Raw genomic sequence first — 113,502 nt, 5'->3', positions numbered from 1 at the left:
CCCCCCCGGGTCCAGACCTGGGTCTTGCAGAGGAAGTTTCCCAGCACGCAGCCCTTGGCCCGCAGCTTACCGGCGTCCAGAACCAGCACCCGGCCCGAGAACGTCATGTTGACGTCCGGCGCGAAGACCTTGCCGCGCCACTCGCCCTTGTCACCGGGCGTGAAGTCCCTCAGCAGCTGCCGTCCCAGAAGCTCGCCGCCCGAGCCCTTGCGCGCGTCGGTGCGCGCCTCGTCGTTGGCCCAGACCACGTAGCCGCAGACCTCCGGCCCGCACGGCTTGATCTCCACATGGACGCTGTCCTTGGGATTGCGCCAGACGCCGTAGATGCCGTCGGTCGCCGGCGCCTGCGCCGCAGCCAGGCCAGGACCGGCCGCCAAGATCGCCAGCGCCAACACAGCTGGAGCAGACCACCGGACCCCGCCCTTCCCTAGCGCTGACGACGACATGAACATGGCCTCCCCCGACTTCGGCGACGACGATCGCCCGGTTTCCGGCGGCGAAGGTCAGCCGCCGGTCGCGCGGCGTCAAGTCGAGTGAGATTGTCAGAAGTTCAGCGTGCCCCAGAAGGTGCAGGCGTTGGGCGTGCCGGGCAGCGTGGCCGGCGCGGTCGACGGGATCACCAGGGACGACGATGTCAGGCCGGTCGAGGTGAAGCTGCCCGAGCAGGCGCCGAGGATCGTGGAGACCCCGACGCCCGACACGGTGACCGTGCCCGGAGCCGGTATCGTGACGCTCCACGGAAAGCCGCTCGGCGTCACCAACCATCCGCACTGCCAGTCGCCGGCAGAAAACGACCCGCCGGTGATCACCGCCGATGTCCCGCTCGGCGCGACGATCGCGCGGAGCTGGACGACGCAGGCGACATCCACCGTCTGGTGCATGTGCAGCGTGCCGGTGACCGCCACCTGGGCGTCCGCCCGGCCGGGGGCCGCGGCGATGCTCGCCAAGGCCATTGCCGTGAGCGCTAGGCCACGTTTCAGCATGAAGGCCTCCAAGGAAGGCGCCGCAGCGGCCGATGGCCGGATGCGGCCGTGTTTCCATAAGAAACGCCGGGAGTCCGCAAGGACTCCCGGCGAGACGAGGGGAAAGGATCTAGGTCCGCTCCCGCGGCTCTTACGAGACCGTCAGCGAGGGGCTGCTGGTCAGGGTGCCGGTGATCGAGCAGGTGCCCGGCGAGCCCGGAATGGTGGCGCCCGAGAAGGTCACGCCGCCGCTCCAGTTGGTGGTGATCGAACCGGCGCAGTTGCCCAGGATCGAGTTGGCGCCGATGCCGCTGATGGTGATCGACGAGCCGCCGTTGAGCGTGACGCTCCACGGGAAGCTGCTCGGGGTCACCAGCCAGCCGCACTGCCAGTCGCCAGCGGCGAAAGAACCGCCGGTGATCGAGGCGCTGCTGCCGTCGGAGGCGGTCGTGCCGGTCAGGGTCACGGCGCACTCGACGGTGGTCGATTGGCTCATGGTCAGGTCGCCACTGAGCGTGAAGCCCGTGCCGGCCGGGGTGATCGTGGCGGCCGAGGCGGAGCCAGCGGCGGCGAAGCCGGCGGCGGCCAGAACGGCGGCGGCGAGAACAGAAGCGCTCTTCAACATGACGTCTCCTCCTACGTTTATTTTCTTCAACCCCTCATGGAGGTCGAGCTACATGCAACTATCAATCGTGTAAGGAGTCAAACCCAAAAATACATAAAATTCAAACACTTACAACACAGCGACGAGGTCTCGCGACGCGTCCCGCGGGGGAGCGCCGAAAAGGCCGCCGCCCCGGTTCCCCGAGGCGGCGAGGCACCGAGGTCGCGCGCTAGAAGCGCTTGGAAACGCTGACCGCGACGAGGCGCGGATCCAGCGTGAAGACGTTGGTGGTCAGGCCGGTGTCGTCGCTGTTGGTGAAGGCGTCGGTGATCGGCGTCTTGTCGAACAGGTTCTTGACATAGGCCTGGATGACGAGGCCGTCGGCCGGACGCTCCAGCGTCACCGAAATGTTGACGTTGTCCCACGACTTCAGGCGGTCGTAGGTGGTGTTGTAGACCCGCGCGTAGCTGGAGCCCTGGTAGTAGTAGTCGCCGCGCAGGGTCAGCGCCCAGTCGTCGCGATGGAAGGTGTATTGGGCGCCGACATTGGCGGTCCAGTTGGGCGCATTGGGCAGCTCGTTGCCGCTGAGATCGGCCTCGAAGCCGCGCCCGCCGTTGGGCGCCTCGGTCAGCGGATTGTAGGTGAAGCCAAAGAAATTGGGCAGGTAGAGCGGCAGTTGCGAGGGGAACTGCGGGTTGAAGGAGCCCGTGCGCAGCGAACCGCCGCACAGGGCCTGCAAGCCCAGCATCGTCTGTTCCTGAGGCTTGTTGGCGGAGAGGATTCTCTGCACGTGTCTGGTCGGTGCGATGCAGTTCGACGGCACCTGCAGCCACGGCCGCAGGACGGTCCACTCGTCATTGCCCTGGGTGCGGTCCATCACGTCGATGGACTTCTCGCCCTTGCCGATCTTGGTGTTGAGGTAGCCCAGATTGGCGTCGAGGCGGAAGTCGCGGGTCGGCTTGAACACCGCCTCGAATTCCAGGCCCCAGGTCCGGGAGTCGAAGTTCTCGTTCAGCGAGATCCGGTCGACGATCTGCGAGACCTGATAATCGGTATAGTCGTAGTAGAACGCCGTGGCGTTCAGGCGCAGCTTGCCGCCGGCCAGGGTGTTCTTGGCCCCGATCTCGAAGGCGTTGACGTATTCAGGCGCGAAGGTCTCGGCCAGCGGCTGATACTGGAGGACCGTGGGGTTGATATCGACCCGCGGCGGGTTGGCGCCGCCGCCCTTGTAGCCGCGCGAGTACGAGGCGTAGACCATGGTCTCGTCGGTGAAGCTGACGGTCGGCTTCCAGTCGACCACCAGGCGGCCGGTCAGGGCGTCCCACTGCTGGTCGATGTCCGGCAGGGCCGGATAGCCGCGGCTGACATAGCCGCCCGACGACGGCCCCGGGTTGCCGCGGTCGGCGCCCAGCAGCAGCTGGCTTGGATAGGGCGTGCTGACCTTGCGATCGTCGGTGTAGCGCAGGCCCGCGGTCACGCGCCAAGTGGGCGACAGGTCGTAGTAGGCCTCGCCGAACACGCCCCACGAGCGGGTGTGGATCTGGTTCTTGCTGCGGAAGTAGTTGTGGCCGTCGCCCGCCAGCTGGTCCAGCGGCGTCGGGTCGACGTAGATGCATTCCTTGGTGGTCTGGGGCGTGCAGAGCTGCGTGCGCCGCCCCATGTTGGTCACACCGGGCACGACGAGGTCGTTGTAATAATACTCGGCCAGGAACGTGAACAGGTTGTTGAAGACGAAGTAGTCGTCGTTCGACTTGAAGTCGATGTAGTTCGCGCCGAGACTGAAGTTGAACCGCCCCTCATAGCTCGACTGCAGGCGAAGCTCCTGCGTCCATTGGCGGTTGTCGGAGCGCGACAGGTCGGCCGAGACCATTCGGTTGGACCGCCCCAGTTGCGGGTCGGTGTAGTAACCGCCAGGCGTCGGCGTGTTCGGATTGATGATCGGCTGGTTCAGCGTGTTGAACAGCCCGTCCGAGTTGCTGAAGATCGGGTTCGAGACGAAACGGTTGTAGTCCTGCGACGAATAGTAGTCGTCCTTGGCGTAGGCCGTCTGCGAGATGAGCTTCAGGTTGTCGCTCAGGTCGAATTCCATGTTGAACTGGAAGACGTCGTTTTTCACCCGGAAGATGGGATCGTAGCTGGTGGCGATCTCGCGCAGGTCCCGCGACTGGGTCAGGCCGGCATAGGGGTCGGTGCCCAGCGGCACGGCGTTGACGGTCTGGCCGGCGGCGTTGCGGCCATAGGACAGCGAAGCCAGGAAGACGTGGGCGAAGGCGCCGCCGTTGGGCACGCCGTAGGCCGCGTCGTCATAGAGCGATCCGGGCAGACAGCCCTGGCTCAGGCGGTTGCGGACCAGTTGCGAGGTGATGGCCACGTTGCCGACCTGGGTAGGACCCGGATCGTTGGTGCACAGCTGCTTGCCGGTGCGCGAGCGCTGGTCGTCCTCCTCGAAATGCTCCCAGATGAAGTTGGTGCGGAAGCGGCTGGTCGGCTCCCAGGCGGCCGACAGGCGCGTCGACCACAGGTCGCGGTTGTTGACCTTGGTCTCGTTGAAGGTGTTGTAGTCGAAACCGTCGCGCTGGGTGGCCGAGCCGGCCAGGCGCAGGGCGAAGGTCTCGCCCACGGGGACGTTGATCACGGCCTGCATGCGGCGGCTGTCGTAGTTGCCGACCTCGCCCTTGATGAAGCCTTCGAAATCCCGGCCCGGCAGGTTCGGGATCATGTTGACGACGCCGCCGGTGGCGTTGCGGCCATAGAGCGTGCCCTGCGGCCCGCGCAGCACTTCGACGCGCTGCACGTCCAGGTACTCCTGCTCGAACAGGCGGTTGCGGATCAGCGGCGTGGAGTTGAAGCTGACGGCCACGGCGGGGTCGCTGCTGGCCGAGATCGCCTTGGTCCCGACCCCGCGGATCGAGAAGTTATACATGCTGAAGTTGGCCTTCGAGAACGACACGTTGGGCACGGCCCGCATCAGTTCCGAACCGCCCTCGATCTTCAGCTCGTTCAGGCTCTCCGACGACAGCGCCGACACGGCGATCGGCACGTCCTGGATCGATTCCGAACGCTTCTGGGCCGTGACGATGATGTCTTCGACTTGCGTCACTTCCTGCGCGAAGGCTTGGCCCGCCCCGGCGGCGAGCGCGAAAATCGACGCAGTGACAGCCAGACGCGCGCGAGCGCGGGCTGATGAAGCCATGCCCTATCCTCCCCTACCTCGACCCAGCTCTCCGTCCAGGCCGATGAACGTTTCCCCCGCCCCAAATCAATCTCCGACGGCATTGGCGGCTCGGCCGACGGTTGGGTTGTACGATCTACCTATTCACTAGCATGTCAATACATTACTTACACCGATGTTCAGTTCCCTGACGTAAGCTCCGTACGGCTACCTAGGGCCGCTCCGTGACGCCGAATTAATATTTACATCGCTGTAAAAACGGCCAATGTCCGCGCAGCACGGGAGGGCAAGGAATGGACGCTGACGTCATCGTCGTCGGGGGCGGGCTGGCCGGATTGGTGGCCGCCAACGAGCTGGTCCAGAAGGGCAAGCGCGTGGCGCTGGTCGACCAGGAGAACGCCGCCAACCTGGGCGGCCAGGCGTTCTGGTCGTTCGGCGGCCTGTTCCTGGTGAACTCGCCCGAACAGCGTCGCCTGGGCATCCGTGACAGCCTCGACCTGGCCTGGCGCGACTGGCTGGGCAGCGCCGATTGGGACCGCCTTGATGGGCCGCTGCCGCAGGACGAGTGGGCGATCCGCTGGGGCCGCGCCTATGTCGAGTTCGCCGCCGGCGACAAGCGCGACTGGCTGCGCCGGCATGGGATCTCGCTGACGCCGATGGTCGGCTGGGCCGAGCGCGGCGCCGGCCAGGCCCTGGGGCACGGCAACTCGGTTCCCCGCTTCCACGTCGCCTGGGGCACCGGCACTGGAGTCTCCGAACCGTTCGCCGATCGTGCGCGCCAGGCTGCCGGCCGGGGGCTGCTGACCTTCCATCACCGTCGTCGCGTCGACGCCCTGGTCGTCGAAGGCGGGCGGGTGACCGGCGTCTCGGGCAGCGTGCTGGCGGCCGACGACGCGCCCCGCGGGGCGCCGTCCAACCGCAGGATCGTCGGCGACTTCACGCTGAAGGCCGGCGCGGTCGTGCTGGCCACCGGCGGCATCGGCGGCAACCACGATCTGGTCCGCCGCTATTGGCCGGAACGCCTGGGCGCCCCGCCGACAAGCATGATCACCGGCGTTCCGGCCTACGTGGACGGCCGGATGCTCGACATCGCCGCCGACGCCGGCGCACGCCTCGTGAACCGCGACCGCATGTGGCACTACGTCGAGGGCGTCCAGAACTGGAACCCGATCTGGCCCAGACATGCGATCCGAATCCTGCCGGGCCCGTCGTCGATGTGGTTCGACGCCCTGGGGCGGCGCCTGCCCTTCCCCGCCCTGCCCGGCTACGACACCATCGCCACCCTGCGCTACCTGCGCACGACGCCGGACTTGGCCGAGCACGACCACTCGTGGTTCATCGTCAGCCAGAAGATCCTGGAAAAGGAGTTCGCCCTCTCCGGCTCGGAGCAGAACGGCGACATCACCAATCGCCGCCGCCTGTCGCTGCTGAAGTCGCGCCTGGGCAAGGGCGCGCCGCCGGAGGTCGACGCCTTCAAGCGCAACGGCGCCGACTTCGTGGTTTCGACAAACCTGGAAGAGCTGGTCGGCAAGATGAACGCCCTGACCGCCGCGCCCCTGCTCGATCCCGCTATTATCCGTCGTCAGATCGAGGACCGCGACGCCCAGATGGGCAACCCCTTCGCCAAGGACCTCCAGGTCATGGGCATCCACAACAGCCGGCGCTCCCTTGGCGACCGGCTGGCCCGCACGGCGGCGCCGCACCGGATCCTGGATCCAGCCGCCGGACCGCTGATCGGGGTCAAGCTGCACGTCCTGACCCGCAAGTCGCTAGGCGGGCTGCAGACCGACCTTTCGGGCCGAGTGCTGACGCCGGACGGCCAGGTGCTCGAGGGACTCTATGCGGCCGGCGAAGCCTCGGGCTTCGGCGGCGGCGGGCTGCACGGCTACAACGCCCTGGAAGGCACCTTCCTGGGCGGCTGCATCCTCTCGGGGCTGGCCGCCGGCCGCGCCCTGGCCGGGGCGGTCTGAGCCGTGGGCGCCGACGCCCTGGCCTCGCCGCTGACCACCGTGGCCCTGCCCGCCGCCCTGGGCCTGATCATGTTCGGCCTGGGGCTCAGCCTGACGCCCGCCGACTTCGCAAGGGTCGGCCGACGTCCTCGCGCCGCCGTCGTCGCCCTGGCCTGCCAGCTGCTGGTGCTGCCGGTGATGGGCTTTGGCCTCGCCCTGCTGTTTCGCCTGCCGCCCGAGACGGCGGTCGGGCTGATGCTGCTGGCGGCGTCGCCGGGCGGTACGGCGGCCAATCTCTACAGCCACCTCTTCAGGGGCGACGTGGCGCTGAACATCAGCCTGACGGCGATCAACTCGATCCTGGCCGTCATTACCCTGCCGATCGTCGTCAATCTGTCGGTGGCCTGGTTCCAGCCCGGCGAACTCTCCGTCGGCCTGCGGTTCTCCAAGACGGTCGAGGTCTTCATGGTGGTGCTGGGGCCGGTGGCCCTGGGGATGCTGGTGCGCCGCCTGCGTCCGACCTTCGCCGACGCCATGGACCGGCCCGTGCGCGTGGTGTCGGTGGCGTTCCTCACCTTGCTGATCGGCGCGGCCGTCGCCGCCAACCTGGCGACCCTGAAGGACGAGGTCGTGGGGCTGGCCGGCGTCACCGTCGTCTTCTGCCTGCTCAGCCTGACGGTGGGCTTCGTGGTTCCGCGACTGCTGCGCGTGGCCCGCGACCAGGCGATCGCCAGCGCCTTCGAGGTGGGGCTGCACAACGCCGCCCTCGCCATTGTCGTCGCCCAGTCGGTGCTGCAGCGGCCGGAGATGAGCCTGCCGGCCGCCGTCTATGGCGTCCTGATGTTCCCGCTGGCGGCGGTGTTCGGGATGGTGCTGACGCGGACGGCGGGCGTCGCGCGTGATCCTCGTCCTTCGACGAGCTCAGGATGAGGATCAAGGTGAACGTCGAACAGAAAGAAACCTCACCCTGAGCTTGGCGAAGGGCGAGGTTTCCCGCCGCCCCTACTTCAACTCTCGCCGCAGCACCTTGCCGACCGGCGTCTTGGGCAGCGGCTCGGCGCGGAACTCGACGATGCGCGGCACCTTGTAGGCCGTCAGGTGCTCGCGGCAGTGGGCGACCAGCGCCTCCGAGGTCAGTTCGGCCGAACGGCGCACCACCACGATCTTGATCCGCTCGCCCTGCACCGGATCGGGCACGCCGATGGCGGCGACCTCCTCGACCAGCGGATGGGCGGAGACCACGTCCTCGATCTCGCTGGGATAGACGTTGAAGCCCGAGACCAGGATCATCTCCTTGAGGCGGTCCAGCAGCTTCACGCGGCCGTCGGCCTGCATCACCCCGATGTCGCCGGTGGCCAGCCAGCCGTCGGCCGACAGCACCTTGGCCGTCTCGTCGGGATGGCCCCAATAGCCCTTCATCACCTGCGGGCCGCGCACGCACAGCTCGCCAGGCTCGTCGACGCCGCACCAGGCGCCGTCGTCGCGGCGCATGCGCACCTCGGTCGACGGCACCGGTAGGCCGACCGTGCCGTCGAAGCCCATGGTCTCGGGGTTATCGATGTCGACATAGCCGATGCAGACGACCGGCGAGCATTCGGTCAGGCCGTAGCCCTCGATCACCGGCGCGCCGGTGACGTCCTGCCATTCCTCGGCGACGCTGCGCTGGGTGGCCATGCCGCCGGCGATGGTCAGGCGCAGGTCCGAGAAGTCGCGGCTGCGAAAGGCCTCGTTGTTCAGCAGGCTGGTGAAGAGGGTGTTGAGGCCCGTCAGGCCCGTGAAGCGCTCGTTGCGCAGCACCCACTCCACCCGCTTGGCGTCGCGCGGGTTGGCGATCAGAATGTTGCGGCCGCCCACCCCGACGAACATCAAGAGGTTCGCGGTCAGCGAGAACACGTGATAGAGCGGCAGCATCGTGACATTGCCGACGGCCTGGTCCTGTGGGATCTGGGTCATGATCCAGGCCCGCCCCTGCAACACGTTGGCGATGATGTTGCGATGGGTTAGCATGGCCCCCTTGGCCACGCCGGTCGTGCCGCCTGTGTATTGCAGGAAGGCCAGATCGCTGGGCCGGATCTCCACCGGCGCCAGCTTCAGTCGCCTTGCCCTGCGCATCATCGCCGGCCAGCGCAGCGCCCCCGGCAGCCGCCACTTCGGCACCAGCTTCTCGACATGGCGCATCATGGCGTTGACCGCGGCGCCCTTGGCCGAGCCCATCATGTCGCCCATGGCCGTGACCACAACCTGCCGGATCGCCGTGCCCTCGATGGCCTGCTCCAGCGTGTGGGCGAACATCTCCATGGCCACGATCGCCACCGCGCCGCTGTCCACCAGCTGGTGATGCAGCTCGCGCGGCGTGTAGAGCGGATTGACGTTGACCACCACGGCGCCGGCCATCAGCGTCCCGAACAGCGCCACCGGATACTGCAGGCAGTTGGGCATCATCAGCGCCACGCGCTCGCCCTGCCGCACGCCGACCGCCTGCAGCCAGGCGGCGAAGGCTTTCGCCTCGCTCAGCGCCCGCCCGTAGCTGACGCCGGTGCCCAGGCTGACGAAGCCCGTCCGGTCGGCGTAGCGGCTGGCGTCGGCCTCGAACAGTTCGCCGACCGAGCGCCACAGGGCCAGCTCGTCGTCGATCGTGGCCGGCACGTCGGCGCGGTAGCTGCGGGTCCAGAAGCGTTCGGCCCACAGGCGATCGGCATCGGCGGCGAAGGTCTGGGAGCTCGTCATTTCTCGAGCACCGCCACCACGCCCTGGCCGCCGGCTGCGCAGATTGAGATCAGGCCCCGGCCGCCGCCCTTGCGGTCCAGCATGGTCGCAAGATGCGCCAGGATCCGACCGCCGGTGGCGGCGAACGGATGGCCAGCGGCCAAAGAACTGCCGTGGACGTTCAGCCTGTCGCGATCGATGGCGCCGGGCGCGCGATCGAGGCCAAGGCGCGTGCGCGCGTAGTCGTCGTCCTCCCAGGCCTTCAGCGTGCACAGCACCTGGGCGGCGAAGGCCTCGTGGATCTCGTAGTAGTCGAAGTCCTGCAAGCTGAGGCCCAACTTCCCCAGCATGCGCGGCACGGCGTAAGCCGGGGCCATCAGCAGGCCCTCGTCGCCCTTGACGAAATCGACCGCCGCCGTCTCGCCGGCCCGCAGGTAGGCCAGCACCGGCAGGCCCCGCGCCTTGGCCCATTCCTCGCTGGCCAGCAGCACCGTGGAGGCGCCGTCGGTCAGGGGCGTGGAGTTGGCGGCCGTCAGCGTGCCGTGCTCGCGGTCGAACACCGGCTTCATCGTGGCGATCTTCGCGGGGTCGATGTCGGGCCGCAGGTTGTTGTCGCGCTTGAGCCCCCGGAACGGAACAACGAGGCTGTCGAACAGACCGTCGGCATAGGCCTTGGCCATCCGCTGGTGGCTGCGCACGGCCAGGGCGTCCTGCTCGGCGCGCGGGATGTTCCACTGCTTGGCCATCACCTCGCAGCTCTCGCCCATCGACAGGCCCGTGCGCGGCTCGGCGTTGCGCGGCGGTTCGGGCTTGAAGGGCGCGGTGAGGCCAGCCCCCAGCAGCGCCTTGACCTTGCCGCCGTTGGTCTTCTCGCGATTGGCCGCCAGCAGCGCCTTGCGAAAGCCCTCGTTCAGCGCGATCGGCGCGTCGGAGGTGGTGTCGACGCCGCCTGCCACGCCCACGTCGATCTGGCCGAGCGCGATCTTGTTGGCCACCAGGATCGCCGCCTCCAGCCCGGTGCCGCAGGCCTGGACGACGTCGTAGGTCGGGGTGTCGTGGCCGATCGTCGTGGAGAGCAGGGCCTCCCGCGTCAGGGCGATGTCGCGCGAGTGCTTGAGCACCGCGCCGGCCGCCACCTCGCCCAGCCTAAGGCCATGCAGGTTGAACCGATCGGCCAGGCCCTGCAGGGCGGCGGTCAGCATCTCCTGGTTGGAGGCTTCTGCATAGGCGGTGTTGGAGCGCGCGAAGGGAATGCGGCTGCCGCCGAGGATGGCGACGCGCCGGGGCGCGGGCAGGGTCAGCATGAAGGGTCCTGTGTCTCGAGGTCCAGGCGGCCGCGCAGATGGGTGCGCGCGCCTTGGGCGTCCTTGATTTCGAAAGCGCGCTGCGGCCCCTCGGGGCTCGCGAGCAGCTGGATCTGGCCGGGCAGGAACACCGGCGCGCGGAAGGCGACCTCGACCTCGCCGGCCTCGACGGCGGCGCCCTGCGTCAAGGCGGCCACGGCCCGGGCCTTGACCCACATGCCGTGGGCGATGGCGCGCTTGAAGCCGAACAGTTTCGCTCCGAGCGCCGAGGTGTGGATCGGATTGGCGTCGCCTGACACGCGGGCGTAAGCCCGGCCAAGGTCCGCCGGCAGCGTCCAGCGCTCGACCGGCGTGTCGGCCGCGCCCTCGACGGTCGGCGCGGGCTCGCCCTGCCCCGCCTTGCCCAGGCGCAGGTAGACGCTGGACCCCTCCCACACGACCTGGCCGTCGCGGCGGGCCGTGGTCTCCAGCGAGAAGGCCTGGCCCTTGTCGTGGGCCAGCAGGCGTCCCGTCCGCACGCTGATGGCCAGCCGGTCCCCGGCCTGCAGCGGCGCGTGCTGCGCGATGCGGTTGGACAGGTGCACCAGCCCCATCATCGGATAGGGAAAGTCCGCTGCCAGCATCAGTCGCATCTGCAACGGAAAGGCCAGGATGTGCGGGAAGGTCAGCGGAACCCCGGCGTCGGCGCCGAAGCCGCAGGCCCCGGCGTAGGCGTCGATCGCCTCGCGCCTCAGCCACACCCCGCCGGCCTCCAGCGTCGCATCGGGAAACGCCCCACCGCGGCGCAGCAGCCCCCGCAGGGCCCCGCCCGCAAGGGCCAGGGTCGAGACCGGCTCGGCCATGTCGGTCATGGTCAGGCCCCGAGCAGGCTCTGGCCGCAGACGCGGACCACCTGGCCGTTGACGCCGCCGCTGGCCGGGTGGGCCAGCCAGGCGATGGTCTCTGCCACGTCGACGGGACTGCCGCCCTGCCCCATGCTGTTCATCCGCCGTCCGGCCTCGCGGATGGCGAAGGGGATGGCCGCCGTCATCCGGGTCTCGATGAAGCCTGGGGCCACGGCGTTGATCGTCACCCCCTCGCCCAGGCCGTCGCGCGCCAGGCGGCGCACCGCGCCGATCCAGCCGGCCTTGGACAGGGCGTAGTTGGTCTGGCCCATGTTGCCGGCCACGCCGCTCAGCGACGACACCGCCACGATGCGGCCGTTGCGGCGGATGGCCCCGGCCTCAAGCAACGCGCGGGTCAGGGCCAGGGGGGCGCCAAGGTTGACGGCCATCACGCTGTCCCACTCGCGCTGGTCCATCCGCGCCAGGGTGCGGTCACGGGTGATGCCGGCGTTGTGCACCACCACGTCGAAGCCGCCGGCCGCCCGCGCCGCCGTCACCAGGGCCTCTGCGGCGTCCGGCGCGGTGATGTCGAGGCCCAGCGGGCGCACGCCCAGTTCGCCGGCCAGCTTTTCCAGGTCTTCGCGCGCGGCGGGCACGTCCAGCGCCGTGACCTGGGCGCCCTCGCCGGCGAACAGTCGCACGATCGCCTCGCCGATGCCGCGCGAGGCGCCGGTGACCAGCACGTGCCTTCCGGCGTGACCCAAGCGCGCGTCGCCCGCCACGCCGGGCGCGGCCACCCGCACCACCTGGCCTGAGACATAGGCCGAGCGCGGCGACAGCAGGAAGTCCAGCGTGCTGGCCGCGGCCTGCTCGTCGCCGGGCGCGACGTAGAGCAGCTGCACGCCGATGCCGCGCCGCGCCTCCTTGGCCAGCGAACGGACGAAGCCTTCGAGACCGCGCTGAATAGCCTCGGCCTCGGCGGTGGCGGTCGTCTCGGGCGGAACGCCGATCACCACGATCCGGCCGTGTTCGGCCACCGAGCGCACCGCCTGATGGAAGAAGCCGTATAGCGCCCGGGCCGAGGCTACGTCCACGCAGTCGCTGGCGTCGAACACCAGTCCGCCATAGCGCTCGTCTGCCGACCAGCGCCGGCGCAGCGGCGCGCCCGAGGCGCTGGCGACCCGCTCCAGCACCGGCCCCATCCGCCCGCCGCCGGCCGATTCCAGCAGCAGCGGATGCAGGGCCACGGCCCCGGCCTCGGCGCGCCGTTGCAGCGGCGCGGGCTTGGGCAGGCCCAGGGCCCCCACCATCCAGCCGCCCAGGCCGCTGTTGGCGAACTCCAGGTAACGGTCGGTCATTGGGCCACCTTCTCGCGCTTGGCGGCGCGCTTGCCGCCCCGGCGCGCCAGGCCCTCGGCCAGGCCGAAGTCCTGCGGGAAGTCGTCGACCTGAATGGCCATGTCGGCCAGCACCGCGAAGCGGGCGAAGAGGTCGCGCTCGGCGCCCGAGATCAAGCCCTTGGCCTCGACCTCGCCGGCCCAGGCGTCCAGCAGGGTCAGGTTCTGCGGCGCGCGGGCGATGCGGCCGGCGGCGATCTCGGGCTTGAGGCGACGCTCGACGGCTTCCACCTGCGGATGGAGGTCGAAGGCCACCGCCGTGGCGGCGATCGGATCGACCTCGATGCGCGGCGTCCACGAGCCGGCCAGCAGGCGATCGCGGGCCGGGCCGTGACGCTGGATCAGGCCGGCGACGTCGGCGGCGACGCGGTCGTTCGGACCTGACCGGCCAAGACCGGCGCCGACCACGCCCAGCACGAAGGCGACGACGCGGCTGGGATGATTGGCCAGCAGGGCTCTCCAGGCCTCGCCCGTGCGGGCCAGGGCGTCCTGGGCGGCCCAGTGGACCAGGGGCAGGTCTTCCGCCGGGCGGCCTTCGTCCTCGAAGCGCTTGAGCGCGCTCGACAGGATCAGCAGCTGCGAAAGCATGTCGCCCAGGCGCCCGGTCAGCGCGCCCTTGCGCTTCAGAGCGCCGCCGACCGTGGCCATCGACAGGTCAGAGGCCAGGGCCAGCAGGGTCGAGAAGCGCGTGGCGGCGCGGTAGTAGCGGCCCAGCTGGGGCGCGGCCCCGGCCGGCTTGCCGATCAGCAGGCCGCCGGTCGCGGCGAAGGCGCTTGCACGGGCGAGATTGCGGAACAGGAAGCCGACATAGCCGAACAGCGCCGCGTCGAAATCCTTCAGGTTCTGCGTCTGCGCCGTCCGCATCAGCGTCAGCACGTAGGGATGGCAGCGGATCGCGCCCTGGCCGTAGATGATCAGGGTGCGGGTCATGATGTTGGCGCCCTCGACCGTGATGGCGATCGGGATCTGCTGGTAGGCGCGGGCCAGGAAGTTGCCCGGGCCCATGCAGACGCCCTTGCCGCCGACCACGTCCATGGCGTCGTTGACGACGATCCGGGCGCGCTCGGTCACGTGATACTTGGCGATGGCCGACACCACCGAGGGCTTCTCGCCCTGGTCGAGGGCCGCGGCCGCCAGGCGGCGCAAGGCGTCGGAGGCGTAGAGGTGGCCGGCCATGCGGGCCAGCGGCTCCTGCACGCCCTCGAAGGCGCCGATCGGCATGTTGAACTGCCGACGGATGGCGACATAGGCGCCGACCATGCCGACGGCCAGCTTGGACATGCCCACGTTGGACGACGGCAGCGAGATCGCGCGGCCGGCCGCCAGGCATTCCATCAGCATCCGCCAGCCGTTGCCGACCTGGGTCTGGCCGCCGATGACCATCTCCATCGGCACGAAGACGTCGTCGCCAGTGATCGGGCCGTTCTGGAAGACCGCGTTCAGCGGCCAGTGGCGGCGTCCGATGTTCACGCCCGGATGGTCGCGCGGCAGCAGCACGCAGGTGATGCCGGGCTCTGCGCCCTGGCCCAGCAGGCCGTCGGGATCGACAGCGCGGAACGCCAGGCCGATGACCGTCGCGATCGGGGCCAGGGTGATGTAGCGCTTGCGCCAGCTGACCCGGAAGCCCAGCGTCTCGCGGCCGTTCCACAGGCCCCGGCAGACCACCCCGGTGTCGGTGATCGACGCCGCGTCGGAACCGGCATAGGGGTTGGTCAAGGCGAAGCACGGGATCTCGTCGCCCCGCGCCAGACGCGGCAGGTAGTGGTCCTTCTGGGCGTCGGTGCCGTAGTGCAGCAGCAGTTCGGCCGGCCCCAGCGAGTTGGGCACCATCACCGAGACGGCGGCGGCCGAGCAGCGGGTCGACAGCTTCTGCACCACCTGGCTGTGGGCGTAGGCCGAGAAGCCGAGACCGCCGTAGCGCTTGGGGATGATCATGCCCAGGAAGCCCTTGTCGCGGGCGTACTCCCAGGCCGCCGGCGGCAGGTCCTGCCAGACCGAGGTGCTCTCCCAGTCGTTGGACAGGTCGCACAGGTGCTCGGCCTCGATGTCGAGGAAGCGTTGCTCCTCGGCCGACAGCGCCGGCGCGGGCGTTGCCAGCAGGCGCTTCCAGTCTGGCTTGCCGGCGAACAGCTCGGCGTCCCACCAGACGTTGCCGGCTTCGACGGCGGCCTGCTCGGTGGGGCTCATGCGCGGCATGATGCCGGCGAAGGCCTTCATGGCCGGGGCCGACAGCACGGCCGCGCGCAGCGGCCGGAAGGTCGTCAGCACGGCGATCGGCGCGGCGACGGCGGCCAGCACCAGGGTGGCGGTCGAACCGATCACGCCGGCCGCGAAGCCGGCGCCTATCCATAAGGCCGTGGCGGCGGCCCACAGGGCGGCCCTGGCCTGCACGAAGGTCAGCACGAAAGCGATGAGCGCGGCGGCGCCAATCCAGATCAGCATGGTCGCAATCCCCCGACCGGCGGGGCGGCCCCCGTCGGCTCCAAGAAGTCGGCTGGTGTCAAAGTCGGTTACGCGGAACGCGAGGACGGCCAGGGGACCGTCAGGTTACTCAAATTGAGCGGCGCTCAGCGCACGCGTTTCCAGGTCTGGGTGCGGCACAGCAGCGGGGCGATGCAGCCCTTCACCGCCAGGGTGTCGTCATCCAGCAGGGTCAGCGTGCCTGTCGAAGCGCCCTGCCCCGTCTCCGGGTCATAGAGCGGCCCGCCGGACCACGAACGCGGTCCGCCGGAGAAGTTGGCCAGCACCGTCAGGTCCTTCAGCTTGCGGGCGCGCAGTTCGGCGTTGCGGTTGCGCACGTCGCGCTGGTCGGGATCGGCGCGCAGCGGGGCCGCGTCCTTCAGGCGGCCGCAGAAGCTCTCGCCGCAGCGCTCGATGGCGACGACGCCGTTCTCGGCCGAGGTGCGCCAGCGCCCCGTGAGGCCGGCGTCCTGGGCCAGGGCCGGCGCGGCGATCGCGCAGGCCGCCAGGGATGCGACGGCGAGCAGCCGGCTCATCCCTGGCCTCCCAGATAGGCGTTGCGGGTCTGCGGCGGCACCCGCTCGTAGAGCGTCGGGCGCGGGATGCCCAGGCGGGCTCGCGCGGTCTCCAGCGGCTCGGCCATCAGGGCCTCATAGTCCTCGCCCGGCAGCCAGGACGCCTTGCGGCCATTGCGCCAGGCCTGCAGCACTGCGCGTCCGCACGGGTGGCCGGTGCGCGCCCGCATGAACTGCACCGCGGCCCCCGCCGCGATCAGGCCAAAGCCGGTGCTGCGGGTCTGGGGCAGCGAGAACGCCACCACGCAGGCCTCGCCCAAGGCGTCGGTCTGGTAGCCGGTCAGCACGTGCCAGATGTCGTGCACATCGCGGATGCGGCGGGCGTACCAGGCGCGCGGGTGCGCCGCCTCGATCTCGGTGTCGGCGACCTTGGCGCTCTCTTCGGCAAGGCCGTAGGCCGAGAGATTGCGGCTGTCGATGAAGGCCAAATAGGCCGCGCCGACCGTGCCGTCGGCGAAGCTCGACAGCCAATCGCGGTCCTGCAGGCGATCGGACAGCTCGACCTGCTGATAGGCCTGGATCCCGCCCTGAGGCGTGTCCATCAGCCGCTGGTAACCCCACTCGATCGAACGGCCCGCCAGGGCGTTCATGATCTCGAACACCTGGCGGGTGTCCTCCTTGTCGGCTACCAGCCGACCGAAAGCCCGCATGGCCCGAACGGGTTGGATGCGGCGTCTAGCCGCATGGGAAGGCGCGCGATTCTGGCCGTGAACTGGCCGCAGCGCGGGCGCGGATTGCGCAGCTTGCACTTGCGGTTCCCCTTGTTGGAGCCTAAGGAAAAAGCCTTATCTACATGAATGTCATTTACATCGATGTCAATTGAGAAAAGCGCAACCCGCCGTCGACGCCGCGTGCCCGAAGAAGCGCGCCGCGAAGCGATCGCCTCCGCGCGCGCCCTGCTCCTGAAGGGCGGACCCGATGCCGTGACATTGTCGGCGGTCGCCGGCGAGATCGGCGTGACCCACGCCAACCTGATCCACCACTTCGGTTCGGCCGCCGGCCTGCAATCGGCGCTGATGGGCTCGATGGTCTCCGACCTGACCCAGGCTCTCGACGAAGCCATCGCCCGCCTGAAGACCGACGACGGCGCGCCGCTGGAGCTGGTCAACGCCGTTTTCGACGCATTTGACACCGGTGGCGCGGGTCGCCTGGCCGCCTGGATCACCCTGTCGGGCGATCTCTCGCATCTCGAGCCCGTCCGCGCGGCCGTCCAGAACCTGGTCGAGGCCATCGCCGACAAGATGGGCGCGCAGGACGCCCAGGCCCGCGAAGGCGTCGGCGCGGCGGTGCTGTTCATCGCGCTCAGCGCCTTCGGCGAGGCCCTGATCGGCCCGCCTTTGCGCGACATGCTGAACCTGCCGGACGGCGCGGGCCGCCGCGTGGTCGCCAGCCTGCTGCCCCGCTTCCTGATCCCCAAGGCGCCGCAAGGCGCCGCTTCGGCTACGTAAGGCGGCCCGACCTCTTGCGAACGGTTCGCGCAGCAGCGACACTAAGGCTGATTTGGGGAAGCAAGGGGCGTCGGTGACCTCTGCCTTGGGCGCATGGACGGGACGATGGGTGACGGCTCTGGCCGCCATGCTCGTCGCCGTGTTCGTCGTCCAGGGGCCGATGACCGGCCTCGACCGCGCCCTGCACGGCCCGCCCAGCGCCCTGGCCGCCCTCGATGAGGACCACGACCACGTCTATCAGGGCCGCCTGACCTCGATCGACGTCCATTTCGACGCCTCGATCATCGCCGCCGATGGCCTGGGAGATGATCCGGTCGCGCCGCATCACCACCATCACCACCACGACACCCCCTCGGTGTTCGGCGCGCTCGACGACCTGCCTAGCCCGGCCGCCCGTCATGTCGACGACGGTCTCTGGGCGCTCGCCCAGCAACGGCTGACCGGCATCGGCGGCCCGCAGCAGGAACGCCCGCCCAAGGAAACCCTCGCACACGTCGCCTGAAGCCGCGCGGCCGCCGCGCCGCGCTTTCCGACCTGTCTCGAGGACCTTTCATGCATTCCGCTATCCAAGGCCGCCGCGCGCGGTCCTGGCTGCTCGCCACGGCGCTCGCCCTGGCGACGCCCCTGGTCGCGCAGGCCAGCCCCCTGACCCTGTCCGAGGCGCTGGGACGCGCCGCCGACGCCGATCCGGCCCGGCCCGCCCTCGCCGCCCGGCTTTCCGCCGCCGAAGCCGGCGTGCGCCAGGCCGGCGTCCGACCCAATCCCGTCGTCGGCGTCGATGTCGAGGATCTCGCGGGCTCTGGCCCCTACTCCCTGATCGATCGCGCCCAGGCTACGCTCTACTACGAGCAGACCCGCGAGCGCGGCGGCAAGCGCGCCGCCCGCGTGGCCCTGGCGCGGGGCGACATCGCCCTGGCCCGCCTGCGCGACGACGTGCGCGTGCTCGACCTGCTGCACGAGGCCGACCTGGCCTGGGTCGAGGCGGTGTTCACGCAGGCCGAGGCCGCCCTGGCCGCCGACCGCCTGGCCCTGGCCGAACGCGCCCGCGGCGCGGTCTCGCGTCGGGTGAAGGCCGCGCGCGATCCGTTGTTCGCCGGCGCCCGCGCCGAGGCCCAGGTCGCCGAGGCTAGCATCGCCCTGGCCCAGGCCCAGACCCGCGCCGCCGACGCCCGCCGGGCGCTGGCCGCCTACTGGGGCGGCGGAGACATCGAGATAGACGCGGCGGCGCTGGAGGACCTGTCGGTCGCCGGCCGCGTCGCCGGCCCCGCCTCGCCCGTGGACCTGGCCCTGCTCGACGCCCAGCGCGACCTGGCCGGCGCCCGCGTTCGCGTCGAGGAGAGCAAGGCCGTGCAGGATCCGACCTGGCGCGCCGGCCTGCGCTACCTCAACGACGACGGGGCCGTGGCCGCCGTCGTCGGCGGCTCGATCCCGCTCGGCCGCTACGACACCAATCGCGGCGCCATCGACCAGGCCCGGGCCGAGCGCCAGGCCGCAGACCTCGACCTGGCCGGAGTGCGCAGCGTGCTGGAGCGCCGGATCGCCGCCACCCAGGCCGCCCTCGCCCAGAAGGCCGCCGAGGCGCGTCGCATCCAGGACGAGGTCGTGCCGGCCAACGCCCGTACGGTCGACCTCGTCCGCGACGGCTTCAACCGTGGCGGCTTCTCCTATCTCGACGTGCTGGAGGCCCAGAAGGCCCTGATGGAGGCCCGGAGCCGCCGCCTCGCCGTGCTGAAGGCCTTCCAGGTCGACCGCGCCCAGCTCGACCGTTTGACCGGCGCCCATGCGCGCCTGATCCCCGCTTCGGAGTCCGCCCGATGACCCGCCGCTTCATGCGCGTTTCCGCGCCCCTGGTCCTGGCGATCGCCGGCGCCCTCACCCTGTCGGCCTGCGGTGACGCCCCGGCCAAGTCCGAAAGCCACGCCGAAGCCGCAGAGACCCGCGGCCCGCACGGCGGCCGGATGCTCTATGACGGAGACCTCTCGGTCGAGATCACCATCTTCGAGGACGGGGTCGAGCCGGAGTTCCGCGTCTACGCCTATCGCAAGGAAAAGCCGCTGGCGCCTGGCGAGGTGCAGCTCACGATCACCCTCACCCGTCTCGACGGCGAGGTGAACCGCTTCGCCTTCAGGCCTGAGGGCGACTACCTGCGCGGCCAGGGCGTGGTGACCGAGCCGCATTCGTTCGACGTGGCGGTGACCGCCGCCGTCGGCGGCAAGACCAGCAACTGGCGCTACGACTCCTATGAGGGCCGCACGACGATCTCAGCAGAGGCCGCCAAGGCCGGGGGCGTACGCACCGAGATCGCCGGTCCCGCCCCGATCGCGCAGCTGGTCGACATGGCCGGCCGGGTCGAGATCACGCCGGAGGGCAAGGGCGAGGTCCGCGCCTGGTATCCGGGCCGGATCATGAGCCTGAACGGCCAGCTGGGCCAAACCGTCCGCAAGGGCCAGGTCCTGGCGCGCGTGGAGTCCAGCGAGAGCCTGCAGACCTACTCGATCCCCGCCCCAATCGGCGGCGTCATCATCGAGAAGAACCTCAATGTCGGCGACGTGGCCATGGAGCGGCCGATCTTCGTGATCGCCGACCCCACCAAGCTGCACGCCGAGTTCTTCGTCTATCCGCGCGACGCCGAGAAGGTGCGCGTCGGCCAGCCGGTCGAGGTTCGCAGCCTGTCGGGCGACACGCGCCTGACGGCGGAGGTCGAGGCCGTGCTGCCGACGGCCGACCTCGTCAGCCAGACCCTGCTGGCCCACGTGCACCTGCCCGGCGGCGCCGACAGCGCTTTTCGGCCCGGCATGGGCGTCGAAGGCTCGTTCCAGGTCGGCGCCCAGAACGCGCCTCTAGCCGTGCGCACCAAGGCCATCCAGCGCTTCCGCGACTTCCAGGTCGTCTTCGTCAAGGTGAAGGACGCCTACGAGGTGCGGATGCTGCAGATCGGCCGCCAGACGCCCGAATGGACCGAGGTGCTCTCGGGTCTCAAGCCCGGGGCCGAGTACGTCGTCGACGGCGCCTTCCTGATCCGCGCGGACATCGAGAAGTCCGGCGCGAGCCACGATCACTGAGGGAAGCGGAGATCATGCTCGAACATATCGTCGCCGCCGCGATCCGGCTGCGCTGGGTCGTGCTGGCGCTCGTCGCCGCCGCGATCGCCGTCGGGGTCTGGAGCTTCCAGCGCCTGCCCATCGACGCCACGCCCGACATCACCAACGTCCAGGTGCAGATCAACACCGAGGCCCCCGGCTTCTCGCCGCTGGAGGCCGAACAAAGGGTCACCTTCCCGGTCGAGACGGCCATCGCCGGCCTGCCGGGCCTGCAATACACCCGCTCGATCTCGCGCTACGGCCTTAGCCAGGTCACCGTCGTCTTCAAGGACGGGACCGACATCTACTTCGCCCGCCAACTGGTCGGCGAACGGCTGCAGAGCGCCCGCGGTCAGCTGCCGCCGGGCCTGACGCCGGAGCTGGGCCCCATCTCAACGGGCCTGGGCGAGATCTTCATGTATACCGTAGAGGCCAAGCCCGGCGCCCGCCGTCCCGACGGCAAAGCCTGGGGCCCGGAAGACCTGCGCACCTTGCAGGACTGGGTGATCCGGCCGCAGCTGCGCAATACGCCCGGGGTGACCGAGGTCAACACCATCGGCGGCTTCGAGCGGCAGTACCATGTCACGCCCCTGCCCGAACGGCTGTCGGCCTACGGCCTGACCATGGGCGACGTCGTGGCGGCGCTGGAGCGCAACAACGCCAATGTCGGGGCCGGCTACCTGGAGCGCTACGGCGAGCAGGTGCTGGTGCGCGTGCCCGGCCAGGCCACGGGGATCGCCGACCTGTCGGCGGTCATCGTCGCCAGCCGCAACGGGGCGCCGATCCGCGTGGCCGACGTCGCCGACGTGGGCCTTGGCCAGGAGCTACGCACCGGCGCGGCCACAGAGAACGGCCAGGAGGTGGTGCTGGGCACCGTCTTCATGCTGGTCGGCGAGAACAGCCGCACCGTGGCCCGGGCCGCCGCCGCCCGCCTGGAGGAGGCCGCCAAAGCCCTGCCGCCGGGCGTCACGGCCAAGCCGATCTACGACCGCACCGATCTCGTCGACCGCGCCATCGCCACCGTCGAGAAAAACCTTCTCGAAGGCGCCCTGCTGGTCGTCGTCGTGCTGTTCCTGCTGCTGGGCAACATCCGCGCGGCCCTGATCACAGCGGCGGTCATCCCGCTGTCGATGCTGCTGACCATCACCGGCATGGTGCAGGCCGGCGTCTCGGGCAACCTGATGAGCCTGGGGGCGCTGGACTTCGGCCTGATCGTCGACGGCGCGGTAATCATCGTCGAGAACTGCCTGCGCCGCCTGGGCGAAGCCCAGCACCGCAAGGGCCGCCTGCTGACCCGCGACGAGCGCTTCTCTCTCGTGGCCTTGGCCGCCGGCGAGGTGATCCGGCCCTCGCTGTTCGGAATCCTGATCATCACGCTCGTCTATGTGCCGATCTTCGCGCTGACCGGGGTGGAGGGAAAGATGTTCCACCCGATGGCCATCACCGTGGTCATCGCGCTGACGGCGGCCCTGGTGCTGTCCCTGACCTTCGTCCCCGCCGCCGTGGCCATGTTCGTCACCGGCAAGGTCGAGGAGAAGGAGAGCCGGATCATGACCGGCGCCCGCCGCCTCTACGAACCGGCGCTGGAGACGGCCCTGCGCCTGCGGGTTCCGTTCGTGGCCGGCGCGGCGATGCTGGTGGTCCTGGCCGCCCTGGCCGCCTCGCGCATGGGCTCGGAGTTCGCCCCCAGCCTCGACGAGGGCGACATCGCCATGCACGCCATGCGCATCCCCGGCACGAGCCTTTCCCAGGCCGTGGCCATGCAGGCGGCGCTGGAGAAAAGGATCGCCCGCTTCCCCGAGGTCGAGCGGGTGGTGGCCAAGATCGGCACCGCTGAGGTCGCCACCGACCCGATGCCGCCCTCGGTGGCCGATACCTTCATCCTGCTGAAGGACCGCAAGGACTGGCCTGATCCCAGGAAGCCTCGGACCAAGCTCGTCGCCGAACTGGAGGCGGCCGTCGCCGAGGTGCCCGGCAGCAACTACGAGTTCACCCAGCCGATCCAGATGCGGTTCAACGAACTGCTGTCGGGCGTGCGGGCCGACGTTGCCATCAAGGTCCATGGCGATGATCTCGAACAGCTGCTGGCGGTCGGCGAGAAGATCGGCGCGGTCGTCGAGGGCGTCTCCGGCGCCCAGGACGTCGGCGTCGAGCAGGTCACCGGCCTGCCCGTCCTGCAGATCACCCCCGACCGCGCCGCTCTCGCCCGCCTGGGCCTCAATGTCGACGACGTGCAGTCGGTGGTGGCCACCGCCATCGGCGGTACGGTCACCGGCCAGGTGTTCGAGGGCGACCGGCGGTTCGACGTGGTCGTGCGCCTGCCTGAAAGCGAGCGCGGCAAGGTCGACGATGTCGGCCGACTTCGCATCCCGCTGCCAGGCAGCCTCGACCAGCCTCGCGGCTTCGTACCCCTGCAGGACGTCGCGCGGATCGAGACTGTGATCGGCCCCAACCAGATCAGCCGCGAGGACGGCAAGCGCCGCGTCGTGGTGACCGCCAATGTACGCGGCCGCGACCTGGGCTCGTTCGTCGACGAGGTGCGCCAGAAGGTCGGGGCGGAAGTCGCGCTGCCGGCCGGCTACTGGATCACCTATGGCGGCACGTTCGAACAGCTGATCTCGGCGGCCAAGCGCTTGCAGCTGGTGGTTCCGGCCGCCCTGCTGCTGATCTTCGGCCTGCTCTACGCGCTGTTCCGCTCGGCCAAGGACGCCGGGATCGTCTTCTCCGGCGTGCCCCTGGCGCTGACCGGCGGCGTGCTCGCCCTGCTGCTGCGCGGCCTGCCGATGTCGATCTCGGCCGGGGTGGGCTTCATCGCCCTCTCGGGCGTGGCGGTGCTGAACGGCGTGGTGATGCTGAGCTTCATCCGTTCGCTGCGGCAGGACGGGATGGAGCTGGACCAGGCGATCCGCGAGGGCGCCCTGGCGCGGCTGAGGCCGGTGCTGATGACGGCCCTGGTGGCCAGCCTGGGCTTCGTGCCCATGGCCTTCAACGTTTGGGCCGGGGCCGAGGTGCAGCGGCCGCTGGCCACCGTGGTCATCGGCGGCATCGTCTCGTCCACCCTGCTGACCCTCCTGGTGCTGCCGGCCCTCTACCGGCTGGCCCACCAGGTCAGGCTGCGGCCTTAAGCCGCTGTTCAGGCGCGATTAATCTCGAAAAGCCGATCGTGGGATTCGTACCCGCACCCGGATCCCGGTTTCGCCTCGAAAAGCGCGAACCGGGGTCCGGGCCTCAGCTTTCGGAACCCGCGCCATGCTTCGCCGCAAACCCAAGAAGACGCCCTTTCCCGTGGCGGACGGCGACACCGTCGAGCTCGTCCTCCGCTGCGGCCACCGCGCCCGCGCCTCGGTGCTCGGCTCCAGCGGCGGCCTGATCGAACTGGCCTACCGCAAGGCCGACGACCGCTGCGGCCACGCCTATGTCGACGCCGCCACCCTGCAACCCGGCGAGAACGTCCGCTGGGCCTTCACGGCGCGTCCGCCGGTCTAAAAATCCCCCTCTCTCGAAGAGAGAGGGGTTATTTTCAGAACCGCCAGCTCAGCGCCGCGCCCCAGGTCAGGGGCTTGCCCGGGAAACGCACCACGGTGTTGGCGTTGCTGCTGACGGCCGTCCAGTAATACTCGTCGGTCAGGTTGCGCCCCCACAGCGACAGTTCCCAACCCTGGTCGGGCGATGAGATCCCGACGCTGGCGTTGAGCAGGCCATAGCTGTCGATGACGAACAGCGGGTTGCCCTCCAGGTCGGCGCTGGACTTGTCCTGCCAGCGGCCGTTCAGCGCCGCCTGCAGTTTCAGCCCATTGGCCAGATCGTGGTCGAACAGGGCCGTCAGGCCGCCCTGGAACTTCGGGCTGTATAAAAAGGGCCGTCCGTCGAAGTCCTGGGGCTGACCGGCGCCGTTGATGCCGGTGTAGCCCTGGACCTCGGTGTGCAGCCAGGTCGCCGAGGCGAGGAAGGTGAGAGACTTGGTGGCGCGCCAGGTGATGTCGCCGTCCAGGCCGCGGGCCATGCCCTCGGGCACATTGGCCAGGCGCGACAGGGCTGTATAGATCGGGTCGGCGAACGACACGCTGAGCTGCTTGTCGGTGTAGTCGTAATAGAAGACGCCCAGATTGGCCTGGACCCGCCGGTCGAACAGCGCTGCCTTCACGCCCAGTTCGTAGGCCGTCAGCAGTTCCTGCCGCGCCGGGGCGTTCTGGGTCGAGATGTTGGCCGCGTTGATCGGTGTCGCCCCCGCCTTGGCCCCGCGCGAGATCGAGCCGTAGACCAGCACGTCGTCCGACGCCCGCCAGTCCAGCGCCGCGCGCCAGGCGAAGTTGTCCTCGTCCAAGGTCGAGCGCACGAAACCGAAGCTGGCCGCGGCCGGATCGAAGGTGTTGCATGCGCCCTGCGTGATCGGCGCCACCAGCCCGTAGACGCCGAAGAACAGCGCCCGGTTCACGACGTTGACGTTGGGCAGCATATTGCCGTTGAAGTCGCGCGAGCAGCCCACGTAATCCTGCTTGTCCTGGCTGTAGCGCAAGCCGACGGTCAGTTTCAGAGTTTCCGTCAACTGCCTGTCGGCATTGGCGAAAAGGCTCCAGGTATCGGTCTCGATATTGCCCACGTCCTCATAGGTGCGGAACGCCTGGCTCATTTGCAGCGCGGTGTACGCGCCGCTGTTGAACGGCGTCGCCAGCAGGGTCGAGCCGTAGAACCGGATCAGCCCGACATTGGCGTTCTGGCCCAGGATCGTGCGGTTCATATCGAGGATCTCGTCGTGGGCGATATAGCCCCCGACCAGCCACGAGCCCTTCTCGGTGCGCCCCTCCAGCCGCAGTTCCTCGGCCGTGGATTCGATGTCGCCGTGGGCCTTCTGCACCAGGATCTCGTAGGGCGCGCCGCTCCAGTCGAACACCGCGTCGCGCCGCAGCTTGTTGTAGCTGGTCAGCGAGATCAGGCTGACGTCGTCGGAAAGGTGCCAGGCCAGCCGCAGCTTGGCCGCGTCGAAGCGGTCGTCTTCTTCGGCCGGATCGCTGATGCCCAGGCCCGTGCCGACGTCCGCGCCGCGCACCGACAGCGGCGCCCAGTCGGCCTGCGTGGCCTTGGTCGGCTTGTTGGCGGCGATGTAGCTCACAAGGCCCGCCGCGTTGAATGGACTGGCCGCCGTGGCGGGCGTGAAGCCGATCGCCTGGGCCGCCACCGTGTCGGACCGGTTGCGCCAGCCGGCGTAGGAGAAGTCGATGTCGACCTTCTCGCTGGGCTGGGCGGCGAGCGACAGGCGCCAGCCCTGGCGATCCACCTCGCCCAGCCGCTCGTCGCGGCTGTTGCTGACCTGCCAGCCCTTGCCGCTGTGCTCGGCGCGGAAGGCGACCCGGGCCTGGACCTTGTCGCCCAGCGGACCGCTGAAATAGCCTTCGAGATTGCGGGTCTTGTAGTTGCCGAGCTCGGCCGTCAGCCCCGCCTCGAAATCTTCGGTAGGCTTGTTGGTGACGAAGTCGACGAGGCCCGCCGTGGTGTTGCGACCGTAGAGCGTGCCTTGCGGACCTTTGAGCACCTCCACCCGCTCGAGGTCGAACATCGGGCCGGTGTTCATGAACGGATAGGCGTAGGCGACCTCGTCGACATAGGTCCCGACCGTCGAGGTGGCCGACAGGTTGATGGTGTTGAAGCCGATGCCGCGCAGCGTATAGGTCGGCACGCCCTGGTAGCTCTGGCTGACCGTGAAGCTGGGCGCGACGGTCGACAGGTCCTTGGGATCGGTGACCCGCAGCTGCTGCAGGGCCTGGCCGCTGAAGGCCTGGATCGGCATGCCGATGTCGTTGGCCGCCTCCTCGCGGCGCTGGGCCGTGACGACGACCGTCTCGATGGCCAGGCTGTCCTTTTCGTCCTGGGCGGGCTTGGCCGTCGGGCCTTGCGCCCAGACGGGCGCCGCCATCGACAGGGCCATGGCCGACACCCCCAGCGTCAGCGCCAGGCGCAGTGGTCCTTGCATGCGAAACCTCCCTCCGGCCGCGCCTTCATTGGACGCTGGCTCTATCGGAGCGTGCGGGTCGCCCGCTCCTCTAACAAGCTATCGGAACTGATAGGGTCCAGAGGCCGCTCAGAGCCCGAGCACCAGCCTGGCGATGATGTCGCGTTGGATCTCGTTGGAGCCGCCATAGATCGAGGCGGCGCGGTTGTTCAGGTAGCGGGCCATGGTCGTGCGGCCGTGCTCGGGGCCGATCAGGGCCTCGTTCGAGCCGGCCTCGCGCGCGGCCGGCTGGTGCACGGCGGCCCACGCGCCCAAATCCGCCACCGCCAGTTCGTCCTGCCGCTGCATGGCCTCCGAACCCTGCGCTTTCAGGATCGACGAGGCTGGCCCCGGATTGGCGCCGCTGGCCAAGGCGCTCAGCACCCGTCGCTCGGTGACGTCGATGGCCAGGGCGGCGATCTCGGCCTCGGCAAGGCGTCTACGCTGGTCGGGATCCTCGGCCACGCCCGCCTCGCGCAGCCTCGAAAGGCCTGCCTCCAGTCCCGCCGCATAGCCCCCGCCTCGCTCGAACTCCAGCAGGTGCTTGGCCACCGCCCAGCCCTGGTTCTCGTCGCCCAGCCGGTCGGCCTTGGGCGTGCGGACCTCGTCGAAGAACACCTGGTTGACCTCGTGCTCGCCGGCCAGGGTCAGGATCGGATCGACGCGGATCCCGGGCCGGTTCATCTCGACCAACAGGAAGGTGATGCCCGCCTGCGGCTTGCCCTCCGTGCTCGTGCGCACCAAGCAGAACATGTGCGTCGCCCAATGCGCGTGGGTGGTCCAGATCTTCGAGCCGGTGAGCACGTAGTCGTCGCCGTCGGCGACCGCCTTCATCCGCAGAGAGGCCAGGTCCGAGCCCGCCCCGGGTTCCGAATAGCCCTGGCACCAGTAGTCCTCGCCCGACAGGATCCGGGGCAGGTAACGGGCCTTCTGCTCGGCGCTGCCGAACCGCATGATCGCCGGCGCGACCATCCGCAGGCCCATCGGCGCCAGGCCCGGCGCGCCGGCCCGCGCGCATTCGGCCTGGAAGACGTGGCGCTGCATCTCGCTCCAGCCCGGTCCGCCGTACTCGACCGGCCAGCTCGGCGCGACCCAGCCCCTGGCGTGCAGGATCCTCTGCCAGGCCAGGCTGTGGGCCTTGTCGCAGAACACGCTGGTCATCCGCCGCCCCGCCTCGCGCAGTTGCGGCGTCAGCTCGGCGTCCAGGAACGCGCGCACCTCGTCGCGAAAGGCCAGGTCATCAGGCGACAGTTCCAGGTCCACGCGCGCGCTCCATACCAACGTCGGGGAAACTTGCGAAAGCCGGGGCCCGGTGCGCAAGCTATCGGAACCGATAGGGAAAGAGCGCCCGGATGACGGCGACGACGGGGGAGGATCGCGGGCGTCTGGCGCGGGTCATGGACCTGGCCGTGCGCGTGCGTGACCTCGGCGCCCAGATCGGCCTGCCCTATGTCGCCGCCAGCGCCGACATCTCGAGCCCCGAACCGATGCTGGGCCCCGACGGCCTGCCCCTGGCCGAGACCACCTTCCAGTGGCTGGACGCGGGCCTGTGCTACTGGCGCGACCGGTCCTTCGCGCTGCGGGCCCCGTTCATCCTGGCTGCCCGCTACGCCGCCGAGCCGTTCTTCTACCACCAGGGTCGCTTCTCCAGCTGGCGGCCCCTGCCCCGGCTCGAGGCCATTCCGGTGGCCGAGGCGGCGCAGGATTTCGGCGTCGCCGCCGCGGTCATCGCTCCCGCCTACCTGACCGGCGGAGTGATCGGCGCCGTGGTCTGGGCCTCTGACGAGCCGCTGGCCGACCTGCCCGCGCTCTACGCCGCCCATGCCGACCGCCTGCATGGCGCGGCCCTGCGCCTGGTGTCGGCCTATCGCGACGGGATCGCCGACGACGGCCCCCTGGCCCGCTTGACCAAGCGCGAGATCCAGTGCCTGAAATGGGCGGCGGCCGGAAAGACCGACGCCGACATCGGCCAGATCATCGGCATCTCGGGCCCCACGGTCCGTTTTCACGTCCAGAACGCCGCCCTGAAGCTGCGGGTGGCCGGACGGGCACAGGCGATCCATCGGGCCACGGGCCTGGGTTATCTCGGATCCGCCGCATTCTGAGGCGCCGGCGCCCCGGATGACGCGCGGCAATGCTTTGTCACGAACGAGATGCACAGCCGCAAGGCGGCCTCTCCACCTTAAGACCTGTCAGAGGCGCCCGCCGAACGAGGGATCGGCCCGCGCTTCACAGGAGAAGACCATGAGCAAGACCCGCTATCGCCTGCTGGCCCTGACCGCCCTGGGCGGCCTGGCCATCGGCGGCGCGGCCGTCGCCGAAACCGTGAAGCTGCCCGCCCGGCAGGTCGCCCTCGGCGTCGATCACTTCCAGGCCAAGACCCAGGTCATCGACGACCAGCTCGACGTCGAGACGGTGGTCAGCACGCAGGCCGGCTTCCAGACCGGCAAGGGCCTGTTCCGCAATCCGTCGAACGACAACTACCTGCGCGCGGTCGTCGACAAGCGCACCGGCGCGACGCGTTACGAAGTCCGCCAGACCCTGATGTACCAGGGCGCGATGCGCGAGTACGACACGGTGGCCTACGAGACCTCGGCCTGGCCGGTCCAGGCCCAGGCGATCAAAATCCGCGACAACGCCGGCCGCTGCTTCCTGTTCGAGGCGCCGGAACTGTGCACGGAAGAAGTCGCCTTCTCGGTCAGCGAGAGTGAGCTGCGCAAGGTCGCCGCCAAGCCGCAGGCCTGGGGCTTCAAGTTCAAGTCGCCCAAGGGCTACGAGCACCGCACGGCCATCACCCAGGCCGAGATCACCGGTCTGCTGAACAGCGTCGAGGCCTATCGCGCCACCCTTCCCGCGGTCCAGGCGCAAGCCGACACCGCCACCGGCGGCTGAGCCGTCGCGTCCCCGTATCCGGAGTAGTTTTCCATCATGAAGTTCGCTGCTGTTATCGCCGTGGCCGCCGGCCTCGTCGCTTTCCCCGCCATGGCCGGTCCGGCCGGCCACGGCCTGACCTTCACCGAAGAAGTCGCCAAGAAGAACCTTCAGAAGCGCACCGTGAAGATCGCCGCCGCCGCCTCCTGCGCCGCCCCCGCCGCGGTCGAGCTCGCCAAGCGTGACGACGTCGCCGCCGCCAAGGCCAAGGAAGGCGTGGTCCGCGTCGTGTTCCACTCGGCCGACGCCGCCGTGGCCCAGGAAGGCGCCGTGCGCGCCGCCGTCACCGACATCTGCCGCGCCGCCTAAGGGCGTCCGGCATCCAAGACGGCCGCTTCGGCGGCCGGCCCTCGCGCGAGTCCTCTTCCCCCGAAGTGCGCGCGAGGGCATCCCTTTTTCAAGAGAACGATGCAATCTGGCCTGGTACTGGCTTGAAGTCGGTGGAAAACAGCCGCTTTCTACCTTGCTCGCGGCCACATCGTTCCTAGATAGCCCAGGCATATGGATAGCTCAGGTAACGGACTGAACGCTTTGCAGCGGGAGCTGGCGACGGCCCCCGTGGCCCCGACCGTGCTCATCGTCGAGGACGATCCGGCCCTGCGCACCCTTCTGATGCGCCTGCTGCGCGAAGAAGGCTTCCAGCCGCTCAGCGCCGCGCACGGCGGCGAGATGGCCCGCGTCCTCGAGACCAATACCGTCGACATCATCCTGCTCGACGTGATGATGCCGGGCAGCAACGGCTTCCAGCTGTGCCGCAGCCTGCGCAAGGAAAGCGACGTGCCGATCGTCATGCTCAGCGCGCGCGACGACGAGAGCGACCGCCTGATCGGCCTGGAGCTCGGCGCCGACGACTACATCGGCAAGCCCTTCAGTAAGAAGGAGCTGATCGCCCGCATCCGCGCCATCCTGCGCCGCACCCAAGGCGGGGCCCAGGCCAGCCAGCCGCGCGGCGCCCAGCAGATGGTGTTCGCCGGCTGGCAACTCGATCCGGGCCGCCGCGAGCTGCTGTCGCCCGACGGCGCCTTCGTCGACCTGTCGGGCGCCGAGTTCGACCTGCTGCTGGCCTTCCTGTCGTCGCCCCAGCGGGTGATCGGCCGCGAACGCCTGCTGGAAATGTCGCGCGCCCGCATCTCCGACGCCTCGGACCGCAGCATCGACGTGCTGGTCAGCCGCCTGCGCCGCAAGCTGGCCGTCAGCGGCCAGGCCGAGTCGCTGCTGCGCACGGTGCGCGGCATCGGCTACATCTTCACCGCGCAGGTGGAGCGGCGATGAAGCCTTTGCGGCTATGGCCGCAGCGTCTGGTCGGCCAGGTCACCCTGGTCCTGATGCTGGCCGTCGCCCTGGAATTCATCGGCAGCTCGATCCTGTTCGAGAACAGCCGCATCTACCCCAACCGCAACAATCAGGTTCAGCGCGCCGCCGAACAGCTGGTGACCGCCGAAGCCATCCTCGAGACCCGTCCCGAGCCCGAGCGCATCGCCCGCGCGGCGGGCCTCTCCAGCCGCTCCAGCCAGCTGGAGTGGACGCCCCTGCCCCACCTGGTCGACCGCGAGCGCTCGGCCGAGCGCAAGCTGAGGGACCAGTTCCGCGCCGCCGAGCCCAGCCTGGCCCGGCGCGAGCTGCGGATGAACGCCGAGATCGACCGCACCCTGCCGCGCGACACCCACCTGAAGGTGGCGCTGAAGATGCGCGACGGCACCTGGCTGACCATGAAGACCAAGATCCGGGCCGCCCCCTGGGCGGTGCTGCTCAGCAGCGTCGGCTCGGCCTTCATCCTGGGTCTCGGGGTCATCACCGCCGCGGCCCTGGTGCTGCGCAACCTCAGCCGCCCGCTGCGGGCGCTGGCCGAGGCCGCCGACAAGGTCGGCCAGGGCGCCAGGGTGCGGGTGGCCGAGACCGGAGCCGGCGACCTCAAGATGGTGGCCCAGGCCTTCAACGCGATGCAGGACCGCATCGCCGGCCTGCTTCAGGCCCGTACCGAGGCGCTGGCCGCGGTCGGCCACGACCTGCGCACGCCGCTCGCCCGCCTGCGCCTTCGCGCCGGCTTCGTCTCCGAGACCTCGGCCCGCGAGGCGCTCGAGGCCGATGTCGACGAGATGACGGGCATGCTCGACTCGTTGCTGGCCTATCTGGGCGGCCAGGAGGATCCCGAGCCGCCGCGCCGCACCGACATCGCCGCCATCGCCATGACCCTGGTGGACGACGCCACCGACTCCGAGCGCATCGCCACCTATGACGGGCCCGAGCACCTGCCGGTGCGCGCCCGCCCGCTGTCGCTCAAGCGCGCCATCAGCAACATCGTCCAGAACGCCCTGCACTACGGCGGGGAAGCCGCCCTGACGCTGAGCCGCGAAGGCCGGATGGTCGTGCTGGCGGTCGAGGACAAGGGCCCCGGCATCCCCGAGGCCGAACTGGCCCACGTGCTCGAACCCTTCCACCGCCTCGACAGCGCCCGCGCTCGCAACACCGGGGGGCTGGGCCTTGGCCTCACCATCGTCCAGCAGATCCTCAAGCGCGAGGACGGAGAACTGATCCTGCGCAACCTCCCGCAAGGCGGCCTGCGGGCCGAGATCCGCCTGCCGGCGCTTTAGGGAAGCCCTCTCCCATAGGGAGAGGGGCGGGGCCCAGGCGAAGCCTGGGAGGGTGAGAGGTTACACCGTCAGCCGGCGCGCCGGCACGCCATCGGCCGTCCCTAACCCCTCAGCCGCTCCGCGACAGCTCCCCCAAAGGGGGGGGGCATCTCCAAGGAGCGCCGACGCCAATAGATCCTCCCCCTCTGGGGGAGGTGGCCCGGAGGGCCGGAGGGGGGGACGTTCCCAGCCGCCGCAACGCCCGAAAGTCACCCCGATCGCTCACGCGACCGCCTCCCGAACAGGGGGGAAGTTCCTTCGGCCAGACCCACCACGAGAAAGCCCCGTCTCGGAAACCCTTTGTCACAAAACCCGCTGCGTCGCAGCAAAGACGCCCCCCCACCTTCCATGTTGCGTGGCGGTTCAGGCCGCGCGCGCCGCGGCGTCCGTTACCCCTTTCCCCGGACGCCGCGGCCATCGCATGGAGGTTCCTCTTGGAACAGTTTCTCGAACGCGCCGCCCTCTTCCGCGGCCAAGTCTTCCCGGCTCAAAGCGCGCTGTACGAGCGCCTGGCCAGCCACGGCCAGAGCCCCTCGGCCCTGATGATCTCGTGCGCCGACTCGCGCGTCGTGCCTGAGCTCATCACCCAAGCCAATCCTGGCGACCTGTTCGTCTGCCGCAACGCCGGCAACATCGTGCCGCCGTTCAGCCAAGCCAACGGCGGCGTCTCGTCGGCGGTGGAATACGCCGTCATGGCGCTCGGCGTGCGCGACATCGTCGTCTGCGGCCACTCCGACTGCGGCGCGATGAAGGCGTTCTCGAACCCGGCCGCCCTCGAAAAGATGCCCAACGTCGCCGCCTGGCTGCGTCACGCCCACGCCGCCCACAGCGTGGTCTGCAACGCCTATCACGGTCTCGACGAGCACGGTAAGACCCGCGCCCTGTCGCTGGAAAACGTCGTCGTCCAGATCAATCATCTCCGGACCCACCCGTCGGTGGCCTCGGCCATCGCCCAGGGCAAGCTGACCCTGCACGGCTGGTTCTTCGAGATCGAGACCGGCCAGATCCAGGCCTACAACGGCGACACCGGCCAGTTCGAGCAGGTTCGTGAAGGCTCGCCCCTGCCCGTCGCTCAACGTCCGGCCAAGCGCATGGTCGCCGCCGACCATCTGGGCATCGCGGCCGAATGAGCAACTCCGCCGTTTCCTCCCCGAACGGCGCGAAGTCCGGGTTCGGCGCGATCTTCTCGCGTGACCTGACGGCCTCGATCGTCGTCTTCCTCGTGGCGATGCCCCTCTGCATGGGCATCGCCGTCGCCTCGGGCGTTCCGGCCGAGCGCGGCCTGATCACCGGCATCATCGGCGGGATCGTGGTCGGCGCCCTCGCCGGCTCGCCCCTGCAGGTCAGCGGCCCCGCCGCTGGCCTCGCCGTCATCGTGTTCGAGATCGTGGCCAAGCACGGCCTGTCGACCCTGGGCCCGATCCTGGTGCTGGCGGGCCTTGTCCAGCTGGCCGCCGGCGCCCTGCGCATGGGCCAATGGTTCCGCGCCATCTCGCCGGCCGTCGTGCACGGCATGCTGGCCGGCATCGGCGTGCTGATCGTCGCGGGCCAGTTCCACGTGCTGTTCGGCGACAAGCCGCGCGCCAACGGCCTGGACAACCTGCTGGCCATCCCCGGCGCGATCACCGGTCTGTCGGTCTCGACCTTCGGCGCCGCCGAAGCCGCCCTGCTGGTCGGCGTGGTCACCATCGGTTCGATCCTGCTGTGGGAAAAGATCCGTCCGGCCAAGCTGAAGCTGGTTCCCGGCGCCCTTCTGGGCGTGCTGGCCGGCACCTTCGTGGCCATGGGCTTTGGTCTCGACGTGCAGAAGATCGCCGTTCCGGAATCGATCGCCGGCGCGATCGCCATCCCGGGCATGGCCGACTTCGCCAAGCTCGCCGATCCGATGCTGATCCTCACCGCCGTGGCGGTGGCGTTCATCGCCTCGGCCGAGACCCTGCTGTCGGCGGCCGCCGTCGACCGCATGCATGACGGTCCGCGCACGAAGTATAACAAGGAGCTGGGCGCTCAGGGCGTCGGCAACCTGCTGTGCGGCCTGGTCGGAGCCCTGCCGATGACCGGCGTGATCGTGCGCAGCTCGGCCAACGTGCAAGCCGGCGCCGTCACCCGCGCCTCGGCCATCATGCACGGCGTCTGGATCCTGGCCTTCGTCGCCCTGCTGCCCTTCGTCCTGCGTCAGGTCCCCAGCGCCGCCCTCGCCGGCGTGCTGGTGGTCACCGGCTGGAAGCTGGTCAGCCTGGACCACGTCCGCCACCTGTTCGCCCGCTACGGCCTGCTGCCGGCGCTGATCTGGGCCGCGACCTTCGTCATGGTCGTCGCCACCGACCTGCTGACCGGCGTGCTGGTGGGCCTGGCCCTGACCATCGTCGAACTGCTGCCGAACCTGAAGCGCATGCGCCTCAAGATCGCCCAGCAGAATGTCGGCGAGAAGGACCAGGAAATCCGCCTCGAGGGCGCGGCGACCTTCGTGCAGCTGCCGAAGATCACCAAGGCCCTGGACGCGGCTCCCGACGGCGGCGTCGTCCGCCTCGACACCCGCGCCCTGACCGTGCTCGACCACACCACCACCGAGGTGCTGAGCGAGTGGGTCAAGAGCAAGGAGCGCACCGGCTCCAAGGTCGAACTGCCCAACGCCTGCGTGTTCGGCGAACGGCTGCGGGCCGCCGGCGCCCACTGACCTCACCCAGCCGCCCCGGGGCCGAGTCCGCTCGGTCCCGGGGTCCTTTTTCGTTTGAAGACGCTCAGAGACTTTCGATGAACAAGGCCCAGGAACGCGCCGCCGACATGGCGGCCCAGGTGCTTTGCGCCTACCTGCAGAACAACGTCGTCTCGGCCGACGACCTGCCCGATCTCGCCGCCCGTACCTATGCGGCCCTCGAGGCGGTGTTCTCGACCCCGGCCAGCGAGCCGGTCGAGCGCCCCAACGCCGACGAGATCGCCGCCAGCATCACCCAGGACGCCATCGTCAGCTTCGAGAACGGCCGCCGCTATCGCTCGCTGAAGCGCCATCTCAACAGCCTGGGCCTCACCGAGGAGGAGTATCGCTCCAAGTGGGGCCTGCCCGACGACTACCCCACGGTGGCCGCCAGCTTCTCGGACCTTCGGTCCAACGTGGCCCGCGCCAACCGTTTCGGCTCGCGTCGCTAGAGCCTGAAGAAAAAGGCCCGCCGATCTGGCGGGCCTTCGTCGTTCTTACCAGGCGCCCGTGTTGGGCATCGAGACCCACGGCTCGGCCGGCTCGAGGTGGCCGTCCTGCAGCAGTTCCACCGAGATGCCGTCGGGCGAGCGCACGAACGCCATGTGGCCGTCGCGCGGCGGGCGGTTGATGGTCACGCCCTGGTCGGCAAGGCGCTGGCAGGCGGCGTAGATGTCGTCGACCTGATAGGCCAGGTGGCCGAAGTTGCGGCCGCCCTGATAGTCCTCCGGGTCCCAGTTGTAGGTCAGCTCGACCAGCGGGGCCTTGCGTTCCTTGGCTTTGTCGGCGTCGCCCGGCGCGGCGAGGAAGACCAGCGTGAACCGGCCCTTCTCGTTCTCCATCCGATACATCTCCTGAAGGCCCAGGCCCTCGCAGTAGAAGCGCAGCGAAGCGTCGAGGTCCTTCACGCGGACCATGGTGTGCAGATAGCGCAAGGCGGCCTCCAGATGTTGCGAAGCGCCGATATAGCCGATCGGTTACGCGGTCGCGACCTTGCCGCGCGTCTGGCGGCGCCAAAGGGCCGCGTACTCGCCGTCGGCGGCCAGCAGAGCCGCATGCGGGCCGCGCTCGACCACCTTGCCCCGGCGCAGCACCAGGATCTCGTCGGCGTCGGCGATGGTCGACAGCCGGTGGGCCACGACCAGGGTCGTGCGCCCTTCCCTGGCCTTGCGCAGCGTCGCCTGGATCGCCGCCTCGGTGCGACTGTCGAGCGCGCTGGTGGCCTCGTCGAGGATCAGCACGCGCGGATCGGCCAGCAGCGCCCGGGCGATCCCCACCCGCTGGCGCTCGCCGCCGGAAAGCTTCAGGCCCCGCTCGCCGACCTTGGTCGCCATCCCCTCGGGCAGAGATCCGATGAAGTCGCCGAGTTCGGCGGCGCGGGCCGCGCCCCAGACCTCCTCTTCAGTCGCGTCCGGACGGCCGAAGGCGATGTTGGCGGCGATCGTGTCGTTGAACAGCGCCACGTCCTGCGGCACCAGCGCCACGGCCCGCCGCAGCGAGGCCTGCTTCAGGGCCTTCAGATCATGGCCGTCCAGCGTCACACGGCCGGCCTGCGGATCGATCATCCGCAGGGCCAGGCGCACCAGCGTCGTCTTGCCTGCGCCCGAAGGGCCGACGATAGCCACGGTCTGGCCAGGCGCGGCGGTGAAACTGACGTCGCTCAACCCGTCCGACCGCGCGCCATGGCGGAACGATACGCCTTCGAAGGCCACGGCCCCGCCCCGACGGTCGCCCGCCGGCGGCAGATCGACCGCCCCCGCCGCGTCGGCGACGTCCGCGCCCTGCCGACGCAGCTCCATCATCGACTCCATGTCGATGAACGACTGGCGGATCTCGCGATAGGCAAAGCCGAGGAAGTTCAGCGGCTGATAAAGGTTCACCAGGATCAGCACGACGGCGGTGATGTCGCCCGGTCCGATGCGGCCGTGGGCGGCCTCCGAGCCGGCCAGCACGGCCATGACCGCCAGGCCCAGGCTCATGATCAGCGACTGCACCACGTTGAGCAGCGACAGCGAGTTGGTCGCCTTGATCTGCGCCGCGCCATAGGTCGACAGCGCCCGCTCATAGGCGCCGACCGCGCGGTCTTCGGCGCCGAAAGTCTTGACCGTCTCGTAGTTCAAAAGGGCGTCGACGGCCCGGCCGGCGGCCTCGGCGTCGGCCTCGTTGAGCTCGCGCCGGTGGGCGATCCGCCAGTTGGAGATCGAGAAGGTCAGGACCCCGTAGATCACCACGGTGACGATCGCCGTCGCCGCGAACCGCCAGTCGTAGGCCCGAGCCAACACCGCGGCGGCGAGGATCAGTTCGACGATGGTCGGGGCGATGTTGAAGACGAGGCCACGGATCAGGAAGTCCATGGCTCGCGCGCCGCGATCGATGGTCCGAGACAACGCGCCGGTGCGCTTGGTCTGGTGGAAGTCGATCGACAGCGACAGGGCGTGGGCGAAGGTCTCGGTGGCCGCCCGGTTTTGGGCGGCCTGGGCGACCGGCGTGAACACCGCGTCACGGGCCTGGGGCGCGGCGGCGGCGATGAAGCGCACGCCCGCCCAGCCCAGCGCCAAAGCTGCGAAGGACATCGTCACCTGGGTCGCCACGCCCTGCCCGGCCGTCAGCCGGTTGACCGCCGCGCCAAGCAGCAGCGGCGCGGCCACGCCCAGCGCCTTGCCGACGAAGGTCAGGGCGAGGGCCGCCACAAGGCGCCAGGCCAGGCCCGGCGCGCGGGATCGCAGGACAAGCCGCAAAAGTTCAGCCAGCGCCGCCCAACCGGAGACTGGCTGGGCCGCGTCGGAAGCCGTTCGGGCGCTGTCACGACCTGCCGAGGCGTAACCCCTCACCGGGCCTCTCCGGGCGCATACAGCACGGTCGTCTGGACGCCGCCGCCGGGCGTCATCCAGTCGGCCCGCCAGCCGCTCTCCAGGCGCTCGGCATGCAGGGGGCCGGACGTCAGCGGACCTGGCGCGGAGACATCGATCCTGACCAGGTCTTCGCCGCCCTCGCCGGCCACCTGCACGGCGTGCTCGCCATGGGACAGCGGCTGGGTCAGCGAGAAGCTGAAGCGCCCTTGAGCATCGACCTTGCCCTCGGCCTGGGTGACGCGGTCGACGCGCACGCCAAAACCGGCGCCCGGTCGCCCGACGCCGGAGATCACCGCGCCGCCCTCCTGGTCGTAGTCGATGGCCAGGATGCGCAGGGAATCAGACGCTCCGGCCAGCGGTTCGGAGCCCCCGCCGGCCTTCAGCAGCGCGACGGCGCCTTCCGGCGAGACCAGCACGTAGCCTTCGGCCTGAACCGTCCGACCTTCGCGGGTCATCGACAGGCCAAACAGCCGAGGCTCGACAGCGCCGGGAACAACCGCGCGCCACAGCCCTGCGGCGTCGGCCTCGACGCTGATGGCCTCTCCGGTCGGCGACCCCAGCCGCACCGAGGCGCCGGCCGTGGCCGATCCGGACAGCGCCACCCCGCCGCCCTGTATCGCGGCGGTGACCACCTTGGGCGGGGCCAGATAGGCGGCCTCGGGGTCGCGCGCCGGCTGGGCGGCCGGCGCCGTGCGGCCCCAGTCCCGCCGCCCCCCCTCGCCGCATGCCGAAAGGGCCGCGACGAGGGCCAGGGCCAGCGGCCACGGCTTGAAAGCGGCCTTGCGAATCCCGATCATGCGCCTTCCAAATCCTGGGCCGGTCGCTAAGACCAAGGCCCGAAACGCCATGGCGCGCCCTTCCCGACGGGAGCCGCGCCTTTTTCTTTTGTTGGAGTGGACGACGATGCCCGACCTGTCTAGCCGCCTGGGATCGGTCTGCGTCTACTGCGGCTCTTCGAACACGGCCGATCCGGCCTATCTGGAGGCCGCCCACCAGATCGGCGGCGACTTCGCCCGCGCGGGCCTCAAGCTCGTTTATGGCGGCGGCGGTGTCGGCCTGATGGGCCAGGCCGCGCGTGGCGCGCACGAGGCCGGCGGCAAGGTGCTGGGCATCATCCCGGAGTTCCTGCGCGGTCGCGAAAAGCCGTTCGACGACGTCGAGACGGTGATCGTCACCTCGATGCACGAGCGCAAGATGCTGATGTTCGAGCGCTCGGACGCCTTCGTGGTGCTGCCCGGCGGCATCGGCACCCTGGAAGAGATCATCGAGCTGCTGTCCTGGCGCCGCCTGGACCTGCATCGCAAGCCGATCGTGTTCCACAATCCGGACGGCTTCTGGGACCCGCTTTTCGCGCTTCTCAAGCACACGATCGACAAGGGGCTGACTCCCCCCGCCCTGTCCACGGCCTGGGTGTCGGTCGAAGCGGCCGAGGATGTCACTCCGGCCTTGCTGGCGTGGGGTTTGGACGTTGATCGCGATCGCGAGATCGACGTTCGGCGATTGACTTAGTTTTCAATAACAACGAACAATGTGATCAGCGTCCACTTATAAATAGGACGCGGGGATAGGAGATGTCCATGCGTATGCTTCTGCTCGGCGGTCTCGCCGCAGCTTCCCTCGCGGGCGTGGCTCAGGCCGCACCTTCGGAAGGCGCCATGCTTGTTCTGAAGGCGCCGCCGGCCAAGGCCGAACTGATCCAGGACGGAGCCCTGTGGCGCTGCACCGGCACGGTCTGCAAGGCGCCGACCGTCAAGGCCATGCCCGCTGTCCGCAGCTGCCGCAAGATCGTGGCCGAACTCGGCGCCGTGTCGGCCTTCACCTGGCGCGGCGAAGCGCTCGACGCCACCGGCGTCGAAGAGTGCAACACGGCCGCCAAGCCGTAAGCCCTCCTCGAAAACATGGAATTCATCGCCATCCCGGCCCGTCCGGGATGGCGTTTTCTTTTGGACCCTACTTCCGGTCCGTGGCCTTGGGCGGCTGAGACTGCTGCGGCGGCTTGGGCGCCCCTGGGCGAGGTCCCACCAACAATCCGCCCATCAGGGCGAAGGACAGCATAGCGTGGCTCATCTTGGTTACATTCATGGCGGCGTCTCCTTGACCAGCCAGGAGCGCCGAGAGGCGCCCCACGTGTTACGGGACCGGCTCCGCGACCGGCCCAGCCAGAAAGAGACGCGCGCGGCTTACAGGGGCTCGCACCCTCCTAGTCGTCAGCGCGTCGACGCAAGGATGCGCCAGCCCCGCCTCACGACAAGCGAAATATTCCGCATTCGGATGATGTCCGCGCACTGATGATCGACTTGGGCGGTCGCCTAAATTAACTTGCGGATACTATCCGTTCACGTACTGGTCAGTGCAGCGTCGCCCCGTCACGTTCCGGCAGGTCGACGGCGGAAGCGGAGTCGCCAGCGTCCGGCTTGCCGGCCGAGGCGATGATGTTGGCCGCGGCGCGCAGCATGACCGGCTCGATGCGCTCGGCCTCGCAGCCGACCAGTTCCGCCGCCAGTTCCGGCAGGTCGGCGCACAGCCGCAACTGGCCCGCGATCCGTTGCAGGGCGAAGCTTTCCTCGAGACCGGGGTCATTGGCCACGACCCCCACCAGCAGCGAGAACGCGGTCTCCAGCTTGTCGGCCCGCGCCTTGGCCTCGCGCGCCTGGTCGAGAAGCAGCCGGGCGCTGGAATCCATGGCTTCCAGCGTGTCAGCCAGCTTTTCCGGAGAAAGACCCATCAGCATTTCGGGGCGGAGCATCGTGTTCACCGTGCAGTCCATCGAGTGTTCTGCTGCGTTGAACGGTCGCACCCCGCCACGCGGGGCGGTGAAAGTGGCCTCCGGACGAAAAAGGCCGCCCGCGTCGGCGTGACGCGGGCGGCCCCGGTTCGAAGCATCGAGCGTTCAGCAGGCGGTTTACGCCGCCGCGCCGAACGATAGGCCTTCGTAACGGCGCAGGTGGTGATCGACCGAGCCGAACAGGCCCTCGATGATCGTGCCGCGCTTGAAATAGTGGCCGATGGCCAACTCGTCGGTCATGCCCATGCCGCCATGGATCTGGATGGCGTTCTGGCCGACGAACTTCAGGGCGCGACCGATGCGCACCTTGGCGGCCGACACGGTCTTGGCGCGTTCGGCGTCGCTTTCGTCGAGCTTTATGGTGGCCATGTAGGTCATCGACACCGACTGCTCGAGCTCGATGAACATGTCGACCATGCGATGCTGCAGCACCTGGAAGTCGGCGATGGCGCGGCCGAACTGCTTTCGCTGCTTGGCGTAGTCCAACGTGCCTTCGTGCAGCTTGCGCAGCACGCCCACGCCTTCAGCCAGGCTGGCGGCGGTGGCTTCGTCGATCACCTTCTCGACCAGCGGCAAGCCATTGCCTTCATGGCCGACCAGGGCGTCGGCCGGGATCGAGACGTTCTCGAAATAGACTTCCGAGGCGCGGCCGCCGTCGACGGTGGGATAATCGCGAGTGACGACGCCCGGCAGTGACCTGTCGATCAGGAACACCGAGACGCCTGACGCCTCGCGCTGGCTTCCGCCGGTGCGGGCGGTGACCACCAGGTGGCTGGCGAACGGCGCGCCGATCACCACGGCCTTGTGGCCGTTGAGGATCCAGCCCGCGCCGTCCTTCTTGGCGGTCGTCTTCAGGTCGCTCCAGGTGTAGCGGCCCTGGGGCTCGGCATAGGCGAAGGCGATGGTGGTCGTGCCCGCCACGATTCCCTCGATGACGGAGGCGGCGCCTGCGTAGCCCGAGTGCTTCATGAAGCCGCCGCCGATCACGACCGTGCCCAGATAGGGCTCGATGACCAGCGCTTTGCCGAACTCCTCCATGATGATCATGTTGTCGATCGCGCCACCGCCCAGGCCGCCCAGCTCCTCGCTGAACGAGGCGCCAAGAATTCCCAGTTCCTCGGCGAAGGCCTGCCAGTAGTCGGCCCGCCAGCCGCTTTCGGAAGCGACGATCTTGCGGCGGGTCTCGAAGTCGTACTTGTCCTGCAGGAAGCTCGCGACCGTGTCGCGGACCATCGACTGCTCTTCGGTGAAGTTGAAGTCCATGAGGGCGGTTTCCTCTTATGGTTCCCCTCCCCCTTGCGGGGAGGGGTTAGGGGTGGGGGTGTCAGCGCCGATCGTGGAAAGCACGCGCTGAACAGCCGAATGCGGGTCGTAGATCGCTAACTCGTTTGGGACTCTGATCACGGTATAGCCCCGCGCCTCCAGCCAGGCTTGGCGTTCGGCGTCGCGGGCGGCCACCGTGTCCAGGGCGTGGATCCCGCCGTCCACCTCGACGATCAGCCGATGGTGATGGCAGACGAAATCCACGATGTAGGGCCCGAAGGGCGCTTGGCGGCGAAAGTGAGATCCTGGGATCTCGGCCTTCTTGAGCACCTTCCAGAACAGCTTTTCCGCCAATGTCGGCTCGCGGCGCATCCTGCGGGCTGCTCGATCTGCTCGATCGGATGTGTGCAAAGGTCCTGGCGTTCGTGCTGACACCCCCACCCCCTGCCCCCTCCCCGCAAGGGGGAGGGGAACTGCAATCGATCAGGATCAGATCAAAGGCCCAGCACCATCTTGGCGATGATGTTGCGCTGGATCTCGTTGGAACCGCCGTAGATCGAGGTCTTGCGGACGTTGAAATAGGTCGGCGCGGCGCGGTGGGCGAAGTCGGGGCCGATCGGATGGGCGTTGTCGCCGTCCTTCGGGAAGCCGCGGAAGTACGGCGCGCCGTAGTGACCGGCCGCCTCCAGGGCCAGTTCGGTGATCCGTTGCTGGATCTCGGTGCCCTTGATCTTCAGGACGCTGGATTCCGGGCCCGGCCCCTTGCCCGCGGCCTCGCCGGCCAGGGTGCGCAGTTCGGTATATTCCAGGGCGGCCAGGTCGATCTCCAGCTCGGCGATCTTGCGCTTGAACATCGGGTCGCGGATCAGCGCGTCGCCATCGTCAGACAACTCGGTGGAGGCGATCTGGCGAATGCGCTCGATGCCGCGCTTGGAGCGGGCGACGCCGGCGATGCCGGAGCGCTCGTGGGCCAGCAGGAACTTGGCGCAGGTCCAGCCCTTGTTCTCGTCGAAGATTCGGTTCTCGACCGGCACCTTGACGTTCTCGAGCCAGACCTCGTTGACTTCGTGCTCGCCGCCCAGGGTGATGATCGGCCGCACGGTCACGCCCGGCGACTTCATGTCGACCAGCAGGAACGAGATGCCTTCCTGGATCTTGGCGTTGGGATCGGTGCGGACCAGGCAGAAGATCCAGTCGCCGTGCTGGGCCAGCGTGGTCCAGGTCTTCTGGCCGTTGACCAGGTAGTATTCCTTGCCGTCGTCGCCGGTGAAGCGCTCGGCCTTGGTCTTCAGACTGGCCAGGTCCGAGCCTGCGCCCGGTTCGCTATAGCCCTGCGACCACCAGATTTCGCCCGACAGGGTCGGCGGCAGGAAGCGTTCCTTCTGCTCGGGCGTGCCGAAGGTGTAGATCACCGGACCGACCATGTTGATGCCGAACGGCAGGATCGGCACGCAGTCGGCGCGGGCGGTCTCTTCCGACCAGATGTAGCGCTGCACCGAGGTCCAGCCCGGGCCGCCGTACTTCTCCGGCCAGGCGGGCGCCACCCAGCCCTTCTGGGCCAGGGTGCGGTGCCAGGAGAGGAAGTCCTCCTTGGACATCTCCTCGCCCTCTTCCTGGCGCTCGCGCAGGCCTTCCGGATAGTTCTGGGCGATGAAGGCGCGAACCTCGTCGCGGAAGGCCAGGTCTTCGGGCGAAAAATCGAGGTTCATTGCGCGCTCCCGAACAGGCCGGCTGAGCCGGCGTCTTGTTGTTTCGGGAGGATGATAGGGGTCGAACGAGCGTTTGGAAAGATGACGCAAAGGTCAACGTAAACGTCGTTCACTCATAGTGGTCAGCGGACCTCGCAGGCCAGGCGCACCAGGGCCAGGGCGGACACGCCGCCGACACCCTCTTCGTCGTCGATCTCCAGCGAAACCAGCGGCGCCTTGCCCAGCGCCGCCAGGAGGCGGGCGTGGCCAGGGCCGCCGACATGGGCGGCGACGGCGTGGGTGATCAGGTCGGGGTCGATCGCATGCAGCACGGCCGCGGCGGCGGTCGCCGCGTAGCCGTCCAGCAGGACCGGAATCTTCTGGACACGGGCGGCGATAATGGCGCCGGCCACGGCGGCCGTTTCGCGGCCGCCCAGCTGGCGCAGCGCTTCCAGCGGATCGGAAAGGTCGCTCTCGCCGCGGGCGCGCTCGACGGCGGCGGCCACGTCGGCGGCGACTTCGCCGGCCGCCCAGTCGGAGGCCTCGCCGCCGAACAGCGCAAGGGCGATGGCGGCGGCGTCACGATGCGCTTCGGCGGCGATGACGCCGGGAATCAGCAGGTCGGGCTGCTTGGCCAGGGCCTCCATGCCAAAGGCCATGGTGGCGGCGCATTCCTTCTCGCTCATCGAGGCTTTCTGGCGCGCATCGGGCGTGGGGCGGTCGATGGCGAGATCGAAGGCTTCGAGGCCCGCGCCCTGCGAGCCGGCCATGCGGCTGACCGTGACGCCGCCGGCGGCGATGGTCTCGAGACGATCGCGGGCGTAGCCGCGCGGGCCAACGCCCTGGCGAGCGCCGGCGTACAGCGCCACGACCGGACGGTTGACCGACGGCGGGGTGCGGCCGGTCCAGGCGGTGAGCCAGGCCGAGATCTCGGCGAGGCGGCCGCCGTCGGCCGGCGGTACGAAGACGCCCGGCGCCGGGAGATCGGCGGCCAGGCGGCGGATGTCGGCGAAGGGCGAGGCGGCAGCGGAAGCGTTCATGGCCGCCGACTTAAGCCAGTCCGCGCCCGATGCAAGCGCATAGGACGCGGAACATGGTTCAGGCGGCGCGCGATCAGCTGGCGGCCAGGTCCTTGCAGGTCCCGTCGCGTTCCAGGATCAGGCTCGCCTTGGTGGCTTCGTCGGCCTTGGAGGCGGCGCGCTTGGCGTCGGAGCGGGCGTTGTCGGCGCGGTCCGAGGTGAAGACGTGGCGGCCCGAGCGCTGGTCCTTGATGAACTGCTTCAGGGCGGCCGGATCGGCCTCGCCGAGGGCCTTGGCCTCGGTCAGGCCCAGGCAGCGGTTGGCCTGAATGAACTGGGCGTCGGTGACGCGCTCGGCGGCCAGGGCCGGAGCGGCGACAGCGGCGATCGAAGCGGCGGCGAACAGGATGGTGGCGATACGCATGGTTGGTCCCTCTTGATTGAAAATCTGGGCGCAGAGCCGCATCGCGTCTGGCGCCTTGCGCCCGACGCCGCGGATGGCGACATTCGGTCATGACTTCAGAAAACCGCCCGCCCCGCCCCATCGTCACGCCTTGCATCAAGGTGTGCGCCGTGGATGGTGCGTCCGGTTTCTGCCTGGGTTGCCGGCGGACCCTGCAGGAGATCGCCGGCTGGTCGCGCTACAGCGACGAGGAACGGGCGAAGATCATGGCCGCCCTGCCCCATCGCCCCGATCCGATGGACAGCCTGATGGCCGCCCAGTCGGGTGCGCATACCTGATTGGTCTTCAGGTTCTCGACAGCATTTCTTTGTTCTGCATCTAAGTTATCCCCGAAGCGTCCGTCTGACGAAGATGAAGATGACGCTCTGAGCTCAAGCTTTGAAGTTAAATCCAGTCCATGAACTTTATTACATGTTGCCGCATCAACGTTACGCCGAGTTAATTAGCGAAAAGCGCAGCAACTTGTTAACCAAGTAAATTCGCCCTGCCATTCACCGCTTGCAAACGTCTTTCCGGCTAATGTCCCGGACAAGGGTCGTAGAAACGACCGAAAAGCCTGCAAGGCGGGGTGTCTTCGATGTTCAAGTTCACGGCGATCGCGATTGTCGGTGCGCTGTCGGCGGTGGGCGCGGCCAAGGCCGTGACCTCGCTGGACAGCACGCTCCGCCAATCGCCCCAGACCATGCCCGCCACGGCGGCCGCCGCGACGCTGGGCGACGCCGGCGCCGCACAACTGACCAAGGGCGCCGACGGTCATTTCTGGGCAGAGGCCAAGGTCGACGGCCGCGCCGTTCGCTTCCTCGTCGACACCGGCGCCACCGCCGTCTCGCTCAGCAAGGCCGACGCCCAGCGCCTGGGCATCGACGTGACCAAGCTGAACTACGAGTACGATGTCGTCACCGCCGACGGCCGCACACGCGCGGCCTCGGTGAAGCTGGGCAGCGTGGCGATCGCCGGCGCCAAGGTCGCCAATGTCGACGCCCTGGTGATCGAGAGCGGCCTGGAAACCTCGCTGCTGGGCATGAGCTATCTGGGCCGACTGTCGCGCTTCGAGGCCACGCCGCGATCGCTGATCCTGCATCCCTGAGATTGGCCGGGCGCATGATCGCCCGGAATTCTTGCACGATCCTGCGAGAGCCGTTTCGCCCGCATGGGCGCCAGCGCGGTTCTGCGCTAACCTAGGGTCATGCTCATCACCTCAGCGCCGGCCCAGGCTGGCTGCCCTCGCCATCCGGCTCTAGCCGAGGCGATTGAACGATCCGTCTCGACCGACGGGGTTCACCCGACCGCTATCGGCGGCATGTGGCTGGCCAGGATGTCGCAGCCCAGCCCGCCGGTGCACGGCGTGCACGAGGCCGCGGTCTGCATCATCGCCCAGGGCCGCAAGCAGGTGATGCTGGGCGAGGAGGTCTATGTCTACGACCACGCCCGCTTTCTCGTCGTGTCGGTGGACGTGCCCGTCGTCGGCCAGGTCATCGAGGCCAGCGCCGACGCGCCTTACCTTTGCGTGCGGCTCGATATCGATCCGCGCCGGCTGAACGAACTGATCCTCGAGATCGACCCAGGCCCCGTACGCAACGCGCCTGCCCCCAGCCTGGCTCTAAGCGCGACCACGCCGGAGTTATTCGACGCCGTCGTGCGGCTGGTGCGCTTGCTGGAGACGCCGGGCGACATTCCGGTCCTGGCGCCGCTGATCCAGCGCGAGATCCTCTACCGACTGCTGCGCACCGACCAGGGCCCGCGCCTGCGCGAGATCGCCGCCTGCGAAAGTCGCCTGGGGCAGGTTTCGCGCGCCATTCACTGGCTGAAGACCAACTACCAGCGCCCGTTCCGGATGGAGACCCTGGCGGCGGAGGCCCGGATGAGCCCGTCGGCGCTGCACCAGCACTTCAAGGCGGTCACCGCCATGAGCCCGTTGCAGTACCAGAAGCAGCTGCGCCTGCAGGAGGCGCGGCGGCTGATCCTGGCCCAGGGGCTGGACGCCGCCACGGCCGGCCACAATGTCGGCTACGACAGCCCCTCGCAGTTCAGCCGCGAATACAGCCGGCTGTTCGGGGCGCCGCCGCTGCGCGACGCCACGCGGCTGCGCACGCGCCCTGAGCTCGTCAGGACTGCGTGACGGCGCCTTCCGGCGCGACGCCCGCGGCGGCGTCATAGACGGCCTGGTCGAGAATGCCTTCCTGCTTGGCCACCAGGGTCGGCACTAGCGCCTGGCCGGCGACGTTCACGGCGGTGCGGCCCATGTCGAGGATCGGGTCGATGGCCAGCAGCAGGCCCGCGCCCTCGAGCGGCAGGCCAAGGGTGGACAGGGTCAGGGTCAGCATCACCGTGGCGCCGGTCAGGCCGGCCGTGGCGGCCGAGCCCAGCACCGAGACGGCGACGATCAGCGCGTAGTCCGTAAGGCCCAGCGGCAGATGGTAGAACTGGGCGATGAAGATCGCCGACAGGGCCGGATAGATCGCCGCGCAGCCGTCCATCTTGGTGGTCGCGCCCAGCGGCACGGCGAAGGCGGCATAGGCGCGCGGAACGCCCAGGCCGCCTTCCGTGACGGTCTCGGTCACCGGCAGGGTGCCGATCGACGAGCGCGACACGAAGGCCAGCTGGACGGCCGGCCAGGCGCTGGCGAAGAACTTCAGCGGGTTCAGGCCATGGGCGGTCAGCAGGATCGGGTAGACCACGAACAGCACCAGAGCCAGGCCCAGATAGATCGCGCCGGTGAAGGCGCCGAGCTGACCCAGGGTGGTCCAGCCATACTGGGCCACGGCGTTGCCCAGCAGGCCCACCGTGCCGATCGGCGTCAGGCGGATGACCCAGCTCAGCACCTTGCGCACGACCGCCAGGGCCGAGGCGTTGAAGGCCAGGAAGCCCTCGCCGGCCGGGCCGACCCGCAGGGCGGCGATCCCGGCCGCCAGGGCGATGACCAGGATCTGCAGCACGTTGAACGACAGCGACGTGCTGGCGCCGGCCTCGCCGACCTTGGTCGAGGCGTTGAGACCCAGGATGTTGGACGGCACCAGGCTGGTGAGGAAATCGAGCCACGAGCCGTTGGTGCGCGGCGCGGTGGCGGCGGCGGCGTCCAGCGCGGCATGGGCGCCCGGCTGCAGGGCGACGCCCAGGGTGATGCCGATGGCCACCGCGATCAGGGCGGTGATCGCGAACCACAACAGGGTCTTCCAGACCAGGCGCGCGGCGTTCTGCAGCTCGCGCAGGTTGGCGATGCTGGCGACGATGGCGGTGAAGACCAGCGGCGGCACCAGCACGCGCAGCAGCTGGATGAAGATCGAGCCGACCTGATGCAGGGTCTCGGCCAGGGCATGACCCGCCTGCCCCTCCTCGACGCCTAGGCGCCGAGCCAGCAGGCCGAGGGCCAGGCCGGCGACCATGCCGACGAGGACCTGCACGCCGAAGCCGCTTATGAAGCGGCTGGAAGGGGCTGTCGCCTGGGCCATGGGTCGTTCCTGCTCACATTCGGCGGTGATCAGTCGCCGTTCAACTCAAGAAGCACGCAAAGCCCGGCGACGACACGCACCACCAAGCTTCGAAACTGGAATTTCCTGCTCGCGCATATGAGCGCGGCGGTCGAACCAGTTTTTGTGCGATCCGGCGTCAGCCAAACTGAAAGCTCCACTACTTCGGTCGGAATTAGGGGTGGCGGCATGTCACATGGTAAACACGCCGGGCGCTCCCTAGGGTGGCCTTGCCCCCTGCCCCATCTCGATCTTCCGGAGCCGCCATGAGCCTCTCCTTCCTGTTCGGCGCGATCATCGGATCCGGCCTGTTCATCCTGCTCGGTCGCGGCCCGGTGGAAAAGCTGCTGGCGGTGATCCAGGAGCGCGTCGGCAAGCGCTGAGAAGTTCCAAGCGACGCCGGCTTATATACGCCGCCGATACACGCGATCGTGTCGGAACGAAGTCTTGGGAAGCGCCTTTCTTCTGCATCAGACGCGCTGCGGCGCGCCAGGAAATGTTCAGGAGGCGCTCATGTCCATTCTCGCCTGGATCGTTCTGGGTCTCGTGGCCGGCTTCATCGCCAGCAAGCTCGTCAGCCGTAGCGGCGGCAGCCTGCTCGTCGACCTTGTGCTCGGCATCGTCGGCGCCCTGGTCGGCGGTTTCGTGTTCAACCAGTTCGGCGCCTCGGGCGTATCGGGCTTCAACCTCTACAGCCTGCTGGTGGCCACGGTCGGCGCGGTGATCGTGCTGGCCATCTATCATCTGCTGGCCGGCCGTCGCGCATTGTAGCGACGAGCTGATCCCGAACAGGAACGACGCCTTCGGCCCCAGGCCGGAGGCGTTTTCTTTTGTGGCGACTAGCGAAATGTCCACCGGTGTCATACTCCTGGCGAAAACAGGTCGGGAGGACTACGCATGGCTCACTACAGTCTTGTCGGGCGATTGGCCCTGGCCGCCACGGCCCTGACCGCCCTGATCGGCGCCGCGCCGTTGCGGCTAACCGTGGGGGCAGACAGCAAGGCCGATCACCACACTCTTCAGGCCGCCATCGACGCCCTGCCCGATACCGGCGGCGAGATCGCCATCGCGCCCGGGACCTATCGCGAGAAGCTCTCCGTGCCTCGCAACAGCGTTCGGCTTGTGGGCAAGGGCAAGCGGCCGCAGGACGTGGTGCTGGTCTATGGCGACGCCTCGGCCACGGTCGGCGGTACGCTGAAATCCTCCTCGGTGACGGTGTCGGGCGATGATTTCCTGGCCCGCAACCTGACCATCCAGAACGACTATCACCTCAACAACGACCAGCCTTCGCAGGCCGTGGCCCTGGCGCTGATGGGCGACCGGGCCCAGCTCTACAAGGTGCGCCTGCTGGGCGCGCAGGACACGCTCTACGCCGCCAGCCGCAAGGGCAAGCCGCCGAGCCGGCAGTATTTTCGCGACTGCTACATCGAGGGCCACGTCGACTTCATCTTCGGCGACAGCAAGGCCGTCTTCGACCGCTGCACCATCCACGGCATCGCCAACGCCACGGTGATGATCACCGCCCAGAGCAAGAACGCGCCCGATCAGGACAGCGGCTACGTCTTCGACCGCTGCACGATCACCGCAGACCCGAAGGTGGGCAAGCTGTGGCTGGGCCGCGCCTGGCGGCCCTACGCCACGGTGGTCTTCCTGCGCACCAGGATCGACGCCGACCTCCAGCCCAAGGGCTGGCGCGAATGGACGCCGGGCAAGACCGACACCTTCAAGACCGCCTACTACGCCGAGTACGCCTCGACCGGACGCGGGGCCGATCCGGCGGCCCGCGAGCCCAGCGCCCACGCCCTGGACGCAAAAACGGCGGAGCGCTGGGCGCCCCGCCGCTTTCTGTCGGGACCGGACGGGTGGAAGCCCGGCCGGTTCTAGAGCCGCCTATTCCGCCGCCGGAGCCGCAGCCAGTTCGTCCTGGACGAACAGCGCCGGCGCCGGCTTGCGGGCCGACCAGCCGAAGGCGGCGATCACTAGGTAGCAGACGGCCGGCAGCAGGAAGGCCAGCCCCAGGCCGAAATGGTCGCCCAGGAATCCGGTGGCGGGCGGAATGATCGCGCCGCCGACGATGGCCATGCACAGCAGGCCCGATGCCTGGGGCGTGCGGTGACCCATCCCCTCGATGCCGAGGGTGAAGATGGTCGGGAACATGATCGAGTTGAAGAAGCCGATGGCGATCAGGGCGTAGCCGGCCTGCGGCCCGACGCTGAAGGCCGAGACCAGGATCAGCACGATGGCGGCCAGCGAGGCGACGGTCAGCACCTTGCCGGGCGAGACCTTGGCCAGGATGAACGAGCCGAAGAAGCGGCCGATGGTGGCGCCGCCCCAGTACCAGGCGACCATGCTGCCGGCCTTGGCCAGGGTCAGGCCAAGCGTGCTCGGCTGGCTCAGATAGGTGGTCATGTAGGTGCCGATGGCCACCTCGGCGCCGACATAGACGAAGATGCACAGCACGGCGAAGGCCAGGCGCGGATACTTCAGCATGCCCAGCATCTCGCCGACGCCGACGGCCTTCTCGGCGCGCGGCGCGGCAGGGTTCTTGCGCAGCAGCCAGAACAGCACCGCCAGGGCCAGCAGCACGCCGGCGATAATCAGGTAGGGCGTCTGCACGGCCTGGGCCTGGGTGTGGCGCACGACCGCCAGTTGGGCTGCGGTCAGCGTGGCGGGATCCGGCGCCTTTTCGATGTGGCTGAGGATCAGGGCCGCGCCGACGAAGGGGGCCAGGAAGGTGCCGACCGAATTGAGGAACTGGGCGAAGGTCAGGCGGGCCGAGGCGGTCTCGCTCTTGCCCAGGATGGCGACCAGCGGGTTGGCGGCCACCTGCAGGATGGTGATGCCCGAAGCCAGCACGAACAGCGCCGCCAGGAAGCCCTCATAGACGCCGGCGTTGGCGGCCGGGGCGAACATCAGGCAGCCGATCATCATGACCAGCAGGCCGACGACGACGGTGCGCAGATAGCCGACCTTGGCCAGAAGGAAGCTGGCCGGCAGCGAAACGACGGCATAGCCGATGAAGAAGGCGAACTGGGTCAGGCCCGTTTCGAAGTTGCTCAGCGAGAACAGAGACTTGAGCGCCGGCGCCACGAGGTCGACCAGACAGGTCGAAAAGCCCCAGGCGAAGAAAAGAAGAATCACGAAGGGCAGCAGCGTCTGCCCTTTTCCACTCGCGCCGCCGTTTACCGGGGCCGCGCCGCCCATGCCTGCCATCTCTGTTTCTCTCCCCTGTCCGTCTTTCGCGGGACGGCGTAGTCACCCCGAACGTGACAACGTTGTCAACCTTGAAGCAGGTTCACTTCCCATTGAGACCGGTATCAGCGGGGCTCCGGAGCCTCTTCCTGTGGGGGGGATCGGTGGGGATGACTGTTGGACGCGGCGGCAGCTGAGAACGTCCGCCTTCCGGCTTTTCGGGCCACCTCCCCCTGAAGGGGGAGGATCTTGAGCGTTAAGCCGCGATACGGCTCGGGGCGACGACGCGGCCCAGGACCGAGGCGGCGGCGGAGAGGCCCGTGCGGATGGACTGATCGTCGGCGCTGTCGCCGTGGGCGCCGGCGCGGCCGGCCAGGTGCAGGCCGGCGAAGTGCAGGCGCAGGTCCAGGCCGATCATCTTCAGGTGCTCGTCGCAGGCCTCGTCGTGGATCGGATGGACCTTGCGCTGGCGCACGACCTGGGCGTCGCGGACCGAGCCGGCGGCGATCAGGCCAAGGCGGCGGGCCTCGGCCGAGGCCTGGGCGATCAGGGTCTCGTCGTCGGCCGTCCAGAGGGCGTCGCCCTCGAAGCAGTAGTAGTCCAGAGCCAGGGCCTCGCCCTCCAGCGCCCGGGCGCGGGCGGCCTTGATCGAGGCGCCGTGGATCTCGGCCAGGGCCGGCGCGCGGCGACGGCCCGGCGCGGCGGTGAAGGCGACCGTCACCTGGTCGCGGTACATCAACTCGCAGGCGTGGAAGAGGCTGATCGGCGTGGGGGTCAAGGCGCTCATCAGCTCGCGCAGGGGCATGGTCGAGATCACCTGGTCGGCGGTGAAGACCTCCTCGCCGCCATCGGACGCCTGGGTCGACACGGTCCACACACCGGTGGCCCAGTCGCGCCGCAGGCCGCTGACCTTGCGCTCCAGGCGGATTTCACCGCCGGCCTGAACGACCGCCTCGGCGCAGGCCTTCCATAACTGGCCCGTTCCCTGGCGAGGCCGCATCCCGGCCTCGGAGCGGAAGCTCGGGCAAGCCGGCCGGGCCGGGGTTTCCTCCGGGCGCAGGGCCCAGAGCTTTTCGGCATAGGCGCTGAGGCGACGGGCGACGCGACGACCAAACCGCCGGGTCAGCCATTCGCCCAGGGTCTTGGAATTGGCGATGGGGCGCAGCTTGGCGCTGATCATGGCGCCCAGGGCCGCGCCAGGCTGGCCGCGACGCGCGCGCCCCTCGCCTTCCAGGCGCATCACGCCGGGGGCGATCTCCAGTTCGTCGGGCAGCAGCGCCGTCCAGAAGGCGCGGATGGCCGGATCGGCCGACGACAGGCGACGTCCCGAAACGTCCAGGCGGAAACCTTCGAACGAAAGCGTGCGCGCCGCGCCGCCGACGTAAGCCTGGGCCTCGAGCACTGTCACGGTCCGACCTGCGCAGGCCAGCGCGTGGGCCGCCGACAGCCCGGCGGGCCCGGCCCCGATCACCAGCGTCTCGACGTGTTCGCCCATGTTCCCGCTCCCCGAATTCAAGCTTCGAGGATCGGCCGACAAGGTTAAGAACGTGGTTCAGAATCGGCGTTCCCAAGGCCAAAGCGCGGCCTTGGGACGCTATGTCGCGGGTCTTTGGCTCAGGCCAGCTGGTCGCCGACCGGCAGGCTGCGGATGCGCTTGCCCGTGGCCGCGAAGATGGCGTTGCACAGCGCCGCCGGCGCGGGCGGCAAAACCGGCTCGCCCAGGCCCGTCGGGCGATTGTCGCTGAGCAGGTAGTGCACCTCGATCGGCGGGGTCTCGCTCATCCGCAGCAGCGGGAAGTCGCCGAAATTGCTCTCCACCGCCGCGCCGTTCTCGAAGGTGATCTTCTGGCGCAGCGTGCTGCCGATGGCGTCGAGGATCGAGCCCTGCACCTGATGGTCGGCGCCGGTGGGATTGATGATCTGGCGGCCGACGTCGGCGGCCACCCATACCTTCTCGACCTTGACCTCGCCCTTGGCGACCGAGACCTCCATGACCACGGCGACATAGCCGAGATGGCTGAAGTGGCAGGCCACCCCCAGCCCCCTGCCCTTGGGCAGCTTGCGGCCCCAGCCGGACTTTTCGGCGACGAGGTCGAGCACGCCGCGCATTCGGCCGGTGTGAAAGCTGTCGTTCTGGCCTTCCGGCCCGATCAGGCGCGGCTCGCCCAGCAGCTTGCGGCGGAACTCCACGGGGTCGGTCTTGGCGGCCAGGGCCACCTCGTCGGTGAAGCTCTGGATCACGAAGCCGAAAGCGTTGTTGCCCGGAGCCCGCAGCGGTCCGGTCGGAATGCCCAGCGGCATCACCGAGACCTCGTGCTGGTAGTTGGCCACCGCGCCAGCCGGGAACTGGGTGGAGTTCATGCCGCCCGAGCGCACGAAGGTCTCGCCCTCGCCGAAGCTGACGAAGTGGTCGCGCCAGGCGACGAGTTGCCCTTCGGCGTCGAGGCCGGCGGTGAAGTTGTGCCAGCCGCCGGGACGGTAGAAGTCGTGCTGGATGTCGTCCTCGCGGGTCCAGATCAGCTGGACCGGGGCGTCGACCTTGCTGGCGATGAAGGCGGCCTCGACCATGTAGTCGTTGACCAGCCGCCGGCCAAAGCCGCCGCCGCAGCGGATCAGGTGGATGGTGACGTTCTCGGGCGGCACGTTCAGGGTCTTGGCGACCAGGGCGCGGCCGGGCTCGGGGTTCTGGGTCGGGGCCCAGATCTCGACCTTGCCGTCCTTGACCCGGGCCGTGCAGTTCTGCGGTTCCAGCGGCGCGTGGGCGATGAAGGGATAGTCGTAGGACGCGCTGACGACCTTGGCCGCGCCCTTCAGGGCGGCGGCGACGTCGCCGTCGGCGCGGGCCACGCGTTGGGGACCGGCCTTGGCGAATTCGGCGGCCTTGGCGGCCAGGGAGGCGGTGCTCTGGGCGCTGGTCGGGTGCTCGGCCCAGGCGACGTCAAGGGCGTTTCGGCCCCGGCGGGCGGCCCACCAGCTGTCGGCGACCACGGCGACGCCGGGCAGCAGGCCGTCCAGCGCCGTGCCGCCCTCGACCACGAAGGCGTCTCGCACGCCCTTCACGGCCTTGGCGGCGGCGAGGTCGGCGCTGGCGACCTTGGCGGCGAAGGTCGGGGCCTTGAGGAAGGTGGCGTAGACCATTCCCGGCAGGCGCACATCTATCCCGAACAGCGGCTTGCCGATGACGATGGCGTCGGTGTCGGTCTGGGCGTGGCTCTTGCCGATGATCCGGAAGGCCTTGGGGTCCTTCAGCGCCAGGGTCTTGGGATCGGGCGGGGCGACGCCGGCGGCGGCCTGGGCGAGGTCGCCATAGGGCAGCTTGCGGCCGCTGGCGGCGTGGACGACGCGGCCGGGCTCGGTGGTCAGTTCGGCGACCGGAACGTTCAGCTTCGCGGCGGCGGCCTGGATCAGCATCCAGCGGCCGGCGGCGCCGACTCGGCGCATGCCGTCCCACTCCAGCGTAGTGGCCATCGAACCGCCGGCGACCTGGCGGCCATAGACCTTGGTGTCGGCCAGAGCCTGCTCGACGATCACGTCTTCCCAGGCGACGTCGAGCTCCTCGGCGATAATCATCGGCAGGGCGGTGCGCATTCCCTGCCCGACTTCCGGGATCTTCGAGGCGATGGTCGCCTTGCCGTCCGGCGAGACCTTCAGATAGGCGCTGAGCGTGGCCGGACCGGCGGCGCGGGCTTCGCCCTCGAGGTCGAAGGCCAGCATCAGCCCGCCGCCGGCGGCGGTGGACGCGGCCAGGAACAGGCGGCGCGAGAGGACGGGGGCGTTCATGGCGCTCAAGCCTCCGCCTGGCCGGAGGCCGACTTGATGGCCTTGCGGATCCGCGGATAGGTCGCGCAGCGGCAGAGGTTGCCGTCCATCGCTTCGTCGATCTGCGCGTCGGTCGGCTTGGGCGTGGCGGCCAGCAGGGCCGTGGCCGACATGATCTGGCCGGCCTGGCAGTAGCCGCACTGGGGCACGTCGAGGCTTTTCCAGGCTTCCTGCACGCGGGCGCCGACCGGATTGGCGGCGATCCCCTCGATGGTGGTCACCGCCTTGGCCCCGACGCGCGAAATGGGCGTCACGCAGGCCCGCACCGGGACGCCGTCGAGATGCACCGTGCAGGCGCCGCATTGGGCGACGCCGCAGCCGTACTTGGTCCCGACGAGATCGAGCAGGTCGCGCAGCACCCACAGCAGGGGCGTGCTGGGCTCGGTGTCGACCGTATGGGGCGATCCGTTGACCGTCAGGGTGTAGGCCATTGCGCGCGACTCCGAAGGTGGAGCGTCATCTTGCCGCAACCTTCGCAACCTGCCGAGCGCCATGCGTCGCAGCCGTGGTCCGAGCAGCGATTTGTCACAAAAGTTTCACGCAGGGCTTGAACGCCCGCCGCTTCCGTGGTTCCGGTCCGCCCAATGCGCGGATGCTCCCGATACGGACGTCCGCGTTTTTCGTTCCGCCGCTTCGAACAGAGGATGAAGCGACATGCTGGGTTTGTTCCGGGCGATCATGCCCAAGGAAGACCGGTTCTTCGACCTTTTCTCCCAGCACGCCGCGACGCTGGTGGCCGGCTCCAAGGCGCTCAGCGACCTGATGAGCGGCGCCGACAGCATCGAGGCGGCCACCGCGCGGGTGAACCAGCACGAGGAAGAGGCCGACGAGGTCACCCGCCAGGTGATGCAGGCCGTCCGCCGCAGCTTCATCACGCCCTTCGATCGTAGCGACATCCAGGACCTGACGACGTCGCTGGACGACGCCATCGACCAGATGCGCAAGACCGCCAAGGTGGTCAGCCTGTTCGAGGTGACGACCTTCGAGCCGCAGATGAAGGCGATGGCCCAGATCATCGTCCAGGCCGCCGACCTGACGGCCGAGGCCGTGTCGCTGCTGCCCAAGATGCGCAACAACGCCCAGCGTCTTTCCGACCTGGCCGTGAAGATCACCCAGATCGAGGAACAGGCCGACCAGATGTACGACATCGGCCGCAAGGAGCTGTTCCTGGCCCATCGCGACAAGGACCCGATGGCCTTCATCGTGGGCATCGACATCTACAGCCACCTGGAAAAGGTCGTCGACCGCTTCGAGGATGTGGCCAACCGCATCAGCGGCATCGTGGTCGAGCAGGTCTAAAGGGCCCGCGCCGTGGATCCCACGCTCCTCATCCTGGTGTTCCTGGTGGTCGTCGCTCTGGCGTTCGACTTCCTGAACGGGCTGCACGACGCGGCCAACTCGATCGCCACCATCGTCTCCACCCGCGTGCTTTCGGCCAAGTGGGCGGTGATCTGGGCGGCCTTCTTCAACTTCATCGCCTTCCTGTTCTTCGGCCTGCACGTGGCCAAGATGGTCGGCTCGGGGATCGTCGATCCGCACATCATCAGCGACCGGCTGATCTTCGCGGCCCTGATGGGTGCTATCAGCTGGAACCTCTTGACCTGGTGGCTGGGCATTCCCTCCTCGAGCTCGCACGCCCTGATCGGCGGCCTGGTCGGCGCGGCCGTCGCCAAGGTCGGCGGCCTGGGCGCCATCCAGTGGGCAGGCCTTGGCAAGACCGCGGCCGGCATCGTCGTGTCGCCGACGGTCGGCTTCGTGCTGGCCCTTCTGCTGGTGCTGGTGGTCTCGTGGACGTTCCTTAAGAGCTCGCCGTTCTGGGCCGACAAGGTGTTTCGCAAGCTGCAGTTCGTCTCGGCCGCGATGTATAGCCTCGGCCACGGCGGCAACGACGCCCAGAAGACCATGGGCATCATCGCCGCCCTGCTGTTCGCTCACGGCGCCACCAACGAGCCGGGCCACATCCCGTTCTGGGTGGTGATCGCCTGCCAGACGGCCATGGGCTTGGGGACCTTGTTCGGCGGCTGGCGGATCGTCCACACCATGGGCAGCAAGATCACTCGCCTGACCCCGATGCAGGGCTTCTGCGCGGAAACCGGCGGTGCGATCACCTTGTTCCTGGCGACGCATATCGGCGTTCCGGTATCGACGACTCACACGATCACTGGCGCTATTGTCGGCGTCGGGGCTTCGCGTCGGGTCTCGGCCGTGCGTTGGGGCGTGGCCAAGAACATCGTCGTCGCCTGGGTGATCACCCTCCCGGCGGCGGCGCTGACCGCGGCGGTGTTCTACTATCTCGGGTTCTGGATGCAGTGACGGACGGGACGGTCAAGCAGACCGGCGGGACCAAGGGCGGCGGCAAGCGTCGCCAGGTCGCCGCCCTGCCCTGGCGCGGCGAAGGGGCCACGCTGGAGATTCTGCTTGTCTCGTCGCGCGAGACGCGCCGCTGGGTGATCCCCAAGGGCTGGCCGATGAAGGACCGGCTCGACCACCAGGCCGCGGCCCAGGAAGCCTATGAGGAGGCCGGCCTCGACGGCGTGATCGTCGAGAGCCCCTTCGGCGACTACGAGTACCTCAAGCGCCTGAAGAGCGGCGCGGGCCGCCTGGTCAAGGTCGACGTCTTCCCGATGAAGGTCACCGGCGAGCACGCAACCTGGCCCGAGAAGGGCCAGCGGACGCTCAAATGGATGACCCCGGTCGAGGCGGCGCTGGCCGTGCAGGAGCCGCAGCTGCGCGACCTGATCGCCCGCTTCGCCGGCGTCGGCCTGCCGGAAGAGGAACGGCCGGAACCCGCGCCCGCCCCGACTCCCGTGCGGGTCGCGCTGCAACGCCTGCGCCGCCGCGTGACGGTGCTTTGGGGCCGCGCCCGCCGCCGGGGCTGAGCCCCCTCGACAAGCGCTCCGCCGGAACGTAATGTTCTCATTATGTTCACGAGAGGCGAGCGCATGCAGCTGTCCCTTCGCCTGGCCCGATCGCCGCTGGAAGACGCGCGCGACGCCCTGCTCGCCGCCTTCGGCCCCCAGCGCCCGAAGGCGCGGATGGACCCGGTTTCGCAGCTGGTGAAGTCGTCGATCAGCCACCGCACGCTGGACGCCGTGTCTTGGGCCGCGTTCCTGCGATTGCAGGCGGAGTTCCGAACCTGGGAGGATCTGGCGGGCGCCGGCCCTGAACGGGTCCTGCCGCTGATCTCGACCGTCACCCACGCGCAGGACAAGGCCCGCCGCCTGCCCATCGCGCTGCGCATGATCCAGGACCGCATCGGCTGGCTGTCGCTCAGCCACCTGCGCACCCTCACCGTCGAGCAGGCCCGGCACGAGCTGCGCGCCCTGCCCGGCGTCGGCCAGAAGGTCGCCGCCAGCGTCCTGAACTTCAGCACCCTGGCCATGCGCGACCTGGTGGTCGACAGCCATGTGCACCGCACGGCCCAGCGGCTGGGCCTGGTGGGGCCCGGCGATCCGACCCACAGCTATCACGCCCTGATGGCCCAGGCGCCCGACGCCTGGATGGCGGACGACCTCTTCGAGCTGCACTGCCTGATGAAGCACGGCCTGGGACAGCTGGTCTGCACCCACGACGCGCCGCAATGCGGGGCGTGCCCGCTGAAGGCCCAGTGCCGCCGCGTCGGCGTGGAAGGCGCTACCGTGCTGGCCTGGCGACCGCGCGGCTGAGGCGATAAGCACGGCCCATGACCGAGCCCGCCATCGCCACGCCTGACACCGCCATGATGACCGCTCCGGCCGCCCTGGCGCGGTTCCTGGAAACGGCCGACGCGTCCGCGCTAGACGGAATATTCTCAGGCGGCGACGTGACGATCCTCGAGAACTTCGCGCCGCACGTGTTCCTGGGCCAGGAAGGCCTGGCGCAATGGCGGGCGATCATGACGGCGCATGTCGGCGCGATCGGCGAGCTGAAGCATGAATTCGGGACGCCGCAGGACTTCAGCCTGACGGGGCAGACCGTGCACTTCACCCTGCCAACCCGCTGGACCGGCGTGCGCGACGGCCGGCGCTTCACCGAACTGGGCGGCTGGACCTTCGTGCAGGTGCGCGAGGCCGACGATTGGCGGGTCCGCTCCTACGGCTGGGCCGTCGTCGAGTACGAGTGGCTGGGCTGACGTCTTCGGACCCCCAGTTGGCGCGATCTGCAAGCCGAATGGCGTCGGGCGCCAATGCGGGGCCTACTCTGAGCTCGTAATCCTCTCCGCGCTTTCACGGAAGGATCGACGATGTTGGAACGGCGCAAGAAGGTCGCACTGGTCACCGGGGCCTCCTCGGGCATGGGCAAGGCGTTCGCCGAGCGCCTGCTGAAGGACGGCTATCGCGTCTATGTCGCGGCCCGTAGCGTCGAGCGGATGGCCGACCTGGCGGCGCTGGGCGCCACGCCCATCGCCATGGACATCTCCAGGGAGGCCGACATTGTCGCCGCCGCCCGGAAGATCGCGAACGAGGTCGGGGGCGTCGACGTGCTGGTCAACAGCGCCGGCTTTGGCCTCTATGGAGCGGTCGAGGACATCGGCCTGGACGAGGCCCGCTACCAGTTCGAGGTCAATCTGTTCGGCGTCGCACGGCTGACCCAGCTGCTGCTGCCCCAGATGCGCAAGCGGCGCGAAGGCCGGATCGTCAACATCAGCTCGATGGGCGGCAAGGTCTACACGCCGCTGGGCGCCTGGTACCACGCCACCAAGCACGCCCTGGAGGGCTGGTCGGACTGCCTGCGGCTGGAACTGGCGCCGTTCGGGATCCAGGTGGTGGTCATCGAGCCTGGCCTGATCGAAACCGGTTTCGGCGATGTGGTCGCCGAGGGGATCGAGCGCCGGTCTGGCGGCGGCGATTACGCGACGATGACCCAGGCTGTCGTGCGCTCGACGCGCGGCGCCTATGGCCAGGGTCGCGGCACGCCGCCCAGCGCGGTGGCCGCGGTGCTGTCGGCTGCGCTGAAGGCGCGCAGGCCCCGGACGCGCTATGTGGTGGGCAAGTACGCCAAGCCGATGATGGCCATGCGGCGCTGGCTGGGCGACCGGGCCTTCGACCGGATTATCATGAGCCAGATGGGCTGAAGGACAGCATCATGAGCCAGGTCCGCGCCGACAGGTGCCACGTACCGCCGGCCTTCTGGCGCGCGATCGAAGCCGTCGGCCTGCCGCCGGCGGCGGTCCTGCGCCAGGCCCGGCTGCCGGCGACGCTGCACATCAACGCCGAGGCCCTGGTTTCGACAAAGGACTTCTTCGCGCTGTGGGCGTCGGTGGGCGCGCTCAGCCCCTGGCCGGACATCGGCATCCGCCTGGTCCAGGCGACCGAGACCGGCGCCAATCCGCCGTCGATGCTGACGGCCTTCTATGCCCGGGACTATCGCGACGGCCTGCATCGGGTGGCGCGTTTCAAGCGGCTCTGCACGCCCGAAACGCTGAACCTGGCGGAGAGCGCCGGCGAGTGCGTGATCACCAACGCATGGCTGTTCGCGACCGATCCCGCGCCCGCCGTCTTCGTCGACGTGGCCTTCGCCGCCCTGCTGGAACTGGGGCGGCGCGGGACCGGGCGGATGATCGTTCCGCTTCGGCTGGAACTGGCCAGGACCCGGCCTGAAAGCGACTATCACGCCGGCTACTTCGGCTGCCCGGTGATCTACGGCGCCGCCCAGGACGCCCTGGTCATGGCTTCCGACGATCTGGACCGGCCGTTTCCCGCTCACAATCCAGAAATGCTGGCGATCCTGACCCCGGCCCTGGCCGCCTCCCTGGCCGAGCTCGAGGTCCGCAGTTCGATCCGCGATCAGGTCAAGGCGACGATCAAGCGGCGCATGGCCTCCGGCCGTCCGGAAATCCCCGACATCGCCCGCGAACTGGGCCTCAGCGAGCGCACCCTGCAGCGGCGCATCACCGAGGAAGGCGCGAGTTTTCGGCAGCTGCTGACCGAGGCGCGACGCGAGTTCGGCCGACATCTGCTGAGCGACCCGGCCACCGAGATCGAGGAGGTCGCCTATCTCCTTGGCTACCAGGACATCGCCTCGTTCTACCGCGCGTTCCGCGACTGGGAGGGTGTCAGCCCCGGACGCTGGCGGGAGCAGAACACCCAGGCACCCGGCCAGACGGCGCATTGAGGCGGAGCCCTACCCCGTCAGCTGCGTGAAGGTCCTGGTCCCGATCGGATAACGTCGCCAGTCGCCGTAGTCGAAGTGCCACCACTCCTCGGGATAGACCTCGAAACCCTGGGCGATCATGGCCTCGCGCAGCATGCCCCGCCGAGCGCGCTGCCTGGCCGCGCCGCCGGCGAAGTCGGCATAGGAACGGGTCGACATTTCGTCGTAGCGGCTGGGCATGTCGACGACCGCGCCGGTCGCAAGATCGTGCAGCGTCAGGTCCACGGCGCAACCCCGGTTGTGGCGCGAGCCCTTGGCCGGATCGGCGACGAAGACGCGGCTGGCCGGCGGGGTGGCCTCCCAGAACATCCAGGTGACGAACCAGGGGCGATAGGCGTCGTGGATCGTCAGGCCATAACCCTGGGCGGCCAGCGCCTTGGCGGCGCGGCCCAGGGCCAGCGCGGCCGGACGCTGCAGCCAGGCGGCGGGGCGCTCGTAGAGCTTCAGGCCCATGAAGTTGTCCCGGCCGGCATAGCGGATGTCGAGCCGGATCGTCGAATCGATCGCGGCTAGGTCGACCACGTCCGACGGCAGGAAATCGCCCGTCTCGATCGGCGGCGTCGCGGCCAGGGCGCGCTCGCGCAGGGCCTTGGGATCGGCGCGGACGGCGCGACGGATGCCGGCCTGGACCTCGGCCCCGAAGTCGCGGCGCGGCAGAAAGGCGCCGTCAAGCCGGACGCCCCGCGCCGTGACCAGAAGCTCGCCGCCGTCCTCGACGGCGTAGCGGTCAGCCGCGAGCGGAGAGAGCCGGCGAACTGGCCCGCCATGGGCGAAGACGGCCAGGCCGCCGTCATCGGCCTCGAAGACCGTGACCGGAGCTTCGGGCGCGCCGTACTGGGCGACCAACGACAGGTCGGCCGCCGCCGCCAGGGCGGTGCCGGGGGCGAGGCTCGAGGCCAGCATGCCGGCGGCGACGGTTCGACGGGTCTCCCGCATCGTCGCCGCCCTGCCCCTACTTCATGGTCGGGATGACGAAGGCGCTATCTTCGACGTCGCCTTCCGGCCAGCGAGCCGTGACCGTCTTGACCTTGGTGTAGAACTTCACGCCCTCGACGCCGTGCTGGTTGGTGTCGCCGAACGCGCTGCGCTTCCAGCCGCCGAAGGTGTGATAGGCCACCGGCACCGGGATCGGCACGTTGATGCCAACCATGCCCACGTTGACGCGGGCGGCGAACTCGCGGGCGGCGCGGCCGTTGCGGGTGAAGATCGCCACGCCGTTGCCGTACTGGTGCTCGGACGGCAGGGCGATCGCCTCCTCGAAGCTTTCGGCGCGCACCATCTGGAGGACCGGGCCGAAGATCTCTTCCTGGTAGGTCTTCATGCCCTTCTTGACGCCGTCGAACAGCGACGGGCCGATGAAGAAGCCCTTTTCGAAGCCCTGCAGGTGGAAGTCGCGGCCGTCGACCACCAGCTCGGCGCCCTCGTCGACGCCGATCTGGATGTAGTCGGCGATCTTGGCGCGGTGCTGGGCGCTGACCACGGGGCCGTAATGGGCGGCCGCGTCGGTGGAGATGCCGACCTTCAGGGTGTCGATCTCGGCCACGAGGCGCTCGCGCAGCTCGTCGGCGGTCTTCTTGCCGACCGGCACCACGACCGGCAGGGCCATGCAGCGCTCGCCGGCCGAGCCGAAGGCCGCGCCCGACAGGTCCTTGACCACCTGGTCCAGGTCGGCGTCGGGCAGGACGAGGCCGTGGTTCTTGGCGCCGCCCATGGCCTGGACGCGTTTCCCGTGCGCCGTACCGGTCTGGTAGACGTAGTGGGCGATATCGGAGCTGCCGACGAAGCTGACGGCGCGGATCAGCGGGTGGGTCAGGATGGCGTCGACGGCGCTCTTGTCGCCGTGGATGACGTTGAGCACGCCTTCCGGCGCCCCGGCCTCCATCATAAGCTCGGCCAGCTTTACGGGAACCGTCGGATCTTTCTCCGACGGCTTGAGGATGAAGCTGTTGCCGACCGCGATGGAGATGCCGAACATCCACATCGGGATCATGGCCGGGAAATTGAACGGGGTGATGCCCGCGCAGACGCCCAGCGGCTGGCGCATCGAATAGACGTCGATGCCGGGCCCTGCGCCCTCGGTATATTCGCCCTTCAGGATGTGCGGAATTCCGCAGGCGAATTCAATGACTTCCAGGCCGCGTTGAATGTCGCCCTTGCTGTCGGCGATGACCTTACCGTGCTCTGACGACAGGATCTCGGCCAGACCGTTCATGTCGCGCTCGATCAGGCGCTTGAACTCGAACATCACCCGGGCGCGACGCTGCGGGTTCGTGGCCGCCCAACCGATCTGGGCCTTGGCGGCGGCCTGCACGGCGGCGTCGATCTCGCCGTCGGTGGCGAACTGGACGCGGGCCTGCACCTCGCCGGTGTTGGGATTGAAGACGTCGCCGAAGCGCCCCGAGGCGCCGTTGAAGGCTTGGCCGTTCACGAAATGGGCGATGTCTCGCATGATGCGCTCCCTAACGCTGTTTTTCGGCGTCATTAGCATCCGAGAAACGGCGCGTATCGTGGAAAATCTATCCCCGGCCTTTCAGCCGCCTACTCCGCATCCACATGCACCCGGCGGAACCGGCCCTGCAGGTAGACCAGCGGCTCGTGGTCGGGGTCGTAGCGCAGCTTGACCACCCGCCCGACATAGACCCGGTGGTCGCCGGCGTCGAAGACGTGGTGGGTCTCGCATTCGAAATTGGCCATGCAGCCGGGCAGGATCGGCACGCCGGTGCGCCAGGTCTCGGTCTCGACGCCGGCGAAGCGGTCGGTGTCCTTCTGCACGAACTGGCGGGCCAGGGCCTGATGGTCGGCGTGCAGCACGTTGACGGCGAAGCGGCCCGCGGCGTCCAGGGCCGGCAGGCTGGACGACTTCAGGTCGACGCAGACCAAAGCCAGCGGCGGGTCCAGCGACACCGAGGTGAAGGAATTGGCGGTCAGCCCCACGCGGCGGCCGTCCTGACCCAGCGTCGTGACGACGGTGACCCCCGTGGTGAAGCACCCGAAAGCGTTGCGCAGGGCGCGGGCGTCGTGCGCGCCGCCCTCCCCCAGTTCGATCGTGACCGCCTGACTCATCGGCGTAAGGAGTGAGGCAATCCGGCCGCGCGGGCAAGCGTCGCGGCGCAGCTTGGCCTCACCTCGACACCAATGAAGTTTCTGCTTACTTAGGCCGCAGGCGGCGCCTCGACCAGAACGCCCGGCCGGGCCGCGTCCAGGCCGAAGGTCACCGGCAGGTGGCGCACGTGCGGGGTCTGGAGATTGAGGGCCTTGGCGCCGCGGGCGACAGCCAGCTTGCCCAGGGCCGTGGGGCCGAAACCAGCCTGGACCTTGGGGCTGGCGCCCAGGCGGCGGCGCAGCACGCCGTTGGCGTAGATGACGTTGGCGCGCATCAGGGCCGGCGGGGTCATGAACTCGATCGAGATCGAGACATTGAGCATCGGGCCGTTCTCGATCCGGTGCGGGGCGTTCTGCTTCCAGGTGACCATGGCGCCGGGCGTCAGCTCGACGGCCTGGGCGCCGGCGTCCCAGGCAGGCTCGAAGGCGAACTGCTCGGCGGTCTCGCGCAGCACGATCTTCTCCAGCGCCAGGTCGCCCACATAGGGGTCAGCCACCGGATAGACCCAGACCTTCTTGACGCCCCGGACCTGCCACAGCGACACCAGCGGCACGTCGAGATGGTAGAAGACCTGGGCGTTGGCGCTGCTGATCAGCATGCCCAGATCACGCTTGAAGGTCTTCAGGCCCGGGACCTGCGCCTCTTTCTCGGCGAAGATCTCGTCGCACAGGGCGGCGTATTCGGGCACGTGGTCGTTGGTGTGGCGCAGGTTCAGCCAGATGCGGCCGGCCTTGGCGGCCTCCAGCAGCTGGTCGCCCGACAGGTTGCCGGCCGAGCCCTTGCGCCAGGTGGTCCAGGCCTTGGGATCCTCGCCCATGGTGAAGACGCCCAGCAGCTCGCGCGGATACCGGTCGAGCAGGCGCGCCAGGCCCTCGTCGTCGAACATCGGCCGCTCGTGCAGGCCGTGCTGGAAGACCAGGTTTTCCTTGCCGAAGGCCTTGGCCTTCTCTGGGGTCCAGTCGTGGATGATGGTCATGACGCCAGCCTCACGCCGTGTGTCCGTAGAAATGGATCTTGAAGGGACCCCACCACAGGGTCTTGCCCAGGCCGCGCGCCGCGCGGTCGAGCCATTCGGCCCGGTCACCGGCGCGGGTCAGCCACTTGAAGCCGGCCACGGCCCCGAACAAGGCGGCCTGGACGACGCCGACGGCCATCCAGCGAGCGACGCCCAACCGGTCGGGCGGCACGGCGGCGGCGCAGTGGGCCGAGGGGCCCTGGCCGTAGGCGAAGGCGCGGCGGATCGTGTAGTCGAGGGTCAGGCGGTCGGGCACCGGGTCTTCCCAGACCCAGGCGGCCGGCGCCCAGGCGAAGACCGCGCCGGCGGCCCGCATGTGGCCAAACAGCATGTCGTCCTCGCCGCCGATATGATTGCGCTCGGCCGCGAAGGGCGCGACCGGGTCTGGCAGGCTCGAACGCTTCAGGAGGCTGTCACCGCAACCATAATAGTGGTCGATGACGCCGGCCTGCTCAGGGCCGATGCGCGAGAAGAACCGCTCCAGATAGTCGCGATGCTCGGTGACGGCCTGCGGCGCGCGGGCGCGGACCGGGCCGAACACCACGTCGGCGGCGTAAGCCTGCTGGGCGGCCAGCAAGGCGGCCAGCCAGCCGGCCGGAGCTTCCTCGTCGTCGTCGAGGAAGGCGACGAACTGCCCCGAAGCCCTGGCCATGCCGGCGTTGCGGGCGTTGGCGACGCCGGCGCGGGGTTCGTGCACATAGTGGATGGGGAACGGCGCTTCGGCCGCCAGGGTCTGGGCCACGTCCTTGGCCGACGGGACCTGGTCGTTGTCGACGATCACGAGCTCCAGCTCGGAATGATCCACCCCGGCCTGGGCCAGCACCGAGCGGGCCGCGACGGCCAGGCCGCCGAGCCGACGCTGGGTCGGGATCATGATCGTCACGCGGGCCATCAGACCTCCATCGTCGCGTTGCGCCGCTTGCCCTGGGCGGCGACGGCGTCGACCAGCCCCTTCACCCGACCGCCCATGGTCAGCTCGGTGCTGGCGATGATGTCCATGCGGCGGCGCAAGCGTGCGACCGGACCCGCGCCGTTGGCGCCGGCCAGGGCCCAGACGCCCTCGACCGAGCCGGCCACGCGGCCGGCCATGCTGGCGGCGGTGGCCGCGCCGTCGGCGATCAGGGTCTGGGACAGGCCGTAGGAGTGCTTGTAGTGGTCGGCGCCGGGCCCCAGGTCGTAGCGGGTCAAGCCCAAGCCCGGCATGGCGGCGATCGCGCGCATGAAGAAGATCTGCCCCGGCGACCAGGCGCCGAAGGCGGGATTGGTCGAGGCGATCCACGGGTGATAGATCGCGCCCTGGCGCACCCCGAAGTGACCCGCCACCAACTGGCCGCCGGCATAGAGGTTGATCATCAGGCCGCGGAAGTCGCCCTCGCGCTGCTCGAACAGCCTCTGGAACAGGTCGCGCGTCCATTGCGGGCGCAGGAAGTCGTGAACGCCGGTGCGCTCGATCTGCTCGCGCTTCCAGGCGATCAGCTGGTCGAAGGCCTCCTGGCTGTCGTCGCCGGCCTTCAGCGTCACCTGGCCCATCTCGCGGTCGAGCTTGTTGTCCAGGCGGCGGTAGTTCTTGATCTTCTTGGGGCTGCCGGAGCGCACGGCCTCGAGATAGGCCGTCGCGTCGCCCTGGGTGTCGATCACATAGGCGGGGATCGCCGGCTCGACCTGGAAGGCGTTGGCGGGGTCCACCAGGCCCGTATAGCGGAAGACGGCCAGGTCGGCGGCGCGCAGCACCTGGGCCGCGTCGATCTCGACGCCCGGCTTGGCGACCAGGCCGTGATAGTCCGACAGGGGGGCGCCGATGGGACGCGCCACACCGCCGGGACGGCGATGATAGGCCAGGAAGCCGATCGTCTCGCCGCCGCGTCGAATCACCGCGACCCGGGCGTCCTCGCGCACCTTGCCGACCGCCAGCGCAAAGTCCGGGCCCAGCAGCGGGCCCGCCAAGACAGGCTGTGCCTGCGCGAAGGCGCGCCACAGGGCGACGTCCGCAGGGGCGAGTTCGGAGGGGTGAAGGGTCTCGACGTCCAACATGTCCACCTCTGTCCTAAACCGGCTCGGTTAGGGAATGATGGAAATGTCACTGCAATCGAGGGGCCAAGCTCAGGCGCGGAATGTCGCACCCAGGATGCGCTCCAGCCACGCCTGGTCGATCTCGTCGAAAGCCGCCGGACGGTCGGAATCGACGTCGAAAACGGCCAGCAGGCGGCCTTCACCGTCGAACACCGGCACGACGACCTCGCTGGCAGAACGACTGTCGCAGGCGATATGGCCCGGGAAGGCGTGCACATCCGGCACAAGCTGGGTCTGGCCGGTGGCGGCCGCCGCGCCGCAGACGCCGCGGCCGAACGGGATGCGCAGGCAGCCCAGCGTGCCCTGGTACGGGCCGACGACCAGCTCGCGTTCCTTGGCCGGATCGACGACGTAGAAGCCGGTCCAGAAGTAATGGTCGAAGCTGTTGGCCAGCATCGAGGCCACGGTCGCCATGCGGGCGGTCACATTGGCCTCGCCGTCGAGGACGGAGGCGATCTCCTCGGCGACCTCGGCATAGCGGGCGGCCTTGTCGGCGGAGAGGGTCTTGTCGTTGAAAGCTTCAGCCATGGGCGCGGATATAGCGCGCCCATGGCCGAATGGTAGGGCCCTAGAACTCTTCCCAGTCGCCGGGACGCGACTGCGGGGCGATCTTCAGGGCGTTGGCGCCCTGCACATAGCGCTCGCGGAAGGCTTCGCGACGGGGCGCGGCCGGCTGGCGCGGGGCCTGGTGAGGATGCAGGTCGCGGATCTCGGCGCCGACCTGGAACCGGCCGATCAGGCGTTCCAGCTCGCCCGCCTCGTTGGAGAGCGCGTGGGCGGCGGCGGTCGATTGCTCGACCATGGCCGCGTTCTGCTGGGTCACCTGGTCCATCTGGTTGACGGCGGTGTTGACCTCGGCGAGGCCGACCGACTGCTCCTTGGCCGAAGAGGCGATCTCGCCGACCAGGGCGTTGATCTCGGAAACCTGCTCCATGATCTGCTGCAGGGTCTCGCCGGTCTCGCCGACCAGGCGCACGCCCTTGCCGACCTCGTCGGTGGAGGCGCGGATCAGGCCCTTGATCTCCTTGGCGGCGTCGGCGCTGCGCTGGGCCAGGGCCCGGACTTCCTGGGCGACGACGGCGAACCCCCTGCCCGCCTCGCCGGCCCGTGCGGCCTCGACGCCGGCGTTGAGGGCCAGGAGGTTGGTCTGGAAGGCGATCTCGTCGATGACGCCGATGATCTGGGTGATCGACTGCGACGACTTCTCGATGCCGCCCATGGCCTGGACGGCCTCGGTGACGACCTTGCCGCTCTTCTCGGCGTTGGCCTTGGCGCTCTGCGTCAGCTGGCGGGCGCGCTCGGCGCCTTCCGAGCTCTTCTTCACCGTGGCGGTGATCTGGTCGAGGGCGGCGGCGGTCTGCTCCAGGCCCGCGGCCTGGCGCTCAGTGCGCTGGGCCAGGTCGTCGGAGGCGTGGCTGATCTCGGCGCAGCCGGCGCGGATGCTCTGGGCGGCCGACAGGATGCCGGCCATGGTCTGCTGCAGGCTGTCGACGGCGGCGTTGAAGTCGCGCGGCATCTTGCGGGCCTCGCCCGAGAAACCGTCCTCGCGCATGCGCCAGATCAAGTCGCCTTCGGCCAGCTTCTCCATGCCCTGGCCGAGGGTGGCGACGGCGGCGGCCTGGGCCTTGGCGAAGGCCTCGGCCTCCTCGGCGTGGCGCTGGCGCTCGATCTCGGCGGCGGCGCGTTCGGCCTCCTGCTCGGCGCGGCGGCGCTGGCCGTCGGCCAGGTCGTGGCGGAAGCCGTCCAATGCGCGGGCGATGGCGCCGATCTCGTCACCGCCGGTCACGCCGGGCACCGGCTGGTCGTAGCGGCCGGCGCTCAGGGCGTCGACCGACTGGGTCAGGCCGGACAAGGGCCTACGCACCAGGCTGGCGCTGGCCAGGAACAGGGCCAGCAGCACTGCGCCGGTGATAACCATGCCGCCGATGAACAGGATCATGGCCAGGCGGTCGGCCGGACCGGTGATGGCCGAGCGCGGCACGTCCATGACCAGCGCCCAGGTGGTGTTGAGCTCAGGCATGGCGATGGGACGGACCATCCGCTCCATCTCCTCGTCGCCGACCTTGACGCCTTCGAAGACAGCCGGCTCGCCGCCGCTCAGCACGGCCTTGACCTTGTCGGCGCCGGCGTCGGCGTAAGCGGTGGTGCGCAGGTCGGCGTTCGGGTGGGCCACCCACTTGCCGGTCGAGGACAGCAGCATCACGCGACCGCCGCCCAGCGGCTGCATTTTCTCCAGGCGCTGCGAGACGCCGTCCAGCGACAGGTCGACGCCCTCGGCGCCGAGGAACTGGCCGTTCACCAGCACCGGATAGACGACCGAGGTCATCAGCTGGGTCTTGCCAGCGACGGTGTAGGGATAGGGCTCGAGGATCGCCGCCTTACGGGTGTCGCGCGGGACCGTGTAGTAGGGCTGGCTGTATTCGTTGCCTTCGCTCAGCGGCTCGAAGATCACCTTGCCGTCGTTGTGCACCCAGTACGGGGTGAAGTTGCCCTGGGCGGTCGAGCCCATGGCGGTCTGGCCGGCGAACTCGGCGTCCTTGCCGTCCAGCGCGTTGGGCGCGGCCATGAACCAGGCGCCCATGACGATCGGGGTCGCGTCGGCCTGCGGGCGCAGCATCTCGATATAGGCGCGGCGGTCGCGCACGCCGGCGGTATGGGCGGCGGCGATCGAGCCGGCAGTGGACCGCGAGGTCGCCTCGACCTTGCCGATCTCGGTGCGGATCTGCTCGATGGCGTCATCGGCCACGGCGTCGGCGTAGTTGTGCGTCAGGCCCGCGACGATGCTGGAGGTGTGCATCGACACCGCCACGGCGGCGGCGATCAGCAGCAGGCCGATGGCCAGACCCGCCACCGTCACCAGCTTCCACGCGATGGTCAGACGACCGAACGCCTTCATAAGAGAATCTCCGCAGCCCGAGCCGTTAACCTCGTTGTGGCTGGCGATTCCTAATCAGCTGTTAACCGTAGTTAAGCTGCGACAATCTGGCGCCTGGGTCCTCCCCCTGAAGGGGGAGGTGGCCCGAAGGGCCGGAGGGGGCAGTCGCTGCGGACGTCAGTTCAGTCGCCGACACAGCGGTCACTTCCCCCTCAGTCGCTCCGCGACAGCTCCCCCTTCAGGGGGAGCATTCTGCGCCCTACCCCTTCGCCAGCTTGACCAGCTGAACCAGGATCTTCTCGGCCGCATCGAGGCGCTGGGCCGGAGTATCCCATTCGCCCTTCACGACCACCTTCTGGTCGGGACGGGCCTTCCAGATCAGGCTGTTCTTGCCGATGAACTGCATCAGCGGCAGCGGGTTGGCGAACTCGTCGTTGCGGAAGCTGAGCACCGCGCCCTTGGGGCCGACGTCGATCTTGGCGACATTGGCCTCGCGGCACATGCCCTTGATGCCGACGACCTTGAGCAAGGAGTCGGTCTCGGGCGGCAGCGGGCCGAAGCGGTCGATCATCTCGGCGGCCAGGGCCTCGCGGTCGGCGGCCTTCTCGGCTTCCGACAGGCGGCGATAGAGCGACAGGCGCACGTTCAGGTCGGACACGTAGTCGTCGGGGATCATCACGGCGGCGCCAGTGTTGATCTGCGGCGACCAGGCGCGGTCTTCCAGCAGGGCCTCGGCGCCCTGGCGCTCGCGCAGGGCCGCCACGGCGTCTTCCAGCATCTGCTGGTAGAGCTCGACCCCGATCTCCTTGATGTGGCCGCTCTGCTCGTCGCCGAGCAGGTTGCCGCCGCCGCGGATGTCGAGGTCGTGGCTGGCCAGCTGGAAGCCGGCGCCCAGGCTGTCGAGCGATTGAAGCACCTTCAGGCGCTTCTCGGCCGACAGGGTGATCTGCTTCTCGGCCGGCGTCGTCAGATAGGCATAGGCGCGGGCCTTGGAGCGGCCGACGCGTCCGCGGATCTGATAGAGCTGGGCCAGGCCGAACATGTCGGCGCGGTGCACGACCAGGGTGTTGGCCGAGGGGATATCGAGCCCGCTCTCGACGATCGTCGTGGCCAGAAGCACGTCGTACTGCCCCTCGTAGAAGGCGGTCATCACCTCCTCGAGCTGGGTGGCGCTCATCTGGCCGTGGCCGACGACGTACTTGATCTCCGGCACCTGGGTGCGGAGGAACTTCTCGATATCCTCCAAGTCCTTCAGGCGCGGCACGACGTAGTAGGCCTGGCCGCCGCGATACTTCTCGCGCAGCAGGGCCTCGCGCACGGTGACGGCGTCGAAGGGCGTGATGTAGGTGCGCACCGCCAGGCGATCGACCGGCGGGGTGGCGATGATCGACATTTCCCGGATGCCCGACAGCGCCATCTGCAGCGTACGGGGGATCGGCGTCGCGGTCAGGGTCAGCATGTGCACGTCGGCGCGAAGCTCTTTCAGCTTCTCCTTGTGCTTGACCCCGAAGTGCTGCTCCTCGTCGACGATGACGAGGCCCAGGTCCTTGAAGGCGACCTGCTTGGACAGCACCGCGTGGGTGCCGACCACGATCTCCAGCTGGCCGTTGGCCAGGCCCTCGCGAGTGTCGGCGGCTTCCTTGCCAGTCACCAGGCGCGACAGGCGGGTGACCTTGATCGGCCAGCCCTGGAAGCGCTCCTTGAAGGTCTTGTAGTGCTGGCGGGCCAGCAGGGTGGTCGGGCAGACGATGGCCACCTGCTTGCCGCTCATGGCGACCACGAAGGCGGCGCGCAGGGCCACTTCTGTCTTGCCGAAGCCGACGTCGCCGCAGATCAGGCGGTCCATCGGCTTGCCCGACGACAGGTCTTCCAGCACGTCGTGGATGGCGTTGAGCTGGTCGTCCGTCTCCTCGTAGGGGAAGCGGGCGCAGAACTCGTCGAACACCCCCGACGGCGGATCGGTTTCTTCCACCGACTTCAGCGAGCGGGCGGCGGCGATCTGGATCAGGCCCTCGGCCATGACCCGCAGGCGCTCCTTCGCCTTGGCCTTGCGGCCCTGCCAGGCAGCCCCGCCCAGCTTGTCGAGCTGCACGTTCTCGCCGTCGGCGCCGTAGCGGGTGAGCAGGTCGATGTTCTCGACCGGCAGGTAGAGCTTGCTGTCGCCGGCGTACATCAGGTCGAGGCAGTCGTGCGGCGCGCCCTGCACGTCGAGGGTCTTGAGGCCCTCGTAGCGGCCGATGCCATGATCGATGTGAACGACGAGGTCGCCCGGCGTCAGGGCGCTGGCCTCGGCCAGGAAATTGGCGGCGCGGCGCTTCTTGCGCGGACGGGCCAGGCGGTCGCCGAGGATGTCGGTCTCGGAGATGACGGCCAGGCTGTCGGTCTCGAAACCGGCGTCAAGCGGCAGGACGACGCGTTGCGGGACCTTGGGGTCGTTGGCCTTGGCCGCCTGCCAGTAGCCGGCGAAAGGAACCTTCTTCAGACCATGGTCCGCCAGCATGGTTCCCAGGCGCTCGGACGAGCCTTCGGACCATGAAGCGAAGAGAACCCGCTTGCCCTCCCCGGCCAGTTTCTTGGCGTGGTCGGCGGTGGCCTCGAACAGGTTGACGCTGTCCTGGGCGCGCTCGGCGGCGAAGGTGCGGCCGAGCTTCGCGCCCAGGTCGACGACGTCCAGGCCCTGGGGCTGGAACGGCGTGAACTGGCGATGCGGGCGATCACCGACCGCCTCGTCCCATTCCTGGGCGGTCAGGTAGAGCGCCTTGGGCTCCAACGGGCGGTAGGCCGACTTGCGGTCGGCGGCGGCGCGGGCGTCGTAGGCGTCGGCGATCATCGCCAGGCGCTCGTCGCGGGCCTCGGCGGCCTGATGGTCGACGCCGACCAGGCTGCCGGCTGGCAGGTAGTCGAAGATCGTCGCCATCCGCTCGTAGAACAGCGGCAGCCAGTGCTCCATGCCGGCGCGGCGGCCGCCGTCGCTGACCGCGGCGTACAGCGCATCATCGCCCGGCGCGCCGAACAGGCGCACGTAGGAGCCGCGGAAGCGCGACACGGCGTCGGCGTCCAGCAGGGCCTCGCTGACCGGCAACAGCTCGATCGAGGTCAGTTGCTTGGTCGAGCGCTGAGTCTCCGGATCGAAGGCCCGGATGCTTTCCAGCGTGTCGCCGAACAGATCCAGGCGCACCGGCTCTTCCGACGCCGGCGGATAGACGTCGATGACGCCGCCGCGGATGGCGAACTCGCCGCGCTCGGAGACGGTGGAGGCGCGGACATAGCCGTTGACGGCGAAATAGCGCTCCAGGTCCTTGATATCGACGCTCTGGCCGACCTTGGCGCCGTAGCTGGCGCGCAGCAGCACCTCTTTTGTCGGCACGCGTTGCAGCAGGGCCGGGGCTGCGACGACCAGCATGGCCGGCTTGCCCTCGCCCAGGCCATTGGCCAGGCGGTGCAGGGTGCACATCCGGGTGGCCGCGACGCCCGCCGAGGGGCCGATGCGGTCATAGGGCAGGCAGTCCCACGAGGGCAGCAGCACCGCCTCGATCTCGGGCGCGAAGAACTTCAGGGCGTCGATGAAAGCGCTGGCCCGGGCGGTGTCTCGGGCGACAAAGGCGGTCAGCCCGCCCCGTGCGCGGGCCACATCGGCCATCACCAGGGCGTCGAACCCCTCGGGCGCCCCGGCCAGGGTCAGGCCGCCGGCGGCCTTGGCGATCTGTTTGGCGTCGTAGGCCATGCTGCTCTTCGGATGCTTGGCGACCGATAAGCCGCCGGGACGCTATTGGTTCAGACTTCTCGGACCGAAACCTCGCCCTTCGACAGGCTCAGGGTGAGGTTTCTAATGACGGGGTCCTGCTCTGGTCCTCTTCCCGAGCTTGTCGAAGGAGAGGACCACGCACGACCTTACGCGCCGTCGCCAGGCGGCCGAGAAAGATGGGCCTCGAAGCGGAACTTGCGGATCATCGCCATGATCTCGGTCTCGAACGCCTCGGGCGTCGGCTCCTGGCCGACGATCCAGGCGTAGATCTCGCGATCGGACTGTTCGAGCAGGGTTTCCAGCACGTCGAACTGGTCGGGGGTCAGGCTCGGGCCATGCGTTTCCGCGAACGGCCCCAGAATGAGGTCCGCTTCACGAAAGCCGCGGTGCCAGGCCCGAAACTTCAGCCGCCGGAGGCGGGCGTCGTGATCGATGGTCATGCGGCCGCCGATATAGAGCGCGCCGACGCCTCGCGCCAGCGTCGCGGCGTCGATTGACCGAACCTGCTGACGGCTTTAGGCGCGAGGGCATGGCTTCCTTGATGATCCAGGGCTGCGGCTCCGACGTCGGCAAATCGACCCTGGTGGCGGGGCTGTGCCGCCTGTTCGCCAACCGCGGCCTGATCGTCAGGCCGTTCAAGCCGCAGAACATGTCCAACAACGCCGCGGTCACGGCCGACGGCGGCGAGATCGGCCGTGCCCAGGCGCTTCAGGCCATAGCCTGTCGCACGCCGGCCAGCGTCCACATGAACCCGGTGCTGCTCAAACCCCAGAGCGACGTGGGCGCCCAGGTCGTGGTGCAGGGCCGCGTCGTGGGCAACTACAAGGCCAGGGCCTTCCAGGGGCTCAAGCCCGATCTGCTGGCCACGACGCTGGACAGCTATCGCCGCCTGGCCGCCGAGGCCGACCTCGTGCTGGTCGAGGGCGCCGGCAGTCCGGCCGAGACCAATCTGCGCGCCGGCGACATCGCCAACATGGGCTTCGCCCACGCCGCCGACCTGCCGGTGGCCCTGGTCGGCGACATCGACCGCGGCCACGTGATCGCCGCCCTGGCCGGGGCCCACCTGGTGCTCGACGACGCGGACCGAGCGCGGATCAAGGGCTTCATCATCAACAAGTTCCGGGGCGATCCGGCGCTGTTCGACGACGGCAGGACCGAAGTCGTGCGCCGGACAGGCTGGCCGGACCTGGGCATGGTCCCGTGGCTTTCGCCGGTGCGCTTCCTGCCCGCAGAGGACGCCGTGGTGCTTGAGCGGCCCGCCGCCGCATCCGAGGAGCGGCGGGCCAAGGTGGTCGTGCCGATGCTGTCGCGGATCGCCAATTTCGACGACTTCGACCCGTTGCGGAACGATCCGGCGATCGACCTTGCGTTCCTGCCGCCCGGTTGCGTGCTGCCGGCCGACGCCGACCTGGTGATCCTGCCGGGCACCAAGGCGACGCTGGCGGATCTGGCCTTCCTGCGCGCCCAGGGCTGGGACGTCGACATTCTGGCCCATGCCCGGCGCGGCGGGCGGGTGCTGGGCGTCTGTGGCGGCTACCAGATGCTGGGGCGGACGGTGAGTGATCCTGAAGGGGTAGAAGGCCTTCCTGGCTCGGCGCAGGGGCTTGGCCTGCTGGATGTCGAGACCGTGCTGGCCGGCGACAAGACCGTTCGCCCGGTGACCGGACAGCTGGCCGACGGCGCAGCCTTCGAGGGCTACGAGATCCATGTCGGCCGCACCAGCGGTCCGGGAACCGCCCGGCCGCTGCTGGCCATCGACGGCCACGGCCCCGACGGCGCCGTGTCGGCCGACGGCAGGATCGCCGGCGCCTATGTCCATGGCCTGTTCGACAAGGCCGAGGCCAGAGCCGCCCTCCTCGCCCCGCTCGGCGTCGCAGCCGACGGCCAGGACCAGTCGGCGCGCGTCGACGCAGCGCTGGACGAGATCGCGCAGATCCTGGAGCGCTCGCTCGACATCGCCGCCATCGCCCGCATCGCAGGACTGCCCTAGTCCGGTTTTCCTGGCCCGAGGCTTCGCCGGCGGCCAAAATCGCACCCGACGAATCCAAGCTGGGAGCCTTCATGCCGGCACGCGCCGTATCCGCCCTGCGCGATTTCCTGCGCAGCGAGTCCGCCGGTGGCGTGCTGCTGATGATCTCGGCCGCCGCCGCCCTGCTGGTCGCCAACTCCCCCCTGGGCGAGGGCTATTTCCACGCCCTGCACGCCTATCTGGGCCCGCTGTCGCTCGAGCATTGGGTGAATGACGGCCTGATGGCGGTGTTCTTCCTACTGGTCGGCCTGGAGATCAAGCGCGAGGTCGTCGACGGCGAACTGTCGACCTGGTCGCGCCGCGCCCTGCCCGGCTTCGCGGCCCTGGGCGGCATGATCGCGCCGGCGCTGGTCTACCTCTTCATCGCCCGCGACGCGCCGGACGTGCGCGCCGGCTGGGCCATTCCAGCCGCCACCGACATCGCCTTCGCCCTGGGGGTGCTGTCGCTGCTTGGGCCGCGCGTGCCCGGCGCGCTGAAGATCTTCCTGGCCGCCCTGGCGATCATCGACGACCTGGGCGCGATCCTGATCATCGCCTTCTTCTATACCGACCACCTGACGCTGTGGGCCCTGGGCGCCGCCGCCGGCGTGCTGGCCGCGCTGGTCGCGCTCAATCGCCTGAAGGTCGTCGCCCTCTGGCCCTATCTGCTGCTAGGGACCTTGCTGTGGTTCCTGTTCCTGAAGTCGGGCGTGCACGCCACCCTGGCCGGCGTGCTGCTGGCCATGACCATCCCGCTGACCTCGACGCGCGGCGAGCACTCGCCGCTGCATCGGCTGGAACACGGGCTCAATCCTTGGGTGGCCTATCTGATCGTGCCGGTGTTCGGCTTCGCCAACGCCGGCGTGGCCCTGGGCGGGCTCGACGCCTCGGCCCTGACGGCGCCCGCCACCCTGGGCGCGGCGCTGGGCCTGTTCCTCGGCAAGCAGGCCGGCGTGATGGCGTTCAGCGCTGGCGCCATCGCCCTTGGCCTGGCCCGACGACCTACCGGTGTGACCTGGACCCAGCTCTACGGCGTGGCGGTGCTGTGCGGGGTCGGCTTCACCATGAGCCTTTTCATCAACAACCTTGCCTTCCAGGACGCCCTGCTGCGCGAGGAGACCAAGATCGGCGTGCTGGCCGGGTCAGTGGCCTCGGCCCTGCTGGCCTGGCTGATCTTCGCCCTGCCGCGTCGCAAGACTGGCGCGACAGCCGGCGCAGGTCCAAACTAGAACCAACAGTTCAACGAGGAGCGTCGGCCATGCTGCGTTTCGTCCTCTTCGCCGCCGCCGCGGCGTCCCTCCTGCCGGCCGGCTCCGCCCTGGCCGACACGCCCGCCGTCTCGCAGGTGGAGGTGATTATCGGTCCGGATCTCGCCGCCAAGGCCGACAAGCTGGGCCAGCGCGAGTTCGACTACCTGGCGCGCGACCTCAAGCGGACCGTGGAGCGTCGGCTGGAGCGGTCCGGCGGCCTGACCGCCTCGGGCGGCCGCCTGCGCCTGGTGATCGACGACGCCGTGCCCAATCGCCCCACGCCCCTGCAACTGACCAGCAAGCCTGGCCTTTCCATGGAAAGCTTCGGCAACGGCGGGGCGCGGATCTCGGGCGAGTACGTCTCGGCCGACGGCGTCAGCACGCCTATCCGCTATCGCTGGTACGAGACCGACATCTGGCAGGCGCAGTACGCGGCCACCTGGAGCGACGCCAGTCTCGCCTTCGATCGCCTGGCCCGCCGCATCGAGGACGGCGAGTTCGTGAAGGACTGATCGCGGTCGCTTGCCAGAACCCTCGACGCAGAGTCTGATCGCCGTTCAGTAAGAAGGGGCGTCAGAGGCTCCCCGGGGAGGAAGCATGACCGCTGCGCCGCGACGATCGACCGCCGCCCTGGCCGCCTACGCCTCGCCGACCCTGCCGCTGGCGGGGCTGGGCCTGCCCCTCGTGGTCTACCTGCCCGAATACTATGTCAGCGAGCTTGGCCTTTCGCTGTCGGTGGTCGGCACGGCCTTCCTGCTGGTGCGGCTGGCCGACATCATCCTGGACCCCATCCTGGGCGGCCTGATGGACCGCACGCGGACCCGCTGGGGACGTTTTCGTCCCTGGCTGATGGCCAGCGTGCCGCTGCTGATGGCCGCCTCCTACGCGTTGTTCATGGCCAAGCCCGGGATCGGGCCGATCTTCCTGTGGTCGTGGCTGATCGTCGTCTACATCGGCTTCTCCATGGCGGTGCTGGCCCAGACAGCTTGGGGCGCGGTGCTGTCGACGGACTACCAGCAGCGATCGCGGATCTACGGCTTCTGGAGCGCCGGCAACGTAGTCGGCATGATCCTGGTGTTGCTGCTGCCGCCGCTGGTGGCTTTCACCCTCAAGGGCGACCACGCCGCCGGCGTCCAGGCCATGGGCTGGTTCATCATCGTGCTGATGCCGCTGACGGCGCTGCTGGCCGGCGCCGTGGTCGGCGAGCCGCCCGCTCCGTCCCAACGGCACGAGGCGGGCCTGAAGCAGTATTTCGCCCTGCTCAAGCGCCCCACCGTGCAGAAGCTGCTGATCGCCGACCTCTTGATGGGCCTGGCGCCCGGCATCGGCGGCGCGCTGTTCTTCTTCTTCTTCGAGCGCATCAAGGGCATCCCGAAGGATCAGGCGGGGATTCTGCTGCTGGTCTACTTCGTCGCGGCCCTGGCCGGCGCGCCGCTGTGGCCCTGGATCGCCAAGGTCATGGGCAAGCACACCTCGCTGGCGATCGCGGGGATCATGTACGCCGTGTTCCAGGTCGCCGCGGTGGTTACCCCAAACGGCGTCAACGCCTTCGGGATCGCGGTGCTGGTGCTGGCTGGCCTGCCCTATTCGGCCGCGCCGCTGCTGGTGCGCTCGATGATGGCCGACATCGGCGACGAGGAACGCCTGAACAGCGGCGTCGACCGCACGGGCCTTTTGTACGCCATCGTCAACGGCACGGTGAAGTTGGGCTTCGCCCTGGCCATCGGCGTCTTCCTGGTGCTGGAGAAGCTGGGTTTCGACCCGAAGATCCCCAGCGCCCAGGGCGATACCGCCCTGATCGTGCTCTACACGGTGGTTCCGGCGGCGCTGGGCGTGCTGGTCTCGATCATCATCGTGCGCTATCCGCTGGACGCCAGACGCCACGCCGAGATCCTCGCCCAACTGGAGGCGCGGGACGCGGCGCAAGCCAACGCCCAAGCGAGCTCGCATGACCTCTCCGACCCCAGCCCCGCGCCCTCTGCTGCCCAGTGAAGAGCATCCGCTCTTCACGCTGGTGGAGATCATGGCCCGCCTGCGCGACCCGCAGGGCGGCTGCCCGTGGGACATCGAGCAGACCTTCGCGACCATCGCGCCCTACACGATCGAGGAGGCCTACGAGGTCGCCGACGCCATCGAGCGGAACGATCTTTCGGACCTGAAGGAGGAACTGGGCGACCTCCTGCTGCAGGTGCTGTTCCATTCGCGGATGGCCGAGGAGCAAGGCGCCTTCAGCCTGGAGGACGTCGCCCAGTCGATCTCCGACAAGATGATCCGCCGCCATCCGCACGTGTTCGGCGACCATGCCTATGACGACCTGGCCGACCAGAAGGCGGGCTGGGAGGAACTGAAGGCCCAGGAACGCAAGGCCAAGAAGAAGGGCGGCGTGCTCGACGACGTGCCGGCCGGCCTGCCCGCCCTGACCCGCGCCGTGAAGCTGACCAAGCGCGCCGCGCGCGTCGGTTTCGACTGGCCCTCGACCGACGAGGTGCTGGCCAAGCTGGCCGAGGAAGTGTCCGAACTGCAGGTCGAGATCGACGCCGGCGACCAGGCCAAGGCCCGCGAGGAACTGGGCGACATCCTGTTCGTCTGCGCCAACCTGGCCCGCAAGCTCGACGTCGAGCCCGAAGACGCCCTGCGCGCCACCAACGCCAAGTTCGCCCGTCGCTTCGCCTTCATCGAGGCGGAGCTGGCCAAGGACGGCCGCACGCCTGACCAGTCGGATCTGGCGGAGATGGACGCCCTGTGGGACGCGGCGAAGGCGGCGGAGAAGGCGCGAGGCTGAAGCGAAAACCTCGCCCTTCGACAGGCTCAGGGTGAGGTTTCCTACTGCGCCGCCTGTGAAATGATCCTCATCCTGAGCTTGTCGAAGGACGAGGATTACGCACCGGACGTCACTCCCCGATCGGCATCACCCAGACGGTCGGGAACTGACGCTCGAAACGGCCCAGCGCCTGCGGGTCCATCCGGGCCACGAGGTGGACTTCGCCGTCCTCGCGATCGTCGCGCTCGACGACGCGGCCGTTGCGATAGATCCAGGCCAGGGCCTCGCCATCGGCGGGACCAAGGCGCAGGGCCATCGGCGGGGTGTCGTCGATCAGGGCGCCGACCCGCTTGAGCAACTCGACGCAGCCTTCGCCAGTGACGGCGGAGACCGGCGAGGCGTCGGCCCGCTTGGCGCGGCCCTCGAGGATCTCGCGTTCCTCGCCCTCGACCAGGTCGATCTTGTTCCAGACTTCGACGACGGTCTTGCCGTCGTCGATCGTGACCTTCAACTCAGCCAGCACCGCCTGGACGTCGCGGGCCTGGGCGTCGGTGTCGGGATTGGCGACGTCGCGCACGTGCAGCACCACGTCGGCCTCCTGCACCTCCTCGAGGGTGGCGCGGAAGGCTTCGACCAGTTCGTGCGGCAGGTCGGAGATGAAGCCCACGGTGTCCGACAGGATGGCCGGGCGACCGTCAGGCAGCTTTACCGTCCGCAGGGTCGGGTCGAGCGTGGCGAACAGCATGTCCTGGGCCACGACCTCGGCGTTGGTCAGGCGGTTGAACAGGGTCGACTTGCCGGCGTTGGTGTAGCCCACCAGCGCCACCGTCGGGTACGGCACCTTCTTGCGGGCGCTGCGGTGCAAAGTGCGGGTGCGCCGCACTTCCTCCAGTTCACGCTTGAGCTTGCCGATCGTGCCGGCGATCAAGCGCCGGTCGAGCTCGATCTGGGTTTCACCGGGGCCGCCGGTCGAACCGGTGCCGCCCCGCTGGCGCTCAAGGTGGGTCCAGGTGCGCACGAGGCGCGAACGCTCGTAATCGAGCCTGGCCAGCTCGACCTGGAGCTTGCCTTCGCGCGTGCGGGCGCGGCGGGCGAAGATCTCGAGGATCAACCCCGTGCGATCGACCACCTTGACGCCCAGGCCGCGCTCGAGATTGCGCTGCTGGACCGGGGTGAGCTGATCGTCGAACACGGCGACGTCGATTTCCTCGACCTCGCAGATCGCCTTGAATTCCTCGATCTTGCCGCTACCGAACAGGGTTGCGGGCGTGACGGCGCGAAGCGGTGCGATGGCCGTTTCGACGACGTCGAGATCGAGGGCGATAGCGAGGCCGACGGCCTCTTCGAGGCGCGCCTTGGGATCGCGGGCCTCCAGAGCGGCCTGCCCGCGAGCAGGCCGCACCGGATGGATCACGAAGGCCCGAAGGATCGGGTCGGCGTGATCGATAAGTCCATCGGGGGACTTAGAAGTAGATTTTGACAAAAGAGCCTTGGACTTAGTCGTCTTGATCGGCGCTCGGCTCGTACAGCTGAACGGGCTGAGCCGGCATGATCGTCGAGATGGCGTGCTTGTAGACCAGTTGAGACTGGCCGTCGCGGCGCAGCAGGACGCAGAAGTTGTCGAACCAGCTGACCACGCCCTGCAGCTTGACGCCGTTGACCAGGAAGATGGTGAGCGGCGTCTTGGACTTGCGCACGCTGTTCAGGAAGGTGTCCTGAAGATTCTGTTTCTTGTCGGCGGACATTGGGGATTCCCCTCTCGTTGAAATCGGAAGGCAGAACGCCCTCCACACAAACAAGCTCATGCTAGAGCATTTTTCGCCGTTTGATATGACTTTCCGGCGAGAAAATGCACGCGCAGCGGCGAGCGACCCTAGATCGCTCCCGCGCGCGCCCGCTCGATATAGAGAGCCCGCAGGCGGCTCGCCACCGGTCCCACGACGCCATCGCCGATCTTGACGCCGTCGATGCTGGTGATCGGGGTCACCAGGCTGCCGGCGCCGGTTATGAAGGCCTCCCTGGCGGCCTTGGCCTCTTCCACCGTGAAGGGTTGCTCGGCAACCGGCAGGCCGGCCTCGGCGATCACGTCCAGCAGCGTCAGGCGCGTGACGCCGCGCAGGATGTTGGCCTGGGTGTCGCGAGTGCGCAGGCGCCCCTCGGCGTCGACGATCCAGGCGTTCGACGAGGCGCCTTCGGTGACCAGGCCCAGGTCGTCGACGAACCAGGCCTCGATGGCGCCGCGTTCCCGGGCGGCCTGCTTGGCCAAGGCGTTCGGCAGCAGGCCGATGGTCTTGATGTCGCAGCGGCCCCAGCGGTTCTCCGGCACGGTGATCACGGCCGATCCCTTGGCCGCCTTGGCCTCGATGGCGGCGCGATCGACCGAGCGCGCGGTGATGACGACGGCCGGCGGCACGGCCGGATTGGGGAAGGCGTGGTCGCGCTTGGCCACACCACGGCTGACCTGCAGATAGACGAGCCCTTCGCGCACCTGATTGCGGCGGATGGCTTCACGCAGCACGATCGTCAGCGCCGCCTCGCTCATCGGGTGGGCGATGCGCAGTTCGTCGAGGCTGCGCCACAGGCGGGCGAAGTGGCCTTGCGCGTCGGCCAGCTTGCCGTCGAACACGGCCCACACCTCGTAGACCCCGTCGGCCAACTGGTAGCCGCGGTCCTCGATGTGCACGGCGGCCTGGCCGTGACGCACGAAGCGGCCGTTGACGTAAGCGAAACGCGACATCGGGGTCCTTACTCTTCTTCCTCGCCGCGGCCGCCGGCCACGCCCAGGGACTTCAACTTGCGGTGCAGGGCCGAGCGCTCCATGCCGATGAAGTTGGCCGTGCGCGAGATGTTGCCGCCGAACCGCAGGATCTGGGCGTTGAGATACTCGCGCTCGAACAGTTCGCGGGCCTCGCGCAGCGGGAGGGCGATGATCCGCTCGGCGCCGATCGCGCCCGAGCCGCCGCTGGCGGGCTGCTCGGAGGCGTTCAGCATCTCGGCCGTGATCAGGTCGCCCGGCTCGCCGGCGGCCAGGATCAGCATCCGCTCGACGTTGTTGCGCAGCTGGCGGACGTTGCCCGGCCATGCCTGCACCTGAAGCGTCGCCAGGGCGTCCTCGCCCAGGCGACGGCGCTGCATGCCGGTGGCCTCACTGATCCGCTCGATGAAATAGCTGATAAGTTCGGGGATGTCCTCGCGCCGCTCGGCCAGGCCCGGCACGCGCACCGGCACCACGTTGAGGCGGTGGAACAGGTCCTCGCGGAAGCGTCCGGCGGCGATCTCCTCGCGCAGGTCGCGCGAGGTGGACGAGATCACCCGCACGTCGACCTGGACGTCGCTGTCCCCGCCCACACGGCGGAAGCGCTGCTCGACCAGCACCCGCAGGATGCGGCTCTGGGTCTCGCGCGGCATGTCGGCCACTTCGTCGAGATAGAGGGTGCCGCCGTGGGCGCGCTCGAACACGCCGATCTTGCGCGGGCGACCGCCCTCGCCTTCCTCGCCGAACAGTTCGACGTCGAGGCGCTCGGGGGCCATGCCGGCCGAACTGACGGCCACGAACTCGGCCTTGGTGCGGGCGCTGGCGCTGTGGATCAGGCGGGCGACCAGTTCCTTGCCGGAGCCGGGCGGGCCAGCGACCAGCACGCGGCTGTTGGCCGGCGCGACCTTGGCGATCATCTGGCGCAGGGCTTGGGCGGCCTGCGACTTGCCCATCAGGCCGTCGGAGGCGAAGCTCTGGGCCCGCAGGCGGCGGTTCTCGCGCTTGAGATTGGCCGCCTCCAGGGCGCGCTCGACCACCAGCAGCAGCCGGTCGGACTTGAACGGCTTTTCCAGGAACTCGTAGGCGCCGCGCTTGATGGCGCTGACGGCCGTCTCGATGTTGCCGTGGCCCGAGATCATGATCACCGGCAGGTCGGCGTCGAGCGTCTTGACCATGTCGAGCAGTTCCAGCCCGTCCATGCCGCCGCCCTGCATCCAGATATCGAGGACCAGCAGGGCGGGCTTGCGGGCGCGCAGGGCGGCCAGGGCCTGGTCGGCGTCGGCAGCCGTGCGCACGGCGTAGCCTTCGTCCTCCAGAATGCCCGCCACCAGATCGCGGATGTCGACCTCGTCGTCGACCACCAGCACGTCGGCGCTCATGTCATCTCCTCTACGCCGTTGGCAGTCGGCGCCGCGGCGAGCCGCGCCGACACCGGGAACTTCAGGACGACGCGCGCGCCGGCATGGCCGTGCGCGTCGGTGAGGACCAGCTCGCCGCCGTGGTCCTCCATGATCCGCTTGACGATGGCCAGGCCCAGGCCCGTGCCCTTCTCGCGGGTGGTCACATAAGGCTCGGCCAGACGGTCACGATCCTTGGCCGGCAGGCCGACGCCGTTGTCCTCGACGATGATGCAGAGCGCCTCGTCTTCGGACACCAGGGTCGCGTCGATCTGGCCGCGCGGCTCGGGCGTCAGATGACGCCGCGCTCCGACCGCCTCGCCGGCGTTCTTCAGGATGTTGGTCAGGGCCTGGCCGATCATCCGCACGTCGCAATTGACCCAGACCGCCCCGCCGGGCTCGTCGCTGACCACGTCGGTCTCGGCGTCGACCACGCGCTGGGCGAACACGCCGGCGCGCAGCAGCTCGGCCAGGTCGGCCGGCGCGAAGCGCGGCGCGGGCATGCGGGCGAAGGCCGAGAACTCGTCGACCATGCGACCGATGTCGCCGACCTGACGAATGATGGTGTCGGTGCAGCGATCGAAGGTCTCTAGGTCGCCGGTGATGTCCTTGCGGTACTTGCGGCGGATGCGCTCGGCCGACAGCTGGATCGGGGTCAGCGGGTTCTTGATCTCGTGGGCGATGCGGCGGGCGACGTCCTTCCAGGCGGCGTTGCGCTGGGCGGCCATCAGACGGGTGACGTCGTCGAAGGTCAGCACCTGGCCCTCGGCGGCGTGGCCCGCGGCCCGCACGCGCAGGCGCAGGGTCTCTCCGCCGCGCACGACGTCGATCTCGACCTCGGCGTTGGGACGGCCCTGGCCGATCTCTTCCAGCACCTGGCCGAACTCCGGGGCGGCCTCGACCAGATCCTGGCCCTCGGCGGTCTCGTCCAGCGCCAGCAGCTCGCCCGCGCGCCGGTTCAGGGCCGAGATACGGCCGGCGCCGTCGAGGCTGATGACCCCGGCGCTGACGCCCGACAGGACGGTCTCGATGAACTGACGCCGCGACTCGGCGTCGAGGCTGGCGTCCTTGAGCGCCGCCTGCTGGGTCTGAAGATCCGCCGTCATCATGTTGAAGGCGTTGGACAAGGCGCGGATCTCCTCCGGACCGGCCTCGGCGTCGACCCGCGCGTCCAGGTCTCCGGCCGACACGCGGCCCGCCGCCTGCACGAGGCCCGAGACCGGCGCCGCGATCGAGTTGGCGGCGGCGATGCCCACCCAGACGGCCGCGACCAGCACCAGCAGAGCGGTCTCGACGTAGCTGAGGCCGAAGATCGCCTGGATCCGGGCGCGGTTCACCGCAGCGTCGCGATAGGAGATCAGCGACTCTTCGGACTCGATCAGGTGGGCCAGGATGCCCTTGTCGATCGGCCGGGCGATGTAGAGGTAGCCGTCGGGAAACCCCTTCAGCTTGTAGAGGGCCCGAAACAGGTCCTCGGACACAAAGCGCTGCGAGGTGATCTCGCCGGTGTCGGTCCAGCGGAAGCTCGATGGCGGCGGGGCCAGGAACGGCGGAGCGTCGGCCAGCTCGGCCCGAGCCAGGATCCGGCCGTCACGGTCAAGAATGTAGGCCGACGAGAAGCCGTTGTCCTCGGCCAGGGTGCGCAGGAAGTGGCCGAAGGCGACCGGCGATTCGGTCATGGCCGGCGCGGCGCTGTTCAGCGTCGCGGCCATGGGGCCCATGTGCTGGCTGATGTAGCTGGTCTGTTCGGAGACGTAGGACCGCGCCACGGTGGCCGAGTTCTCGACGACGGTGGTCACGCGCTTGCTGAACCAGCCGTCGACCCCGCGATTGACCAGCACGCCGAAGAACAGCGCCACGATCACGGCGGGCGCCACGGCGGCGACCGAGAACAGACCCACGAAGCGCAGGTGCAGGCGGGCCCCGGCGTCGCTGGAGCGGGCGTCGATCAGGTCGAGCAGCCGCCAGCCGACGATGGCCGCGACGCAGAGGATCAGGGCGAGGTTGAAGCCGAGAACCACCAGGATGGCGGTGCTGGCGGGGCCGATGGGGCCGGTGGTCGGCGGAGACGACGCCAGGCCAACGCCCGTGGCCGTCAGTATGGCCGCCAGAACGTAGCCACCGCCCAGCACATAGCGTGATCTCAAGAGCTCACGCCACCAGGACCGACTGAAACGGCGCGGGCGGTCTTCCGATTCCGAAACTGACGGGACCGAACTCATCGATGCGAGTTTAGGGCGGGGTGTGCCCTAAACTCAACACCGATGTGCTGAAAAAGCGTCAGCAATGAAAGGCGCGATCGCCTAGCGACGGCCGCGGCTCATCTCGACGCCCAAATCCTGGATCTTCTTGCGCAGCGTGTTGCGGTTCAGGCCGAGGATCTCTGCCGCCCGCACCTGGTTGCCGCGGGTGGCCGACAGGGTCAGCTGGATCAGCGGACGCTCGACCTCCTGCAGAACCCGGTCGTAGAGACCCGCCGCCGGCACGCCGTCGGGCTGCTCGGCGAAGTGCGAGGCCAGATGGCGCTCGACCAGAGCCGCCAGCGTGACCGGACCTTCGTCGGCGCGCGGCGCCGGGGCATGGTCCTGCAGTTCGCGATCGACGATGCGGGCGGTGATAAGCTCCTCCGCATAGAGGGCGCACATGCGGCGGATCAGGTTCTCCAGCTCGCGCACGTTGCCCGGCCAGGAGTGGCTCTTCATCCGATCAAGCGCGCTCTGGTCGATGGTCTTGGCCGGAAGGCCCTCGCGGTTGGCGCGCAGCAGGAAGGTGCGAGCCAGGTCCGGAATGTCCTCGGCGCGGTCGCGCAGCGGCGGCAGGCGCACCGGGGCGACGTTGAGGCGGAAGAACAGGTCTTCGCGGAACAGGCCCTGTTGGATCAGGCCGCGCAGGTCCCGGTTGGTGGCCGCGATGATCCGCACGTTCGGGCGGCGGCCGGTCTTGGGGTTGATCACCGGCTCGGTGCCGTCGATCACGCGCAGCAGGCGGGTCTGGGCGTCGAGCGGCATGTCGCCGATCTCGTCCAGGAACAGGGTGCCGCCGTCGGCCTCGACGAGGCGGCCGTTGTCGCCCTCGCCGCGCCCGAAGAGCTCTGCCTCGACCCGTTCGCGCGGCACGGCGGCCAGGTTGATGACCACGAACTTGCCGTCGCGGCGGCGACCCAGGTCGTGCAGCGCCCGGGCGACCAGCTCCTTGCCCGTGCCGCTCTCGCCCAGGATCAGGACGGTGAGATCCGCACCGACCAGGCGGGCGATGGTGCGATAGACCTCCTGCATCGGCGCCGAACGGCCGATAAGCGGCAGGCGCTCGTCGCGCATGGCGCGGGCCTGGGCCTTGGAGGCTTCGGCGTCGGCCGGACGCGACAGGGCGCGGCGGGCCGCAGCCGTCACGTCGTCGAGGTCGAAGGGCTTGGAGACGTACTCGAAGGCCCCGGCGTCAGCGGCGTTGACCGCGGTCAGCAGGGTGTTCTGCGCGCTCATCACGATGATCGGCAGCTTGGGGCGTTCCTTGCGGATGCGCGGCAGCACGTCGAACACGTTCTCGTCGGGCATCATCACGTCGGTGACGACCAGATCACCCTCGCCGTCGCTGACCCACTTGAGCAGGGTCGTGGCGTTGCCGGTGGCCCTGACCTGGTATCCGAGACGGGTGAAGGCCTGGCTGAGCACCAGACGGACTGAAGAGTCGTCGTCGGCGATCAGAATCTTCTTGTTTGCGGCGTTCATGTACTCACGCGTCTCCCAAGGAAGGCTCAGGCGCCACAGGCAGCAACACGCGGAAAACGGTGCGGCCGGGCTCGGATTCGAAATCGATCAGGCCCCCATGGGCCGTCACAAGCTTGGTGACCAAGGCCAGGCCAAGGCCGGTGCCATTGGCCTTGGTGGTCACGAAGGGCTGGAACAGGTGCTCGCGCAGGCTCTGCGGAACGCCGGGGCCGTTGTCCTGCACCCGGATCTCGATCGGGGCGCTGGAGGCCGACTTGCCGTCGGCGCCGCGCACCCGGACGCCAGGGCGCCAGGCGGTATGGATGGTCAGCTCCCCCTGGCCGTCGCCGCGCATGTGGGCGGCTTCGGAGGCGTTCTTCACCAGGTTCAGGAAGATCTGGATCAACTGGTCCTCGTCGCCCCAGACCGGCGGCAGCGAGGGGTCGTAGTGGTCGCGCAGGCGCAGGCCGTCGGCGACGCCGTTGGCGACCAGGGCCCGCACGCGATCCAGCACCTGGTGGATGTTGACCGCCTCGCGCGGGGTCGGGGCCTGCTCGGAGAAGGCCTCCATACGGTCGACGAGGCGACGGATGCGGTCGGTCTCGTCGACGATCAGCTGGGCCAGCGGCTGGTCGGCGGCGCTGGCGCCGGTCTTCAGCAACTGGGCCGCGCCGCGGATCCCGGCCAGCGGGTTCTTGATCTCGTGGGCCAGCATGCGGCCAAGGCCGACGACCGAGCGCAGGCCCGCCTGGTCGGCGGCGCGCTCGACGCCAAGCGCGCCCTTGACGTGCAGGGTCAGCAGCACCGAACCGTCGCCCAGCGGCACGGCGGCGCCGTCGGCCTCGAACGGCGGCTGGCCGAACAGGTTGACCTCGACCCCATGCTCGCGGACCAGAGCGCCCTCGAACACGGCGCGATCCATCAGCGAGACGAGCACAGAACCGGGAGGCAAGGCGGCGCGGAAACGGCCACGAGCCAACAGGGACAGGCCATGACCGAACAGGGCCTCGGCGGCCTCGTTGACAGCCACCAGACCGCCTTCGCGGTCGACCACCAGGGCCGGCTCGGGACTGAGCTCAAAGGCGGCGGCCTTCAGGGCGTCCAGCGCGGAGCCGGACAGGACGCGGGCGCGGTCGGTCATGCAGCGATCCTCCCGCCGACGAGCCAGAGGTCGGCCAGGGCGATTTCCAGGGCGGCCGGATCTTCGATCCGGCAAAGGGTGGCGCGTGCGACCCGGCGGGCCTCGGCGCTTTCGGGCCAGGGCGCGGCCTCGATGTACGAGGCCAGGTGCTTGCGGAACATCTTCAGCCCCAGGCGCTCGCCGTAGAAGGCCAGGCTGCGGCGGAAATGGGTGAGCGCGATGGCCAGGCGCTCCTCGGCTTCGGGCTCGAGGAATGCGCGGCCGTCCAGGGCGGCCTCGATGGCCTGGGCGATCCAGGGCCGGCCATAGACGCCACGACCGATCATGACGCCGTCGGCGCCGGACTGCTTAAGCGCGCGGCGAGCGCTGTCAGCATCGATGATGTCGCCATTGACCAGCACAGGCACCGACACCGCCTGCTTGACCGGCGCGACGGCGGCCCAGTCGGCCTCGCCCTTGTAGAACTGGCAGCGGGTGCGGCCATGGACGGTGATGGCGCGGGCGCCGGCAGCCTCGGCGCGAGCGGCGATTTCCGGGGCGTTGCGGCTGGCGTCGTCCCAGCCCAGGCGCATCTTGACGGTGACCGGCACGTCGACGGCCTCGACGGCGGCTGCGACCAGGGCCTCGGCCAGGTCGGGTTCGCGCATCAGGGCCGAGCCGGAAGCGGCGCCGGCGGTGACTTCCTTGGCCGGGCAGCCGAAGTTCAGGTCGATGATCTCGGCCCCGGCTTCAGCCGCCAGGCGGGCGCCCTGCGCCATGAACTCCGGATCGCGGCCGACGAGCTGTACGACCATCAGCGGCAGGCCTTCGCCGACCGCCGCACGGCGGACGACGTCTGGCCGGCCCTTCGCGAACTCCGCGCAGGCGACCATTTCGGTGGCCACGTATGACGCGCCTAGGCGCGTGGCCGTTTCTCTGAACGGGAGGTCGGATACGCCGGTCATAGGCGCAATCCATACCCGCCCGGGCACCGTGACGGCGCCGACTGCGAGCTGCTTGCTCATTTTATGATCATCCCCACCGCTGTGTTTTTAGGCACATTGTGCAGCGCAGTAAAGCCCTCCGTTGGCTGGACATGTCCGACGACAACGTTAGACACGGGCCATGACCTTCTCAGCCGTCATCGTCGCCGCGGGCAGCGGCACCAGGGCCGGACCCGGCCAGGCCAAGCAGTGGCGCGATCTGGCCGGAAAACCCGTGCTCCGCTGGTCAGTAGAGGCCCTGCTGTCCAGCGGCGCCGCTGATCTCGCAATCGTGACCGACCCGAGCATGCAGGACATGCTGGGCGAAACCTTGGCCGGCCTCGAAGGCTGGCGGTTCGCGGCTGGCGGCGCTACCCGCGCCCAGTCGGTGCAGTCGGGCCTGGCGGCCCTCGCCCATCGTCCGGCGAACGAGCCCGTGCTGGTGCACGACGCCGCCCGCCCCTTCCTGACCAAGGCCGTGGTCGATGGCGTTCTGGCCGCGCTGGAGGGCGCCGACGGCGTCGTCCCGGCCCTGCCAGTGGCCGACACCCTCAAGCGCGCCGGCGAGTCGGGCGCGACCACGACCTCGCGCGACGGCCTCTGGCGGGCCCAGACGCCGCAGGCCTTCCGTCGCGACCGCCTGCTGGCCGCCTACGCCGCCTGGGCCGGCCAGAGCGAGCCCACCGACGACGCCCAGGTGGTCGAGGCCGACGGCGGCAAGGTCGCCATCTCGGCGGGCGATCCCTTGCTGACCAAGCTGACCTATCCGGAGGACTTCGCCATGGCCGAACGGCTGGCGGGCGCGGCCCGCATCACCCGCATCGGCCAGGGATTCGACGCCCACCGCTGGGGTCCCGGCGAGTCGGTTTGGCTGTGCGGCGTCGAGATCGCCCACGACGAGACCCTGATCGGCCACTCGGACGCCGACGCCGGCCTACACGCCCTGACCGACGCCGTGCTCGGCGCGATCGGCGACGGCGACATCGGCGACCACTTCCCGCCGACCGATCCGCAATGGAAGGGCGCGGCCTCGGACAAGTTCCTGATCCACGCGGTCGACCTGGTGCGCCGACGCGGCGGCCGACTGATCAACGTCGACGTGACGCTGATCTGCGAGCGCCCCAAGATCAAGCCGCACCGCGAGGCCATGCGCGCCCGTCTGGCCGAGATCCTTGATCTGCCGCTGGACCGCGTCAGCGTGAAGGCGACCACGACCGAGAAGATGGGCTTCACCGGCCGCGGCGAAGGCCTGGCCGCCCAGGCCGTGGCGACGGTGGAGACGCCGCTCTAGTCTGACGTCAAAGGAGTCGCGGCATGTTTCCCATCGACATCGAAACCCTCGCCCGGCTGCTGATCGACGAGGCGCGCGAGAAGAAGCTGCGCCTGGCGACGGTGGAAAGCTGCACGGGCGGGCTGGTGGCCGGCTCGATCTGCGCGATCTCCGGCGCGTCGGACGTCTTCGAGCGCGGCTTCGTCACCTACACCAACCGCGCCAAGAGCGAGCAGGTCGGGGTGCCTGGCGACCTGATCGCCGACCATGGCGCAGTCTCAGAACCGGTGGCGCGGATGATGGCCGAAGGCGGCCTCGCCAACAGCAACGCCCATGTCGCCGTGGCGATCACCGGGATAGCCGGCCCGGGCGGCGGCACGCCGATGAAGCCCGTGGGCACCGTCCACTTCGCCGTAGCCCGCGCCAACCGCTCGGTCGCCCATCGTCACGAGCACTTCGAGGGGCTGCCCCGCGAGGGCGTGCAACTGGCGGCGATCCGGACGGCGCTGGAGATGCTGCGCGAGGCGGTGGCCAGCTGATGCCCGACAGCGCGCCCTCCGACTGGCGGCGGTTCGTCGGCGCGGGCTTCTCGCGCTCGGCCCTGGCGGCGGCCGCGCGGCGAAGGAGCGAGTTGCGGCACGCGGTGCGGGTCTCGGCGGCGGTCGTGGCGGCCTACGCCCTGGCGACCCTGCTTCGGCTGCCCCAGGGCTACTGGGCGGTGTTCACGGCGGTGATCGTCGTGCAGTCGAGCCTGGGCGCGACCATCACCGCCTCGATCGAGCGGTTCATGGGCACGGTGGTCGGCGCCGCCGTAGGGGCCGGCGCGGCCTGGCTGCACACCCGCCATCCCGAATGGGGCGGCGTGATCCTGGCGGCTTCCGCCGCTTCCCTCGCTTTCCTCGCGGCGGTGCGGCCGGCCTTCAAGGTCGCCCCGGTGACAGCGGTAATCATGCTGATCGGCACCACCACGCATATGGACCCGCTTACGGCGGCCTTCCTGCGGGTGGCCGAGATCACCGTCGGCAGCCTGGTGGGCGTGGCCGCGACCCTGCTGATCTTCCCGGCCCGCGCACACGAATCGGTGGTCGAAAGCAGCCAGAAAGCGGCCGGCCTGCTGGCCGATCTTCTGTCTCACTACGCCGCCAAGCTGGAAGGCAAGCCCAGCGAGCTGGATCCGCGCGCTCACTACGACGATACGCTGAAGGCCCTGGCCAAGCTGCAGACGGCGATGACCGAGGCCGATCGCGAGACGGCCAGCAAGCTGTCGGATCGTTCGGTGTCCGACGCCCTGCCCCGTACGCTGTGGAGACTGCGCAACGACTGCGTGATGATCGGCCGGGCGCTGCGCGAGCCCCTGCCCGCCCCGGCCCTGGCCCCGCCAAGCGCGGCCATGCTGGCGGCCTCGTCGGCCTATCTGCGCGCGGTCGCCCAGAGTCTTTCAGGCGCGGCCAAGCCTGACCGCCTGGCCTTCGCCCAGGGGCACAAGAGCTTCCAGGACGCCATCGAGGGCATGCGCGACGTCGGCGCCACGCGCGAGCTGGCCTTCGACGATGCGGCGCGGACCTTCGGCCTGGTGTTCGCGGTCGAGAACCTCTTCGCCAACCTGGGCGATTTCGCAGACCGGGTCGAGGAAACGGCCAGCAAGCGGGATTGAGCAGGAAGCGCCGCCCTCCTGCCCCCTCTTCGCTTTCCTGGGCCCTGTGCCCAGGACCCATACCTCAGCCCGCCAAGATGGTGCTGAACGCGCTCGGACCAGCGACGCCGCACAAGCTGAACGATGGATCCTGGGCACAGGGCCCAGGAAAGCAGGCTAGTATGCAGATTGGGAGACGGGCGGGAACCGCCCCCCCCTTACCGCTCCGTACCGTAGAGCAGCGCCGCGCGGGCCTCGAAACAGGCGATCAGCTTATCGACCGCACGGTCCATATTGGCCGCCAGCATGGTGTCGAGCAGCTTGGCCTTGAAGGCGAAGTCGATGACGAAATCGATGGTCGCGCCATCGGGATGTTCCGAGAACCGCCACTGGTTCGACAGGCGCTTGAACGGCCCGTAGAGCAGGTTGACGGTTACGCTGAGATCCGAGCGGTCCCGACGGACGCGAGTGGCGAACTTCTCGCGCAGGAACGAGAAGCCGACCTGCGCCTCGGCGTCGAGGCTGCTGACCTCGCCGCTCTCGTGGGCGTTCCAGGTCCGCATGCCCGTGATCCACGGCACGAAGGACGGATAGGCCTCGACGTCGCCGACGAGCGTGAAGAGTTGCTCGGGCGCGTAAGGCAGCACCCGGGTGACGACGTGGCGGTGCAAGGGATCAGCCGGCTTTGGCGTCCAGGGCCCGGCGCGCCGCCTGCAGCTTGGCGAAGTCCTCGCCGGCATGGTGCGACGAGCGGGTCAGCGGACTGGACGAGACCATCAGGAAGCCCTTGGCCCGGGCGATCGCCTCATAGGCCTTGAACTCTTCCGGGGTCACGAAGCGGTCGATGGCCGCGTGCTTACGGGTGGGCTGCAGGTACTGGCCGATGGTGATGAAGTCGACGCCGGCCGAACGCATGTCGTCCATGACCTGCATGACCTCTTCCTTGGTCTCGCCCAGGCCGACCATCAGGCCGGACTTGGTGAACTGGGAAGGATCGCGCTCCTTCACCCGCTCCAGCAGGCGCAGCGAGTTGTAGTAGCGGGCGCCTGGGCGGATCTTCAGATAGAGCCGCGGCACGGTCTCGAGGTTGTGGTTGAAGACGTCCGGACGGGCGTCGATGACCACGTTCTCGGCCCGGTCCTTGCGCAGGAAGTCGGGGGTGAGGATCTCGATGGTGGTCTTGGGGGCCGCCGCGCGGATGGCGGTGACCACCTCGGCGAAGTGGCGGGCGCCGCCGTCGATCAGGTCGTCGCGGTCCACCGAGGTGATGACCACGTGGTTCAGGCCCATCTTGGCGACGGCCTCGGCCACGCGGCGCGGCTCGTCGGGATCAAGCTGGGTCGGAAGGCCCGTGGTGACGTTGCAGAAAGCGCAGGCGCGGGTGCAGATCTCGCCCATGATCATCATGGTCGCGTGCTTCTGGCTCCAGCACTCGCCGATGTTCGGGCAGGCCGCCTCTTCGCAGACCGTGGTGAGCTTGTGCTCGCGCACGATGCCCTTGGTCTCGTTGTATTGGCCCGAGCCCGGGGCGCGCACGCGCAGCCACTCGGGTTTACGCAGGACCGGCGTATCCGGGCGATTCTGCTTTTCGGGGTGGCGAACGGCGCGATCCTCGGGACCGCGGGCCTTCAGCGTGTCGATCAACGTGACCATGTGGGCCTAGATCGGCCTTCTTGGCCTCCGGATCAAGCTCTCGATCTTGCATGCGGCGCAAAGGCGCGAAATGAGTGGCGTATATGCGTCGCTTCGCTCTCGTTCTGCTGCTCGCCCTGCCCCTTTTCGCCTGCGGCGAGCAAGGATCGCGCGCGCCTTTCGCCGACAGCCGGACCCCGCCGGGTCTCGAGCGCCGCTTCCTGCCGCCCGCCGGCTGGGCCTGGGGCTATGTCCAGGTCGGCGAGGATAGAATCCAGCGCTACGGCGTCTCGGCCCCGCATGGCGCGGCGACCAGCCAGGTGCTGATCCTGACCGACTACGGCGAGAGCGCCGAAACCTGGTTCGAGACGGCCCGCGACCTCAACGCCAAGGGCGTAGTCGTCTGGATCCTGGAGCGCCAGGGCCAGGGCGGATCCGAGCGTCTGGCCGGCAGGCGCGATCGCGGCCATGTCGAAAGCTACGCGCCCGACGTCACCGCGACCAAGGCGATGGTCAAGGTGGTGATCCGCCCCGACGGGCGCCTGCCGCTGACCGTGCTGGGCCAGGGCCAGGGCGGCCTGGTGGCCCTGCGCGCCATCGAGGAAGGCCTGATGGTCGACGCACTGGTCCTGTCGGCCCCGGTCTTCGAGCTGTCGTCCCTGCCCCGCCCCAAGGGCCAGCTGATCCAGGCGGCGCAGTGGGCCCGGCGGCTCCGGCTGTCGTCGCAGCCCTGGCCCGGCGCGGCCGACTGGCGGCGCGATGCTCCCGACGATCGCGCCCTGGGCCTGACCAGCGATCGCGAGCGCGGCGCGGTGAACCACGCCTGGCAGACCGCCAATCCCGACTTGCGGATGGGCGCGCCGAGCCTTGGCCAGTACGCGGCCTTCTACGACGTGCTGGACGTGACGGCCCGCGACCTTTCCCGCGTGAAGACCCCGGTCGTCCTGCTGGCCGGCGATGCGGACACCGTCACCCCTGCCTTCGCCCAGCAAGCGGTCTGCAAGGCCCTGGCCGACTGCCGCGAGACTCGCCTGGCCGGCGGACGTCATGCGCTGCACCTGGAACGGGATTCGGTGCGCGGCCCCTGGCTGGAGGCTGTGCTGGCGACCGTGCGCGGCGCCGGCCGCTTAAAGCCCGCGACGCCTTGAGCCACAAGGGCCGACGCACCATCTAAAAAACGCGGTTCGCTCACGAAACGTGACCGATCTTTGCAAACCGCGCCTGGGCCGCTAGGGTCCCGTCTCAATCGAACGAGGGCGGAACCACCGTCTTTGTGGGAGGTTTCGCCGGCATGCCGGTTGTTTACAAAGCTGAAGACGGCCAGAAGGCGCTCTTCGACGCCCTTATCGACGCCAAGGACAAGTTCGGAGCGAAGAAGCCGATCCTGGAAGACCAGGACCGCAACCCGCTCAGCTACACCGACCTGATCCGGGCGAGCTTCGCCCTGGGCCGCAAGGTCGCGGCCATGACCAAGCCCGGCGAGCACGTCGGCGTGCTGCTGCCGTCCGGCGTCGGCGCGGTCGTGGTGTTCTTCGCCCTGCACGCCTTCGGCCGCGTGCCGACCATGCTGAACTTCACGGCGGGCCTGCGGAACATCAAGGCGGCGGTGAAACTGGCCAACGTCAAGCACGTGCTGACGGCCCACAAGTTCATCGAACTAGGCAAGCTGCACGACGTGGTCGACGCGATCGACGACCTGGCCAAGGTCGTCTACCTGGAGGATGTGCGAAAGACGATCGGCCTGGCCGACAAGCTGTTCGCCGCCGCCGCCGGGGCCTTCCCGCGCCAGTTCCGCGCCCCCGCCAAGCCCTCGGACAAGGGCGTGGTGCTGTTCACCTCGGGCAGCTTCGGCGCGCCGCGCGGCGTGGTGCTGAGCCAGGCCAATCTCGTTTCCAACGCCGCCCAGATCGCCGCGCACATCCCGCTGGATCCCAACTGGGTGATGTTCAACCCGCTGCCGGTGTTCCACTGCTTTGGCCTGACCGGCGGTGTGATCCTGCCGCTGCTGCAGGGCATGAAGGCGTTCGAGTACCCCTCGCCGCTGCACACCAAGCAGATCCCGCCGCTGATCAAGGACGCCAAGGCCTCGCTGCTCTTGGCCACCGACACCTTCGTCAACCAGTACGCCCGCGCCTCCGAGACCGACGAGTTGGGCGGCCTGCAGTTCATCGTCTGCGGCGCCGAGAAGGTGCGCGACGAGACCCACGCCCTGATCAAGGAACGCTTCGGCGACGTGCCGGTGCTGGAAGGCTACGGCGCCACCGAGGCCTCGCCGGTGATCGCGGTCAACAAGCCCACCGACAACCGCCCGGGCACCGTGGGCGGCCTGCTGCCGGGCATGGAGACCCGTATCGAGCCCGTCGAGGGCATCACCGAAGGCGGTCGCTTCTTCGTGCGCGGCCCCAACATCATGTCCGGCTACCTGCGCGAGGACGGCGGCGTCGACGCCCCGGAGGATGGCTGGCACGATACCGGCGACGTGGTCACCATGACCGACGACCAGTGGATCACCATCAAGGGCCGGGTGAAGCGCTTCGCCAAGATCGGCGGCGAGATGGTGTCGCTGACCGCCGCCGAGGACCTGGCCGTGGCCGTGTGGCCGACCGCCCGCCACGCCGTGATCTCGATGCCCGACAAGAAGAAGGGCGAGCGTCTGGTGCTGGTCACCGACTGCCAGAGCGCCGACGCTGCGCCGCTGGTGGCTCACGCCCAGTCGATCGGCGCACCGGAACTGGCCGTGCCGCGCAAGATCCTCAAGGTCACCCAGGTGCCCGTGCTGGGCAGCGGCAAGACCGACTACGTCGCCATCCAGCGCATGGCCGAGGCCGCGGCCTGACGAACCCGCGCCCGCGCGCCGCGTTGCAGTAGAGCTTACGGTCGCCGCCCGAAGGCGGCGGCCGGTTCCTCGAACGACAGCGAACGGGAGACACGCTTGGAACGACTGATCGTATGGACGCCGCGGGTGCTGAGCCTGCTGCGGGTGATCGCCGCCCTGCTCTTCATGGAGCACGGCCTGATGAAGCTGTTCCATTTCCCTGCCCCGCAGCCCGGCGCGCCCGATCCGCTGCCGCCCATGTTGCTGGCGGCGGCGTGGCTCGAGGTGATCGGTGGCGGCCTCCTGGTGCTGGGGCTCTTCACCCGGCCCGTGGCCTTCATCCTGTCGGGCCAGATGGCCGTGGCCTACTTCCTCGCCCACGCCAGCCAGGGCTTCTGGCCGGCCCTGAACGGCGGCGAGGCCGCGATCCTGTTCTGCTTCGTCTTTCTGTACCTGGTGTTCGCCGGGCCGGGGGAGTGGAGCGTGGATGCGCAGGTGCGGAAGCGGCCGTAGCGGCTTCCTTCTCCCAGAGGGAGAAGGTGGCGGCGTAGCCGTCGGATGAGGGGTTAGGGACGATCGACGGCGTGCCGGCACGCCGGCCAGCGGCGTAACCCCTCACCCTCCCAGGCTTCGCCTGGGTCCCTCCCTCTCCCTCTGGGAGAGGGTTCTAAAAATCCAACTCCATGCGCGCGCCGGTCACGTGCACGCCGTAGTCGCGGTCGCCGCCGGCGAGAGGCGTGGCGTCCTGGTACGAGAGGTAGGCGTAGTTGACGTTGAAGCGCAGGTACTCGACCGGCTGCCAGATCAAGGCGGCGATCCAGGCGTCCTGCCGCCCGCCGACGATCGCGCCGTCGTTGAGGTCGAGGTAGTCGTAGCGGGCGTTGACCTGCACCGCGCCGAGACCGCCGCCGCCCAAGGGCTTGCGTGGCTTGGCGCGATCGAAGATGCCGCCCTTGTAGCCGCGGGTGTCGTCGGTCAGGAACCAGCCGAGCTCGGCATAGCCGCCGAAGAACTCCGCGTCAGGGCCCGTAGCGATGTCGCTGCGCAGCCAGTGGGTCTCGGCCGCGCCGTGCAGGCGGCCGCGCACGAAGGCGGCCTCCAGCCCGTAGTGGGCCTCGTCCTTGACGTCGAGGGTCGAGGTTCCGATCAGGCGGGTGTTGCTGGTGTGGACGAACGGCCGCTGGCGGTAGCGCGTACCGGCGTCGCCGACCCGCTTGAGGTCGCGCCAGTGGGCCGAGCCGCCGAAGTGCAGCTGCATGTCGCCAAGCTTGGGCGCATAGACCAGCCGCCCGTCGAGGCCGTAGCTGTTGTTCTCGTCGCCGCCGGTCTCGCCGTCGCTGTCGTTGGAAAGCGCGGTGATGTCGTCGGCGAACAGGCCCGCCTGCAGCAGCCAGGCGGCCTTCTCGTACTGGGCGGCGATCCCCAGGCGGCGCTCGAAGTTGAAGGCGTCGGTGAAGGCCGCGCGCTCCATGACCGAGCCGGAGGTGTCGCCGGTCAGTTCGTCCAGCGACTGGAACTGGTTCTGGTTGCCGATCGACAGCAGCAGGCCGCCGTTCTTGTAGGTGACGAAGGTGTCGACCAGGTCGACGCTATTGTCGGACAGCTCCAGCTCCAGCTTGTAGCCGATGCCGGCGCCCAGCCCCCCTTCCCCGCCCAGGCGGATACGGCGCATCTCGGCGGCGTAGCCCAGGCCGCGATCGGTCGAACCGTCGGGACGGCCGACATAGCCGACGTCGGTCTGGATCCGCCCCTTGGCCTTGAAGCTGCGACCGCCGCTGCTGGTGAACTGGGGCGAGCCCTTCCAGGCGATTTCGGTCGTCGCGGGAGCCTTCGACGGCGCGGCCGCGGCGATCGTCGCCGGCTGGGGCGTAGCTGCAATGGCCGGCGCCGCCGTGCGCTGCGGCGCGCCCGTAGCGGCGTCGAGCTTCTGCTCCATCAGCTGGATCTGGGCCTTCAGGGCCGAAATCTGGGCGCGCATGGCGGCTGCCTCGTCGGCGCTGATGGCGCCGTCCTGGGCGAAGGCCGGCGTGGCGAGGCCAAGGGCGCTGGTGGCCAGCAGGGGCAGGACGGATCGGCGCACGGCGTTGCTCCGGACATGAAAAGGCCCGTCCGGAGGGTGCTCCGAACGGGCCTTCCTAATGCGACACTTCAACGACAGTTTCGCGACAGTCGCCGCGAAAATCGTTCGATGACGGATTAAATGTGCAGGACGCGGCCGTAGGCGTCGAGCGAGGCTTCGTGCATGGCTTCCGACATGGTCGGGTGAGCGTAGACGATGCCGTGCAGGTCTTCTTCGGTCGCCTCGAGGGTGATCGCGGTGACGAAGCCCTGGATCATTTCGGTCACTTCGTGGCCGATCATGTGGGCGCCGATCAGCGCGCCGGTCTTGCCGTCGAACACCGTCTTGACGAAGCCTTCGGTCTCGCCGGCGGCAACGGCCTTGCCGTTGACCTTGAACGGGAAGCGGCCGGCCTTGACCTCGATGCCGGCCGCCTTGGCGGCGGCTTCGGTGTAGCCCACCGAGGCGACCTGCGGGTTGGCGTAGGTGCAGCCCGGGATCGGCGAATGGACGTTCGGGGTCTTGTAGCCGGCGATGTGCTCGGCCGCGTGGATGCCTTCGTGGCTGGCCTTGTGGGCGAGCCAGGGGGCGCCGGCGACGTCGCCGATGGCGTAGAGGCCCGGGACGTTGGTCTTGCAGTGCTTGTCGGTGACCACGTGGCCGCGGTCGAGCGTCAGGCCGACCGACTCGACACCTTCCGTGTTCGGAACGATGCCGATGGCGACGATGCACTTCTCGGCGGTCAGTTGCTCGGCCTTGCCGCCGACCTCGACCGAGACCGACACGCCGGTGGCGGTCTTGTCGATCTTGGTGACCTTGGCGCCGATGCGGAACTTGATGCCGCGCTTCTCGAAGGCCTTCTGGGCGGCCTTGGAGACTTCGGCGTCCTCGACCGGCATGATGCGGTCGACGGCTTCGACGACGGTCACTTCGGCGCCGAGGGCGCGGTAGAAGCTGGCGAACTCGATGCCGATGGCGCCCGAGCCGATGACGACCAGCGACTTGGGCATCGACTTCGGCGCCAGGGCGTCGCGGTAGGTCCAGACCTTGTCGCCGTCGGAAACGGCGCCGATAGCCGGGATGTTGCGGGCGCGAGCGCCGCTGGCCAGGATGACGTTCTTGGCCTGGACCGTGCGGCTGCCGCCGGCCTTCAGCGCGATCACGACCTTCGGAGCGGGCGCGCCCTTCTCGAGCTTGGCCTCGCCCTCGATGACCTCGATCTTGTGCTTCTTCATCAGGAAGGCGATGCCGCCCGACATGGTCTTGGCGACGCCGCGCGAGCGCTCGATGATCTTGGTGAAGTCGAACGAAGGCTTCTCGACGGCCAGGCCGTAGCTGTCGAGGTGCGACAGCTGTTCGAAGATCTCGCCGGACTTCAGCAGCGCCTTGGTGGGGATGCAGCCCCAGTTCAGGCAGATGCCGCCCAGGTTCTCACGCTCGACGATCGCCGTCTTCAGGCCCAGCTGGCTGGCGCGGATGGCGGCGACGTAGCCGCCCGGACCGGCGCCGATGACGACGACATCGAATTCCGTGGACATAGTGTCTTACCCTAGCTTGGACGCGCGCCGGGGGAGCGGCGGCGTCGAACGACCGGCGCCAGCCGGCCTGGGAAATTCTATAACAGCGCCTCGACGGCGGCCTGGAGGTCTTCAGGCTTGGTGGTCGGGGCGAAACGCTCGACGACGTTTCCGTCGCGGTCGATCAGGAACTTGGTGAAGTTCCACTTGATCCCCTCGGTGCCCAGCACGCCCTTCTGCTGCTTCTTCAGCCAGGCGTAGAGCGGATGGGCCGAGGGGCCGTTGACGTCGATCTTGGCCATCATCGGGAAGGTCACGTCGTAGGTCAGCGAGCAGAAGCTGCCGATCTCTTCCGCCGTGCCCGGCTCCTGGCTGCCGAACTGATTGCAGGGAAAACCCAGGATGGTCAGGCCGCGGTCCTTGTTCGCCTTGTAGAGCGCCTCGAGACCTTCGTACTGCGGGGTCAAGCCGCACTTGCTGGCCGTGTTGACGATCAGCAGCACCTGACCGCGATAGTCAGCCAGGCTGACGTCCTTGCCTTGAAGCGTCTTGGCCGAGAATTCGTAGACCGACATCGCGTGTTCTCCTCGGGGCCGTCCCCGTCCTGAAAGATCCAGGATGGGGCCTCGCCGAGCCGCTTTCGAAATCCTCGCCCCGCGTTTGACCGAGGGGCGAGGATTCCAGAAGCGCTCTTAGACGATCAGGGTCAGCGGTTCCTCGATCAGCGGCTTGAAGGCCGCCAGGAACTTGGCGCCGACCGCGCCATCGACCACGCGGTGATCGCAGGTCAGAGTCACGGTCATGACCGTGGCCACGGCCAGTTGGCCGTTCTTGACCACCGGACGCTGCTCGCCGGCGCCGACGCTCATGATCGCGCCTTGCGGCTCGTTGATGATCGACGAGAAGGCCTTGATGCCGAACATGCCGAGGTTCGACACCGAGAAGGTGCCGCCCTGGAATTCCTCGGGCTTCAGCTTCTTGGCCTTGGCGCGGGCGGCCAGGTCCTTCATCTCGGCCGAGATCTGGGCCAGGCCCTTGGTCTCGGCGGCGCGGATGATCGGGGTGATGAGGCCGCCGTCGATGGCCACGGCCACGGCGATGTCGGCATGCTTGTGCATGGCGATGCCTTCGGGCGTGTAGGAGGCGTTGGCCTCCGGCACGCGCTTCAGCGCCACGGCGGCCGCCTTGATGACGATGTCGTTGACCGACACCTTCACGCCCTGGCCCTCCAGCAGGCTGTTGATCTTCGAACGGGCGGCCAGCAGGCCGTCCAGCTCGATGTCGATCGTCAGCGGGAAGTGCGGAACGTCGCGGAAGCTTTCCGTCAGGCGGCGCGCGATGGTCTTGCGCATGCCGTCCAGCGGCACGAGGTCGTAGGAGCCGGCGGGAATGCCCATCTGCTCCAGCGACTGCACCTTGCGCGGCTCGGCGGCCGGCGCCGAAGCAGCGGCGGCGGGAGCCGGCGCGGCCTTGGCGGCCGGGGCGCCGCCGCTCTTGGCGGCTTCCACGTCCGATTTCACGACGCGGCCGTGCGGACCCGAGCCCTTGATGGACTTCAGGTCGAGATTGGCGGCGGAAGCCAGGCGGCGGGCCAGCGGCGAAGCAAAGACGCGCGAACCGTCGGCGGCGACCGGAGCAGCCGGGGCCGGGGCGGCCGGCGCGGGCGCGGCGGCAGGAGCAGCAGCAGCCTTCGGGGCCTCGGCGACAGCGGCGGCCGGCGCGGCGACGGGAGCCGGCGCGGGGCTCTCGCCCTCGCCCGCCAGCTTGGCGATCAGCGCGTTGACCTTGACGTTCTCGGTGCCGGCGTCGACCAGGATGGCTTCGATCACGCCTTCATCGACGGCTTCGACTTCCATCGTGGCCTTGTCGGTCTCGATCTCGGCGATGACGTCGCCGGCCTTGACGGTGTCGCCGACCTTGACGTGCCACTTGGCGAGGGTGCCCTCTTCCATGGTGGGCGACAGGGCGGGCATCAGGATGTCGATCGACATTTGAGCTCTTTCCTCAAGCGTTCGGGACGGCTTCGACCAAGTTGGCCGGCGTCCACGATACCCCGCCCTGGGGCGGGATGAATTCGTTGGCCAAGACGATGCGGCCCCCGCTCGCCAGGAGCAGGGGCCGCGCCGGTCTTAGCGGTAGCAGACCGCCTTGGCCGCCTTGACGATCTTGTCGACCGAAGGCAGCGACAGGGCTTCCAGGTTGGCTGCATAGGGCAGCGGCACGTCTTCCTGGTGGACCCGCAGCGGCGGGGCGTCCAGGTAGTCGAAACCGAACTCCGTGATGCGGGCGACGATCTCGGAACCGACGCCCATCGGGCCCCAGCCTTCCTCGACCGTGACCAGGCGGTTGGTCTTCTTGACGCTTTCCAGGATCGTCGCGTGGTCCATCGGACGGATGGTCCGCAGGTCGACGACCTCGGCCGAGATGCCTTCGGCGGCCAGCGCTTCAGCGGCCTGCAGGGCGAAGCCCACCATGCGGCTGTAGGCGACCAGGGTCACGTCCGTGCCCTGGCGACGGACCTTGGCCTTGCCGATCGGCACGACGTAGTCCTCGACGTCCGGGATGTCGAACTCGTGGCCGTACATCATCTCGTGTTCGAGGAAGACGATCGGGTTCGGATCGCGGATGGCGGCCTTCAGGAGGCCCTTGGCGTCGGCCGCGTCGTACGGCGCGATGACCTTCAAGCCCGGGATGTTGCCGTACCAGGCCGCATAGTCCTGGCTGTGCTGCGCGCCGACGCGCGAAGCCGCGCCGTTCGGACCGCGGAACACGATCGACGACTTGATCTGACCGCCCGACATGTAGAGCGTCTTGGCGGCCGAGTTGATGATGTGGTCGATCGCCTGCATGGCGAAGTTCCAGGTCATGAACTCGACGATCGGCTTCAGGCCGGCCATCGCCGCACCGACGCCCATGCCGGCGAAGCCGTGCTCGGTGATCGGGGTGTCGATGACGCGCTTGTCGCCGAACTCCTGCAGGAGTTCGCGGCTGACCTTGTAGGCGCCCTGGTACTGGGCGACTTCCTCGCCCATCAGGAACACGCGGTCGTCGCGACGCATCTCTTCGGCCATGGCGTCGCGCAGGGCGTCGCGCACGGTGATCTTCTTGGTCGGCGTGCCTTCCGGCAGTTCCGGATCCGCGAAGTTCGAGGCGGCGGCGATCGGGGCCGGAGCCGCGGCGACCGGAGCCGAAGGGGCTTCGGCGACGACCGGGGCGGCGGCCGGAGCAGCCGACGCCGAGGCGCCGTCTTCACCCGCCAGCTTGGCGATGATCGTGTTGACCTTGACGTTCTCCGAGCCGGCCGCGACGAGGATGGCCTCGACCACGCCCTCGTCGACGGCTTCGACTTCCATCGTCGCCTTGTCGGTTTCGATCTCAGCGATCACGTCGCCGGCCTTGATGGTGTCGCCTTCCTTGACGAGCCACTTGGCCAGGGTGCCTTCCTCCATCGTGGGGGAAAGCGCGGGCATCAGGATGTCCGTCACTCGGCGGCCTCCAGGTATACGTCGGTGTAGAGTTCGGAGGGATCCGGCTCGGGGCTGGTGCGGGCGAACTCGGCCGCTTCGGCCACGATACGCTTCACTTCGGCGTCCACCGTCTTCAGATCGTCCTCGGTGACGCCGGCCGCGGCCAGGCGTTCCTTGATGTGGTCGATCGGATCGCGGGTCGTCTTGACCTCGTCGACTTCTTCCTTGGTGCGGTACTTGGCCGGGTCCGACATCGAGTGGCCGCGATAACGGTAGGTCTTCATCTCAAGGATGTAGGGACCTTGGCCGCTGCGGGCGTGCTCGCTGGCGCGGGCGCCGGCTTCACGCACGGCCACCACGTCCATGCCGTCGACTTCCTCGCCCGGGATCCGGAACGAGACGCCGCGCTTGTGGAAGGCGGTTTCCGACGCCGAACGCTCGACGCTGGTGCCCATGGCGTACTGGTTGTTCTCGATCACGTACACGACCGGCAGCTTCCACAGCTGGGCCATGTTGAAGCTCTCGTAGACCTGGCCCTGGTTGGCCGCGCCGTCGCCGAAGTAGGCGTACGAGACGTTGCCGTTACCCTGGTAGTGGTTGGCCAGCGCCAAGCCGGTGCCGAGCGCCACCTGGGCGCCGACGATGCCGTGGCCGCCGTAGAAGCCGGTGGCGATGTCGAACATGTGCATCGAGCCGCCCTTGCCGCGCGACGAACCGCCAGCGCGACCGGTGAGCTCGGCCATGACTTCCTTCGGGTCCATGCCGGCGGCCAGCATGTGGCCGTGGTCACGGTAACCGGTGATGATCTGGTCGCCCTTGTGCGAGATCGACTGCATGCCGACCGCGATGGCTTCCTGACCGATGTAGAGGTGGCAGAACCCGCCGATCAGGCCCATGCCGTAAAGCTGGCCAGCACGCTCCTCGAAGCGGCGGATCAGCAGCATGTCCTGATAGAATTTGAGAAGCTCTTCCTTGCCGACGAAGGCGTTGACACCGGTGTCGGTAGCCTTCTCCGCCGGGGCTTCACCCTTGCGCGTTCGCGCCATTAAACTCTCCCTGGCCAATCATCATAACGGCCTTCATCTCAGAGGCTTCCGTTGCCCGCCGCAGAGCGGCTTTTGGCGCAGGAAGGCGCTCGTGTTGACGCCTAGACCGCCCCTCGAGCTGCAACTCGAAGCGTGGTCTACAAGGCAGCTTAGGACCGGCGGGAGCCGACCCAGCTCAGCGCTTGGTGCGGATCACGTAGTCCTTGGGATCGGCGTATCCAAGGAGCGAACGCGCACGTTCCTCCAGAAGATCGGCCGACAAGCTGCCGCTGCGTAATAGACGAGCCCGGGCCTCCAGGTCCATCCTCTCAGCGCGGATCTTCTTAAGTTCCATCGTCTTGGCGGCCAAGTCCGCGTTGCGTTGAGACGAGGAAAGCAGGCCTCTCTCGCCCGTCAGAGCGTGAAAGACGAAGTACGTGATCAGGAGAAGAAGCGCCGCGGTCGGCAGGTAGGGTTGCAGTCGAGCGAACATCGGCGAATCCCGGACAGGGAGCTTCAGGCTGCCAGAACGTGCTTAACATGGTCTAAATCCCCAACAGCGCAAAGGGCTTGCAAGTCTCTCGCGATCGACACGAAAATACTTTCAAGTGAGACCGTTTCAGGGGCATCGAGATACCGCATCGCGGCATTTCCTTCGCACGCGCGAGAGCATTGAAAACCGGCGGTTTTCTAAGAGCGGCCACGCTTATAGAAAAAATGTGGGCCAACTTTTTTATTCAAGGGGCGGTCACGCCTGTTTTGCAGGCGCCCTCGCCTCAGAATCGCCGCCGTCGAGGCAGCGAAATGATCCGGAAGGGTTGATCGATAGCGAACGTGCACGCTTGGCATGTGCAAAATCGACCCGCTTCGGGGGGAGGAACAGCATGCTTCGACGACAGGCGCTGATGGGATTGGCGGGCGCAGCTGTCGCCCTCCCCGCCGCCGCGCGGCAACGCAGCGAGGGTGGGATCGTCAAGGGACGTCGCGGCGGGCCTGACATGATCAAGGGCGACCCGCCCAGGCTCGATTTCGGCGGCGGCCTCGTGATTCCGATGAACGCCTCGATCTTCCGCACGCTGTGGGAGGGCGAGGATCGGTGGGTGACCTACGGCCGCGCCGTGTCGCGGCTGGAGGTGAAAGCCATGCAGCAGGCCGAGATCGCCGCCAACGGCACGATGAAACTGATGCTGCTGACCCAGGCCTTCGCGCCCGAGCGCCTAGTGCGCTTTGAGAGCTGCGGCTGGCGCAATCGCACCAATGACGCCAACGACCTGGTGCTGGGCGAGATCGCCCTGCCCGGCAAACCCGTGATGCCGACCACGGACCGAGTCACGGGCGCGGTCACCGACGGCGACACCGGCGGGGTCGGCGAGGACGGCTGGCACGCCGTGACCGGCTACATGGTCATGAAGAAGGATGTCACCCTGGCCGACGTGAGGGCCCGGGCGCAGCTCCTGAGCGCCACCCCGGGCTGAGCGGTTCTAGCCGGCGTGAATGGTCACGTACTCGATGCCCGGCTCGACGCCGCAGCCGGTGGTCTGTCCTGGCGTGTAGGCGAGCTCCACCCGACGCCCGGTGCTCAGAGCCGTGAGAGTCACGGAGAGAATGCTGTCGCCGCCGCTCGTGGCGGGAATGCGAAACGTCAGCACCGTTCCATCCGCCGTCTTCAGGAAGACCCGCCGGCAAGACGGGGAACTGTGCCCTTCGGTGGCGATGATCGAACCGCTCACCAGATCGGCATGCGCCGCGGTGGCGCGCCCGGTCGCTCCGGCGACGATCAGGGCGAAAGCTATGGCGTGAACAGTTCTGGTCTTCATCGGCGTCTGCCCCAATTCGCGAGATACGGCGGGAGTACGCCCCGTACGAATCCCCATTCGCAGAAACAATCTAGGCGACGCAGATTTCTTGGCGATCAAACAAAAAGCGCGCCGGGCGAACCCGACGCGCTCTTGTTCATCCGAAGATGAGGAGGATCAGCGGCCCTTGAGGGCGGCGCGACCGGCGTAGACGCCTTGATCTTCCAGTTGCTGCTCGATGCGCAGCAGCTGGTTATACTTGGCGAGCCGGTCCGAACGGGCCAGCGAGCCGGTCTTGATCTGACCGCAGTTCAGGGCCACGGCCAGGTCGGCGATGGTGCTGTCCTCGGTCTCGCCCGAGCGGTGGCTCATGACGCTGGTGTAGCCGTGGCGGTGAGCCAGTTCGACGGCGTCGATGGTTTCCGACAGCGTGCCGATCTGGTTGACCTTCACCAGGATCGAATTGGCCAGGCCCTTGTCCAGACCCATCTGCAGGCGGGCCGGGTTGGTCACGAACAGGTCGTCGCCGACCAGCTGGACCTTCTTGCCCAGGGTGTCGGTCAGCAGCTTCCAGCCGTCGAAGTCGTCTTCGGCCATGCCGTCCTCGATCGAGGCGATCGGGAACTTGGCGGCCAGGCCGGCCAGGTAGTCGACCATCTGGGCCGGGTCGAGCGACTTGCCCTCGCCTTCCAGCTCGTACTTGCCGTTCTTGAAGAACTCGGTCGAGGCGACGTCGAGGCCCAGCAGGAAGTCGTCGCCGGCCTTGTAGCCTGCGGCTTCACCGGCCTTGACGATGAAGTCGAGCGCAGCTTCGGCCGAGGCGAGGTTCGGGGCGAAGCCGCCCTCGTCGCCGACGTTGGTGTTGTGACCGGCGTCCTTCAGGGCCTTCTTCAGGCCGTGGAAGATCTCGGCGCCCATGCGCAGGGCTTCGGAGAAGCTGGCCGCGCCGGTCGGCAGGATCATGAACTCCTGGATGTCGATCGGGTTGTCGGCGTGGGCGCCGCCGTTGATGATGTTCATCATCGGGGTCGGCAGGACGCGGGCGTTCACGCCGCCGATGTAGCGGTGCAGCGGCAGGCCGGCCGACTCGGCGGCGGCCTTGGCGACGGCCAGCGAGACGCCGAGGATGGCGTTGGCGCCCAGGCGCGACTTGTTCGGCGTGCCGTCCAGGCCGATCAGCAGGCTGTCGATGCGGCGCTGGTCTTCGGCGTCGACGCCCGACAGCGCGTCGAAGATCTCGCCGTTGACGGCGTCGACGGCCTGGCGGACGCCCTTGCCGAGATAGCGCGACTTGTCGCCATCGCGCTTTTCGACGGCTTCGTGGGCGCCGGTCGAGGCGCCCGACGGCACCGCGGCGCGACCGAAGGCGCCGTCCTCGAGGACGACGTCGACCTCGACCGTCGGATTGCCGCGGCTGTCGAGGATTTCGCGGGCGATGATGTCGACGATCTCGGTCATGGGAGCTCCCGAAAGAAAAGGCGCTTCCCCTTAGCCGCCGCGCTGCGTCGCCGCAACCAAGACCGGCGTTCGACCAGCGTGAAGTTCCGCCGCGTCAGGCCTGCAGCGTCGGCCGCTCGGCCCCCAGCCGGAACAGCAGCTGCTCGGCGCCGAAGTCCAGCTCCACCCGGGCGAACAGCTTGAGGACGTCGACGCCCAGCAGGATCGCGGGTTTGTCGCTGATCTTCCAGTGATCGAAGATGTGCAGGTCCGCGAAGACCACGGCCAGGTTGGTCATACGCAGCTCGCCCATGTTCATCGACCTGACGATCCGGTACTCGCCGATGGTCTCGCCGCCGGCGACGCCCAGCAGGCGGACGGCCAGGGCCGGATCGGCGCCCTTGCGCTGCTTGGCCTGGATGGCCCGCGACAGGGCCATGTTGCCGATCGACGAGCCCGCGCCCGAGTCGATGAAGGCAAGGGTGCGGATGTTGTTGATCCGGCAGTTGACGATGGTCAGCCGGCCGAACTTCTGGTCGGCGACGACCTGCACCTCCTGGGCGCGGCGGAAGAAGCGGTACTCCGGCGTGCTGTGACGGACCTCCAGGCGCTTGCGCTTGAAGTCCATGACCACCGAGCGGTCCTGCAGGATGTCGATGCCCAGAAGGCCATCGCCGCCGACCCGCTCGGGCGGCAGAATCGGAAGCTCGACCCCGGCCAGCCGCGCCTCGCCGGAGACCAGCTGGTCGATATGGGCGGTAGGGGTCACGGCGGAGCCGCCGATGCCGTGGACCATGACGTCCCGCCCGCGCGGCAGGGCGAGGCTCGCGGCCAGGGCGCCGGAGACGACCGAGCGGTCGGCCCCCGAATCGACGACGAAGCGATACGGCCCGCGACCGTTGATCATGGTCTCGACGGTCATCCGCTCGGAATCGTCGATCGCCGCGTCGATGACATAGAGCGGCAGGGGCGCGGCCGGCGGCGGCGTGATGGGCGTGGTCGGCGGTATCTGGCCGGGCGAGACGGCGTGGGCCGAGAACGGCGCAGCGCCGAGAGCCAAGGATGCGCCCAGACCGGACGCGAGCGCGCGACGCGTGAACATGGCGAACCTCCCAGTCCGCCGGAGTTTCGATCGCGCCTTATGGGCGCTGACCGCGCTCCTGGCTTTGTTGGGATCGTCCCTATGGCGATCCGAGCGCCATCGTAGCACCGCTTGGGCCTGGAAACGACGAAAAGCGCCGCCCAGGCGAGCCGGGCGGCGCTTTCGAAGCGTCAGACGCGAAATCCTGGCGAGGCGCCCTCGAAGGAGGCCCCGCGAGGAAGAAAGACCTTAGTCTTCCTTCGGGGTCAGGATCTGCTTGCCGTTATACAGGCCGGTCTTCAGGTCGACGTGGTGCGGACGACGCAGTTCGCCCGAGTCCTTGTCTTCCACGAAGGAGTTGGCGCCCAGGGCGTGGTGCGACCGGCGCATGTTCCGGCGAGAAGGCGAAGTTTTTCTTTTAGGAACGGCCATCGGAGTGACTCTGCTCGCTGAGCGTGAAAATCGAAAGCGGCGACTCGGGTTGGACCCTAGCCGCCGCGTGAGGGCGCGCTTATGCCTGAATCTCTCCAGACATGCAACTCGCCAGTTCAGACCAGTCGTCCGTGCTCCTTGGCCGCCGCGATGAAGCTGGCGAACAGGGGGTGCGGAGCGAACGGACGGCTCTTCAGTTCCGGGTGGAACTGAACGCCGATGAACCACGGATGGTCGTCGCGCTCGACGATCTCGGGCAGCACGCCGTCCGGAGAACGGCCGGTGAGCTTGAGACCCGCCTCCTCCATCTTGTGGCTGTAGCCGATATTGACCTCGTAGCGGTGACGGTGGCGCTCGACGATGTCGGTGTCGCCGTAGATCTCGGCGACCTTCGAGCCCGGCTGCAGGACGGCGTCGTAGGCGCCCAGGCGCATGGTGCCGCCCAGGTCGTCGCCGGCCTTGCGGGAGACCATCTCGTTGCCCTTGATCCACTCGGTCATCAGGCCGACGACCGGACGGTCGGTGGGCCCAAACTCGCTGGAGCTGGCGTCAGTGATGCCCGCGACGTTGCGAAGGGTCTCGATGACCGCCATCTGCATGCCGAAGCAGATGCCGAAGTACGGCACCTTGCGCTCGCGGGCGAACTGGGCCGCCCGGATCTTGCCTTCCGCGCCGCGCTCGCCGAAGCCGCCCGGCACCATGATGGCGTGAGCGTTCTCGAGACGGGCCGCGGCCGCGCCCTCGTCGCCCTCGAAGGTCTCGCTCTCGACCCAGTCCAGGTTGACCTTGACCTTGTTGGCCAGCCCGCCGTGGTGCAGGGCCTCGATCAGGGACTTATAGGCGTCCTTCAGGACCGTATACTTGCCGACGACCGCGATCGTGACCTCGCCGTCCGGGTGCTGGACGGTGTTGTCGATGGCTTCCCAACGCGACAGGTCGGGCTTGGGGGCGTCGCTCATGCCGAAGACGTCGAGCACTTCGGCGTCGAGGCCTTCCTTGTGATAGTCGATCGGCACCGCGTAGATCGAAGAGCTGTCCAGCGCCTGGATCACGGCGCTCGGGCGCACGTTGCAGAACTGGGCGATCTTGCGCTTTTCCTCGACCGGGATCTCCTGCTCGCAACGGCACAGCAGGATGTCCGGCTGGATCCCGATGGAGCGCAGTTCCTTGACCGAGTGCTGGGTCGGCTTGGTCTTCATCTCGCCGGCCGTCTTGATGAACGGCAGCAAGGTGAGGTGCACGTAGCAGCTCTGGCCGCGCGGCAGGTCCTGGCGCAGCTGGCGGATGGCCTCGAAGAACGGCAGGCCCTCGATGTCGCCGACGGTGCCGCCGATCTCGACCAGCACGAAGTCGACCGGCTTCTGGCCCGTCTCGTCCATGGCGGGCGAGAGGACGAAGTCCTTGATCTCGTTGGTCACGTGCGGAATCACCTGGACGGTCGCGCCCAGATAGTCGCCGCGGCGTTCCTTCTCGATGATCGTCTTGTAGATCTGGCCGGTCGTGATGTTGTCGGCCTTCTTGGCCGACACGCCGGTGAAGCGCTCGTAGTGCCCCAGATCCAGGTCGGTCTCGGCCCCGTCGTCGGTGACGAACACCTCGCCGTGCTGATACGGGCTCATGGTGCCCGGATCGACGTTGAGATAGGGGTCGAGCTTACGCAGGCGAACCGTGTAGCCACGAGCCTGCAGGAGAGCGCCCAGCGCTGCGGAGGCGAGGCCTTTTCCAAGGGAGGAAACCACGCCGCCGGTGATGAAAATGTACCGCGTCATGGGCGCTCAGATTACCCGCGATTCGGCGATCGCGGCGAAAAGACCGACGTTCATAAACAAGTTTTACTCCCCCGCCCTTATTGGGCGGGGGTCTGGGCCGGAGCGGCCGGCGCCGGGGCGGCCGGAGCCGGAACGCTGAGTTGCGGAGCCGGCACGGCGCTCGGCGCGGTCGCGCCCGGAGCCGGAACGGCCGAACCCGGAGCCGGGACGCTCGGAGCGACCGGGGCGTTCAGGGTCTTGGTGTCGAGGCTGTCGATCTTCAGCTTGTCGACCACCGAGTCGGCGCCGCCGATGCGGCCGGTCAGGACGGTCAGGACCAGGCTGATGACCAGGAACACCGAGAACAGGATCCAGGTCATGCGGGTCATGAAGTCGCCCGCGCCGCGCGCGGTCATGAAGCTGCCGGCGCCGCCGCCGCCCATGCCAAGGGCCCCGCCCTCCGAGCGCTGGAGCAGCACGAAGCCGATCAGCGTGATGCAGACGATGATGTTGATGGCCAGCAGGATGCCGATGAGCATGACGAAACAGTTCTCGATCCGGGCAGCCGGCGAACCGACTGTGAAAAACGAAGCGGCCCCTCTACCACTACCGGCGCGCGCACGCCATAGGTGGGGCGAAGGCTGGCCAACTCAAGTTCCCCAACTCTAGTTTCCCAATACAGGTTTTAGGGCGCGCATGATTCTCGAGACCGAACGCCTGACGCTGAAGCCGCTGGTCGCCGAAGACGCTCCGCTCATCTATCCGTTCCTCAGCGATCCGGAACTGATGGCCCACTGGGACCGCGCCCCGCTGGAGGATCCGGACGAGGTCGCCGCCTGCGTCGCCGGCCAGGTCGAGGACATGCTGGCCGGGACTGCGCTCTACTGGACCATCCGGCTGAGCGCGACCGGCGACTTCGTCGGCGCCTGCGAGTTCGTCGAGATCGACGAGCGACGCCACCGAGCCGAACTGCGATTCATCGTGGCCCGCGAAAGCTGGGGCCGCGGCTACGCCCACGAGGCGGTGACCGCCCTCCTCGCCCACGCCGCCGCCAGCGACCTCAAGCACGTGATCGCCCGCACCCAGGTGGGCGACGCCCGCGCCGAGAAGCTGCTGGAGCGCCTGGGCTTCAAGGGCGCGGCCTATCTCAAGGGCCAGGTCGACCGCGACGGCGAACGCCGGGATGGACGGCTGTTCGACCTGGAGCTTTGAACCCAGGACGCTCTCCCTGAAAGGGGAGCTGTCGGCGAACCTGCCCTCTGTGGGGGAGGCGATCGCGTAGCGATCGGTGGGGGGCGTTGGTGATGACTTTTCGAAGCCTCGTTCGAAGCCTCGAAAGCTGAGAACGCCCCCCCTCCGGCCCTTTGTCCAAGATGCTCCCCCTGAAGGGGGAGCTGTCGCG

At 68.8% G+C, this 113,502-nt stretch carries 103 protein-coding genes; 43 read left to right on the top strand and 60 right to left on the bottom strand.

Features of this window, described 5'->3' with window-relative positions; translation table 11 throughout:
- The 4 genes from ACODR1_RS16650 to ACODR1_RS16635 form a co-directional block, all read right to left on the bottom strand.
- Positions 1-377: DUF2147 domain-containing protein (locus ACODR1_RS16650; RefSeq protein ID WP_488881442.1), on the bottom strand; the 377-nt coding region annotated here is incomplete at its 3' end.
- 165 nt (positions 378-542) lie between these two features.
- Positions 543-983, bottom strand: a complete 441-nt coding sequence (locus ACODR1_RS16645; RefSeq protein WP_488881441.1) for a protein activator of alkane oxidation PraB — start codon at positions 981-983, stop codon at positions 543-545.
- A gap of 130 nt (positions 984-1,113) precedes the next feature.
- The gene (locus ACODR1_RS16640) at positions 1,114-1,587 is read right to left on the bottom strand and encodes a protein activator of alkane oxidation PraB (protein WP_488881440.1); all 474 of its coding nucleotides are present in this window, start codon (positions 1,585-1,587) and stop codon (positions 1,114-1,116) included.
- A gap of 208 nt (positions 1,588-1,795) precedes the next feature.
- Positions 1,796-4,666 (bottom strand): TonB-dependent receptor, encoded by a 2,871-nt coding sequence (locus ACODR1_RS16635; RefSeq protein WP_488881439.1) that lies wholly within the window; start codon positions 4,664-4,666, stop codon positions 1,796-1,798.
- Between the two features lie 365 nt (positions 4,667-5,031).
- On the opposite strand from ACODR1_RS16635, the gene ACODR1_RS16630 reads away from it, so the two are divergent.
- Positions 5,032-6,708, top strand: a complete 1,677-nt coding sequence (locus tag ACODR1_RS16630) for an FAD-binding dehydrogenase (protein ID WP_488881438.1) — start codon at positions 5,032-5,034, stop codon at positions 6,706-6,708.
- A 3-nt stretch (positions 6,709-6,711) separates the two neighbouring features.
- Entirely contained in the window at positions 6,712-7,617 is a 906-nt protein-coding gene (locus ACODR1_RS16625) for a bile acid:sodium symporter family protein (RefSeq protein WP_488881437.1), read from the top strand.
- 72 nt (positions 7,618-7,689) lie between these two features.
- Here the strand turns inward: ACODR1_RS16625 and ACODR1_RS16620 are convergent, their stop codons facing one another.
- The 7 genes from ACODR1_RS16620 to ACODR1_RS16590 all read right to left on the bottom strand — a co-directional run bounded on the left by ACODR1_RS16620 (position 7,690) and on the right by ACODR1_RS16590 (position 16,602).
- A complete protein-coding gene (locus tag ACODR1_RS16620; protein ID WP_488881436.1) occupies positions 7,690-9,414 on the bottom strand; it encodes an AMP-binding protein in 1,725 nt (574 codons plus the stop codon).
- Positions 9,411-10,697: an acetyl-CoA C-acetyltransferase gene (locus tag ACODR1_RS16615; RefSeq protein WP_488881435.1), complete on the bottom strand. Its 1,287-nt coding sequence runs from the start codon at positions 10,695-10,697 to the stop codon at positions 9,411-9,413. Before ACODR1_RS16615 ends, ACODR1_RS16620 begins: the two co-directional genes overlap by 4 nt.
- Positions 10,691-11,548, bottom strand: coding sequence for a MaoC/PaaZ C-terminal domain-containing protein (locus tag ACODR1_RS16610; protein WP_488881434.1), 858 nt, complete (start codon positions 11,546-11,548; stop codon positions 10,691-10,693). Before ACODR1_RS16610 ends, ACODR1_RS16615 begins: the two co-directional genes overlap by 7 nt.
- Before the next feature lie 2 nt (positions 11,549-11,550).
- Positions 11,551-12,879, bottom strand: coding sequence for a 3-oxoacyl-ACP reductase (locus tag ACODR1_RS16605; protein ID WP_488881433.1), 1,329 nt, complete (start codon positions 12,877-12,879; stop codon positions 11,551-11,553).
- A complete protein-coding gene (locus tag ACODR1_RS16600; RefSeq protein WP_488881432.1) occupies positions 12,876-15,359 on the bottom strand; it encodes an acyl-CoA dehydrogenase in 2,484 nt (827 codons plus the stop codon). The genes ACODR1_RS16605 and ACODR1_RS16600 overlap by 4 nt, the downstream gene beginning before the upstream one ends.
- 125 nt (positions 15,360-15,484) lie before the next feature.
- On the bottom strand, positions 15,485-15,913 hold the full coding sequence (locus tag ACODR1_RS16595; protein ID WP_488881431.1) for a DUF2147 domain-containing protein: 429 nt from the start codon (positions 15,911-15,913) through the stop codon (positions 15,485-15,487).
- Positions 15,910-16,602, bottom strand: coding sequence for a Coq4 family protein (locus tag ACODR1_RS16590; RefSeq protein WP_488881430.1), 693 nt, complete (start codon positions 16,600-16,602; stop codon positions 15,910-15,912). The genes ACODR1_RS16595 and ACODR1_RS16590 overlap by 4 nt, the downstream gene beginning before the upstream one ends.
- 147 nt (positions 16,603-16,749) lie before the next feature.
- Between ACODR1_RS16590 and ACODR1_RS16585 the strand changes: the two genes are divergently transcribed.
- The 6 genes from ACODR1_RS16585 (at position 16,750) to ACODR1_RS16560 (ending at position 23,966) form a co-directional block, all read left to right on the top strand.
- Complete coding sequence (locus ACODR1_RS16585; protein WP_425267072.1) at positions 16,750-17,400, top strand: TetR/AcrR family transcriptional regulator; 651 nt, start codon at positions 16,750-16,752, stop codon at positions 17,398-17,400.
- 73 nt (positions 17,401-17,473) lie between these two features.
- Positions 17,474-17,902: a hypothetical protein gene (locus ACODR1_RS16580; RefSeq protein WP_488881429.1), complete on the top strand. Its 429-nt coding sequence runs from the start codon at positions 17,474-17,476 to the stop codon at positions 17,900-17,902.
- A gap of 50 nt (positions 17,903-17,952) precedes the next feature.
- Complete coding sequence (locus ACODR1_RS16575) at positions 17,953-19,218, top strand: TolC family protein (RefSeq protein ID WP_488881428.1); 1,266 nt, start codon at positions 17,953-17,955, stop codon at positions 19,216-19,218.
- Entirely contained in the window at positions 19,215-20,462 is a 1,248-nt protein-coding gene (locus tag ACODR1_RS16570) for an efflux RND transporter periplasmic adaptor subunit (protein WP_488881427.1), read from the top strand. Before ACODR1_RS16575 ends, ACODR1_RS16570 begins: the two co-directional genes overlap by 4 nt.
- Before the next feature lie 14 nt (positions 20,463-20,476).
- Complete coding sequence (locus ACODR1_RS16565) at positions 20,477-23,605, top strand: efflux RND transporter permease subunit (protein ID WP_488881426.1); 3,129 nt, start codon at positions 20,477-20,479, stop codon at positions 23,603-23,605.
- A 124-nt stretch (positions 23,606-23,729) separates the two neighbouring features.
- Complete coding sequence (locus ACODR1_RS16560) at positions 23,730-23,966, top strand: hypothetical protein (protein ID WP_488881425.1); 237 nt, start codon at positions 23,730-23,732, stop codon at positions 23,964-23,966.
- Between the two features lie 34 nt (positions 23,967-24,000).
- Here ACODR1_RS16560 and ACODR1_RS16555 read toward each other — a convergent pair whose 3' ends face one another.
- Together ACODR1_RS16555 and ACODR1_RS16550 are read right to left on the bottom strand one after the other, a co-directional pair.
- Complete coding sequence (locus ACODR1_RS16555) at positions 24,001-26,448, bottom strand: TonB-dependent receptor (RefSeq protein ID WP_488881424.1); 2,448 nt, start codon at positions 26,446-26,448, stop codon at positions 24,001-24,003.
- Positions 26,449-26,556: 108 nt separating this feature from the next.
- Positions 26,557-27,729, bottom strand: a complete 1,173-nt coding sequence (locus ACODR1_RS16550) for an acyl-CoA dehydrogenase family protein (protein ID WP_488881423.1) — start codon at positions 27,727-27,729, stop codon at positions 26,557-26,559.
- Positions 27,730-27,818: 89 nt separating this feature from the next.
- On the opposite strand from ACODR1_RS16550, the gene ACODR1_RS16545 reads away from it, so the two are divergent.
- The 8 genes from ACODR1_RS16545 to ACODR1_RS16510 all read left to right on the top strand — a co-directional run bounded on the left by ACODR1_RS16545 (position 27,819) and on the right by ACODR1_RS16510 (position 35,174).
- Positions 27,819-28,571 carry a helix-turn-helix transcriptional regulator gene (locus ACODR1_RS16545; protein ID WP_488881422.1) on the top strand — a complete coding sequence of 251 codons (753 nt, stop codon included), beginning with the start codon at positions 27,819-27,821 and terminating at the stop codon, positions 28,569-28,571.
- A 139-nt stretch (positions 28,572-28,710) separates the two neighbouring features.
- A complete protein-coding gene (locus ACODR1_RS16540; RefSeq protein WP_488881421.1) occupies positions 28,711-29,358 on the top strand; it encodes a hypothetical protein in 648 nt (215 codons plus the stop codon).
- Positions 29,359-29,394: 36 nt separating this feature from the next.
- Positions 29,395-29,706: a hypothetical protein gene (locus tag ACODR1_RS16535; protein ID WP_488881420.1), complete on the top strand. Its 312-nt coding sequence runs from the start codon at positions 29,395-29,397 to the stop codon at positions 29,704-29,706.
- Between the two features lie 192 nt (positions 29,707-29,898).
- Complete coding sequence (locus ACODR1_RS16530; protein ID WP_101717305.1) at positions 29,899-30,669, top strand: response regulator transcription factor; 771 nt, start codon at positions 29,899-29,901, stop codon at positions 30,667-30,669.
- Positions 30,666-31,988: an ATP-binding protein gene (locus ACODR1_RS16525; protein WP_488881419.1), complete on the top strand. Its 1,323-nt coding sequence runs from the start codon at positions 30,666-30,668 to the stop codon at positions 31,986-31,988. The genes ACODR1_RS16530 and ACODR1_RS16525 overlap by 4 nt, the downstream gene beginning before the upstream one ends.
- Before the next feature lie 473 nt (positions 31,989-32,461).
- Entirely contained in the window at positions 32,462-33,157 is a 696-nt protein-coding gene (locus ACODR1_RS16520; RefSeq protein ID WP_488881418.1) for a carbonic anhydrase, read from the top strand.
- A complete protein-coding gene (locus tag ACODR1_RS16515; RefSeq protein WP_488881417.1) occupies positions 33,154-34,704 on the top strand; it encodes a SulP family inorganic anion transporter in 1,551 nt (516 codons plus the stop codon). The genes ACODR1_RS16520 and ACODR1_RS16515 overlap by 4 nt, the downstream gene beginning before the upstream one ends.
- Before the next feature lie 77 nt (positions 34,705-34,781).
- A complete protein-coding gene (locus ACODR1_RS16510; RefSeq protein WP_488881416.1) occupies positions 34,782-35,174 on the top strand; it encodes a Ros/MucR family transcriptional regulator in 393 nt (130 codons plus the stop codon).
- A 45-nt stretch (positions 35,175-35,219) separates the two neighbouring features.
- Here the strand turns inward: ACODR1_RS16510 and gloA are convergent, their stop codons facing one another.
- From gloA to ACODR1_RS16495, 3 genes are read right to left on the bottom strand one after another with little or no spacing between them, the layout of a single operon-like run.
- Complete coding sequence (gloA, locus tag ACODR1_RS16505; protein ID WP_101717309.1) at positions 35,220-35,657, bottom strand: lactoylglutathione lyase; 438 nt, start codon at positions 35,655-35,657, stop codon at positions 35,220-35,222.
- A gap of 42 nt (positions 35,658-35,699) precedes the next feature.
- Positions 35,700-37,625, bottom strand: a complete 1,926-nt coding sequence (locus ACODR1_RS16500; protein ID WP_488881444.1) for an ABCB family ABC transporter ATP-binding protein/permease — start codon at positions 37,623-37,625, stop codon at positions 35,700-35,702.
- Positions 37,550-38,371 (bottom strand): hypothetical protein, encoded by an 822-nt coding sequence (locus tag ACODR1_RS16495; RefSeq protein ID WP_488881415.1) that lies wholly within the window; start codon positions 38,369-38,371, stop codon positions 37,550-37,552. Before ACODR1_RS16495 ends, ACODR1_RS16500 begins: the two co-directional genes overlap by 76 nt.
- 106 nt (positions 38,372-38,477) lie before the next feature.
- Between ACODR1_RS16495 and ACODR1_RS16490 the strand changes: the two genes are divergently transcribed.
- Positions 38,478-39,083: an LOG family protein gene (locus ACODR1_RS16490; protein WP_488881414.1), complete on the top strand. Its 606-nt coding sequence runs from the start codon at positions 38,478-38,480 to the stop codon at positions 39,081-39,083.
- Positions 39,084-39,151: 68 nt separating this feature from the next.
- Positions 39,152-39,457 carry a CC_3452 family protein gene (locus ACODR1_RS16485; protein ID WP_488881413.1) on the top strand — a complete coding sequence of 102 codons (306 nt, stop codon included), beginning with the start codon at positions 39,152-39,154 and terminating at the stop codon, positions 39,455-39,457.
- A gap of 464 nt (positions 39,458-39,921) precedes the next feature.
- Here ACODR1_RS16485 and ACODR1_RS16480 read toward each other — a convergent pair whose 3' ends face one another.
- The 6 genes from ACODR1_RS16480 to ACODR1_RS16455 form a co-directional block, all read right to left on the bottom strand.
- The gene (locus ACODR1_RS16480; RefSeq protein ID WP_488881443.1) at positions 39,922-40,320 is read right to left on the bottom strand and encodes a hypothetical protein; all 399 of its coding nucleotides are present in this window, start codon (positions 40,318-40,320) and stop codon (positions 39,922-39,924) included.
- A gap of 156 nt (positions 40,321-40,476) precedes the next feature.
- Positions 40,477-41,622, bottom strand: coding sequence for an acyl-CoA dehydrogenase family protein (locus ACODR1_RS16475; RefSeq protein WP_488881412.1), 1,146 nt, complete (start codon positions 41,620-41,622; stop codon positions 40,477-40,479).
- 15 nt (positions 41,623-41,637) lie between these two features.
- Positions 41,638-42,057 (bottom strand): endonuclease domain-containing protein, encoded by a 420-nt coding sequence (locus ACODR1_RS16470; RefSeq protein WP_488881411.1) that lies wholly within the window; start codon positions 42,055-42,057, stop codon positions 41,638-41,640.
- A 59-nt stretch (positions 42,058-42,116) separates the two neighbouring features.
- Positions 42,117-43,331 carry an acyl-CoA dehydrogenase family protein gene (locus ACODR1_RS16465; protein WP_488881410.1) on the bottom strand — a complete coding sequence of 405 codons (1,215 nt, stop codon included), beginning with the start codon at positions 43,329-43,331 and terminating at the stop codon, positions 42,117-42,119.
- Positions 43,332-43,453: 122 nt separating this feature from the next.
- Positions 43,454-44,350, bottom strand: a complete 897-nt coding sequence (locus ACODR1_RS16460; protein ID WP_488881409.1) for a nicotinate-nucleotide--dimethylbenzimidazole phosphoribosyltransferase — start codon at positions 44,348-44,350, stop codon at positions 43,454-43,456.
- Between the two features lie 73 nt (positions 44,351-44,423).
- Positions 44,424-44,753: a hypothetical protein gene (locus tag ACODR1_RS16455; protein WP_488881408.1), complete on the bottom strand. Its 330-nt coding sequence runs from the start codon at positions 44,751-44,753 to the stop codon at positions 44,424-44,426.
- A gap of 89 nt (positions 44,754-44,842) precedes the next feature.
- Here ACODR1_RS16455 and ACODR1_RS16450 point away from each other — a divergent pair, with 89 nt between their 5' ends.
- The 3 genes from ACODR1_RS16450 to ACODR1_RS16440 all read left to right on the top strand — a co-directional run bounded on the left by ACODR1_RS16450 (position 44,843) and on the right by ACODR1_RS16440 (position 46,911).
- Positions 44,843-45,070 (top strand): DUF1289 domain-containing protein, encoded by a 228-nt coding sequence (locus ACODR1_RS16450; protein ID WP_488881407.1) that lies wholly within the window; start codon positions 44,843-44,845, stop codon positions 45,068-45,070.
- A gap of 290 nt (positions 45,071-45,360) precedes the next feature.
- A complete protein-coding gene (locus ACODR1_RS16445) occupies positions 45,361-45,879 on the top strand; it encodes a TIGR02281 family clan AA aspartic protease (RefSeq protein WP_116491275.1) in 519 nt (172 codons plus the stop codon).
- 99 nt (positions 45,880-45,978) lie between these two features.
- Entirely contained in the window at positions 45,979-46,911 is a 933-nt protein-coding gene (locus tag ACODR1_RS16440) for an AraC family transcriptional regulator (protein ID WP_488881406.1), read from the top strand.
- Here the strand turns inward: ACODR1_RS16440 and ACODR1_RS16435 are convergent.
- Entirely contained in the window at positions 46,898-48,241 is a 1,344-nt protein-coding gene (locus tag ACODR1_RS16435) for a dicarboxylate/amino acid:cation symporter (RefSeq protein ID WP_488881405.1), read from the bottom strand. The genes ACODR1_RS16440 and ACODR1_RS16435 overlap by 14 nt on opposite strands.
- Before the next feature lie 531 nt (positions 48,242-48,772).
- Between ACODR1_RS16435 and ACODR1_RS16430 the strand changes: the two genes are divergently transcribed.
- Together ACODR1_RS16430 and ACODR1_RS16425 are read left to right on the top strand one after the other, a co-directional pair.
- Positions 48,773-49,030: a GlsB/YeaQ/YmgE family stress response membrane protein gene (locus ACODR1_RS16430; protein ID WP_101713103.1), complete on the top strand. Its 258-nt coding sequence runs from the start codon at positions 48,773-48,775 to the stop codon at positions 49,028-49,030.
- A 126-nt stretch (positions 49,031-49,156) separates the two neighbouring features.
- A complete protein-coding gene (locus ACODR1_RS16425) occupies positions 49,157-50,143 on the top strand; it encodes a pectinesterase family protein (RefSeq protein WP_488881404.1) in 987 nt (328 codons plus the stop codon).
- A 6-nt stretch (positions 50,144-50,149) separates the two neighbouring features.
- Here ACODR1_RS16425 and ACODR1_RS16420 read toward each other — a convergent pair whose 3' ends face one another.
- The 4 genes from ACODR1_RS16420 to ACODR1_RS16405 all read right to left on the bottom strand — a co-directional run bounded on the left by ACODR1_RS16420 (position 50,150) and on the right by ACODR1_RS16405 (position 55,701).
- Positions 50,150-51,400, bottom strand: a complete 1,251-nt coding sequence (locus ACODR1_RS16420; protein WP_488881403.1) for a sugar MFS transporter — start codon at positions 51,398-51,400, stop codon at positions 50,150-50,152.
- A gap of 307 nt (positions 51,401-51,707) precedes the next feature.
- Complete coding sequence (locus tag ACODR1_RS16415; protein WP_488881402.1) at positions 51,708-52,946, bottom strand: FAD-dependent oxidoreductase; 1,239 nt, start codon at positions 52,944-52,946, stop codon at positions 51,708-51,710.
- Between the two features lie 119 nt (positions 52,947-53,065).
- Positions 53,066-55,231 carry a xanthine dehydrogenase family protein molybdopterin-binding subunit gene (locus tag ACODR1_RS16410; protein WP_488881401.1) on the bottom strand — a complete coding sequence of 722 codons (2,166 nt, stop codon included), beginning with the start codon at positions 55,229-55,231 and terminating at the stop codon, positions 53,066-53,068.
- Positions 55,232-55,236: 5 nt separating this feature from the next.
- A complete protein-coding gene (locus ACODR1_RS16405; RefSeq protein ID WP_488881400.1) occupies positions 55,237-55,701 on the bottom strand; it encodes a (2Fe-2S)-binding protein in 465 nt (154 codons plus the stop codon).
- A gap of 223 nt (positions 55,702-55,924) precedes the next feature.
- On the opposite strand from ACODR1_RS16405, the gene ACODR1_RS16400 reads away from it, so the two are divergent.
- From ACODR1_RS16400 to ACODR1_RS16370, 7 genes are all read left to right on the top strand, one after another.
- Complete coding sequence (locus tag ACODR1_RS16400) at positions 55,925-56,569, top strand: DUF47 domain-containing protein (protein ID WP_101717328.1); 645 nt, start codon at positions 55,925-55,927, stop codon at positions 56,567-56,569.
- Between the two features lie 12 nt (positions 56,570-56,581).
- Positions 56,582-57,583: an inorganic phosphate transporter gene (locus ACODR1_RS16395; RefSeq protein WP_101717329.1), complete on the top strand. Its 1,002-nt coding sequence runs from the start codon at positions 56,582-56,584 to the stop codon at positions 57,581-57,583.
- On the top strand, positions 57,580-58,149 hold the full coding sequence (locus ACODR1_RS16390) for an NUDIX hydrolase (RefSeq protein WP_488881399.1): 570 nt from the start codon (positions 57,580-57,582) through the stop codon (positions 58,147-58,149). The genes ACODR1_RS16395 and ACODR1_RS16390 overlap by 4 nt, the downstream gene beginning before the upstream one ends.
- 63 nt (positions 58,150-58,212) lie before the next feature.
- Positions 58,213-58,935, top strand: coding sequence for an endonuclease III domain-containing protein (locus tag ACODR1_RS16385; RefSeq protein WP_488881398.1), 723 nt, complete (start codon positions 58,213-58,215; stop codon positions 58,933-58,935).
- 17 nt (positions 58,936-58,952) lie between these two features.
- Positions 58,953-59,381, top strand: coding sequence for a hypothetical protein (locus ACODR1_RS16380; RefSeq protein ID WP_488881397.1), 429 nt, complete (start codon positions 58,953-58,955; stop codon positions 59,379-59,381).
- Between the two features lie 111 nt (positions 59,382-59,492).
- Complete coding sequence (locus ACODR1_RS16375; protein WP_488881396.1) at positions 59,493-60,323, top strand: oxidoreductase; 831 nt, start codon at positions 59,493-59,495, stop codon at positions 60,321-60,323.
- 11 nt (positions 60,324-60,334) lie between these two features.
- A complete protein-coding gene (locus ACODR1_RS16370; RefSeq protein ID WP_488881395.1) occupies positions 60,335-61,363 on the top strand; it encodes a helix-turn-helix domain-containing protein in 1,029 nt (342 codons plus the stop codon).
- A gap of 9 nt (positions 61,364-61,372) precedes the next feature.
- Here ACODR1_RS16370 and ACODR1_RS16365 read toward each other — a convergent pair whose 3' ends face one another.
- From ACODR1_RS16365 to ACODR1_RS16320, 10 genes are all read right to left on the bottom strand, one after another.
- Entirely contained in the window at positions 61,373-62,338 is a 966-nt protein-coding gene (locus ACODR1_RS16365) for a M15 family metallopeptidase (protein WP_488881394.1), read from the bottom strand.
- Between the two features lie 16 nt (positions 62,339-62,354).
- On the bottom strand, positions 62,355-63,851 hold the full coding sequence (locus ACODR1_RS16360; protein WP_488881393.1) for a CoA-acylating methylmalonate-semialdehyde dehydrogenase: 1,497 nt from the start codon (positions 63,849-63,851) through the stop codon (positions 62,355-62,357).
- An 89-nt stretch (positions 63,852-63,940) separates the two neighbouring features.
- Entirely contained in the window at positions 63,941-64,465 is a 525-nt protein-coding gene (locus tag ACODR1_RS16355; RefSeq protein ID WP_101717335.1) for a flavin reductase family protein, read from the bottom strand.
- An 89-nt stretch (positions 64,466-64,554) separates the two neighbouring features.
- Positions 64,555-65,481, bottom strand: coding sequence for a hypothetical protein (locus tag ACODR1_RS16350; protein ID WP_488881392.1), 927 nt, complete (start codon positions 65,479-65,481; stop codon positions 64,555-64,557).
- 10 nt (positions 65,482-65,491) lie between these two features.
- Positions 65,492-66,412 (bottom strand): glycosyltransferase family 2 protein, encoded by a 921-nt coding sequence (locus ACODR1_RS16345; protein ID WP_488881391.1) that lies wholly within the window; start codon positions 66,410-66,412, stop codon positions 65,492-65,494.
- Positions 66,412-67,551, bottom strand: a complete 1,140-nt coding sequence (locus ACODR1_RS16340; RefSeq protein ID WP_488881390.1) for a GNAT family N-acetyltransferase — start codon at positions 67,549-67,551, stop codon at positions 66,412-66,414. The genes ACODR1_RS16345 and ACODR1_RS16340 overlap by 1 nt, the downstream gene beginning before the upstream one ends.
- 69 nt (positions 67,552-67,620) lie before the next feature.
- Positions 67,621-68,118, bottom strand: a complete 498-nt coding sequence (locus ACODR1_RS16335; protein ID WP_488881389.1) for a GAF domain-containing protein — start codon at positions 68,116-68,118, stop codon at positions 67,621-67,623.
- Between the two features lie 40 nt (positions 68,119-68,158).
- Entirely contained in the window at positions 68,159-70,486 is a 2,328-nt protein-coding gene (locus tag ACODR1_RS16330) for a methyl-accepting chemotaxis protein (protein ID WP_488881388.1), read from the bottom strand.
- 238 nt (positions 70,487-70,724) lie between these two features.
- Positions 70,725-74,189 (bottom strand): transcription-repair coupling factor, encoded by a 3,465-nt coding sequence (mfd, locus tag ACODR1_RS16325; protein ID WP_488881387.1) that lies wholly within the window; start codon positions 74,187-74,189, stop codon positions 70,725-70,727.
- A 167-nt stretch (positions 74,190-74,356) separates the two neighbouring features.
- Positions 74,357-74,650 carry an FAD assembly factor SdhE gene (locus ACODR1_RS16320; protein ID WP_488881386.1) on the bottom strand — a complete coding sequence of 98 codons (294 nt, stop codon included), beginning with the start codon at positions 74,648-74,650 and terminating at the stop codon, positions 74,357-74,359.
- 89 nt (positions 74,651-74,739) lie between these two features.
- Between ACODR1_RS16320 and ACODR1_RS16315 the strand changes: the two genes are divergently transcribed.
- From ACODR1_RS16315 to mazG, 5 genes are all read left to right on the top strand, one after another.
- Positions 74,740-76,200 (top strand): cobyric acid synthase, encoded by a 1,461-nt coding sequence (locus ACODR1_RS16315; RefSeq protein ID WP_488881385.1) that lies wholly within the window; start codon positions 74,740-74,742, stop codon positions 76,198-76,200.
- A 71-nt stretch (positions 76,201-76,271) separates the two neighbouring features.
- Positions 76,272-77,447 carry a Na+/H+ antiporter NhaA gene (gene nhaA, locus ACODR1_RS16310; protein ID WP_488881384.1) on the top strand — a complete coding sequence of 392 codons (1,176 nt, stop codon included), beginning with the start codon at positions 76,272-76,274 and terminating at the stop codon, positions 77,445-77,447.
- A gap of 29 nt (positions 77,448-77,476) precedes the next feature.
- Positions 77,477-77,980 carry a hypothetical protein gene (locus tag ACODR1_RS16305; protein WP_488881383.1) on the top strand — a complete coding sequence of 168 codons (504 nt, stop codon included), beginning with the start codon at positions 77,477-77,479 and terminating at the stop codon, positions 77,978-77,980.
- Positions 77,981-78,065: 85 nt separating this feature from the next.
- Positions 78,066-79,460 (top strand): MFS transporter, encoded by a 1,395-nt coding sequence (locus ACODR1_RS16300; protein ID WP_488881382.1) that lies wholly within the window; start codon positions 78,066-78,068, stop codon positions 79,458-79,460.
- On the top strand, positions 79,417-80,250 hold the full coding sequence (mazG, locus tag ACODR1_RS16295) for a nucleoside triphosphate pyrophosphohydrolase (protein ID WP_488881381.1): 834 nt from the start codon (positions 79,417-79,419) through the stop codon (positions 80,248-80,250). Before ACODR1_RS16300 ends, mazG begins: the two co-directional genes overlap by 44 nt.
- 109 nt (positions 80,251-80,359) lie before the next feature.
- On the opposite strand, the gene hflX is transcribed toward mazG, so the two are convergent.
- From hflX to dusB, 8 genes are all read right to left on the bottom strand, one after another.
- On the bottom strand, positions 80,360-81,712 hold the full coding sequence (hflX, locus tag ACODR1_RS16290; protein WP_488881380.1) for a GTPase HflX: 1,353 nt from the start codon (positions 81,710-81,712) through the stop codon (positions 80,360-80,362).
- 13 nt (positions 81,713-81,725) lie between these two features.
- A complete protein-coding gene (gene hfq, locus ACODR1_RS16285) occupies positions 81,726-81,974 on the bottom strand; it encodes an RNA chaperone Hfq (protein WP_058348899.1) in 249 nt (82 codons plus the stop codon).
- 128 nt (positions 81,975-82,102) lie between these two features.
- The gene (locus ACODR1_RS16280) at positions 82,103-82,966 is read right to left on the bottom strand and encodes a D-amino-acid transaminase (RefSeq protein ID WP_488881379.1); all 864 of its coding nucleotides are present in this window, start codon (positions 82,964-82,966) and stop codon (positions 82,103-82,105) included.
- A gap of 8 nt (positions 82,967-82,974) precedes the next feature.
- The gene (gene ntrX / locus ACODR1_RS16275; protein ID WP_116491346.1) at positions 82,975-84,363 is read right to left on the bottom strand and encodes a nitrogen assimilation response regulator NtrX; all 1,389 of its coding nucleotides are present in this window, start codon (positions 84,361-84,363) and stop codon (positions 82,975-82,977) included.
- On the bottom strand, positions 84,360-86,603 hold the full coding sequence (locus ACODR1_RS16270) for a sensor histidine kinase NtrY-like (RefSeq protein WP_488881378.1): 2,244 nt from the start codon (positions 86,601-86,603) through the stop codon (positions 84,360-84,362). The genes ntrX and ACODR1_RS16270 overlap by 4 nt, the downstream gene beginning before the upstream one ends.
- Before the next feature lie 81 nt (positions 86,604-86,684).
- The gene (locus tag ACODR1_RS16265; RefSeq protein WP_058348895.1) at positions 86,685-88,106 is read right to left on the bottom strand and encodes a sigma 54-interacting transcriptional regulator; all 1,422 of its coding nucleotides are present in this window, start codon (positions 88,104-88,106) and stop codon (positions 86,685-86,687) included.
- Positions 88,107-88,110: 4 nt separating this feature from the next.
- Complete coding sequence (locus ACODR1_RS16260; RefSeq protein ID WP_488881377.1) at positions 88,111-89,226, bottom strand: two-component system sensor histidine kinase NtrB; 1,116 nt, start codon at positions 89,224-89,226, stop codon at positions 88,111-88,113.
- A complete protein-coding gene (gene dusB / locus ACODR1_RS16255) occupies positions 89,223-90,230 on the bottom strand; it encodes a tRNA dihydrouridine synthase DusB (RefSeq protein WP_488881376.1) in 1,008 nt (335 codons plus the stop codon). The genes ACODR1_RS16260 and dusB overlap by 4 nt, the downstream gene beginning before the upstream one ends.
- A gap of 100 nt (positions 90,231-90,330) precedes the next feature.
- Between dusB and ACODR1_RS16250 the strand changes: the two genes are divergently transcribed.
- The 3 genes from ACODR1_RS16250 to ACODR1_RS16240 are packed head-to-tail and all read left to right on the top strand — an operon-like array spanning position 90,331 to position 93,112.
- Entirely contained in the window at positions 90,331-91,479 is a 1,149-nt protein-coding gene (locus ACODR1_RS16250; RefSeq protein ID WP_488881375.1) for a bifunctional 2-C-methyl-D-erythritol 4-phosphate cytidylyltransferase/2-C-methyl-D-erythritol 2,4-cyclodiphosphate synthase, read from the top strand.
- 23 nt (positions 91,480-91,502) lie between these two features.
- Positions 91,503-91,997 (top strand): CinA family protein, encoded by a 495-nt coding sequence (locus ACODR1_RS16245; RefSeq protein WP_488881374.1) that lies wholly within the window; start codon positions 91,503-91,505, stop codon positions 91,995-91,997.
- On the top strand, positions 91,997-93,112 hold the full coding sequence (locus ACODR1_RS16240) for an FUSC family protein (RefSeq protein WP_488881373.1): 1,116 nt from the start codon (positions 91,997-91,999) through the stop codon (positions 93,110-93,112). The genes ACODR1_RS16245 and ACODR1_RS16240 overlap by 1 nt, the downstream gene beginning before the upstream one ends.
- A gap of 197 nt (positions 93,113-93,309) precedes the next feature.
- On the opposite strand, the gene ACODR1_RS16235 is transcribed toward ACODR1_RS16240, so the two are convergent.
- Positions 93,310-93,762, bottom strand: coding sequence for a type II toxin-antitoxin system RatA family toxin (locus ACODR1_RS16235; RefSeq protein ID WP_488881372.1), 453 nt, complete (start codon positions 93,760-93,762; stop codon positions 93,310-93,312).
- A gap of 4 nt (positions 93,763-93,766) precedes the next feature.
- On the bottom strand, positions 93,767-94,744 hold the full coding sequence (lipA, locus tag ACODR1_RS16230) for a lipoyl synthase (protein ID WP_101717885.1): 978 nt from the start codon (positions 94,742-94,744) through the stop codon (positions 93,767-93,769).
- An 83-nt stretch (positions 94,745-94,827) separates the two neighbouring features.
- On the opposite strand from lipA, the gene ACODR1_RS16225 reads away from it, so the two are divergent.
- The 3 genes from ACODR1_RS16225 to ACODR1_RS16215 all read left to right on the top strand — a co-directional run bounded on the left by ACODR1_RS16225 (position 94,828) and on the right by ACODR1_RS16215 (position 98,051).
- The gene (locus tag ACODR1_RS16225) at positions 94,828-95,871 is read left to right on the top strand and encodes an alpha/beta fold hydrolase (RefSeq protein WP_488881371.1); all 1,044 of its coding nucleotides are present in this window, start codon (positions 94,828-94,830) and stop codon (positions 95,869-95,871) included.
- A gap of 143 nt (positions 95,872-96,014) precedes the next feature.
- Positions 96,015-97,559 (top strand): AMP-binding protein, encoded by a 1,545-nt coding sequence (locus tag ACODR1_RS16220; protein ID WP_488881370.1) that lies wholly within the window; start codon positions 96,015-96,017, stop codon positions 97,557-97,559.
- A 96-nt stretch (positions 97,560-97,655) separates the two neighbouring features.
- A complete protein-coding gene (locus ACODR1_RS16215) occupies positions 97,656-98,051 on the top strand; it encodes a DoxX family protein (RefSeq protein WP_488881369.1) in 396 nt (131 codons plus the stop codon).
- A 154-nt stretch (positions 98,052-98,205) separates the two neighbouring features.
- On the opposite strand, the gene ACODR1_RS16210 is transcribed toward ACODR1_RS16215, so the two are convergent.
- The 7 genes from ACODR1_RS16210 to ACODR1_RS16180 all read right to left on the bottom strand — a co-directional run bounded on the left by ACODR1_RS16210 (position 98,206) and on the right by ACODR1_RS16180 (position 106,099).
- Positions 98,206-99,618, bottom strand: a complete 1,413-nt coding sequence (locus ACODR1_RS16210; protein ID WP_488881368.1) for an OprO/OprP family phosphate-selective porin — start codon at positions 99,616-99,618, stop codon at positions 98,206-98,208.
- A gap of 116 nt (positions 99,619-99,734) precedes the next feature.
- Positions 99,735-101,135 (bottom strand): dihydrolipoyl dehydrogenase, encoded by a 1,401-nt coding sequence (gene lpdA, locus ACODR1_RS16205; protein WP_488881367.1) that lies wholly within the window; start codon positions 101,133-101,135, stop codon positions 99,735-99,737.
- Between the two features lie 77 nt (positions 101,136-101,212).
- Positions 101,213-101,689, bottom strand: a complete 477-nt coding sequence (locus ACODR1_RS16200; protein ID WP_488881366.1) for a glutathione peroxidase — start codon at positions 101,687-101,689, stop codon at positions 101,213-101,215.
- A 117-nt stretch (positions 101,690-101,806) separates the two neighbouring features.
- A complete protein-coding gene (locus ACODR1_RS16195) occupies positions 101,807-103,105 on the bottom strand; it encodes a pyruvate dehydrogenase complex dihydrolipoamide acetyltransferase (RefSeq protein WP_488881365.1) in 1,299 nt (432 codons plus the stop codon).
- A 138-nt stretch (positions 103,106-103,243) separates the two neighbouring features.
- The gene (locus tag ACODR1_RS16190; protein ID WP_488881364.1) at positions 103,244-104,599 is read right to left on the bottom strand and encodes a pyruvate dehydrogenase complex E1 component subunit beta; all 1,356 of its coding nucleotides are present in this window, start codon (positions 104,597-104,599) and stop codon (positions 103,244-103,246) included.
- Positions 104,596-105,627: a pyruvate dehydrogenase (acetyl-transferring) E1 component subunit alpha gene (gene pdhA / locus ACODR1_RS16185; protein WP_165255628.1), complete on the bottom strand. Its 1,032-nt coding sequence runs from the start codon at positions 105,625-105,627 to the stop codon at positions 104,596-104,598. The genes ACODR1_RS16190 and pdhA overlap by 4 nt, the downstream gene beginning before the upstream one ends.
- A gap of 175 nt (positions 105,628-105,802) precedes the next feature.
- Positions 105,803-106,099 carry an FtsB family cell division protein gene (locus ACODR1_RS16180; RefSeq protein ID WP_058348879.1) on the bottom strand — a complete coding sequence of 99 codons (297 nt, stop codon included), beginning with the start codon at positions 106,097-106,099 and terminating at the stop codon, positions 105,803-105,805.
- 505 nt (positions 106,100-106,604) lie between these two features.
- On the opposite strand from ACODR1_RS16180, the gene ACODR1_RS16175 reads away from it, so the two are divergent.
- Positions 106,605-107,081: a hypothetical protein gene (locus ACODR1_RS16175; RefSeq protein ID WP_488881363.1), complete on the top strand. Its 477-nt coding sequence runs from the start codon at positions 106,605-106,607 to the stop codon at positions 107,079-107,081.
- A gap of 6 nt (positions 107,082-107,087) precedes the next feature.
- On the opposite strand, the gene ACODR1_RS16170 is transcribed toward ACODR1_RS16175, so the two are convergent.
- The 6 genes from ACODR1_RS16170 to secG form a co-directional block, all read right to left on the bottom strand.
- Positions 107,088-107,423 (bottom strand): hypothetical protein, encoded by a 336-nt coding sequence (locus tag ACODR1_RS16170; protein ID WP_488881362.1) that lies wholly within the window; start codon positions 107,421-107,423, stop codon positions 107,088-107,090.
- Between the two features lie 156 nt (positions 107,424-107,579).
- Positions 107,580-108,860 (bottom strand): phosphopyruvate hydratase, encoded by a 1,281-nt coding sequence (eno, locus tag ACODR1_RS16165; RefSeq protein WP_488881361.1) that lies wholly within the window; start codon positions 108,858-108,860, stop codon positions 107,580-107,582.
- Between the two features lie 94 nt (positions 108,861-108,954).
- The gene (locus tag ACODR1_RS16160; protein ID WP_488881360.1) at positions 108,955-109,941 is read right to left on the bottom strand and encodes a retroviral-like aspartic protease family protein; all 987 of its coding nucleotides are present in this window, start codon (positions 109,939-109,941) and stop codon (positions 108,955-108,957) included.
- Positions 109,942-110,169: 228 nt separating this feature from the next.
- Positions 110,170-110,352, bottom strand: coding sequence for a 50S ribosomal protein L32 (rpmF, locus tag ACODR1_RS16155; protein ID WP_007671126.1), 183 nt, complete (start codon positions 110,350-110,352; stop codon positions 110,170-110,172).
- Positions 110,353-110,468: 116 nt separating this feature from the next.
- Complete coding sequence (gene pyrG, locus ACODR1_RS16150; RefSeq protein ID WP_488881359.1) at positions 110,469-112,121, bottom strand: CTP synthase; 1,653 nt, start codon at positions 112,119-112,121, stop codon at positions 110,469-110,471.
- Positions 112,122-112,198: 77 nt separating this feature from the next.
- Positions 112,199-112,639 (bottom strand): preprotein translocase subunit SecG, encoded by a 441-nt coding sequence (secG, locus tag ACODR1_RS16145; protein WP_488881358.1) that lies wholly within the window; start codon positions 112,637-112,639, stop codon positions 112,199-112,201.
- 157 nt (positions 112,640-112,796) lie between these two features.
- On the opposite strand from secG, the gene ACODR1_RS16140 reads away from it, so the two are divergent.
- Positions 112,797-113,312 (top strand): GNAT family N-acetyltransferase, encoded by a 516-nt coding sequence (locus tag ACODR1_RS16140; protein ID WP_488881357.1) that lies wholly within the window; start codon positions 112,797-112,799, stop codon positions 113,310-113,312.
- Positions 113,313-113,502: the final 190 nt, after the last annotated feature.

The sequence above is a fragment of the Caulobacter sp. FG7 genome, from assembly GCF_057808875.1.
The sequence above is the reverse complement of the archived record's forward strand: the minus strand, read 5'-3'. Positions and strand labels throughout refer to the sequence as shown.

Coding starts and splice junctions, on each gene's coding strand:
- ACODR1_RS16645 (WP_488881441.1), bottom strand. CDS start 983: ATGCTGAAACGTGGCCTAGCGCTCACGGCAATGGCCTTGGCGAGCATC.
- ACODR1_RS16640 (WP_488881440.1), bottom strand. CDS start 1,587: ATGTTGAAGAGCGCTTCTGTTCTCGCCGCCGCCGTTCTGGCCGCCGCC.
- ACODR1_RS16630 (WP_488881438.1), top strand. CDS start 5,032: ATGGACGCTGACGTCATCGTCGTCGGGGGCGGGCTGGCCGGATTGGTG.
- ACODR1_RS16620 (WP_488881436.1), bottom strand. CDS start 9,414: ATGACGAGCTCCCAGACCTTCGCCGCCGATGCCGATCGCCTGTGGGCC.
- ACODR1_RS16615 (WP_488881435.1), bottom strand. CDS start 10,697: ATGCTGACCCTGCCCGCGCCCCGGCGCGTCGCCATCCTCGGCGGCAGC.
- ACODR1_RS16610 (WP_488881434.1), bottom strand. CDS start 11,548: ATGACCGACATGGCCGAGCCGGTCTCGACCCTGGCCCTTGCGGGCGGG.
- ACODR1_RS16605 (WP_488881433.1), bottom strand. CDS start 12,879: ATGACCGACCGTTACCTGGAGTTCGCCAACAGCGGCCTGGGCGGCTGG.
- ACODR1_RS16600 (WP_488881432.1), bottom strand. CDS start 15,359: ATGCTGATCTGGATTGGCGCCGCCGCGCTCATCGCTTTCGTGCTGACC.
- ACODR1_RS16595 (WP_488881431.1), bottom strand. CDS start 15,913: ATGAGCCGGCTGCTCGCCGTCGCATCCCTGGCGGCCTGCGCGATCGCC.
- ACODR1_RS16590 (WP_488881430.1), bottom strand. CDS start 16,602: ATGCGGGCTTTCGGTCGGCTGGTAGCCGACAAGGAGGACACCCGCCAG.
- ACODR1_RS16585 (WP_425267072.1), top strand. CDS start 16,750: ATGTCATTTACATCGATGTCAATTGAGAAAAGCGCAACCCGCCGTCGA.
- ACODR1_RS16575 (WP_488881428.1), top strand. CDS start 17,953: ATGCATTCCGCTATCCAAGGCCGCCGCGCGCGGTCCTGGCTGCTCGCC.
- ACODR1_RS16570 (WP_488881427.1), top strand. CDS start 19,215: ATGACCCGCCGCTTCATGCGCGTTTCCGCGCCCCTGGTCCTGGCGATC.
- ACODR1_RS16565 (WP_488881426.1), top strand. CDS start 20,477: ATGCTCGAACATATCGTCGCCGCCGCGATCCGGCTGCGCTGGGTCGTG.
- ACODR1_RS16560 (WP_488881425.1), top strand. CDS start 23,730: ATGCTTCGCCGCAAACCCAAGAAGACGCCCTTTCCCGTGGCGGACGGC.
- ACODR1_RS16555 (WP_488881424.1), bottom strand. CDS start 26,448: ATGCAAGGACCACTGCGCCTGGCGCTGACGCTGGGGGTGTCGGCCATG.
- ACODR1_RS16545 (WP_488881422.1), top strand. CDS start 27,819: ATGACGGCGACGACGGGGGAGGATCGCGGGCGTCTGGCGCGGGTCATG.
- ACODR1_RS16540 (WP_488881421.1), top strand. CDS start 28,711: ATGAGCAAGACCCGCTATCGCCTGCTGGCCCTGACCGCCCTGGGCGGC.
- ACODR1_RS16535 (WP_488881420.1), top strand. CDS start 29,395: ATGAAGTTCGCTGCTGTTATCGCCGTGGCCGCCGGCCTCGTCGCTTTC.
- ACODR1_RS16530 (WP_101717305.1), top strand. CDS start 29,899: ATGGATAGCTCAGGTAACGGACTGAACGCTTTGCAGCGGGAGCTGGCG.
- ACODR1_RS16525 (WP_488881419.1), top strand. CDS start 30,666: ATGAAGCCTTTGCGGCTATGGCCGCAGCGTCTGGTCGGCCAGGTCACC.
- ACODR1_RS16515 (WP_488881417.1), top strand. CDS start 33,154: ATGAGCAACTCCGCCGTTTCCTCCCCGAACGGCGCGAAGTCCGGGTTC.
- ACODR1_RS16510 (WP_488881416.1), top strand. CDS start 34,782: ATGAACAAGGCCCAGGAACGCGCCGCCGACATGGCGGCCCAGGTGCTT.
- ACODR1_RS16495 (WP_488881415.1), bottom strand. CDS start 38,371: ATGATCGGGATTCGCAAGGCCGCTTTCAAGCCGTGGCCGCTGGCCCTG.
- ACODR1_RS16490 (WP_488881414.1), top strand. CDS start 38,478: ATGCCCGACCTGTCTAGCCGCCTGGGATCGGTCTGCGTCTACTGCGGC.
- ACODR1_RS16485 (WP_488881413.1), top strand. CDS start 39,152: ATGCGTATGCTTCTGCTCGGCGGTCTCGCCGCAGCTTCCCTCGCGGGC.
- ACODR1_RS16480 (WP_488881443.1), bottom strand. CDS start 40,320: ATGCTCCGCCCCGAAATGCTGATGGGTCTTTCTCCGGAAAAGCTGGCT.
- ACODR1_RS16475 (WP_488881412.1), bottom strand. CDS start 41,622: ATGGACTTCAACTTCACCGAAGAGCAGTCGATGGTCCGCGACACGGTC.
- ACODR1_RS16465 (WP_488881410.1), bottom strand. CDS start 43,331: ATGAACCTCGATTTTTCGCCCGAAGACCTGGCCTTCCGCGACGAGGTT.
- ACODR1_RS16460 (WP_488881409.1), bottom strand. CDS start 44,350: ATGAACGCTTCCGCTGCCGCCTCGCCCTTCGCCGACATCCGCCGCCTG.
- ACODR1_RS16455 (WP_488881408.1), bottom strand. CDS start 44,753: ATGCGTATCGCCACCATCCTGTTCGCCGCCGCTTCGATCGCCGCTGTC.
- ACODR1_RS16450 (WP_488881407.1), top strand. CDS start 44,843: ATGACTTCAGAAAACCGCCCGCCCCGCCCCATCGTCACGCCTTGCATC.
- ACODR1_RS16440 (WP_488881406.1), top strand. CDS start 45,979: ATGCTCATCACCTCAGCGCCGGCCCAGGCTGGCTGCCCTCGCCATCCG.
- ACODR1_RS16435 (WP_488881405.1), bottom strand. CDS start 48,241: ATGGCCCAGGCGACAGCCCCTTCCAGCCGCTTCATAAGCGGCTTCGGC.
- ACODR1_RS16430 (WP_101713103.1), top strand. CDS start 48,773: ATGTCCATTCTCGCCTGGATCGTTCTGGGTCTCGTGGCCGGCTTCATC.
- ACODR1_RS16425 (WP_488881404.1), top strand. CDS start 49,157: ATGGCTCACTACAGTCTTGTCGGGCGATTGGCCCTGGCCGCCACGGCC.
- ACODR1_RS16415 (WP_488881402.1), bottom strand. CDS start 52,946: ATGGGCGAACACGTCGAGACGCTGGTGATCGGGGCCGGGCCCGCCGGG.
- ACODR1_RS16410 (WP_488881401.1), bottom strand. CDS start 55,231: ATGAACGCCCCCGTCCTCTCGCGCCGCCTGTTCCTGGCCGCGTCCACC.
- ACODR1_RS16405 (WP_488881400.1), bottom strand. CDS start 55,701: ATGGCCTACACCCTGACGGTCAACGGATCGCCCCATACGGTCGACACC.
- ACODR1_RS16400 (WP_101717328.1), top strand. CDS start 55,925: ATGCTGGGTTTGTTCCGGGCGATCATGCCCAAGGAAGACCGGTTCTTC.
- ACODR1_RS16385 (WP_488881398.1), top strand. CDS start 58,213: ATGCAGCTGTCCCTTCGCCTGGCCCGATCGCCGCTGGAAGACGCGCGC.
- ACODR1_RS16380 (WP_488881397.1), top strand. CDS start 58,953: ATGACCGAGCCCGCCATCGCCACGCCTGACACCGCCATGATGACCGCT.
- ACODR1_RS16375 (WP_488881396.1), top strand. CDS start 59,493: ATGTTGGAACGGCGCAAGAAGGTCGCACTGGTCACCGGGGCCTCCTCG.
- ACODR1_RS16370 (WP_488881395.1), top strand. CDS start 60,335: ATGAGCCAGGTCCGCGCCGACAGGTGCCACGTACCGCCGGCCTTCTGG.
- ACODR1_RS16365 (WP_488881394.1), bottom strand. CDS start 62,338: ATGCGGGAGACCCGTCGAACCGTCGCCGCCGGCATGCTGGCCTCGAGC.
- ACODR1_RS16360 (WP_488881393.1), bottom strand. CDS start 63,851: ATGCGAGACATCGCCCATTTCGTGAACGGCCAAGCCTTCAACGGCGCC.
- ACODR1_RS16355 (WP_101717335.1), bottom strand. CDS start 64,465: ATGAGTCAGGCGGTCACGATCGAACTGGGGGAGGGCGGCGCGCACGAC.
- ACODR1_RS16350 (WP_488881392.1), bottom strand. CDS start 65,481: ATGACCATCATCCACGACTGGACCCCAGAGAAGGCCAAGGCCTTCGGC.
- ACODR1_RS16345 (WP_488881391.1), bottom strand. CDS start 66,412: ATGGCCCGCGTGACGATCATGATCCCGACCCAGCGTCGGCTCGGCGGC.
- ACODR1_RS16340 (WP_488881390.1), bottom strand. CDS start 67,551: ATGTTGGACGTCGAGACCCTTCACCCCTCCGAACTCGCCCCTGCGGAC.
- ACODR1_RS16335 (WP_488881389.1), bottom strand. CDS start 68,118: ATGGCTGAAGCTTTCAACGACAAGACCCTCTCCGCCGACAAGGCCGCC.
- ACODR1_RS16330 (WP_488881388.1), bottom strand. CDS start 70,486: ATGAAGGCGTTCGGTCGTCTGACCATCGCGTGGAAGCTGGTGACGGTG.
- mfd (WP_488881387.1), bottom strand. CDS start 74,189: ATGGCCTACGACGCCAAACAGATCGCCAAGGCCGCCGGCGGCCTGACC.
- ACODR1_RS16320 (WP_488881386.1), bottom strand. CDS start 74,650: ATGACCATCGATCACGACGCCCGCCTCCGGCGGCTGAAGTTTCGGGCC.
- ACODR1_RS16315 (WP_488881385.1), top strand. CDS start 74,740: ATGGCTTCCTTGATGATCCAGGGCTGCGGCTCCGACGTCGGCAAATCG.
- nhaA (WP_488881384.1), top strand. CDS start 76,272: ATGCCGGCACGCGCCGTATCCGCCCTGCGCGATTTCCTGCGCAGCGAG.
- ACODR1_RS16305 (WP_488881383.1), top strand. CDS start 77,477: ATGCTGCGTTTCGTCCTCTTCGCCGCCGCCGCGGCGTCCCTCCTGCCG.
- ACODR1_RS16300 (WP_488881382.1), top strand. CDS start 78,066: ATGACCGCTGCGCCGCGACGATCGACCGCCGCCCTGGCCGCCTACGCC.
- mazG (WP_488881381.1), top strand. CDS start 79,417: ATGACCTCTCCGACCCCAGCCCCGCGCCCTCTGCTGCCCAGTGAAGAG.
- hfq (WP_058348899.1), bottom strand. CDS start 81,974: ATGTCCGCCGACAAGAAACAGAATCTTCAGGACACCTTCCTGAACAGC.
- ACODR1_RS16280 (WP_488881379.1), bottom strand. CDS start 82,966: ATGTCGCGTTTCGCTTACGTCAACGGCCGCTTCGTGCGTCACGGCCAG.
- ntrX (WP_116491346.1), bottom strand. CDS start 84,363: ATGAGCGCCGACGTGCTGGTGGTCGACGACGAGGTCGACATCCGCGAT.
- ACODR1_RS16270 (WP_488881378.1), bottom strand. CDS start 86,603: ATGAGTTCGGTCCCGTCAGTTTCGGAATCGGAAGACCGCCCGCGCCGT.
- ACODR1_RS16265 (WP_058348895.1), bottom strand. CDS start 88,106: ATGAACGCCGCAAACAAGAAGATTCTGATCGCCGACGACGACTCTTCA.
- ACODR1_RS16260 (WP_488881377.1), bottom strand. CDS start 89,226: ATGACCGACCGCGCCCGCGTCCTGTCCGGCTCCGCGCTGGACGCCCTG.
- dusB (WP_488881376.1), bottom strand. CDS start 90,230: ATGAGCAAGCAGCTCGCAGTCGGCGCCGTCACGGTGCCCGGGCGGGTA.
- ACODR1_RS16250 (WP_488881375.1), top strand. CDS start 90,331: ATGACCTTCTCAGCCGTCATCGTCGCCGCGGGCAGCGGCACCAGGGCC.
- ACODR1_RS16245 (WP_488881374.1), top strand. CDS start 91,503: ATGTTTCCCATCGACATCGAAACCCTCGCCCGGCTGCTGATCGACGAG.
- ACODR1_RS16240 (WP_488881373.1), top strand. CDS start 91,997: ATGCCCGACAGCGCGCCCTCCGACTGGCGGCGGTTCGTCGGCGCGGGC.
- lipA (WP_101717885.1), bottom strand. CDS start 94,744: ATGGTCACGTTGATCGACACGCTGAAGGCCCGCGGTCCCGAGGATCGC.
- ACODR1_RS16225 (WP_488881371.1), top strand. CDS start 94,828: ATGCGTCGCTTCGCTCTCGTTCTGCTGCTCGCCCTGCCCCTTTTCGCC.
- ACODR1_RS16220 (WP_488881370.1), top strand. CDS start 96,015: ATGCCGGTTGTTTACAAAGCTGAAGACGGCCAGAAGGCGCTCTTCGAC.
- lpdA (WP_488881367.1), bottom strand. CDS start 101,135: ATGTCCACGGAATTCGATGTCGTCGTCATCGGCGCCGGTCCGGGCGGC.
- ACODR1_RS16200 (WP_488881366.1), bottom strand. CDS start 101,689: ATGTCGGTCTACGAATTCTCGGCCAAGACGCTTCAAGGCAAGGACGTC.
- ACODR1_RS16195 (WP_488881365.1), bottom strand. CDS start 103,105: ATGTCGATCGACATCCTGATGCCCGCCCTGTCGCCCACCATGGAAGAG.
- pdhA (WP_165255628.1), bottom strand. CDS start 105,627: ATGGCGCGAACGCGCAAGGGTGAAGCCCCGGCGGAGAAGGCTACCGAC.
- ACODR1_RS16180 (WP_058348879.1), bottom strand. CDS start 106,099: ATGTTCGCTCGACTGCAACCCTACCTGCCGACCGCGGCGCTTCTTCTC.
- ACODR1_RS16175 (WP_488881363.1), top strand. CDS start 106,605: ATGATCAAGGGCGACCCGCCCAGGCTCGATTTCGGCGGCGGCCTCGTG.
- ACODR1_RS16170 (WP_488881362.1), bottom strand. CDS start 107,423: ATGAAGACCAGAACTGTTCACGCCATAGCTTTCGCCCTGATCGTCGCC.
- eno (WP_488881361.1), bottom strand. CDS start 108,860: ATGACCGAGATCGTCGACATCATCGCCCGCGAAATCCTCGACAGCCGC.
- ACODR1_RS16160 (WP_488881360.1), bottom strand. CDS start 109,941: ATGTTCACGCGTCGCGCGCTCGCGTCCGGTCTGGGCGCATCCTTGGCT.
- rpmF (WP_007671126.1), bottom strand. CDS start 110,352: ATGGCCGTTCCTAAAAGAAAAACTTCGCCTTCTCGCCGGAACATGCGC.
- pyrG (WP_488881359.1), bottom strand. CDS start 112,121: ATGACGCGGTACATTTTCATCACCGGCGGCGTGGTTTCCTCCCTTGGA.
- secG (WP_488881358.1), bottom strand. CDS start 112,639: ATGCTCATCGGCATCCTGCTGGCCATCAACATCATCGTCTGCATCACG.
- ACODR1_RS16140 (WP_488881357.1), top strand. CDS start 112,797: ATGATTCTCGAGACCGAACGCCTGACGCTGAAGCCGCTGGTCGCCGAA.